The sequence below is a fragment of the Streptomyces sp. NPDC006798 genome (genome assembly GCF_040635975.1).
Classification (GTDB): domain Bacteria; phylum Actinomycetota; class Actinomycetes; order Streptomycetales; family Streptomycetaceae; genus Streptomyces.
The window spans coordinates 1-115,343 of the sequence record NZ_JBEYIS010000018.1 but is presented as its reverse complement, the minus strand read 5'-3'; the positions used below and the strand labels follow the sequence as shown (position 1 = coordinate 115,343).

Below are 115,343 nucleotides of genomic sequence, written 5' to 3'. Positions count from 1 at the left end.
CCCGTACTTGTGTCCGCGCTCGCGGCGACGACGATCGGTACCACCGTCGACAGTAAGCCCGCCGTATCCATCCGGCCCCCTTTGACGAAGGCCAAGTATGGGGAGCGACCGGCGCGAACTGAAGGCTCCGGACTCCGGCGGTATCACGGTGCCGTACAGACAACCGCCGCCCGCAGGTTCTGCGGCTGGCTGGTGGTGTTGATCGCGTGCACCTCCCAGCCGTTCGGGGTCAGGCCGCCGGTCGAGACGTAGAGGAAGACCCCGCGGAGGACCGCGTCGGCGGTGCCGCCGCCGCTGGGGACCCGCCCGGCGGGGCAGATCGCGATGGCCGAGCCGCTCTGCCCCGGGGGCAGGACGGTGAACGAACTGTCGATCGAGATGGAGTGCGGCTTGGGCGAGCAGATCGCGACGGCCCGGATCCGCGAGCCGACGGTGTCGCGGTTGAGCGCGCCGGTCTGCCAGCCGTCGGCCTTCGGGGTGGAGAACTGGATGTACGCGGCCGGGCCGGACGACCCCGGCAGGACACCCAGGCTCATACCGCCGCCGGTGACGGCCTCGTCGGGCAGACAGGACGCCGCGACGACCCCGGCCACCCCGGGGGAGACGACGAGACCGGGGCTGAACCGCTGGACCACCGGATCGGCCGAGCAGACGGCGTAGGCGGTGACGGAGTGGGCGTTGACCGGATCGGTGTTGACGGCCTCGATCTCCCAGCCCTGGTGGGGGGTGGGACTGCCGCCGCTCGCCGCCGGATGCGTCATGGTCAGCCGCAGGGCGCTCGCGCTCTCGGCGCTCCGGTTGCCACCGCCCACGACGTGGGGTGCCGAGGCGGGACACTCGGCGAAGGAGTTGGCGAAGCTGCCGGGCGGGATCGACACGGTCGGCCCCAGTACGTCGACGTGTACGGCCCGCGTCCTCGGCGGCCCGGTCTCGGGCGGGGCGGGTGCGGTGGGGGTGGCGGGTGCGGCGGCCGTGCCCAGGGTCAGGCTCAGCAGGGTCGCGGCGGCGATCAGCAGGGGAACACGGGGGCTTCGCATGGGGGCTCCTGGGCGGGGCGCTGTGCGGGGCCGGACGGCCGAGACGGCGGTCCGGCCCCGGGTCGGCGTATGCCCGGCCGGCCGGCCGGGATCCGGTGGCCCGGGGCCGATGGCGGCCGGGGGGTCCGGCGATCCGGGGGCGTACGGGGTGAGGATGACCGGTGCCGGGGGTGCCGTACCGCCGTCTCACCCGAACGCCCCGGCGGCCCGCCCGGCGCGACCCGAACGGACCGCGCGGCACTCAGCTCCGCGCCTCCGCCTCCGCCTCCGCCGCTTCCGCCGACTCCTCTGTTGTCAGGGATTCGACCGCGCGGGCCAGACTGTGGCGGCCGTGGCCCCGGGCCACCTGGTCCTCGAAGAGCCGCTGGAGCGGGGCGATCAGCTCCGTGCCGAGCCCCTGGGACTCGGTCGCCGTGAGGATGTTCCGCAGGCCGGACGCGTTCATCTCCAGGCTCGACGTCTCCGTGTCGTACCTCCCGGCGTCGATCTCCGCCGCGAACTCCGGCAGCGCGGCCTGGACACCCGTCAGCCAGCGGTTGAGATGACCGGTCATGTCGACCGCCTTGATTCCCTCCGTCCGGGCCAGGGCCATGGCCTGGAAGAAGCCGGCGAAGAGCCCGTACATCCTACTGAGGATCGCCACGTCGTGGACGGAGGCCAGTCCGGGATCGGAGCCCACGAAGGTCCCCGCGCCCAGCGGGTCGAGCACCGCGCGGAACTTCTCGTACGCCGCCTCGGTACCGCTGTAGAGGATGAACGCGTCGTCGGTGCCGATGGTCTGCGGTACGGCGTACACCGCGCCCACCAGATAGCCGGCGCCGTACTCCTCGACGAGGGAGGCGAGTTCACGGGCCGGGCCCGGGGTCGCGGTCGTCAGATTGGCCACCGTCCGGCCCGGGAGCGCCGGGGCGACCGAGACCAGGAGGTCCCGCGCGGAGTCCTGGTCGAGGACCGCCACGACGACCAGTTCGGCCGCGGCGACGGCCGCCGCCGGGGAGTCGGCCCGTACGGCGCCCCGGGCGACGAGCGCGTCCGCCTTCGCGGCGGTCCGGTTCCATACGGTCGTCGGATGCCCGGCGGCCAGGAACGCCCCGGCCAGCGCCTGGCCGAGGTTGCCGAGCCCGATGACGGAGACGGACACGGGGGCGGAGCCGGAGACGGAGGGGAGCTGCTGAGCGTTCATGGTTCGGATCCCTTCGAGGGGGGCGGTGTGTCGGTGTCGACGCCGTCATCGTGTCGGGGCGCGCTGTCGGTTCACTGCCGGTCCGCTGCCGGTCCTGCGCCGGTCCGCTGCCGGTATTACCGGGCCCGGTGTGGCGCGGGTCATGGCACGGGACACCGAGGTGCTGATGGGGTGTCCCGATGCGCGCCACCACCACCACGCCACCGGCCGTCGCCGCCGTACTCGTGGCCACCCTGGCCCTGACCGGCTGCGGCGACGACGGCACCGCGGTGTCGCGCGGCGACGAATGCCGGATCGCCGTCTCCCCGCGGCCGGGGGCGCCCGTCGGGGACGGCGCGAAGGACGCCGTACGGATCATCGAGACGACCGGCTTCGCCCCGGCGCCCGAGCGGTGCGCCGACCGGGAGCTGACGGCGGAGTTCGAGGTCACCAACGGGAAGCGGGAGCCGTATACGTACACCGTCACGTTCTCCGTCACCGACGCCTCTTCCGGGCGGGCCCACAGCACCGGCCCGGTGACGGTCGCGGCCGTCCAGGCGGGCGGGACCGTACGGCGCACCTTCACCGCGCCCCACGTTCCGTCCGAGGTCCGCGCCTCGGCCCGGGTGAGCGTCACCGAGGTCCGCTCGGTCCCGACGGACGAGGTCGGCTCCCCCTCGGGCGGATGTCCTCCGTCGGGGGTCCGGGTGACCGCCGGCCAGGGGAACGCGGCGATGGGCCTGCGGGTCGTCGGCGTCACGCTCACCAACTGCGGCACCCGCCCGTACACCCTCGACGGCCACCCCGGCCTCACCCCGCTGGACGAGGACCACCGGCCGCTCGACGGCGTCCGGATCCTGCCAGGAGGCGGGGACATCGCCCAGGTCACCGGCTTCGACGCGGCACCGCGCCCGGTGACCCTGGCGCCGGGGGAGACCGCGACGACCGATCTGATGTGGCGCAACACCCATACCGGCTACGGCGAGGCGGCGTCCGCGCCGTACGTCCGGCTGGTCCCGAAGCCGGGCGCGCCGCCGGTGACGCTGATCCCGGAGCTGGACCTGGGGACGACGGGGAAGCTGGGAGTCAGCGCGTGGCAGAAGCCGGCGAAGGGGAGCCGGTGAAGGGGAGCCGATGAACGAGACGAACCCGACTCATTCGATCAAGGGGAGCCGATGACGACCGAGGGAGCCGGGCCCGCCGGACCGCCGTTGTTCGATATCGCCCGGGTCTTACCCGAGTTGGTGCCGCTGACCCGCCGGACCACGGCCCTCCGCCCGAAGCGGGGCGCGCCGACACCCTACGAAAGCTCCCTCGGCGGCCCGCTGCTGTGGCCCGGGGACACCCCGTGGCCCGTCTGCGACCGGCCGGACCACCACGACTGGGTCGAGTCCCCGTCCCCGGGAGCGGTCCCCATGGTCCCGGTACTCCAGCTCTTCGCCCGGGACGTGCCCCAACTGCCCTTCCCCGAGGGGACGGACGTCCTCCAACTGCTGTGGTGCGCCCTGCTCCACCCCGACGAGCCGTCCGGGGCGGTGCGCCCCGTACTCCACTGGCGTACGGAGTCGGCGCTCGTGCCGCTCGTGCCGTCCGGGATCCCGGGGGACGTGCCGCGCCCGGCCGAGGGGGAGTACGAGCCGGACTTCCTGCCCGTCGCGTGCACCCTGGCGCCGGTGGAATGCGTCGACTATCCGAACCGGGATCTGCCGGAGGAGTTCGTTCCGCGCGTACTGCGGGCCGAGGAGGAGTTCGGCTTCTTCCTGACGGAGTTCGGCGTACTGGAGTCCAAGGCCGGTGGCTACCCCGCGTGGACCCAGCCCCCGGACTGGCCGTACTGCGCCGCCGGACACCGGATGGAGCATCTGCTGAGCGTCACGGGCGACGAGGAGTCGCGGATGGACATGGGGGACGCCGGGGGTGTCTATCTCTTCGTCTGTACCGAGTGTCCGGGGTTGCCGTACGCGTCGCGGTACGACTGCCACTGAGCGCGCCGCACCCATAAATCGCATAAACAGTCCGGGAGTTGGCGTACGAGAGCCCTGTCGCCGGGAACTACAGTGAGGAGGGTGACCTCACCCCCGGAAGACCTTCAGCGCCGGATCCGCGAAGCCGACCGTGAGGCCGCCGTCCAGCGCCTCCAGGAGGCGTATGCCGAAGGGCAGCTCACCCACGAGGAGATGGACCAGCGACTGGACGGGGTGCTGACGGCCTCGACCCGGGGCGACCTCGAAGCGGTCCTCGCGGTCCTGCCGCCGGAGGAGCCCGGCACGGTCGCCGAGATCGGCGCGGCGGGCGGCCGGATCCGCCGAACCGGCGCCTGGAAGGTGCCGAGGACGCTGAAGGTGGCATCGGCGTTCGGCCGGGTGCGGCTCGACCTCTCCCGGGCGGTCATCGATCACCCGGTGATCGATATCGAGCTTCAGATCGGTACCGGGAGCGCCCGGATCACGGTCCCGCGCGACGCGGTCGTGGACCTCGGCGGACTGACCACGGGCTGGAAGGACGTCCGCTACAAGCCGCGCGCGGCCAAGGGCAAGGGCCCCACGATCCGGATCACGGGCGCGATGGGCATGGGCAGGCTGAAGATCCGCCACGCGTTCCGCTGAGGGGCCGGGGGCGTCGACGGGGGCCGGGCCGTTCGGATCTCAGTCGCCGCAGCCGCCCCCGCAGGAGTCCGCGCCGTAGGCGTCGGCCCAGTCGCCCCCGCCGTCGTCCGGGCGGCCGTTCGCCGAGCCAGGCTCGCGCCGGGGCGGGCGCGGCGGACCGGGACGTACGGCCCCCTTGAGCAGGGCGCTGCGGATCCGGGGCGGCACGTCCGCCACAGCAGTCCCGGCCCGGGCCCGGCAGAAGCGGTTGAAGCGGCGCCAGCGCCGGGAGTACTCACCGGGCCAGGCCAGGGCCGTGGCCCAGAGGAGCCACCAGATCGGCAGGATCGCCACCATCCAGAACCCGGGTTCCCAGCCCAGCAGGGGAAGCGGCACCTCGTTCGCCATGCCCTGGACGGTCACCCCGATGGTGACGACGAAGGAGACGACGCCGATCACGGTCTGGCAGGGCTCGGCGAACCAGCGCACCTGAGGCTTCCGTTCGGCGAGCAGGTCCCGGTACGCCGTGAACTCCGCCGCGTCGCGGACGTCGTGGAACCGGGTCTCCGCCGACCCCCGCCGCCGGAGGCCGTCGAGGAGCGCGGCCAGTACCGGATCGGACGGTTCGGGCACCCCTGGTACGGCGGTTATGGCGCCGTCGTCGGCGACCGTGACCGCGCCCTGGTGCGCCAGGAGCAGCAGGGCCGTCAGGGTGGCGGTGAAATCGCCGTCCGACTGCTGCGCCGCCTCGACCGGCCCGATGCCCTCCCGCTCGATCCGCCGGATGACGGCGCGGTCGGGCAGCCCGCCCAGCAGCCGCCACAGCCCCAGGGCGGCATGGACCGCCGCGAAGCCCAGCAGCCACCAGAGCACGAACAGTCCGTCGTCGTATCCCCACCCCATGGCCGCCCCCGGCAGTCGACTGGCGGCTACGTGCCCCGTACGGGCCCCGGCCATGCCCGCGGAGCCCGGTGTCTCGGCCACCGGTTCTCCGGCGGGCGAGGCTCAGGACCGGGTGGCGGTCGCGCAGTCCTCGTCCGCCGTCGTACCGTCGCCGCTCTCGACCGGCCGGCTGCGGTCGTACGGATCTATTCGCGGCCCCCCGTCGGCGGGCCGGGCGTCACCCGTGCCGAAGGGCGGCACGAAGTAGCCCGTGGGCTCCCCGCAGCCGCCGTTGGTCATGTCCAGCGCGTACGAGACGAGCGACATCGTGCCCGGCTCGGTGGTGACCCGGGACGGATCGTCCCAGCTCATCACCAGCACGCGCCGGACGATGGTGCGGATGACCTCGGCGTCGGGGTCGCCCTCGACCGCCGCCGGGGTGACCGGATAGACGAAGGTGACATCGGCCGTCACCTCGACCGCGCCCCGCTTGCCCTCCCGGAAGGAGAGCCGGCCACGGGTCTTCACGGTATCGCCGACCAACTGGGCCTGCCCCGGCCGGAACCGGCTGAAGAGGAGCAGCGGATCGGTGTCGGCGGTGGGCGGCGCGGCCGGTGACAGGGCCGTACGGAGGTACTCCTGGATGTCCTTCTGGTGCGGGTTCAGCAACGCGATCGCCTCGGCGGGCCGTTCGCCCCGGAGCACCCGGGGGTCGAGCCCGGCGCCGACCAGGAAGTCCCGGCTCTGCCGCAGGGCCCGGTCCACCTGCGCGGCGTCCATCCAGCCGGTGGCCCGGCCCGCCGGGACGGTGATCCCGGCCGCGCCGTCGGCCCAGCGGGCGGCGGGCGACCCCCGGAACGGGTCGTCGAGGGTGCCCCGGAGCCCGGACGAGGAGCCGGGCGCGCCCGTCGGAGCGCCCGTCTCGGCGGCCAGGGGCGTCTTGTTCTCCTGCCCGCCGCCGCCGAACAGGTCGGTGACCTGCTGCGGGAAGATCGCCACGGCCAGCAGGGCGAGGGTGACCACGATCCCGATCACGTACCAGGCCGTCCGTCTCCTGGCCCGCGGACCCGTCCGGGGCCCGGCGCCGAGCCGGGACTCACCCGGGGAGTACGTACGCCAGCCCGGCGGCGGCTCCGGGTTCTCCCGCAGCCGCCGGGTGACCTCACGGGCCCGGGCCGACGGCTCGACGGGGGCGTCGGCCGCCGTACCCTCCACGGACTCGCGGAGGAACCGGTCCCAGTCGTCGTCGGAGACGGACGAACCGTCGTGCCCTTCCTGTCCCCCCGCGCCGCTCACGCCGTACTCCCCGTTGTCGTCGTCCGAACGCTCAAGATTCGTACGGATGATCCCATGGAGGTCCGACAGCCGCCGTATCGGCGGACGGCAATAGGACGCCCCGATGGCCGGATCGAAAGACCTCCGAACACTCGGTACGGCTCTGCGCCACCTGCCCTCGGGGCCTGATCCTCAGCCCCCGGGCGGTACCCTCCACGGCCTCGACACAGGCGCGGGCGACGTCGTGCCCGGCGGTATTCAGGGCGGCGGCCACGGCGGCACCTGTCGTTCCTGACGCTCCGATCACCAGTACCTTCGTACGGCGGATGATGTCAGCGCCGCCCCGGTACGTCGTGGAAGTCCCCGATATCCCCGACTTCCCCCAGAAAATCGGACCAGGCCGAAGGAGCCCCGCTGTGCCGACGAACGTCGTAGTCGCCCAGACCACCGTGGACGACGAGCCGAAGGCGACGGCCCTGGCCCGGGGCGCGGTCGAATCCCGCCTCGCGGCCTGCGCCCATGTCGACCCCCCGCTCCGCGCGGTCTACCGATGGCAGGGCGAGATCCAGGACGACCGCGAGTGGCGCGTCTCGTACAAGACGACCCGCGACCGCCTCCCGGCCCTGGCGGCCTGGGTCGCCGCCGAGCACCCGTACGACGTCCCGGAATGGATCGTCCTGCCGGTGGAGTCCGGCTCGGACGCCTACCTGGCCTGGGTCGCGGAGGAGACCACGCCGGAGGGGGAGTGACTTTCGGGGCGCGTCCGTAGGACCGGTGGCGGTCGTCGGCGCCTCAGCGGGCCGGAGTCGGCGCGGCCGAAGGCTGCCAATCCCGCCTGAGCAGCCCGTAGATCCAGGAGTCGGACACCACGCCGTTCACGACGCAGTCCTCCCGGAGCGTCCCTTCCCGGACGAATCCGAGCTTCTCCAGCACCCGGCCGGACGCGGCGTTGCGCGTATCGGCCTCGGCCTGCACCCGGTTCAGGTCGAGTGTGTCGAACGCCCAGGTCAGCACGGCGTGCGCGGCTTCCGTCGCATACCCGTGGCCCCACGCCGACTTGTCGAGGACGTATCCCAGCGACGCGCTCCGGAAGTCCGGGTTCCACGAGGTCAGCCCGCACCAGCCGACGAAGGCCCCGTCAGAGGCCCGGTCGATGGCCACCCGTGCCCCGGACCCTTCGTCCTGGATCCTCGCGCACGTCGCGATGAAGCGGTCGGCGCGAGCCGGATCGGTCCACGTCGGAGAGTCCCAGTAACGCATCACTTCGGTGTCGCTGTGCAGTGCGTACAGGTGGTCCGCGTCGGCGTCGGTGAAGGGGCGCAGCCGCAGGCGCGCGGTGTCGAGTGAGGGCGTGGCCGGAGTCATGCGGACCATCTTGCGTCGGGGTGGGGCTGGCGGGACACCGGTTATCCGACCCCGACCCCGACCCCGACCCCGGCCCCGGCCCGCCGCCCCCGCGCCCCCGTTGCACGGGCGGAGCACGGCCTTCCCGCGCGAGCGGTGCGTACCGCCAGCTCCATCAGCCCGAAGGTGCGGTGCCCGTCCTCGCGGCGCGTCGCGGCGTCTACGGGTTCGGTGAGCCGGTCCCACCAGTCGGTATCCGGCGGTACGTGATGCCCGTACGCCATGCCCACGGGCTCCCCGTCCCCCGTCCGCGCCAGGACGGCCCGGAAGCCCGGCCGCCGCGTCTGGCCGCCGAACCGCTGGAACGCGGCGGCGACATCGCTCTCGGTCTCGCGGTACGGCGGTTCCGCGAACACCTCGGCGTAGATCATTCGGAACGCGTCCTCGGCCCCGACTGCGGCCGGGCCGTCGAGCCGTACGACGGTGGTGGTGTGCTCGGTCATCTCGTCCCCTCCCCGATCCCTCCCCTGTGCCGACATGATCGCCCGCCGGGGCCGGGCGCTCCACCACAACACCGATCTAGGGTGGGGCATATGCGTTACGGGGTGCTGGGGCCGCTCGTCGTCCGGGGTGGGGACGGGGAGGCCGTCGGTGTGGCCGGGGCGCGGGTGCGGATGTTGCTGGCGCGGCTGCTGGTGGAGCCGGGGCGGGCTGTGGGCGAGGACCGGCTCGTGGCCGATCTGTGGGGCGGCGATGAGCCGCCCGAGCATCCCCGCAACGCCCTTCAGGGGCAGGTGTCCCGGCTCCGGGCCGCCCTGGAGCGGGCCGTGGGGCCCGGCGGGCGGGGGCTCGTCGAACGGGACGCGGCAGGGTACCGGCTGCGGGTCGCGGCGGGTGAGGTCGATTCGGACTGGCCCTCGGGGCCCGCAGGACCGGGGAGTACGACGTGGCCGAGACCCATCTGCGGGCGCTGCTCACCTGGTTCGAGGACGCCGCCTACGGGCCCGGCCGCGCCCTGGTCCTGGCCGAGCTGGGGTTCGTCGCCGAGGAACGCGGCGAAGCGGATTCGGCGTACCTCCGCCATCACGACGGTCTGACGGCCGCCCGCGAACTGGGCGACCCCCGGGCCGTGGCGCTGGCCCTCGAAGGGCTCGCCGGGGCGCACGCCCTGGGCGGTGATCCGGAGCGGGCCGCCGTACTGCTGGGCGCCGCCGCCGCCGCGCGGGAGTCGGCCGGCGCCCCGCTGCCCGCCGCCGAACGCCGCGACGTGGACCGGGTGTCCGCCGCCGCCCGGACGGCCCTCGGGGAGTCCGCGTACACGGCCGCCTACGGGCGGGGTACGGCCCTGGAGGGGGCGGCGGAGGCGGCGGAGTACGCGGTCGGCCGTACCGGCTGACCAGGCGGGACGCCTTTCACAACTTCAGCTGGAACTCCAGCGACCGATGGGTGGAGCGGTAGCCCAGCCGCTCGTTGACCCGGCGCATGGCGTGGTTCGTCTCGGCCGTGTCGGTGACCAGGCCCGGCGCGCGGGGGGTCAGGGACCGGGCGTGGCGGATCGACGCCGCCTTCATCCACAGGGCCAGACCGCGTCCCCGGTGCTCGGGCAGAACGCCCGTACCGTAGTTGACGCCGTCCCCGTCGCCGTCGCCGTCCTTGTTGCCCGGCAGGACGAGTTCGGTGAATCCGGCGATCGAACCGTCGGCGACGTCCACGGCGGCGACCGTGTGCAGCAGGTCGCCGCGCTCCTCGACCCGCCGGGCCACCGCGCGGACCCGCTCCTCGTCCCAGACGGGGGTCCCGAGGTCGGCGTCCTCCGCCGGCATGTCGTCCATGGCGCGCCGGGCGGCCGTGAACGTGGCCGCCAGGGCGTCCGGTACGGTCCCGGACCACGACGTCAGCCGGTAGCCGGGGGGTGCCTCGGCGACGAGCCGGGCGAGCGTCGCCGGGTCCGCCTCGGCGAGCGGCAGCCGGGAGTGGAGCAGGGTGAGGGCGGCCCGGAAGCCCCGGGCGGCCAGGAACGCGGCGCCCGGCGAGCCCGCGTCCGCCCCGGCGAGTACGGAGCGGCGGCCGTCCGCGCGGGCGGTCGCCAGGGCGTGGTCCAGAAGGCGCGTACCGATACGGCGGCGGCGGCCGGCCGGGTCGACCTCGATCCGGAGTGCGGCGATCCGGCGCCGGCCGGGGTCGGTGAAGAGCCGTAGGGACGCCGTACCGCGAGGTGTTCCGTCGGCGCCGGTGGCCACGAGGGTCAGCCGGTCGTCATCGGGGGTATCGCTATCCGTCCGGGTGATGCGGAGGAACGGTTCAGCGGTGTCGTACGGGGTGGATGGGAACGACAAGGGGGCTCCGTCGGGTGGTGGTGGAGACGGGGGATTCGGGCCGGCCGGGGATCGTGCTGCCCCACTGAGCGCTCGTACGCATCTGCCGTACACCTCCTCGTCGACGGAACCGGACCGGTGGAACGACGACGACCGGGCGGCGTGGGGACGGTACCGCCCGGGCGACGGGCGCGCCATCGGATATCCGGCGGGCGGCCTCCCCGGGGCAGGACAGGCCGGGGCTGGGCGTGGCGTGGCGGGGCGGGGGCAAAATCGCTGGTGGAGGGGGAGGCCGGATCGGCACGGTGGAGTCCATGTCATCATCCGAACCCGCCGCCCCCGGCGACATATCCCGGATATCCCGTACGTCCCGACCGGCCGCCCCGCCCCGGACCGCCGGGCCGTCCCCGGGGAGCGCCGCGCCGCCGTCCGGGACCGGCCGCCGGCCCCCCGGGCTCTGGCGGGACCGCGACTTCCGGGCGTTCTTCACATCCGTGACCCTCAGTCTGCTCTCCACCAGTGTCAGCTATATCGCGCTGCCGCTGATCGCGGTGCTCGCCCTCGGTGCCGGGCCGGGCGAGGTCGGGCTGCTGGCGACCCTCGGCACGGTCGCGTTTCTGCTGATCGGACTGCCCGCGGGCGCCTGGCTCGACCGGCTCGACCATCGCCGGGTGATGGTCTGCGCCGAGGTGACCAGGGCCGTGGTCTTCCTCTCCGTACCGCTGGCCTGGGCGCTGGACGCGCTCACCCTCTGGCAGTTGTACGCGGTGGCGCTGATCGGCGGCTGTGCGATGGTCTTCTTCGACGTGGGGACGCAGAGCGTTCTGCCGGGTCTGGTGGGGCCCGAGCGGCTGATCCGGGCCAATACGGCGGTGGTCACCCTCCACGCGGCCGGACAGGTCACGGGCCGGGGCGCGGGCGGTCTGGTGATCTCGGCCATTTCGGCTCCGCTCGCGGCCCTGGCCACGGGTTTGCTCCATCTCGCGTCGGCGCTGCGGCTCGCCACCCTCAAGAACTTGTCCGGTGGGAAGAGGTCCGGGACGCGTTCCGGCGGCGGGCCGTCCGGCGCCGTCCCGGCCGGTACGGCGCCGGGCGCGGCCCGCGATACGGCGCCGGGCGCACGGGCACCGAGGCGCCCGGGGCTCGCGGCCGAGATCGGGGAGGGGCTGCGGCACGTCCTGGGCCGCCCCGAACTGCGGGCGCTGGTCGTCATCGGGATGCTGACCAATCTCGGCGCGCAGTTGGTGATGGCCCTGATGCCGGTGCTGTTCACCCAGGAGCTGGGGATGTCGGCCGGGGTGCTGGGGCTGTTCTGGTCGGTGGCCGGGATCGGGGTCTTCCTCGGCGCCCGGCTGGCCCGGCCGCTGGGGGAGCGGTTCGGCTACGGGCGGACGATCGCCTGGTCCGGCCTGGTGTGCTCCCCGATGGCGCTGCTGATTCCGCTGATCGACCGGGGCTGGTGGCTGGGTCTCGCGGCCTTCGGCCTGATGACGGACTGCGTCCGGGCCGGAGTCTTCAACGTCCTCGGGGTCACCCTGCGGCAGAGCATGACCCCCGATGAGCTGCTCGGCCGGATGAACGCCACGTTCCGGTTCCTCTTCTTCGGGGCGCTGGCGGTGGGCGCGGGCCTGGCGGGGCTGATCGGACAGTTCGTGGACATCCGCGCGGCGCTGTGGGCGGGTTCCGTGAGTGTGACGCTGGTCGCCCTGCCCGCGTTCATCGGGCTGCGGCGCGGCTCGTGGTGGCGGGGCGGCCCGCCGGCGATCCGTACGGAACCGGCCGGGCAGGCCGACCGCGCCACGGCCCCCGCCGACCCGACGGACCGCGCGGAGACGGGGGACCGCGCCGAATCGGCCGAACCGTCCGGCCCGGCGGTATCACGGGATTAAACCCCGGTCGCACATGTTGTCGACTACATGCCCACTTCACAGCCACCCATCGGAGAGCCCGCCCCGCGCTCGTATCCTCGAACCATGACAGAAGACCAGGTCGGGCGGCCCACCGCCAACGCCATGCGCCGCGCGCTCAAGCGCGCCCGGGACGGAGTCGCGCTCGATGCCACCGAGGCGGCGGTGCTGCTCCAGGCGCGCGGCGACGACCTGGCCGACCTGTGCGCGTCGGCGGGCCGGGTCCGGGACGCGGGCCTCGCGGCGGCGGGCCGCCCCGGGGTCATCACGTACTCCAAGAGCGTCTTCATCCCCCTGACCCGCCTCTGCCGGGACAAGTGCCACTACTGCACGTTCGTGACCGTCCCCGGCAAGCTCCGCCGGGACGGCCACGGGATGTTCATGTCGCCGGACGAGGTGCTCGCCGTCGCCCGGCGCGGCGCCGAACTGGGGGTCAAGGAAGCCCTCATCACCCTCGGCGACAAGCCGGAGGACCGCTGGCCGGAGGCCCGGCAGTGGCTGGAGGCCGAGGGATACGACTCCACGATCGACTACGTCCGGGCGATGTCGATCCGGATCCTGGAGGAGACGGGACTGCTGCCCCATCTCAATCCGGGCGTCATGAGCTGGACCGACTTCCAGAAGCTGAAGCCCGTCGCCCCCTCCATGGGCATGATGCTGGAGACGACGGCGACCCGGCTGTGGAGCGAGCCCGGCGGCCCGCATCACGGCTCGCCCGACAAGGAGCCCGCCGTCCGGCTGCGGGTGCTGGAGGACGCGGGCCGCAGCTCCGTGCCGTTCACCAGCGGGCTGCTGATCGGGATCGGCGAGACCTATGAGGAGCGGGCCGAGTCCCTGTTCGCCCTGCGCCGGATCTCCCGCGCCTACCACGGCATCCAGGAGCTGATCCTGCAGAACTTCCGCGCCAAGCCGGACACCGCGATGCGCGGAATGCCGGACGCGGAGCTGGACGAGCTGGTCGCCACCGTCGCCGTCGCCCGGCACATCATGGGCCCGGACGCCTGCCTCCAGGCCCCGCCCAACCTGGTGGACGGGGAGTTCGCCCGGCTGATCGCGGCCGGGATCGACGACTGGGGCGGGGTCTCCCCGCTCACCATCGACCATGTGAACCCGGAGCGGCCCTGGCCGAGGATCGACGCCCTCGCCGAGCAGTCCGCCGCCGCGGGCTTCCGGCTGGCGGAACGCCTCTGCGTCTATCCCGAGTTCGTCCGGCGCGGCGAGCCCTGGCTCGACCCCCGGCTGATGCCCCATGTCGACGCCCTGGCCGACCCGGCGACCGGGCTGGCCAAGCCGGACGCCCGCCCGGCCGGACTGCCCTGGCAGGAGCCCGACGAGAACTTCACGGCGACCGCCGGCGGCCGGACCGACCTGCACCGCACCATCGACACCGAGGGCCGCACCGGCGACCGCCGCGACGACTTCGACGAGGTCTACGGGGACTGGGAGGCGCTGCGCGAGGCGGCGGCCCCCGGCATGGTCCCCGAGCGGATCGACACCGACGTCCGGGACGCCCTGCGGACCGCCGCCGACGACCCGACCCGGCTCACCGACGCCGAGGCGCTCGCCCTGCTGCACGCGGACGGCCCGGCGCTGGACGCGCTGACCCGGATCGCCGACGAACTGCGCCGCTCCGTCGTCGGCGACGACGTCACCTATGTCGTCACCCGGAACATCAACTTCACCAATGTCTGCTACACCGGCTGCCGTTTCTGCGCCTTCGCCCAGCGCCGTACGGACGCCGACGCCTACACCCTCTCCCTCGACCAGGTCGCCGACCGGGCCGCCCAGGCGTGGGACGTGGGCGCCGTCGAGGTCTGTATGCAGGGCGGCATCCATCCCGACCTCCCGGGCACGGCCTATTTCGACATCGCCCGCGCCGTGAAGGAACGCGTCCCCGGGATGCATGTCCACGCCTTCTCGCCGATGGAGGTCGTCAACGGCGCCTCCCGGACCGGGATGTCGATCGAGGACTGGCTGACGGCGGCCAAGGAGGCGGGCCTCGACTCCGTACCGGGGACGGCCGCGGAGATCCTCGACGACGAGGTCCGGTGGATCCTCACCAAGGGCAAGCTGCCCGCCGCGACCTGGATCGAGGTGATCTCCACCGCGCACCGGCTGGGCATCCGCTCCTCGTCCACGATGATGTACGGCCATGTCGACCAGCCCCGGCACTGGCTGGGCCATCTGCGGACCCTGGCCCGGATCCAGCAGGAGACCGGCGGCTTCACCGAGTTCGTGACCCTGCCGTTCATCCACACCAACGCGCCGGTCTATCTGGCCGGGATCGCCCGCCCCGGCCCCACGGTCCGGGACAACCGCGCGGTGACCGCGATGGCCCGGCTGCTGCTCCACCCGCATATCACCAACATCCAGACGAGCTGGGTCAAGCTGGGGGCGGAGGGCGCGGCGGAGATGCTCCGCTCCGGCGCCAACGACCTGGGCGGGACTCTGATGGAGGAGACCATTTCCCGCATGGCGGGCTCGCGTTACGGCTCGTACCGCTCGATCAAGGACCTGGTCGCCATCGCGGAGCTGGCGGGCCGCCCGGCGAAGCCGAGGACGACGCTCTACGGCGAGGTGCCGGAGGAGCGGATCCGTACGGCGGAGGGTTCGGACGGGCATCTGCCGAAGCTGCTGCCGCTGGCGGCGGAGTAGCCGCCATCGGCTGAGGGCTGAGGGCTGAGGACTGAGGGCTGAGCGGCGCGATCGGCTGAGGGGGCGGGGCGCGCCGGGACCGGGAGACCGGGACCCGGGGCGCCCCGGCCCCGGCTCAGCGGACCTGGGCGAAGAACGCGCCCAGATCGGCCGCCAGGGCGTCCGGGGCCTGCATGGCGATGAAGTGATGCGTGACGGGGTTGCCGGTCGGCCAGTGGACGATCCGGCTCTCCCGCTCCGCGAACCGGCGCGTCCACGGCAGCCCGCTGTAGACCCCGGTCGGGACCGCCTTCTGCCCCTTCGGCCAGCCGAAGCCCTCGCTGTCGTACATCGGCCAGGACGAGGAGCCGAAGGTCCCCGTGAACCAGTACAGGCTGACGTTGTCCAGGAACAGGTCCCGGTCGATCGCTTCCTCCAGCGGCTTCCCCGACGAGTTGAACTCCCGGAACTTCTGCGTCATCCAGGCCAGCGCCGCGACCGGCGAGTCCTGCCAGCCGTAGGCGAAGGTCTGCGGCGCGGCCCGCAGCAGCGCGTGGTGGTCCACCCCCGACATCCACTCCGCCGAGGTCAGTTCGGCATAGGCCGCCCGCTCCTGGTCGGTCATGCCCGGCACGTCCTCGTCCGAGGGGAAGCCGAGCCCGCCGAGTACGTAGACGCCGGCGACGCGCTCCGGATCCGCCTCGGCGACCCGGGGGGCGATATACGCGCCGAGGTCGCCGCCCTCGACTCCGTACCGCTCGTATCCGAGCCGCCGCATCAGCCCGGCCCACATCCCGGCGACGCGCTCCACGGTCCATCCGGTGCCGGCCGGGGGCGCGGAGTAGCCGAAGCCCGGGGCGGACGGCACCACGACATGGAAGGCCCGGTCCGGATCGCCGCCGTGGGCCCGGGGATCGGTCAGCGGGCCGATCAACTCGGCGAACTCCACGAACGAGTTCGGCCAGCCGTGGGTCAGCAGCAGCGGCAGGGCGTCCGGCTCGGGCGACCGGATATGCAGAAAGTGCACGTCCTGGCCGTCGATCTCGGTCATGAACTGCGGGAAGGCGTTCAGCCGGGCCTCCCGCCGACGCCAGTCGTAGCCGTCCCGCCAGTACCCGGCCAGCTCCTGGAGCAGATCGACCGGTACGCCCCGGGCGCCGTCCGCCTCGCCGGGCAGCCGGGCGGCCCAGCGGGTCCGGGCCAGCCGGCCGCGCAGATCGTCGAGATCGGCCTGCGGGACGTCGATCCGGAACGGCCGGACCGCCTCGTCCCCGGCCGCCGCCACGACTGCCTCCGCCGCCGTGCCGCTGTCCTTGCTCATGGGCTTCTCCTCCTGTGCCGTCCTGCGCCGTCCGGTCCACCGGGCCGCCGCCGGGCTCTCCCGGCGGCAGGTACGACCGTAGGAGCCATATAGGTCTGACCAAGTCCTAGATGCCGTCCTGGACGAGGTCCTGGGCGAGGTCCTGGACGAGGGTCCGGACGCGATGTGCCGGGGGTGCCGGGGCGTTGTCCACAGCCCCTGCCGCCCCTCGGGCCCGGCTGGAACACTGAGGCGCATGAGCGGCGGATCGCGACGGCGGAGTACGGGAACCGGGCGAGTGCGGGGACAGGAGGCGGGAGGGACGGAATCGGCGGAACTGGTGGGCCGGGAGCGGGAGCTGCGGCTCTTCGACGAGCGGTGGCACGGCGATCCCGAATCCGGCGCCCGCCGCACGATGTTCCATCTGCACGGCGTCGCGGGGGTCGGAAAGTCGTCCCTGCTGCGCCGGTTCGCCGCAGCCGCGCGCGAACGGGACGCGCTCACCGCCGTCCTGGACGAATCGGCGACCGGGGTGCCCGAGGCCCTGGCCGGGATCTGCGCTCAGTTCGCCGCCCGGGGCGCCCCGCTGAAGGCCCTGGAGCGGCTGCTGGAGACCTACCGCCAACGGCGGTACGAGGCCGAGGCCGCCGTCCTCCAGCCCGACCCCGGCACCGCCGCCCCGCCCGAGGCTCCCGGCGGCCCGCAGCCGTCCCCGGGGCTGGTCACCGCCGCGCAGATCGGTGTCGTCGGCCTCGGGACCGTACTGCCGGTCGCCGGAATCCTCGACCCCGTACGCCTCGCGTCGAACGCGGGGGAGCTGCGGTCCGTTCTCAGCCGCCGGTTCGGCAGGCCGGAGGACGTCCAACTGCTGCTCGACCCGCCCGGTGCCCTCAGCCCCGTCCTCGTCGCCGAACTGACCCGGGTCGCCGCCCGGGGCCGCCGGATCGCCCTCTTCTTCGACACCTACGAGCGCACCGGCCCCTTCCTCGACCCGTGGCTGCGCGGGCTCGTCGCCGAGGAGCGGTACGGACCGCTGCCCGACGGGACCGTCATCACCACCTCCGGCCAGCGCGCCCCCGACCCCGCCGTCTGGGCCGACCACGCGGGGCTCGTCACCGGCGTCCCCCTCAGCCCCTTCACCGAGGCCGAGTCGAGGCTGCTGCTCACGGCGAAGCGGGTGGTCGACGAGGACGTCGTACGGGACGTGCTGCGGCTCTCCGGCGGACTGCCCGTCCTGGTCTCGATGCTCGCGGAGAACGCGGGCCGCCCCGACGGGCTGCCCGACCCCAGCGCCACCGCCGTCGAACGGTTCCTCCGCGGGGAGACCGACCCGGACCGGCGCGGCGCCGCCCTCCGGGGCGCGCTGCCCCGCCGCCTCAACGAGGACATACTGCTCGTCGCCACGGGCCGGGACCCCGACGGCCCGGACGCCGACCCCACCGATGCCGCCGGGGCCTTCCCCGGTGGCGGACCGGGCGGGCCCGAGCCCGCCGGGGATCCCTCGGCCGCCGGGCTCTTCGACTGGCTCGGCCGGCAGCCCTTCGTCAGCCACCGCGACGGCCACGCCCGCTATCACGACGTCGTCCGCGACCCCATGCTCCGGCTCCAGCGCACCCGTTCCCCCCGGCGCTGGCGGGCCGCCCACACCCGGCTCGCCGACGCCTTCGCGGCCTGGGCGGCGGAGGAGACGGACGGCGAAGCGCCCGGCGGCCCCCGCGAGGGCCTCCGCGACATCCACGACAGCGGCCCCGAAGAAGGACTGTGGGCCGTCGACGCCTGGCGGACCGCCCGGATCGAGGAGACGTACCACCGGCTCTGCGCCCGGCCGCGTACGGCACTCCCCGCCGCCCTCCGTGACGGCGTCCTCGCCGCCGGGGAGTCCGTCACCTCCGCCCGCCGCTGGGCCGGGGCCGTCGCCGACGCGGGCGCCGACACCGACGACGCGGCCCTGCGCGAACTCGGCGCGCACTGCCTGGCCGCCGTCGAGGACGAGTCCCGGCTGGCCGTCCCCCTGATCGGGGTGATACTCGGCCGGGCCGAGACCGACGACACCACCCGCCGCCGTGCCCTCCTGGTCCGCGCCGACGACCACCGGGGACTCGGCCACCACGACGAAGCCCTGGCCGACTACCGGCTGGCCATCGCCCTCGGCGACGACTCGCCCCGCACCCGGCACGAACTGGGCGAGACCTACCGGGTCGGCGGACGCTACGAGGAAGCCCTCACCGAATACGCCCTCGTCCTGGCGCGCTGCCCCGACACGATTCCCACCATCGCCAGCGCCGCCTACGCCCACTACAAACTGGGCCGCCACGACGAGGCGCTGACCGGCTTCGACCGGGCCGTCGCAGCCCGCCCCCGCTATACCTGGGCGCTGCGAATGCGCGCCGAGGTACGCAACGCCCTCGGCGACGGCGAAGGCGCCCTCGCCGATGTCACCGCCGCCCACGACATCGCCCCCCGGGTCCCGTGGGTCGTCGGCGCCCGGGCCGAACAACTCCGCAGACTCGGCCGCCACGACGAGGCCCTGACCCACTTCGACCGGGCGATCGAACTCGACCCCGACTACGCCTGGGCTCACGGCAGCCGGGCCATGTCCCACCACGCCCTCGGCGGCGCCGCGCGGGCCCTCGCCGACCTCGACCGGGCCCTCACCCTCGACCCCGGCTACGCCTGGGCGCTGCTGCGCCGGGCCGAGCTCCACCACGAACAGGGCGACGCCGGAGCGGCGCTGGCCGATCTCGACCGAACCCTCGACATCAGCCCCCGGTACGTCGGAGCCCTCCTCCTCCGCGCCGAAATCCACCGCGAACGGGGCGATACGGATACGGCGCTGGCCGATCTCGACCGGGCCGTCGCGACCGGGCACGCCGAAGCCGCGAGCCTCGTGCGCCGGGCCCGCCTCCATCTGGACCGGGACGATCCGGCCGGGGCCCTCGGCGACGTACGACGGCTCGTCGCCCTCGGGGACACCGCCGGGGCCCGGGCCGTACTGGCCGATCCGGCGCTCGACGCAATACCGGAAGCACGCGCACTCGTCCATGGGCTCACGGGAGCGGACGGGGGCTCAGGGGCGTAAAGGCGGACGCCCCGGCGGCTCCCGGCCCGCTCGTTCGATTACAGTGCTTCGCCGGGCGGCCCGTCACGGATCCCGCCCCATCCGGACAGGTCGAGGGCGACGTCGAAGGGGACGCGAGGTGAGTGCGGTGGCCACAGGCGTCTGGGGGCGTGCTGAGCAGCAGGATTTCCGGTCCCGGGTACGCGGCGCCCTGCTCGGCGCCGCCATCGGGGACGCCCTCGGGGCGGGGGTCGCCGGGCTCGGCACCGACGAGATCCGGGCCGCGTACGGCCCCGAGGGGGTCACCGACCTGGTCCCCGCGCACGGCCGCCGGGGCGCCGTCACCGCGGTGACCCAACTGACCCTCTTCACCGTCGACGGACTGATCCGGGCCCAGGTCCGCCGGGACACCGGCGCGTGGCATCCACCCACCGACGTCCACCGCGCCTACCTCCGCTGGGCCGCCACCCAGCGGGACTGGGGCCCGGACGAACGCCGCAAGGACAACGGCTGGCTGGCGTGCGAGGAATGGCTCTACGTCCGCCGCGAACCGCCCAAGGCCAGCCTCCTCGGCCTCGGCGACCAGCTCATGGGCACACTGGACGCCCCCAAGAACCCCACGGCCGACGACGCCGGGGCACTCAGCCGCTCGGCGCCGTTCGGGCTGCTCGTGGGGTGGGAACCGCAACTGGTCTGCCAACTCGCCGTGGAGTGCGCGGCCCAGACCCACGGCCACCCCGTCGGCTATCTCGCGGCCGGCGCGTACGCCGTGATCGTGCACGGCCTGGCGCGCGGCGAGACCCTGGACACGGCGGTGGAACGAGCGGCGGCCCTGATCGCGCCCCGCCCCGGACACGAGCCCGTCACGGAAGCGCTGACGGCCGCGCTGGGTGCCGTACGCCAGGGCGTCCCCGGTCCCGAACGGGTCGCGGCGCTCGGCGACGGCCACCGGGCGGACGGCGCGCTGGCGATCGCGCTCTACTGCGCGCTGGTCGCCGAGGACATCCGGCACGGACTGCGCCTCGCGGCGGACCACGACGGCCCGTCCCCGACGACGGCGGCCCTCACCGGCGCGCTCCTGGGCGCCCTGCACGGCGAGACGGCCCTCCCCCCGGCGTGGCTCGCCGAACTGGAGGGCCGCCCGACGGTGCTCGAACTGGCCGACGACTTCGCGATGGAGATGACGCAGGGCCCCGCACTCCACGGCCCCACGTCCTCCTCCCCGGCCTGGCTCACCCGCTACCCCCGCGCGTGACCCCTCCGAGGCGGCCAGGGGGGCGGTCGGCGGTGCCGCCGGGGCCGGACGCGGCGTACGGGAGCCGTATGCTCTCGGCGCGTGCGCGGCGGTCGGTGGTGCCGTCCGGCGTTGCTTCCGGACTGCGGCCGGGTGGAGGCTGGGCGCGCGGTTCCGCTCCCTGTGCCTTCGGCAATGGGGGGACCCCCAGCGCCCCCAGCCACCTCCGCCTGACCGCCCCCGCAGGGGCGTCGTGGCCCCGACCACGTCAGGCCGAACCGGCCCGCAGGGGCGTCGCGGCCCCGGTCGTATCAACCCGACCGCCCCGCAGGGTGTCCCGTCAGGACGTCGGCCACCAGGCCGCGGACGAGTCGCGGAAGGTGTTCGTACCGCAGTGGACCTCACCGCTGCCCAGGTGGTACGGGTAGTAGTCGTCGATGTACGAGACCTTCATGCCCGCCTTCTCGTACGCCGCCGTCACCGCCTCCGTGAAGATGTCCTTACCGTCGACGACCGGACCCCACTGCTTGGGCGCCAGGTAGCGGTCGTTGCCCAGCAGCAGTCCGTTGATCGCGCCGGGTATCCACGCGCTCGTCGGCTCGGGAGCCGCCGCCGCGCTGCGGCCGGACGCGGTGCCGGACTTCTTCGGCGCCTTGCCGAGGATGTCCATGAACGCGTCGGGCGCGCCCGTGCGGGCCAGCCGCGGGCTGTCCGCCGCGGAGACCCCGGGCCACTTGCTCGCCCGGCTGTACAGCGCCGGGACCTTGACGATCTCGGCGTCCGTGATGCCCGTCTCCCGCTTCAGGATCGCCACGTTCTCCGCGATCTTCCGCGCCGCCAGGGCGTTGTCCTCGCGGTGCTGGGCCGAGGCCAGCGTCTGGTCGATGGTGTCCTTGGGGACCGGGAATTCGCCCGCCGGACGGGAGAACAGCCGCTTGGCGCCGTGACCGGCCGCCTTCGCGTCCTTCAGCAGCTTCAGACCGCCCTCGGGGTCGGCCACCGCCATCCGCCAGCCGCGAGGCGTGTCGGCGGGCAGGAACTGGACGAACTCGTCGACATGTCCGACGTGCAGCCAGCCGGTGTCCAGCAGCAGCGGGTCCTGCATACCCTGCGAGGCCAGCATGTTCCGCAGCGACTTGGCGGGCTTCTCACCGGTCGCCGGGAACTGGCCCTGGATGATCCGCCCGGCCGGGTACGACTTCCCGTTGTGGGCGTGCGGCGGGATGGTCTCCAGGTTGCCCATGGAGTCCAGGGTGCCGCCGGAGTCGGTCCCGTAGGCGAGCTGGACGCCGCCGATCCCGGGGCCGCGCAGCTTGGTGAAGACCTCCCGGCCCGCGTCACGCCACTCCTGGACGGACCGGATCATGATCCGGATCGTCTGGCGCTTCCCGTCGGGGCCGGTCATGCCGACATAGCCGGGCTCGAAGAAGTCCTGGGCCCAGACGTCGCCGAACTCGCCGCCCGAGAAGGTGCGGGGAGCGGGCAGGTTGGCCGCCTTGGCGTGCTCGGTCAGGTCGGCGACGAACTTCTGCTGCGCCCTGGCGCCGGGGTCGGTGCCCTTGGACTTGGTGACGAGGACTTCCTGGGCGCGCTGCGCGTGGTGGTGCGTCAGCAGCGGCGCGACCCGGAGGGTGACGTCGTCGCTGCTGGTACGGCCGTCGGCGGTGACGGTGAGCCGGACCACGGCCCGGCCGTCCCAGACCGCCCGGTCGCGGATGATGTCGCGGCCCTCGATGCCCAGTTCCACACCGGCCCGCAGTTCGGCGGCGGTGAGCTTCTGTCCGGGCAGGACGAGGCTCCACTTGCCGTTCCGCTTGATGTGCAGCCGGGTCTTGGAGGTCCCGGAGACCACCTCGACCCGGCCGGTCGCGTTCGAGGCCGGCTCGGGCAGCGGCACCGTACGCAGGCGGGCCAGGTCCGCCTCGTCCGCGGCCCCGTTGACGACGGCGTCCTGAGCGTCGTTGCAGCTCGCGAGCCGGGAGTCGGAGAGGGGCTGGCCGAGCGGGCTGGTGGCCCGGCAGCGCTTGGTGTCGTCGTCGAGGTTCGGCAGGAAGACCGCGCCGCGCGCGGTGGTCCAGCTGTCCTCGCCCGCCGTGTCGGTGGTTCCGGTCAGGTCCACGGTGCCGTCGCGGTCGACGTCGGCACGGAGATCGGCGGTCGGCGGACCCGCCGCGTGCACGGGCGCCGACACGGTGCCCGTGGTCAGCAGAACAGTGGCCGCGGACACGACGAGCGCGGTGCGTCTGCGGTGGATGATGCGCACGGGGATTCCCTTCGTGGTCAATCGTCGGTCGCCACGGAAGATGCCCGAAAGCGCGTTTGAGTTGCCGGTTGTCTGATTTCACGCCGAAACGGGGCGGGTTCCGTCCGGTTCGTGAGGTTGGTTGCGGCCGGAACCCGGCACCGCGCAAGGCCCCGGAACCGCCCCCGCGGTCCCGGCGCGTTCCGGAGCCGTACCGTACGTATCGGACACCTGCGGCGGTGGCCCGGCCGCCGCGGCGGACTCGGTCGAACCGGCGAGCCCCAGCCCGGCGGTGGCGACGACCGCCGCGACGACGGCAAGCAGACGCTTCACGGACAATTCCCCCTTGTCGAGCCCCGTCGAGCCCCGTTGGACCCCGGTGTACGGCCGCGCGGCGGCGAGAACCCGCCGCCGTCCGGTTCCCCCCGGACCACCGGACCCCCGGCGCCGTCGGCGCCACCGGCAGTCTGGTCGGCGCCCGGGCCTCCCCTCAACGGTCCCCGGCCGTCCCGGACATGTCCCGGACGGCGCGCCCCCTCGCGCGAGGGCCTGTGGACAACCCGGCCCGCCCCGCAGCCAGTTGGCTAGCATCGCGTCATGGATGCCTCAGCCGTCACCGTCCGGATCGCCTCAGGTGTCCTCGCGCCCCTCGTCAGAATGCTGTTCGTGCCGGGTGTCGCGGGGGCCGGGCTCGTCGACGAGCCGGTGCGGCTGGCGCGGCTGGTCTCCTTCACCGGCGAGCAGTCGGGGCTCGGCGAGCGGAATCTGCGCGCCCTGGCGACCGTCCTGGTCGACCGGGCCGTCGAGGAGCGCGGCCCGCACGAGGCGATGCCGCGTTTCGTCCGGGTCCAGCTCGTGGAGGCGCTGGCCGTCGCCCTCCACAGCCTCGGCGATCTCGACATGGACGACGTCCAGGCCGTCCGGCTCGGCCCGGAGGGGCTGGCCGCCCGGCTGACCCGGCCCGCGGCGATGGCGGAGGAGACCGAGGCGTACTTCGACCCCCTCCTCGAAACCGCCTGCCTCCATATCGTCAACTTCTTCACCACCCGCTCCGGTTTCGTCGCCCGCACCCTGGTCGAGCAGACGCGGGCCGTGGAGCGGCTGATCGCCACCATCGACCTGCTGGTCGAGCGGATCCCGTCCCGGCTCGCCGAGGACACCCGCTTCGAGGAGCGGTACGCCCGCCACATCCAGCGGAAGTACGGCGAGCTGACGATCTACGGCCTCGATCTCAACCACGCCCGCGAGTGGCCGCTGGACGCCGCCTACGTCTCCCTCGAAGCGACCGTCCCCGGTCTGGACGCCCTGCCCGTGCCGCTGCCCGCCGAGCGCGCCCTCTCCGGCCGGGACCGGGTCCTGCTGCGCGGACCGGCCGGGTCCGGGAAGACGACCCTGGTGCAGTGGCTGGCCGTCGCCGCCGCCCGGCAGGACTTCGGCGAACTGGGCGGACAACTGAGCCAGCTCGTCGGCCGGGTGCCGTTCGTGCTGCCGCTGCGCCGGGTGATGCGCGACGGCGAGCCCCCGACCCCGGACGCCTTTCTGCACTCCGTCCGCAGTACGGTCGCCGGCGCCCAGCCGCCCGGCTGGGCGGACCGGGTGCTGCGGGCCGGCCGGGCGCTCCTCCTGGTCGACGGGATCGACGAGATCCCCCGGCGGGAGCGGGAGACCACCCGCCGCTGGCTGCGCGAGCTGATGGCCGAGTTCCCGGCGAACCTCTGGCTGGTCACCACCCGCCCGTCGTCCGTCGGCGACGGCTGGCTCACCGGCGAAGAGTTCGCCGAGCTGACGCTCTCCGCGATGCGGCGGACCGAGGTGGAGCGCTTCGTCCGCCGCTGGCACACCGCCGCCGGTGCCGGAGGCGATCAGGCCGACGCCCTGATCGACGCCATTCACACCAATGACGACCTGGGCAGGCTCGCGGTCAATCCGCTGATGTGCGGACTGCTCTGCGCCCTCTACCGGGAGCGCCGCGGCTTCCTGCCCCAGGGCCGCAAGGAGCTGTACGAGGCGGCGCTGCGGATGCTGCTGGAGCGGCGCGACGTGGAGCGCGGCGTACTCACCGAGAACGAGCTGCGGTTCTCCACCGACACCAGCATCACCCTGCTCCAGAAGCTGGCCCACTGGATGATCCGCAACAACCGCTCGGAGATGTCCCAGGAGGACGCCCTGGGCCGGCTGGAGCGGACCCTGAGCCATATGAGCCATGTCCGGGAGACCCCGGAGCGGGTGCTGCGGCATCTGATCGAGCGCTCCGGGCTGCTGCGGGAACCGGCCGTCGGGCGGCTCGACTTCGTCCACCGCACCTTCCAGGACTATCTCGCCGCCAAGGCCCTGGTCGACGAGGGCGACTTCCCGCTGCTGCTGGACAACGCCCTCAACGACCAGTGGGAGGACGTGGTCCGGATGGCGGTGGCGCTGGCCAGGCCCGCCGAGCGCCGCCGGATCGTCCAGGGCCTGCTGGGCTATGTCGGCGCCGAACGGGGCGTCGGCTCCCGTACGGTACGGGCGCTGCTGCTCGCCGCCTCCTGTCTCGACCAGGCCGTGGAGATATCCCCGGACGTCGACCAGCGGGTGCGGAGCCTGGTGTCGGAGCTGCTGCCGCCGTCCAGTACGGCCTTCGCCCGGATGCTCGCCGGGGCCGGGGGACCGCTGGTGCCCCGGATGCTGCCCGGCCCCGAAGGGCTCACCGACGACCAGGCCCTCCATGTGGTGACGACGGCGACCCTGATCGGTACGGATCCGGCGCTCTCGGTCCTGATCCGCTACCGGGGCCATCCGTCCTGGCGGGTCCGGCGGCAGCTGGCCTGGTCCTGGGACCGGTTCGACACCGAGCGGTACGCCCGGGAGATCATCGCCCATCTCGACCCGCACGAGCTGTACTACACGGCTCGCGGTGTGGACCATCTGAAGGCGCTGAGGAAGCTGGGGGGCCGGCCCCGGATCCAGATCGCCGGGCCCTATCACCCGGACGACTTGGTGGAGCATCTCGACCCCGGGCAGCTGACCCATCTCTGGCTGCGGGAGGGCTATCTCCATCTGGACCGGCGCTGGCTCGACGCCTTCCCCCGGCTGCGGATACTGGTCCTGCCCGAGGGGGACGATCTGCTGCCGACGGCCCTGCCGTCGGACATCACGGTGATCCACGGCCCGGACACCGACTTCACCCACCCGGCCGTCACCGCTCAGCCCGTACCGCGGGCGGAAAGGGCCGAGCCCCCTCGGCCGGGACGGCGGACCAGTCGAGAGGGCTCTTGAGCACGGCGGCACACAGGCCGCCGGGGACGCGGCGGGGGTCAGCCCGCCGTCAGCGCACCCCGGCCGACCTCGGTGACGAACACATTCCACGCGTCGGGGACGAACGAGATCCGGGGACCCGCCGGGACCTTGGAGTCCCGGACGGCGATCTCCGCCACGACGGGGGACTTCACCTCGACGCAAGCGCCGTTGCCCCCGGAGTACGACGACTTGGTCCAGGTGTCGGTGGCGCCCTGAATGATGGCCATGTTGGCTCCCGCTTCAACAGTTCCGGCAAGTAAGGGACCGAGCACCTCACGCGTCCGGGAAGCGGTGCCTCCCGGCCCTCCGTTGACGTTTGTTGGTGCTTTATTGGTGAATCGTTGACGTCTTCGACGCTACTCGCCGGAACAGGATCACGGGGCACGCATTCACCCGGTCGGATGGCATGTTCCATCCGACCCTTCCGCGATGCGGTGAGGGGAGGTATCTTTCCGCCCCCTCGATGCGGGTGCCGCAATTCATACCCGATCGGGTATGGACTCGCCGTCATTCAGCCATACAGCCATGCGGCCATGCGGCCATGCGGCCGTGCGGCCGTACGGCCATTGAACGGGGTGCCGTCACAGCTGACGGGCGTACTGCTTGGCCATGTCCTCGATGAACGTACGGGACTGCTCGGCGCCCAGCGCCTGGGCCCGCAGATGCTCGTACATCACGATGTACTTCTGGACGTCCGGCCCCTTCTCCAGATACAGATCGCTGGTGACGCCCTCGATGTAGACGACGCTGGAGTCCGCCGCGTCGGGGAACTCCAGAATCGCGTACTGGCCGTTGATCCCCGGATGCGCGCCCATGTCGAACGGCAGTACCTGCACCGTCACATGCGGCAGCTGACCCATCTCGATCAGATACTCCAACTGCTCCCGCATCACCAGCGGACTGCCGATCACCCGGCGCAGCACCGCCTCGTCGATCACCGCCCAGAGCCGCAGCGGCTGATCGGTATCGCGGACCCTTTCCTTGCGGCGCATCCGGACGTTGACCCGTTTGTCGACCTCCACCTGACTGTTCTCCGGGGCGGCGCCCGCGACCACCGCCTCCGCGTACGGCCTGGTCTGGAGCAGACCCGGCACGATCTGCGGCTCGTACACCCGCAGATTGGCGGCATCGGTCTCCAGACCGATGTAGACGCTGTACGGGATGTCGCCGAACGCGTGCCACCAGCCCTGCTGGCGGGAGTCCTTCGCCATCTGCATCAGCGATTCGACGACCCGGTGGTCCTCGACCTCGTATACCCCGCAGAGATCCCGGACGTCGCGCTGACTGATCGAGCGGCGGCCGTTCTCCAGACGGCTGATCTTCGACTGCGAGACGAGGAGACGGTCGGCCACCTCCTCCGCCGTCATACCTCTGTGTTCCCGGAGCCGGCGCAACTCCTGGCCCAAACGGCGGCGCCTGACGGTGGGATTGACGTTGGATGCCATGGAACAGCACCTCCGACTGAATGTAGCCGAGCGTATCTACTGCTCAGCAGATTGCCACCTGTGACGGGTTGTGCGGGGGGAATTGGCCACACGCATACCCGGTGCGATAAAAGAGCGCCCGGCCCCGGAGCGGCGTAAGGGGTCCGTATCCGGGCAGCGGAAAGCACGGGACGGCCGTCGGCGCGTCCCGCGCTTCCCCGCGCGGCTCCCGTACCGGTCGTCCGGGATCCGGCGGAGCCCGTCACGGCGGCGCGTACGCGTACGCGGTACCGCCGCGCGGTGTCCTGATCCACCGCGCGGACGGCGAAGAGCGATCTCCGGGCACCCGCCCTGAACGCGGGCACCACTGGTGGTGCTTCACGGCTGCCCCGCGGCGCCGTTCGGTCGCGTGCGACAGGTCGTCACACGCGGACCCGGACCGCCCCGAGGCGATCCGAACCGGGCGGGTCAGTGCGCGACGGCCCGGGCCATTCCGGAGCGGCGCTGCGGCATCGCGACGCTCGCGTTCTGCCGGCCACCGCCGCCCGCCGCGCCCGGCGCGCGCCGCGGTTGTGCCGCCGCGCCGTTCTGGACGTCCATCACGGCATGCGCCACGAGACCGCCCATCGGGTCGTGCCGGATCAGATCCCGCAACCGGGACCGCGACGAACGACCCTCGTTACCGGGGTAGAGATGCTTGCCCAGACCCACCGCGTGGGCCAGCGCGGCCAGGGCCGCGGTCCGCGGATCCGGCGGTACGCCGGTCCGGATCGCGCTGTCCAGCCGGGCTCTGATGTCGCGGCTGATCGCCGTGTCCGTCGCCTGGTAGCGAGTTGTCGGCAGTACGCCGCACATCTGACCGGCGACGGCGTGAACCATGCCGCACCGCTCCAGATGCGCGAGATAGATCTGACGCAGACCCAGCCGGGGTCCGCCGATCCAGTGGACCGCCCGGACCGGGCTGCCGCGGCGTCGCAGCAACTCCAGTGCGGAGTCCAATGTCGGATCTCCTGTCGGCCGTGGCATCACCACGGCGATACGATCCCCGTCTGGGGCTATCCGTCCCGCCAGAGCCAGCTCCACTAGCTGCGCTCCGGCAAGGCCGAGGTCGAGTGACTGCGGCTGCGCTGTGGTACCCGTGGTCGGGTCCAGAGCGAGCAGCAGCAACTCCTCCGGAAGTGTTCTGCGGCTCCTGCCCATCCATGCCTCCCCGCGTGGATGAATGACAGGGTGACCCCTCTCACATTGGTCTGTCGAGAGCGCCTGAGTGCTTTGTACGGGAACCGATAGGTATGTCGTTCTCGTCTAGGGGCGGGGGACGTGTTCTCACACTGGACACTGAGAGATGGTTCGGACAACACGGGCCCCGGCTGGGCGGAGCGTACCGGCCGCCTGTATTTCTGAAGTTCTTCCGCCGGATCACCGGATCACCCGCAGGACCGTCCCCGGACGTCCGGGGCGGACCGGGTTGTCTCCGGCGGCGGCACGATCGACGTTCATGGTTCATCGAGGAGGCACGGTGGCGGGCGAGTCCCCCGACAAGTCGGAGCAGCGGAAGTCGTCGGGGGCGACGACCCCGGGTGAGCGTGACCCTCGGCTCGCCATGTCGGCCGCCCGTGTGGACCAGCCGACGGCGGTCTTCACCCTGCCGCCCGAGCCCGTCTCCGGCGAGGCGGCCGACGAGGCCGACGCGACCGAGGACGCGGCGGGCGCCGAGGGCGCCGGGCGGGGCGCGGACGGCAACGGCCGCGCGGGCGACGGCGACCGCGAGACCCGCGCGGGCAATGCCGACGACACCGACAAGGCCGGCAAGGCCGCCGACACCGACGACGCGGGCGACAGCGACGACACGGGCGACAGCGACGCGAACGACGCGGATGGCGCGGATGACGCGGGCCGGGTGGACGACGGGGAGGCGGAGGCCGTGGAGGCCGGGCGCCGCGCTCTCGCCGCCGCGTCGGACCATCCGACGTCGGAGGTGACCGCGGTCGTCCCGGAACCGCGCCTGAGCGCCCCTGAGGCGCCCCCGCGCGCTCCGGATGCGCCCCCGGCCCCCGAGGGTGCCTCCGAGGCCCCTGAGGCCGCTGAGAGCGCCCGGAGCGCGGCTCCTGCGGCCGTCGGGGGCCGTGGCGACGCCGATTCCGCCGATTCGGCCGAGATCGACGCGGAGGACGCCGCCGACAACGACAGCGAGAAGGGTGCCGAGGGCGGGAAGTCCGGCCCTGAGTCGGGTGCGATAGCGGGCGGCGACACGAACGACGCCGACGCCGAGGACGACACCGACACCGACGCCGAGGGCGACGAGCCCGAGGCCGCCGCCGAGAACGATCACGACAGCAAGTCCGGCAAAGACGCCGACGACGGCGGTGACGGCGGCAACACAGACAATAAGGACGCCGACGCCGACGCCGACGCCGACGCCGAAGCGGAAGAGGGCAACGGCAAGGACGACGACTCCGGTGCCGGTGCGAAGGGCGGGGCCGCCCCCCGTACCGCCGACAAGCTGGACACCCCGACCGGCGTCTTCACCCCGCAGGCCAAGCGGACCGGGGCCGTCCCCGCGCCCGCGGTGGACAGCCCGACGACGGCCCTGAAGCTGCCGCCCGCGCCGCGCCGCGAGCCCGAGCGGTCCCCGTCGGAGAAGAAGGGGGACGACGGAGGCGCGGGCGGCAAGAGCGCCGACGGCGGGAAGAAGGCCAGCACCTTCGTACCGCTGCGGAGCGCCGACCCGGAGCCCGAGGCCCCCGCCGCGTCCGCGGCCACCGCGCCGAAGGCCCCGGCGGCGGCCCCCGCGAAGGCCCCGGCGGAGCCGCCCGCGGCCGTGCCTGCCGCGCCCGCCGCGCTCGTGGACGCCGAGCGGACCCGGCAGCAGCCCGTACCGCCGCTGCCGCCGATGGATCTGCTCGCCGAGCTGACGAACACCCCGCCCACCCCCATGCGGACGGTGGCCCGCCGGTTCAAGATCTGGACCCCGGTGGTGGTACTGCTCGCCCTGATCGGAGCGGTGGCCCAGATACTCCGCCCGCTCCCGGCCCCGGCGCTCGAACTCTCGGCCAAGCCCACCTTCACCTTCAAGGGCGCCAAGCTCGCCCTGCCCTTCCCGACCGACGGCCAGGGCGCCGTCGCCGTCGAGGGCGTCGGCACGATCGGGACGTACGGCCCGCAGGGCGTCGCCCCGACCGCGAGCGTCGCCAAGGCCATGACGGCGTACGTCGTCCTCCGCGACCGCCCGCTCAAGGAGGGCGAGGACGGTCCGAAGATCACGATCGACGCCCAGGCGGCCAGGGAGTCGGGCAACTGGGAGAACGAGTCCGTCGCGAAGGTCTCCGAGGGCCAGCAGTACACCCTGAAGCAGCTGCTCCAGATGACGATGATCAAGTCGGGCAACAACACCGCCCGGTTGCTGGCCCGCTGGAACGCCGGTTCCGAGGCCGCGTTCGTCAAGAAGATGAACGACGCCGCCAAGCAGCTCGGGATGCGCGACACCGTCTACACCGACCCCAGCGGCTTCAAGAAGACCACCGTCTCCACCCCCGCCGACCAGCTCAAGCTGGCCGAGGCCGTGATGAACAACAAGGTGCTGCGGGAGATCACCAACACCACGAACGTGGACATCCCCGGCAGTGAGTCCATTCGCAACGGCAACGACCGGGCCCTGCTGCTCGAAGGTGTCGACGGCATCAAGACCGGCTCCTCCACCCCGGCGGGCGGCAATCTGCTCTGGTCGTTCGTGAAGGAGATCGACGGTACGTACTACCGGATCAACGGTGTCGCGATGAACGCCCGCGACGGTGACTCGCCGTACCAGAAGACCCAGAAGGCGATCGACTACAGCGTCAAGATGATCGAGTCGACCCGGGACGGGATGGTCGGGGCCACGGTCGTCAAGAAGGGGCAGGCCGTCGGCTATCTCGACAACGGCCTCGGCGGCCGGGTGCCGGTGGTCGCGACCCGCGATCTGAAGGCGATCGGCTGGGGCGGTCTGGAGATCGAGCTGGAGCTTTCGATGCGCAAGGGCGACCTGCCGCGCTCCGGCAACGCGGGCGATGTGATCGGCGAGCTGTCGGTCCTCTCCGGCCCGGCGAAGGAGACCGTCCCGGTCGCGCTCCGGGAGAACCTGGCCGAGCCCGGGTTCGGCGACAAGCTGACCCGGCTGGGCTGACCGGCCGCCCGGGTCGCAGGCCCGGGCCGCCGGCCCGACCCGGGTCGGCAGGGGTCCGCGACGGCGCGAGCGGCGGAACGGGGGCGTCCCGGTTTCGGGGCGCCCCCGTGTCGGCTTCCCCGGGCCCCGGGTTGGTACGTACCATCTGACGTCGCCCGGGACCCGGGGCCGGGACACCCCGGGGGCAACCCCGGTCACCCCGTCCGGCGTCCTTGATGGGAGCCGACCCGTCTCGGGTAACGTCGGTACACCGATCTCAGCGGCATCTGCCGTACCGCCGTCACCGGCGCCGTCGGGGCGCGGCGACACCGCACCACCGAGATCCGCCCGGATCCATCCGAAGCACTGAAGCACTGAAGCAGTACCGAAGTACCGACACCGACAGCACCGACACCGCCGACCAGCGACAGACGGGGAGAGCCGCAGTGACCACCGCAGAGCCGGTCAGGACGGACGGCGTCGGCCCCGGTGCGAAACCCCGAATACGGTCGTCGGCGACGGACGGCACCGGCTCCCCGGACCCCGACGGCTTCCCCGGCTCCCCGGAACCCCGCCCCGGCCGGTTCCGCGGCGTAGCCGCCGACGTCTGGGACCGGCTCACCCGCCGTCCGGTGATCGTCACCACCGTGGTCGCCGCCATAGGGCATCTGATCTGGTTCTTCTTCTTCGCCAACACGGGCGGTGACCTGGCCGCGCAGGACGCCTGGGCCGAGTTCGTCGGCCGGCACCCCGAGTCCGCGTACAACCTGGCCTGGTACGGCGGGATGCATCCGGTCTCGTACAGCGTCGTCTCGCCCTATCTGATGTCCCTGATCGGCGTCCGGTCCACGATGATCGTCGCCGGTACGGTCTCCGCCGCGCTCACGGCGCTGGTCCTGGTCCGGGTCCGGGCCGTCCGCAATCCGCTGCCGTGCGCGCTCGCCGCCGTCTTCGCCTTCCTCTGCAACGCGCTCTCCGGCCGGGTCACCTTCGGCCTCGGCATGATGTTCGCGATCGGCGCCGTGGCCGCCGTCTTCTGCTGGCCGTACCGCTGGCGCACCAAGCGCTGGGCGAAGGCCGCCGTCGCCGCGCCGCTGGCCGGACTGGCCACCGCGTCCAGCCCGGTCGCCGGACTCTTCCTCGGGGTCGTCGCCGCCGCCCTCTTCCTCAACAAGCGGCGGCCGGGCGCCTTCGCCATCGGGCTGCCGCCGGTCGCCGTGGTCGGCCTCTCGTCCTGGCTCTTCCCGTTCTCCGGCACCCAGCCGATGTCGCTGGGCACGGTCTCCTTGCCGTTCATCTTCTCGGTCCTGGTCTTCGTCCTGGTCCCGAAGGAGTGGCGTACGGTCCGGACCGCGTCCGTGGTCTACGGCCTGGGGACGATACTGACCTGGATCGTCGACTCGCAGATCGGCTCGAACGTCACCCGGCTCGCGATGCTCTTCGCGGGTGTGACCCTGCTGGCGGCCCTGCCGTACGCGGTCCCCCGCTCGCGCCGCTGGTACGCGCTGGTGGTCGCCTTCGCCGGACTGAACTTCTGGATTGGCTTCAAGGGGGTGGACGACGTCGTCAGGACCGCGCCCACCGCCTCCTGGAACTTCGAGCTGGCGCCCCTCGTGGACAAGCTGGACGATCTCGACGCCGAACGGGGCCGGGTGGAGGTCGTCCCCGCCCGCAGCCACCGGGAGGCGTCGGCGCTCGCGCCGTACGTCAATCTGGCCCGCGGCTGGAACCGCCAGGCCGACATGGAGCGCAACCCCCTCTTCTACGACGAGGAGAAGACCCTCACCGCCGCCGACTACCGGGCCTGGCTCGACCGGATGGCCGTGCACTACGTGGTACTGCCCGAGGGCAGGCCCGATGTCGGCGCCGAGCAGGAGAAGGAGCTGGTCGAGGGCGGACTGCCCTATCTGAAGCGGGTCTGGGGCGACTCCAACTGGCAGATCTTCGCCGTGGACGACCCCGTACCGCTGGCCGCCGCCCCGGCGAAGGTGGAGCACGCGGGCGCCAACCAGCTCCGGATCACCGTCGAGCAGCCCGGCCGGGTACTGATCCGGGTCCCCTACTCGCCCTGGCTCAGCCTCGTCGACGAGAAGGGCAAGCGGGTCAAGGGCCCGCAGGAGACCCAGGAGTCCAAGGACCGCGAGGACGGCGAACCCAAGACGTTCGACAACCCCAACGGCTGTCTGATCAAGATCGAGGAGAACCTCGACGGCGACGAGTGGACCGAGCTGGTCGCCCCCGAGGCGGGCACCTACCGGCTGGCGGGCCGCTACTCGCTGCCGCGCGGTACGCCCTGCCCGGACGAACTGCGGTAGCGGGGCGGCGGGGGCACAAGGCGGCGGGGCGCCGGAGGCCGTGGCGGTGGCCGGACCGATGAGTTCCGGCGCCGTACGCGGTCAGGACCCGTAGGGCGCGGACGCCGCGCCCGCGGGAACACCAGGAGGCCCACCCATGACAGCCACCAACGGCAACATCACCGGACTCGGTGTCGTCCTCGGCGGTACGGACCCCGAGCGGCTCATCGCGTGGTACCGCGCCGCGCTGGAGCCGCTGGGTGCCCGCTGGGAGGAGCATCTGCTCGTCGTCGGGCCGGGGGCGATCATCGGATTCGACCGCCGTGACGATGTCGCGGACCGGTCCGCGGAACCCGGCAGGCAGCTGATCAACATCACGGTCCGCGACATCCGGGCCGCCGAGAAGCACCTCGACACCCTGGGAGTGACCTGGGTGCGGCCGGTCGAGGAGGTCGGCGGCGGCTGGCTGTTCTCCACCCTCGTGGACCCGGACGGCAACTACCTCCAGATCCTCCAGGGCCCCGGCACGCCCTGAGACGACCCGAGGCGCCCCGAGCCGGGGGCGCGCGCGGGGGCGTGTGCCCGGAGTGGCCCTGATGGGTGTATGAGGAATCCGATGCGTTCTGCGAAGACCCTCACGCGGGAGTGCGCCCGTACTGCATAGTGTCCGCCATGCAGCTCAGGGCGAAGGGCCGTCACCGTGCGGGGGACGGCATATGGCTGGACGACGACACCCCGCTCTCCCCACTCTCCCGGGTCGGCCGGGGACTGCTCGGAACGGGAGTGGCGCTCGCCCTCACCGCGGGCGTCACGAGCACGGTACTGCTCGCCGTCGACGACGGTGAGGGCAGCCGGGAAACCGACCGGATCGCGGGCTCGACCGACCTCGATCTGAGCGACCCGGCCGGGCCGGGCGGGGCCGTGGAGGCACCGCCCGCCACCAGCCCCTCACCCACCCCGGAGGCATCGCGATCCGGCGCCCCCGATCCGGCGCGTACGACCCCGGGCGCGCGCCGGGTGGCGGTCCCGGCGGCGGTCCCCGCGGGGCGTACGGACACCACCCGCACGCCCCGCCCGGCGGCCGAGGCCCCGCGGACCCAGCCGCCGCCGCGCACCGACCGCCCCGCACAGCCCGGCCCGTCCGCCGAACGCCCCTGGGAGCGGATCCCCGGCAAGGGCAAGCACGCCAAGCCCGGCTGGGGCGACGGCCGCTGGCAGTGGGACGGCGACCGGGACCACGACGGCGGCGAAGACGACGAAGGCGACGAAGACGGCGGGGACGACTGACCCCACGCGGTCGCGCGACGGTTCGGCAACGTGGTGCGAATGTCTCACCCGGCCGGGCGAAACAGCAGGTCATCCGGGACCGGGCCGGGTATCCGCAGTCAACAATCCCTGCCATGACCGAACCCATGAGCCGACGCCGCGCGCTCGGCCTCACCGCCGCGGCCGGAGCCGCCGCCCTTCTCGCCGCCGGGACCGCGGCGGCGGCCCCGACCGCCGCCGCCCGCCCCACGAGGCCCGCCGCCCGCCGGGCCCCGGTCCTCGACGGCGTCTACGGCATCAGCAGGCCGGAGGAAGAACTCCTCACCCTGCTGGAGCCCCGGGACAGCGTCGTCGTACTGCAACCCGGCGGGCAGCCCGGCGACCAGGAATGGCAGGCCCGGACGCTCCCCAACGGCAATGTCACCCTCCGGAACCTCCGGTGGAACACCTATGCCGGATACGAGGGAGACCCCCGGCGCGGCCGGTTCGTCGTCGGTACGGACCGGCCCGTCGAATGGTCCCTGCGGCAGAGCGCCGAGCGGTACACCTTCCATGTGGTGGTGCCGGGCGGACCCGTCGACGGCGCGGAGCTGGCGATCGACCTGAGCCCGCTGCTGATCTTCCCGCCGCGTACGGCGCTGGAGACGCTGAGGCCGCACGACGTACGCCAGGCGTGGCGCTTCCACTTCCACGAGTAGGCCGCCCGGGAGCGGCGCGGAACGGGGCGGGGCCCGGCATCGGCTGCCGGGCCCCGCCCCCTTCTCCGCTCTCTTCCCGCCCCGGGCCGGGGCTCACCGCCACCCCCTGAGGGTGATGCCGGGGCCCTGGTTGAGATGCCGGTGCAGGGCGCTGGCCGTGGTCGGCACGAAATCGTCCGGCAGCGCGTCCGTCTCCGCCCACCGCACCTCCGCGTGCTTGTGGGGTTCCCGGTTGCGGAGTTCGCCGGACCACTCGGTGGTGGTGAAGACGACGGTCAGATAGCCGTTGGGGGCCGCGACGCCCCAGGCGCCGTGGACGATGTGCGCCACGGCCAGCGACTCGGGCCGTACGGTCAGCCCCGCCTCCTCGTGCAGCTCGCGTACGGCGGTCTCCGTGATCGGCTCCCCGGGCTCGCTCTTGCCACCCGGCAGATCCCACTTCCCGGGGGCGAACTTGGCGTCCCGGCCGCGTTGGAGCAGGACGATCCGATCGGTGGCCTGGTCGTGGACGATGACGGCGGCGACCAGCACGGTCATGGACGCGAGGGCGGGTGCGAGCGTTTCGGGCTGGTCGGCGGTCTTCGGCTGAGCCACGGTGCCTCTTCCCTTCGTCGGCGATACGGCCCGGACGGCTCTCTGCGCCCCGCCCGGACCGTTCTGTGCTCCCTCTGCCCCAGAGTTTGCTCCCCGGGCGGTGGCATATGCGTGGAGCGAGGGTTACGTCCGGGGTGCCCGGGTGCGCAGCGCGCCGGCGGTGCGCCGGGGACGGGCGGTTGACCTGAAGCCGGGTTGAGGTTCTACCGTCGCCGGTGACCACGCACGGCAAACGGGAGGGTGGGGCGATGACGGACTCACGGGACGACGCCGAACTGCTGCGACAGCCGATCGGCTACTGGACCTGGGCCGCGGGCAAGACCGTACTGGCGTACGCGCGGGCCCGGCTGGCGGCGATCGGGGTCACCCAGCCCCAGTGGTGGGTGCTCAACCATGTGGTGGGGTCCGGCGACGGCGCCACCCGGGACGAACTGCTGGCCGCCAACCAGGACAATCTCGATGTCGGTGCCGGGCTCGCCCCGGAGATCGATGTCCTGCTGGAGCGGAAGCTCCTCGTCCGGGGCGACGACGACCGGCTCCGGATCACCGAAGAGGGCCGCGAACTGCGCGACCGGGCGGCCGGGATCCAGCGGGCCAACCGCGAGAAGGTCTGTGAAGGGATCACCGAGGAGGAGTATCTGACCACGGTGCGGGTCCTCCGGCGGATGACCCGCAACGTGGGCGCGGACGTTTCGGACGTCTGACGGGGACCGGCGTGCGCGAGCCGGGCTCGTCGGAGCCCGGCTCGGGTGCGGAAACGACGTCTCGTCCGGTCAGTTGAAGGGCAGGGCGTCCTTCTCGGAGGTCTGCCAGTTGGTGACGGCCGGCTTGTCGACCAGGATCTTGCCGACGTTCAGTTCGGCCGGGTCCGGGTCCTCGTTGCCGATGGCGACGATGATGCTGGTCAGTTCCTTGCCGGTGTTGTCGGGGGTGGTCTTGGGGCTCACCCCGGCATAGGCCCTGGCGTTCCCGCTGAGGGTGATCGGCTTGCCGGGGGAGTGCTGGACGGGGCCCGCCTCGGTGCCGTCGGAGCCGAAGGCAACGGTCGGCAGCCCGCCCGGCAGGGTGCAGGTGATACCCGGCTTCGCCTTGGCGACGATCAGGATGTAGCCGCCGCCCTGGGACTGGTTCTTGGTGGACCAGGAGAGGTCGTTCGCGCCGCAGACCTGGCCGACCGGTACCCGTGAGCCGTCGCCCGCGTCGGCGCCGGAGCCCATGCCGTCCTTGCCGGTGCCGGTGCCGGTGCCCGTACCGGCGCCGTCCTTGCCCGTGCCGCCCTTCGCGCCCGGCTCCTTGCCCGTGCCCGCCTCCTGGGCGCCGCCCGCGGCGGCCGAGTCGGCGGTCTTCCCGCCCGCCGGAGCGGTGGCCGCGGCGTTCCGCGCGGCGCCTTCGTCCTTGCTCGACTCCGAGCCCTGACAGGCCGTCAGCAGCAGAGCGCCGCTCATCAGGACGGCGGAGGCGAAGATGGTCTTACGACGGTGGCCGGACATGAAATCCCCCTGGTGAGACGGTGATCGGGGCCGGGGCGGCTGGGGCGCCCCGGTGCTTGTTCGATCACTATGAGGGGGTCCTGAGCGGCGGGGATACGGGCGTCCTCGTTCCCGGACGACGCTGTCACAGCCCGGTGACATGATCACGAGGCGGAAACCGGGGCGTTCCCCCGGCCGTGGCGGCCGGGGGAAAACCCCTGCTCGAAGCGGTGCCGAGATGCTGACCGGGGGGTGGGTCAGCGCCGCGGGTCGAGCAGATAACGGTCGATCAGGCCCTTCGGGTCGCCCTCGACACCCGTGGTGTAGAGCCAGTGCCCCACCACGTCGAAGGTCTTCAGGGCGGCCCGGGGGAAGGAGGCCGCCATCCGCCGGGCGCCCGGCAGGGGCGTGGCCAGGTCGTGGGTGGCGTTGACCACCAGGACCGGGGGCGGGGTGCCGGTGGCGCGCGCGGGTACGGGCTTCGGCGGCAGCGGGGACCCCTGGCAGGCCAGGACGAAGCTCATCGACTGGGTTTCGTAACGGACGTACGGCGCCGCCTTCGCGACCCTGTCCCGGATCGCCCGGTACTCCGCGAAGTCCCTGATCCGGTAGTCCAGGTCCCGGCAGAGCACCAGCCGGAGGGCCGTCTCGTGGGCGCCGCCGCCCATCCAGTCGACCTCGCCCTTACCGGAGTGCAGCGCGGCCAGTTGCCCGGTGGCGTACTGCGGGGAGGCACCGATGACATCGCCGAGGAGGTCGGAGAGCCGGTCGGGGGAGACCTTCTTCGCCGTGGGGCCGTTCGGGCCGGGTTCGCGGAGGGTGCCCGCGTCGGCGCGGGCGAACAGCTCCTCCGCGACCGTGGTGACCTTCTTGTTCTTGACCGCACAGGTCGCCGCGTTCGTGGCGCACCAGGACGAGACCCGCTTCAGGGTGTTGTTCAGCGTCACGGCGGCTTCCGTGAGATACCGCTCCGGGCCCGACTCCCCGGGGCCCACGGCGCTGTCGAGGGCCAGGGCCCGCAGCCGGTCGGGGAAGAGCCGGGCGTAGCGCTCACCGATGAGGGTGCCGTAGGAGTGCCCCAGGAAGCTGATCCTCCGTTCGCCCAGGGCGGCCCGGACGGCGTCCATGTCGCGGGCCGTCGCCTCGGCGTCCATGTTCTTCGCCAGTGGTCCCGTACGCCGGACGCAGTCGGCGACGAACCGGGCGTTGGCGGTACGTACCCGCTCGAACTCGGTCGCGGTGGCCGGCCGGGCGGGGGCCCCGGCGAGCGGTGTCTCGTCGCACTCCACGCCCCGGCTGCGGCCGATCCCGCGCGGGTCGAAGGCCACGATGTCGAACCGGGCCCGCATCTCGGGGGTGTAACCCTGGTACGGATCGGTGGGGTTGAGCGCGTCGTCGGCGCCGGGTGCCCCGGGGCCGCCGGGGTTGGACATCAGGACGCCGATCCGCCGCTTCGGGTCGGTGGCCTTGTGGCGGGCGACGAAGAGACCGGTCTTCGGGCCCTCCGGGTTCGCCCAGTCGGCCGGGACCTCGATCGTCGCGCACTCGGACGCCGGGTCGGGGTAGGGCGGATCGACATGGGGGCACGGTCCCCACTGGACGCGCTGGGCCGCGGCCGTGCCGCGCGGTTCGGGTGCGGCGGACGCGGCGGACGCGGCGCCCGGCGCGGCGAGGGTCGCGGAGGCGGAGAGGGCCAGCAGGGCGGCGATTCCCCGTCGTCTCCGCGCGGAGTCGGTGTTCATGCGCATCACTGTCTCCCGCCCGCGTAGTGGCGCCACTACCGGCGGATGGCGGGAACGTAACGGGCGGCCCGCCGGGCTTCGGTGCGCCGCCGGGAACGTCGGGGTGGTCCGCCGGGCGGCAGAGGTGCCACCGGAAACGTCACGGGATATCCACCGGGCCCAGGGGTGCCGCCGGGTATCTTCTGATGATCACGACGCTACGGGGAGGACGGGACGCCATGGGCCCGGCTGGCGGGGTACGCGCCATACGCAGAGTGTTCGGAGCCGTGGCCCTCGCGCTGGTGCTCGCCGCCGTGCTGGTGGTCTCGGCGAAGGACCGGATCCTCCAGGCCGTCGACGGCCCGTTCCTGAACGTCGTGGACGACTGCGAGGGGACCGAGGCGCTGGTACGGGAGATCGACGCCCTGCCCGTCCTCGCCGGCCCGCCGCCGGGGACCCGGCCGGAGCGGGGGTACGAGTCGCCCGGCGGTGGCGCGGGCTGTCTGGACGACAGCGGCGACGAATTCGTCAGCGGCGGCAATGTCCTGGTGCTGGTGGGGGACAAGCGGGCCGTGGCGGACCATCTGCGGGCCGCCGCCGAGGCGGACGGCTGGACCCCGGGCCCGGTGACCGGCGGCGACGACGAGGAGCGCGACCCCTCGGACCTCTGCTTCGAGAAGCGGCTCACCGGGGGCCGCGCGGTGTTCCAGGTGTGGTTCGGGCCCCGGGACAAGTCCCTGACGCTGGAGGTCTTCTCCCTGCTGGACGGTACGCCGAACAAGTGCTGACCGGGCGCCCGCCGTACGGCGGAGCGTGAGGTCAGGCTCCCGCCGGCGTCCGGGCTCCCGGCGGCGCGGGCGATCCGCGGGCGCCGCCGGGTGGACTCCGTGCCGGGACCGGCCGGATCCCCCTGCTCGGGTAAAGGGTCCTGGTGGACGGTTCCGGGCTCCGACCCCGTCGTCGGATCCGCCGTCCGCGCCCGGTCCGCCGACGTCTTCGCCGGTACGGCCGCCGTGGTCGCCCGGTCATCGGCCGACGTCGTCGTCGGCCGGGCCGGGGCCGCCGGGGCCGCCGGGGCCTTCGGGCCGGTGGGAGTGGCCTGGGTGGTTCCCGCGGTATCTGCGGTCTGCGGTCTGCGGTCCGGGTCGTGGGGGATATGAGGGATGGGAGGGTTGTTCGGGATCGTGGGGGTGGTCGGGGCCGGAGGGTTCACCGGAGCGGTCCCCGGGAGGTCCGCCCGGACTCCGCCCGGACGCGGCGATCACCGCGCGGCGCCGCACGGGCGCGCGGATCGGCGCGAACGGTTCACCCGGCTCAGGCCAGGGCCGCCGCCCCCGAGCGCAGCGCCTTCTCCGTCGCGTCGTCGAGCGGGTAGAACAACTCGACCCCCAGCTCGGAGAGGGTCACATCGGCGGGCGCCCCGAAGGTGGTCATCGTGCTGAAGAGCGCCAGCTCCCCCCGGGGCGTCCGGAGCCGCAGCGGTACCTCCACCGGGCTCGGGGTCCAGGGCCGCGGCGGCACGGCCGCCCAGTCCTCGTCGCCCGTGCCCTCGGGCCGCGGATAGCCCGAGATCTCGGCGTAGAGGGTCTCCAGCCGGGGGTCGCCGGTGGACGCGACCTGTCTGCGCAGCGCCGCGAGGGTCAGTTCGCGTACCTCCTCCAGATTGACCAGCCTCGGCGCGAGCCCGTTGGGATGCAGGATCAGCCGGAACACGTTCGGCCGGGGATGCATCAGCGTCGGTGAGACGACGTCGGTGAGCATCGACAGCGACCGGTTGCCCGCGAGCACGTTCCACACCCGGTCAACGACGACCGCCGGATACGGCTCATGCGCCGTCAGCAGCCGGTTGAGAGCGGCCCGTACGGATGTCATGTCGGCGTCCTGGAGACTGCTCTCGCGGTAGGCGGGCGCGTAGTCGGCGGAGAGCAGCAGCGCGTTCCGCTCCCGCAGGGGTATGTCCATCGCCTCGCAGAGCCGCAGCAGCAGGCCGCGACTGGGCATGGCGCGGCCCGTCTCCACACATGAGAGATGGCGCGCCGACGAGTCGGCGCGCAGGGCCAGATCGAGCTGGCTGAGCCGGCGGCGGCGCCGCCAGTCCCGTAGTAGGGGTCCTATCCTTACTTGTGGCGTGGCCTCCATATCCGCAGGTTAATCGGGTCACGGTCACACAGGCCATGACCCACGGGTCATTGAGTCCTTACCCACGTGATGGAACGGTGTGGCACCCCGGAACGAGCCGTCAGGAGGCCACCATGACCGCTGTGAGCACCGTGTCAGGCACCACCCGTCCGACCGGATTCCCGGGCTTCTCCCTCTTCCGGATCGTCGTCCTCAGCGATGCGTGCAGTACCGCCGTCTTCGGTCTGTCGCTGCTCGGCGGGGCCCTGTGGGCGGACGAGCCGCTGGGCCTGCCGACCGCCTGGGCGGTCTCCTTCGGCGCGCTGATGCTGGTGGGCGCCCCGGTTCTCGCGGTGATAGGTACCCGGCCCCGGATCGTCCCGGCCCTCTCGGCCACCACCTGGCTCCTCAACGGCCTCTGCGCACTGGGACTGCTGGTGCTGGTGGTGACGGGCACGATGCCGCTGACGACGGTCGGGAAGGTGGTCATGCTGGCGGGGGTCGCCGTCGTGGCGTCGTTCGCGTCGATGCAGTACGTGGGCCATCGCCTGGAGCACCGTACCGCCCGCGACGCCTGAGCCGTACGAGCCGTACGACTCGTACGAGACGGGTAAGACGGCTGAGGCGCCCGGCCCCGGAACTCCGGGACCGGGCGCCTCACTTCACGCGGGCAGCCGTAACGCCGTCTACAGCACCCCGTGCCGGATCAGGACCGCCACCGTGCCCGCCGCTCCCGCCACCGCCCACAGCAGCAGCAGGATCGGGATCCGCGCCCGGACGAAGGCCGCGTCCCATACGGAGGCGTCGCCCGAGCGGACCGAGGAGCGCACCATCAGCGCGCGTCCCAGGGCGAAGGCGAGACCGCCCAGCGGAGTGGCCCACCACGGTCCCGCGAAGAGCAGGACCGCGATCGCCGCGTACGGCAGATGCGAGGGTACGAAGGTCCGCAGACCCGTACCCATCTCGAAGCCGAACTGGAGGGCCCCGCTGCCGTCCGTGCGGACGACGATGTCACTGGGGACCAGCCGGGCGTTCTGCGGCATCCGGAACGGCAGCAGCCCCACCTCGATACCGAGGAGGACGACGACCGCGACCAGCAGCGCGCCGGTCCGGACCGCGTCGGGCGCGAACGTCTGCACCAGCGCCGCCGGGAGCAGCAGAAGCAGCCCGGTGGCGAAGCCGCCGAAGAACAGGCCCCGCGTGAAGTACTGCACGTTCTTTGTTCCCCGCCAGACCGGCGAGGTCAGCAGACCCGCTGAGTTGTGGCTTCAAACGGAGCCGGAGAGGGAGTAGCCCGCCAGTACGGCCACCGCGCAGGCGGCGATCGCGGTGAGCACTCCGTGCGAGGCGGCGGGGGTCCAGACGGCCCCGGCCGCGGCGACGGCCGTGAACAGCAGGCCGATCGCCCCGGCGACGAGCGCGGAGGCTCCGGGGGTACTGGGGCGCCGTGAGACGGAGCTGAGGTCGAGCGCCATTCATGTCCTTCGGGGGTCCTGGGACGAGGGCCGTCCGGCCGCCGCGCGCCGGTGCGGGCGCGCGGCGGCCGGTGACCGCTGACCGGTGGCCTTCGGCCGGTGACCGTTGCCCTTCGGCCGGTTGCCGTCGAGCCGCGGGCCGTCCGGCCGTGCGTCAGCCGCTCTTGCAGCTCGTGGTGAAGCGGGTCCGCGAGCCCTCCAGCTTGATGTCCTCGAAGTAGCCGTCCCAGCAGTGCACGGTCCGGCCGTTCGCCATCCGCCAGTACCAGCCCGCGTAGCCGCCGCAGGCCGCCTCCCAGCCGTACTTGCGGGTCCAGTACTGGTGGGTCTCGGTGTCGGTGCGGTGGTAGCCGTCGGAGGCGCAGTACACCGAGCTGATGTACTGGCGGCCCCAACACGGGGTGTCGCCGGGCACGTCGACGCTCATGCAGTGCGCGGGGTGGCGCGAGGTGCGGCTGAAGGCGTAGGCGGAGCCGCCGCCGACCCAGCCGAGCCCGGTGACGGCCAGCGTCGCGGCGCCCGCCATCGTCGTCCGCAGGAACGTACGGCGCTGGAAGCCGCCGGTCTTCGCGGGGCGCGGCGCCTCCGGCGTGGCGGAGGTGGAGCGGATGTCGCCCGAGGTGGGGGTGACGGTCACCTCGGGAATGGACTGGAGGAAGGCATTGCTCATCACGCGACTCCCGTCGTGAGGGTGGAGGTGGTGGACGGCCGGGTGGTGCCGCCGGTGTACTCCTCGGTGAGGGCGGCCAGGGATTCCGCCGAACCCACGGGCTCCGCCGACAGCATCGCGCCGTCCGCGTCGAGGACCAGCAGGGCCGGCTGGTACGCCAGCAGCAGCGGCGAGGAGAGCCCCGGGCCCGGCAGGATCTCGCCGGCTCCGGAGCCGCTCCAGCGGCCCGAGTTGTCGATGTCGATCAGGACCGTACGGTGCCCCGCGCCGCCGAGTTCGCGCCGCAGCCCCGACCAGGCGGGGGCGACCTCCTCACAGGTGGGGCAGGTGGAGGAGAGGACCAGGGCGAAGGTGCGGTGTGCCGCGTCCGGGGCCGCCAGGTCCGGCCACCGGCTGCCGCGTTCGTCGGGCGCGGCCGAACCGCCGCCCGCCTCCAGCGCGCGGATCTTGGTGACGAGCCCGGCATAGCCGAAGACCAGGAACGCGATCGCGGTCCAGGCGAGGACGAGAAGGGCCCACAACAGGCTCTGCACCCGTCACGCTCCCCAGCGGACGTCGAGCGACTTGAGCAGCTCCTCCTGGTCGGCGCCCGAGACGCCGATGCCTGCGGAGGCGTCGTCGTCCACCAGGCAGACGGCCTTGGGTCCGGCGTGCAGGTACTTGCGGCCCCGGGTGACGCCCGCGATGCCCATGGTCTTCACCCAGACCTGGCCCTTCTCCACGGTCTTGCCGGTGCTCTCCGGGACGAGGGCGGTGGCGTCCTCGGCGGGGTAGATGGTGACCGAGCCGCCCGAGGTGAATTTGACCCCGTACATGCTCCAGGTCTTCAGGTCCCGGCTGCGCGGCGTGACGACGAGCCCGGCCCTGGTGTCGGAGAGGGTGAGCCGGTCCAGGACCTGCGTCACCGCGCCCGCGTCGACCTTGCTGCCGGAGAACTCCATGATCAGACAGTGGTGGGGGCCGGTCCAGATGCCCTGCCAGCCGCTGCCGTCGGCGTTGGTGAGGAGCTGGAGCGGACGGCCGTCGTAGGTGACCTGCTGGACGACCCGGGACTTGTGGACCTCGATCAGCCCGGCCGGGTAGCCGCGGTCGGTGATACTGACGCCGACGCCCAGGGACGGGCCGGTGAGGCGGAAGTGCCAGAACCAGTCCGCCTGCACGGAGCGGGCGCGGCAGGCGAAGGACACCCAGCGCCCGTTGGGCGCCAGTGCCTTCGCGGTCTGCGTCGTGGCCTGCATGAGACCTCCAGGACTCGGTGGTGGATGTACGGCCTGTGCCGGGCGTACGGGACCCCGGGCCGCCGACGGACACGACAGGGCCGCCGACGGCCGGGGAGGCTCGCCCGGAAGACACCGTAGAAACCCCTTCTGTCCGGCTTCTGGCTGATACCTGGCCGCACACTGCGGAGGAGTTGCGATGTGCGTCGCGTGGCGCTGGCGTGCGGCTCCTGCGGAACTTCCGTGACGCCGAGCCGGATCTGGCCGCCGGATGGGCTGCCGCTGGCCATCTGCCGACGGGTGCCTGACCCTCGGCTTACACCCCGCTCACACCCCTCTGACGTGCGCGTTTTCCATGTTTGCGTTCGTTGACAGACCAGAGCCCGGCTTGGAAGATCTTGTCCGGAGGTGTCCGCCGGCCGGTGCCGGTCCCGGTCTTCAAAACCGGTGGACGTTGTCCCTTACGCGTCAGCGGGTTCGACTCCCGTCCACCTCCGTCCCAGCCGTTCGTCCGCATACCGCCGCCTGCGGCCCGGGTCCGCGTCAGGAGTGACATGAGGAAGTCCGGCGCCCCCGGGCGCATACCGTCGGTGCGGGAGATCATGGAGGATCCGCGGCTGCGGTCCGCGGTCGCCGCCCTCGGTACGGCGGAGGTCCGCGAGGCCGCCCGCGAGATCCAGCGGACATTACGGGACGCGAACGTTCCGGGTAGCGGTCCGGAGCCGGATCCGGGTTCCGGGGCGCGTACGGATTCCCCGGCCGCCGGGTCCGCGCACCGTACCGCCGCCGGCACGGTCGGTGACGCGATCGCCGAGGCCGTCGCCCGGCTGCCGCCCGCGCCCACCCGCCACCGCCGGGTGGTCAACGCCACCGGGGTCCTGGTCCATACGAATCTCGGCCGGGCCCCGCTCTCCCGGGCCGCCGTCGACGCGGTCGCCCATCTCGCGGGCACCTCCGACCTGGAACTCGACCTCGGCGCCAACCGGCGCGGAGCGCGCGGCCGGGGCGCGCTCGACGCGCTGCGGGCCGCTGTCCCGGCCGCCGGTGACGTCCATGTCGTCAACAACAACGCCGCCGCGCTCGTCCTCGCCGCCACCGCCCTCGCGGGCCCGGGCCGGGAGATCGTGGTCAGCCGGGGCGAACTCGTCGAGATCGGCGACGGGTTCCGGCTGCCGGAGCTGCTGGAGAGCACCGGGGCGCGGCTGAGGGAAGTTGGTACGACCAATCGAACCACCGTCGACGACTACGCCCGCGCCATCACCGACGACACCGCCTTCCTGCTCCAGGTCCACCCCTCCAACTTCCTGATGACCGGCTACGTCAGTACGCCGCCGGTCGACGCGCTCGCCGGACTCGGCCGCCCCCTCGTGGTCGACATCGGCTCCGGACTCCTCGCCCCGCATCCGCTGCTCCCCGACGAACCCGACGCCACCACGGTCATCGCCCGGGGCGCCGCCCTGGTCACCGCGAGCGGCGACAAGCTCCTCGGCGGACCCCAGGCGGGGCTGCTGCTCGGCGACGCCGAACTCGTCGCCCGGCTGCGCCGCCACCCCCTCGCCCGCGCCCTGCGGACCGGGAAGCTGACCCTGGCCGCCCTGGAGGCCACCCTGCGCGGCCCCGCGACCCCGCTGGCGACCGCCCTGACCCGGCCGCTGCCCGAACTCGCCGCCCGAGCCGACGCGCTGGCCCGGCGGCTGCGAGCGGCCGGGGTCGACGCCGGGACCGAGGCGTCGGAGTCGGTCGTCGGCGGCGGCGGCGCGCCCGGGGTCACCCTGCCGTCCGCCGCCCTCACCGTCCCGGCCGGCCTCGCGCCCCTGCTCAGGACCGGAACGACCCCCGTCCTGGCCCGGGTCCACCAGGACCGGGCCCTGCTCGATCTGCGCTCGGTCCCGGACGAGGACGACGAGACGGTGGCGGAGGCGGTGCTGTCGGCCCGGGGGCGGTACGCGGGCGGCCCGGCCGAGGCGGCCCGGGTGGCCCCCGTCGGCGCGGCCGAGGCGGTACGGGTCCAGGCGGTACGGGTCCGGGCCGCTCCGCCCGTCCCCGAGGCGTCCGCCGCCCGTTCTGGGCCCGACGCGTCCGCCGCCGTACGGCATTCGCGGGACACGCCCCCGCCGGAGCCGGGCGGGGTCGCGTCCGGTGCCGTACGCGACGCCGCTGACGCCCTCGCCCTCGCCCCCGCGTCCCACCCGGACCCGGACCCGGACGACCCCCCGGCCCCGGTGCCCGCCCGGCGCGCCGCCGGAGCCGCCCGATGATGGTCGTGGTCACCGCGGGCCATGTCGACCACGGCAAGTCGACGCTGCTGCGCGCCCTGACCGGGATGGAGCCGGACCGTACCGAGGAGGAGCGGCGGCGTGGTCTCTCCATCGACCTCGGTTTCGTCTGGACGGACATCCCCGCCGGTCCCGGCGCGCCGCCTGCCGCCGACGAGCGGGTCGCGTTCGTCGACGTACCCGGGCACGAACGTTTCCTCGGGACCATGCTCGCGGGCGCCGGGCCCGCGCCCGCCGTCCTGTTCGCCGTCGCCGCCGACGGCGGCTGGATGCCGCAGTCCCAGGAGCACGCCACCGCACTCGACGCGCTCGGCGTCCGCGACGGCGTCCTGGTCGTCACCCGGACCGATCTCGCCGACCCGGCACCCGCGTTGGCGCGGGCCAGGGCCGCGCTCGCCGGTACCGGCCTCGCCGGGCTGCCCGCCGTCGCGGTCAGCGCCCGTACCGGCGACGGTACGGACCGGCTCCGTACCGCCGTCGCCGGACTCCGCGACCGGCTGCCCGCACCCGACCCCGGGGCGCCGGTCCGGCTCTGGGCCGACCGCGCCTTCACCCTCCCCGGCCACGGCCTCGTCGTCACCGGCACCCTGCGGGACGGCACCATCGCCCGGGGCGACGTCCTCGAAACCGGCCCGGACCAGGCGCCTCTGACGGTCCGGGGCGTCGAGGAACTCGGCCGGACCGCCGACCGCTCCACCGGGACCGCCCGGGTCGCCGTCAAACTCCGGGGCGAGCCGCCGCGCGGCGGACTGCGCGGTACGGCGCTCTGCGCCCCGGGCACGTACGCGCTCACCGACACCGCCGACGTCCGGCTCGCCGGGGCCGTACTGCGCCGGATCCCCGCCCGGCTGACCGTGCACCTCGGCTCCGCCGCCGTACCGGCCGCCGTCCGCCGCTTCGGCCGGGGCATCGCCCGGCTCGTCCTCGAACGGCCGCTGCCGCTGCGGATCGGCGACCGGGCCGTCGTCACCGAACACCGCCGGGTCGTCGGCAGCGCGCTGGTCCTCGACCCCGTACCGCCGTACGTCGGGCCGCGCCGGGCCGGAGGGCGCCGGGCCGACGCGTTGACCGGTCACCCCGGCACCGCCGACCTCGGCCACGAGACCGCCGCCCGGGGCTTCGTCCGCACCGGGACCCTGCGCCGGGCGGGCGTGGACTGTACGGCCGCCGAACCCGTCGCGGGCGACTGGCTGGTCGCCCCCGCCGAACGGGCCCGGATCGCCGCCGCCGTCACCGCCGCCACCGCCGACGGCGAACCCGTCGACGCGGACGGCCTCGTCCGGCGGCTCGGACTGCCCGACCGGGCGCTCCTGGCACCCCTGTTGCCGAAGGAACGGGTGCTGCGGGCGGGCCGGGTCGTCCCCGCCGACCGCGCCGACCCCCTCCCGGCCGCCGCCCGCCGACTGGTCGAAGCCCTGGAAACCGGTCTGGAAGAAGGAGAGTTCAAGGCACCGACCCCGGCCGAACTGATCGCCCTCGGCGTCGGCCGCCGCGATCTGGCCCTGGCCGTCCAGTCGGGCCGCCTGGTCAGGCTCTCCGAGACCGTGTACGTCGCCGCCGGAACCCCCGAATCCGCCGCCCGCGCCCTCGCACCGCTGACCGGACGGCCGTTCACGGTATCCGAGGCCCGGATCAGGTGGAACGTACCCCGCCGTATTGCCCTCCCTCTTATCGAGCACCTCGACCGTGCCGGGATCACCCGGCGCGGCCCGGACGACCTGCGCACCTTGCGCCCCACAAGGGAGAAACGCGTGTGAACGGCTTGAGGATGACCCAGTACGGGCGGGGAGGCGGCTGTGCCTGCAAGATCCCGCCCGGGGAACTGGAGACCTTACTCAGCGGGCTGACCGACGCGGCGGCCGGTTCGCCGTCCGATTCCCCGTCCCCTCTCCCTGCCCCGTCCGCCCCGGGCGCACCGCTCGCCCCCCTCACCCCCCGGCTCCTCGTCGGCCCCGAGCACGGCGACGACGCGGCCGTCGTCCGGGTCGGCCCGTCGCTCGCCGTGATCTCCACCGCCGACTTCTTCACCCCCGTCGTCGACGACCCCTGCACCTGGGGCCGGATCGCCGCCACCAACGCGCTCTCCGACGTATACGCGATGGGCGGGACGCCGGTGATGGCGATCAACCTCCTGGCCTGGCCGCGCGAGACGCTGCCACTGGAGATCGCCCGCGAGGTGCTCCGCGGCGGACTCGACGCCGCCCGGGCCGCGGGCTGCCCCGTCGCGGGCGGCCACAGCGTCGAGGCGGCCGAACCGCTGTACGGCATGGCCGTCACCGGGACCGCCGACCCGGAGCGGCTGATCACCGTCGACCGGGCCGAACCCGGCACCCCCCTCACCCTCACCAAACCGCTGGGCGTCGGAGTCCTCAACACCCTCCACAAGAAGACCGGTGAGGTCTTCCCCGAGGCGATCGAGGTGATGACCACCCTCAACCGGGACGCGTCCGCCGCCGCGCTCGCCGCCGGGATCCGGGCCGGAACCGACGTCACCGGCTTCGGACTCCTCGGCCACGCCCACCGGATGGCCCGCGCCTCCGGCGTCACCGTCGCCATCGACACCGCGCGGGTCCCGGTCATCGAAGCCGCCCGCCGGGCCGCCGCCGCGGGCCACATCAGCGGCGGCAGCCGCCGCAACCTCGCCTGGGTGGCGCCCCACGCCGACGTGGGCGCGGCGGACGAGGAGACGACGCTGCTGCTGGCGGACGCACAGACCTCGGGCGGCCTTCTTTTGGCCGGAGAGCTGTCAGGTCATCCCGTCATCGGAGAGGTCCTCCCCTACGAGGGCAGCACCGTGCTGCTCCGCTAGGGACTCTCGCACCGTCCTCGGCGGATCCGTCCGTCCCCCCGCCGGACGGACGGACTCCGCCGGAGACGGCCCGGGACACGACCCAGCCGCCGGACCCACGTGTCATCCGACCAACGACGAATCGGGGTTCCACCATGCAGAGAGCCGGTGCCATCGACCCGGGGCTCCTCGACCAGAGCCACGGTTGGCCGGCCGTCACCGACGAACCGGCGACCGGCCCGCGTCCCGGCCTCAGGTCACCACGCGACCCGGGGACCCGTGATCCGGGGACCCGCGACCCGGGGCGGCCCGACAGCCGTCCGGGCGCACGGGGCGCCTCGGCCGCGCCGTACGACGCGGGCGCCCTCCACCGGTCACCCGTACCACCCGGGCCGGCCGCCGCCGAACGCCACACCGCCGTCACCCCGCCGCCCGCCCCGCTCCCGGACCCCGCCATCACCGACCCGGCCGGTGTCCCCGACTGCGGTGGCGGCGGCTCGGTCCACAGCGTCGGCATCCTCGGGCCCGTGGTGCTGATCGGCCCCGGCGGCTCGACCGCGCCGTCGGGTTCCGTGGTCCGCGCCCTGCTCGGCAGCCTGGCGCTGGCCCACCCCCATCCGGTCAACGCCGACACCTTCGCCACCCGGCTCTGGCCCGACCGGACGCCCGCCCAGGCCCGGCAGTGCCTGCACACCGGCGCCCACCGGCTGCGGTCCTGGCTCCAGAACGCCACCGACGGCGGACTCGGAGTCGTCACCCAGCCCTCCGGATACGTACTGACCGGCGGGGAGATGCCCACCGACCTGGCCCGCTTCCGGCACGCCGCCGAACGGTCCCGGCGGATCGCCGACCCGCTGCGGCGGCTGCGCCACCTCCAGCAGGCCCATGTCCTGTGGCGCGGCAGGCTGCTGGAGGGCGTGGCGCCGGAGTGCGTCGACCACCAGGCCCAGCAGTCCCTGATGCTGGAGCACACCGGCCATCTCCAGGACCTGGCCAGGGCGGCGCTGGAGGCCCGGCTGCCGAGGGAGGCCATCGTCGCGGCCCGCCGCGCCTGCGAGGAGGACCACTTCAACGAGTCGTCGCACGCCCTGCTGATGGACGCCCTGACGGCGGCCGGGATGCGGGTCGCGGCACTCGACGTCTACGAGCACATGCGCAACCGGCTCAACCGGTCCCTGGGCATCGCGCCGGGGGAGATCCTCAAGCAGGCCAGGGGACGGGTGATCGGCCGGTGACGACCGTCACGTCATCGGCCGGGGGCCCGTACGCCCCCGGAACCCGGCTCCTCCCCCCGGCGGCGGCACCCCTGCCCGCCGCCGGGACGGGCGGGGCCGCCCGGGGCTGAACGGGGCGCGGAGTTCCCGGAGCGGTACGGCCGGACCACGGGGGACCGGCCACCGGGAACACCCGCGCGAACCAGCCACACCCTTGACAGATATTCCAGATCTGGAAATTCTGTCCACCATGTCCACCACGACGACTCCGGCCTACCGCGACGAACGCTCCGGCCGCAGCTACCCGTTGACCGGCCCGGACCGCTGGCGCGGCGACGACGGCGCACCGCTCACCATCGGCCCCGGGCCCGGACTCGCCCCCGTCGACGTGGACACCGCCCGCCGGTCCCTGTGGCGCTACCGGGCCGCGTTCCCCGTACCGCTGGCCCCCGTCACCCTCGGCGAGGGCGCCACCCCGCTGCTCGACGGCGAATGGGACGGCGTACCGGTCGCCTTCAAACCCGAGTGGTTCAACCCCACGGGCAGCTTCAAGGACCGCGGCACCAGCCTGATGATCTCCTTCCTCGCCCACCACGGCGTCACCGAGGTGATCGAGGACAGCTCCGGCAACGGCGGCGCGTCCGTCGCCGCGTACTGCGCCGCCGCCGGGATCCGGGCCCGGATCCTCGTCCCCGCCCACACCTCACCCGCCAAAATCCTCCAGGCCAGGGCATACGGCGCCGAAGTCGAGGAGATCCCCGGCGACCGCGAAGCCACCGCCGCCGAAGCCCTGCGCCGGGCCGGGACGGGCACGGTCTACGCCAGCCACAACTGGCACCCGTTCTTCCTCCAGGGCACCAAGACCCTCGCCTACGAGATCTGGGAGGACCTCGGCTTCCGCGCACCCGACAACGTGGTCACCGTCGCGGGCGCGGGCAGTACCGTACTCGGCTGCGCCCTCGGCTTCGGCGAACTCCACGCCGCCGGACGCATCGCCCGCCCGCCCCGGCTGCTGGTCGCCCAGCCCGCCAACTGCGCCCCGCTCCACGCGGCGTTCCGCGCCGGAGCGGAGACCGAGGTCCCCGTCGACACCGCCCCGACGATCGCCGAGGGCACCGCCATCCGGCACCCGGTCCGCCTGCCGGAGGTCCTGCGCGCGGTCCGCGCCTCCGGCGGCGACTTCGCCGCGATCCCCGAGCCCGCGATCGAGGAAGCCGTACGGGGACTCGCCCGCAAGGGGCTCTACGCGGAACCCACCAGCGCCGGAGCGGCGGCCGCGGTCACCGCCTTCGCCCGCCGGGGGCTGATCGCCCCGGGGCAGACGACGGTCGTCCTGCTCACCGGCTCGGGCCTCAAGACGGACGCGGCGATGGCGAGTATCACCGGATGACCCGTACCCCCGAACCCTCGACGGCCACCGCGGACGAGCATCTGCTCCGCGAGGCCGAGAAGATCGCCACCGCGGTCGGCCGGATGTTCCCCGGCCTGTGCGAAGTGGTCCTGCACGATCTGCGCGACCCGGAGCACGCGATCCGTACCGTCGAGAACCCCCTCTCCGGCCGCGCCCCCGGCGACCCGGCCACCGAACTCGGCCTGGCCCGGGCGGCGGACCCCGGATTCCCCGACGTCGTCCAGAACTACGCCAACCACCTCCCCGACGGCCGCCCGCTGAAAAGCACCTCCATCGGAATCCGCAACGCGCACGGCGACTACATCGGCGCGCTCTGCCTCAACCTCGACGTCTCCGTACTCGACCGGGTCACCACGGCCCTCACCCGCCTCACCGCCACCACCGCCGACGCGCCGGTACCCGAGACACTCGCGCCCCGGACCCTCGACACCCTGCGCTCCGCCGCCGCCCAGCTCGCCGCCGAACACGGCCTCACGCCCCGCGAACTCCCCCCGGCGGCCCGCCGCGAACTGGTCCGCACCCTGCGGGCCGAGGGCTATCTCGACCTCAAACACGCCACATCGACGCTGGCGACACTGCTCGGCGTCTCCCGCTCCACGATCTACAACGCCCTCGACGCGGCTTCGCCCTGATTTCCGCCTCGCGCCCGGCGGCTGAATCTCGTTTGCGGCCTGCGGGCCGTGGGTGGCTTGTCGCGCGGTTCCGCCCCCTGGTTGCTCCTGCTCTCGGCCTTTGAAAGGGCCGGCACTTCTCACAGGGCGGCGCCCCGGAGGGACAAGGCCCTCCGGGGCCTCCTACACGCCCACCCCCCGCGCCCGCAGCAGGCGTTCCGTACGGGCGTCCAGCTCCTCCCGTTCTTCCGCCGCGCGTTCCGAACGGGCCCGCTGGTACTCGCGCTCGGTGCGGTCCTTGCGGTCGGCCGCGTCCTGCTCCGAGCGGTGGCGGCGCACCTCGTGTTCGAGCCGGGCGCAGTCGAGCTGGACCTGAAGCTCCTCGGTGTGCCTGCGGCGGCTCGCCGCGTACCGGGCGCCGAGCAGGGTGTCGTACGTGGTGGAGCCGCCGAGCACCTTCGCCAGGACCGGCATCGCGTCCAGCGCCAGCAGCAGCAGATGCAGCACCACGGTGAGGAAGAGGGCGAAGCCGTCGGAGGCCGCCACCTCCTTGAGGCCGTGGGCCCGGGTGAGGATGCCGTCCGTGTCGAGGTCCGCCGCCCGCCGCTCGGTCTTGGCGTCGACGGCCCGCTGGAGCGCGGGCCGGTAGCCGTCGGCGGCCCGGTCCTTGCGGGCGCCCAGCTCCCGGGCTTCGGCGACGAGTCCGGCCAGTTCCCTCTCGTACGTCCCGATCCGGCTGGTCTCCCGGAACGCCGAGGTGGCGGCCCTGGCCCGTTCGCAGGTGACGGAGACGTCCCGGCCGCCGCCGCGCCGCACCCAGTACTTGGGGCCGCACAGCCGCTGCTCGGCCGCCAGTTTGCCGTCGAGGGTCCGGTTCAGGCCGTCGACCTGGGTCCGCAGGGTTCCGGCCCGTTTGGTGGTCTGCTCGATCTGCCGGCCCAGTTCGGCCGGTGAGCCCGGCACCTTCAGCTGGTACGCGCCGCACTCGGCGCGCCCGGTGGTGTCGGCGCCGTCCGTCGGATTGCAGGAGACCAGCATGCCCCGGTAGCCGGCGACCTTCCGCTCGTTGCCGACGGCGATCTCCTGCCGGATCTCCTTGTCGAAGATCTGGAAGAGGACGGGTTCGGCGATGAAGAGTCCGAGCAGCACCGAGAGAAAGAACCGGACTGCCAGGGTCCACTTCTTGACGCCGGTGCCATGGGTGCTCGACACCAGCCAGGCGTCCAGCGCCAGGATCGCCCAGAACCAGATGACGGCCACCAGCGCGACGGCCGCCCAGGGCAGATCCGACCGGAAGCTGCCCAGGGCCAGGGCCATCGAGACCGCCCCGAACAGGGCCGTATTGACCACCAGCGCGCCGTACCAGGTGTAGCGGGTGCGCTCCTCCGGCACCCAGTCCAGCAGGGGCTCGTCCACGCCGATCAGCCGGCGCAGCCGGGCCCCGTGGCCGGGATCGGGCGGCGCGGGCAGCTCGGGGCCCCGGCCGTCGTCGAAGTCCCCGTCGGCCACGGGGCGCAGCGGGGTGTCAGTCGCCAAGGTGTGCCTCCTGGTTGGCCAGGTCCCAGCCGTCGTCGTCCGGTTCGTCCACGGAGCCGGGGCCGGGGCCGGAGCCGGGGCCCTTCGGGCCGGGGGCCGCCGGCTCCGGCTCGGCGGGCCGTCGGGCGGCCCCCTGGTCCAGCTCGCCCTTCGGTTCGGCGGCGGTCGTCTCCCGGCCGTCCACCGACCGCCCTTCGACCGACCGCCCTTCCACGGTCCTGCCGTCGACGGTCCGCCCGTTCACCGGCCGCCCGTCCGTGGACCGCTCCCCGGCGGGCCAGTCGCCGCCCGACGCCGGGGACTGGTCGTAGGGGACGTCACCGAGGCTGTTGATGAAGGCGTCCGCGTCGTGTACGGAGTCGAAGAGCCCCCGGTCGATGGCGCGCCGGAACACATCCGCCCGGGTCGCGAGCTGCTCCCTGGCCCAGGTGCTGCGGTCCTGCCGCAGCTCGGCCGCGTCCGCGCGGTCCTCCTGGCGGCGCAGCACCCGGTCCTCGCGGTCCAGATTCCACTGCCGCTGCTCCTCCTGCCGCAAAGCCGCGGCCTCCTCCTGCCGTTCGGCCCGGTCCAGCTCCTCGCGGCGGACGTCCCGCTCGACGCCGTACCGCCGTTCCTCGCGGTCCAGTTCGTCCCGGCGCCGCAGCTCCTCCCGGTCCAGCCGGACGACTTCCTCCCGCCGCTCGGCCCGCTCCTTCTCGGCCTGCCGCAGCCGCCCGGCCAGCTCGTCGGCGCTGATGTCGCCCTGCTGCCAGGCCAGGAAGTCCGCCGCCGCCGGATCGGAGTCGATCAGCCGGACGTCCTCGGCCAGTTCGGCCCTGGCGGCCCGGTTGCCGCGCGCCTTGAGGATCAGTTCGTGCTCCTGGGCGTCGGAGCCGACGATCCGCTCGTAGCGGGTACGCAGGGTGTCGAGGCCCTGCCGGTTGCGCTCCTTGTCCAGCTCCTCGTCCCGGCGGTTCTCCTCCTCCAGATCGGCCTGGAGCCGCCGCAGCTCCTCCCGCTTCAGCTGCAATTTGGCCTTGCGCTCCTCCCGTTTGAGGGCGGCTTCCTGGTCCAGCTCCTCCCGCTGGAGGTCGCGTTCCTGCTCCAGCCGGGCCCGTTCCATGTCGGCGGTGAGCGCCGTCATCTCCTCCGGCGAGAAGACCTGGACGAGGCTGCGCCGTACCCGCATCCCGGAGACCACGGCCGGGCGCATCTCGTGATACGCGGTCAGCCGGGCGTCGATCCTGGCCCGCAGCACGGCCGAGGCGTCGACCGGCAGGTCCCGGCCGTCCTCGGTGAGTCCGGGCACCTCCCGCAGATGGGCCGTGAGCAGCGCCTCGACATCGGTGACCCCGTCGCGTACGACGGCGCACGGGTCGGTCACCGTACAGCTGAACACGGTCCTGACCGTGAATTCGGCGGTCCCGGCCGACGGGACGCGGGTCTCCACCGTCACGGGCGTCTCGACCCGCAGATCGACGACGGTGACGGAGGCGGCGCCGAGCACCACCGGGTCGTCGGCGCGCAGCAGCCCGTGGTCGGTGACGTACTCCTCGCCGACCCGGAAGACCCGGACGTGGTGGGCGGCGATCAGAGGCAGTCCGTCTTCGTCCCGGGTCGCCCGGCGCCGCAGGAAGCCGCCCCGCTTCTCCGGTGTGCCGTACTCCCGCTGCGAGACGAGCGGGTAGTTCTTCGCCATGCCTGTCATTCCTCCGTGCTCAATACGGCGGTGAGAAAGGTGTCGATCACTTCGGCGGCCGGACCGTCCGTGCCGGTGCCGGTGCCGGTGCCGGTGCCGGTGCCGGAGGCGGGCCCCGTGCCGGTGCCGGTTCCGGAGCGGGTGCCGGTCCCCGTACCGGTCCCGGTGGCGGCCCGGGTCAGGGCCGTGACGAGCCGGGTCCGCTCACCCGGGCCGAGGGCCGTTCCGACGGCCCGGCCGAACCGGTCGGCCGCCTTGCCCGGCTCGGCCGCGACGGCGGGGAGATCCCGCAGGACGGCGGCGAGCGCCCGCAGCGCTTCGCCCCGGTGGGGCCGGTGCTGAAGCACCCGCGCCCACAGCTCCCCGAGGACTTCGGTGCGGCGGGGCTCCCGCTCCAGGACCCGGGCGCAGACCATCCGCCCGGTACGGGTGTCCCGGGCCCGCAGCACGGTCAGTACGGTCGTCAGCACGGCCGTCCGCTTCTCCCACGAGAGCTTCCGGCCCGGGTCGCGGAGCCGGAACGCCAGCGGCCGCAGGACGGCGCCGGTGTCCTCCCCGCACTCCGTCTGGATCGCGACGAGACCGGCCGTCGCGAGCATGGCGCTCGCGGCGAGCAACGGGGTCCGCTGCTGTGCCAGCCGCAGCAGGATCGTCACCGCGTCCGTGGGGAACCGGACCCCCAGCGCCCCGCTGAAGGCCGCGGCGGCCGTGGTACGCGTCGTGATGTCGCCCGAACCGGCCCAGTCCCGGGCGATCGCCAGCGCCGTCACCGCCAGACTCTCGTCCAGACACATGCACTGGAGCACCAGCGCGGCCGTCGTCCGCCCGCCCGCCCCCGCGGCCCCGGCCGCCCAGGGCCGCAGATAGCTCTCGGCGACCTCCTCGAAGGCGGGCCGGGTGAGCAGGGCGAGCCCCTGGGCGACCGAGAGCTGGAGCGCCGGACCCGGCCCGGCCGACACCAGGTCCGTCAGCCACCCCCGTACCCCGTCCCAGTACGGCGTCGCCCGCAGCGCCCACAACTCCTCCAGCACCCACGACCGGTAGGACGCCTGCGGGAAGACCAGGGCCGTACGCGTCAGCGCGCCCTGCTTCCGCCGCCGTACGTGCACCAGCGCGTTCCGGCCCAGCGACTGTCTGCGGTCCGCGGCCCGCCGGGCGGCCGCCGCCTGCTCCTCCTCCGTCACCGGCGCCGGGAAGACCGGCGCCAGCCGGGCCTCCAGCAGCACCTGACAGGTCTCGAAGTCGCGGTAACCGGCTCCGGTGACGAACGCCAGGGCCGTGATCTCCGCCCACTCCTGCGGGGTGCGGTCCGCGGTGAACCAGTCCCGTACGGGCTGCGCCGCGCCGCTGCCGTACTCCGGCCACACCTCGGCGGGCGGCGCGCCCCCGGCGATCCGCTCAGCCGCCTCGGCGACCTCGGCGACCCGGCAGCCCTCCGGCATCAGCTCGACGGCCGCCGCCACGGTCTCCCCGGCGCACCCGGCCCGTACCAGCCGGACCCGCAGTACCGCGGGCAGTTCGGGCTCCCGCCACTCCACATGCCGTACGGCTTCCACACCGACCGGGCTCCGGACGGTGGTCACCACCAGATGGGCGCCGTGCTCGCGGACCGCGTCCCGGACCCGCCGCCAGTCGAAATCGGCGTTGTCGCCATTGCCGCCGTTGCCGGTGTTCCGGGCGGGCGAGACGTCGGACCCGGCGGACTCGCCCGTCCAGTCCAGCAGGACGTAACCGACACCCGGATCGAAGGGGACCCGGCCGCTCGCCAGATCGTCCAGACTGCGGCTGGGGGAGAGGACCACCAGGTCGGCGCGTTCGGCGACCCCGGAGACGAGCTTCACGGCACCGGACCGCTTGCCCGAACCGGGCGGTCCGAAGACGACCACGACCCCGTCGCGTTCCAGGGCGCGCGCCGCCTCGTCGAAGCATTCGGAGGGTTCCACGTACGGGGCGATGATCGCGTCCGCCTCGCGGGCGCCCAGCCGGCCGACGGCCCGGCGGCGGGCGTTGTCGGGGTCGGCGCTGGAGATGCCGAAGAGGGCGCGGGAGGCGTTCAGCTCGCCGTAGAAGTACTGGTTGACGTTGTTGTGCCGGACCTGCTCGCGCTTCCCGGACTCACCGGGTGATTCGGCCGCGTCCGCCGTGGCGGTCTCAGCGGGCCGGTCGGTCTCGGCAGTCTTGTCAGTCTTGTCAGGCGGCTCGGACGGCTCGGACGGCTCGGACGGCTCGGGCGGCTCCGGGGGCTCGGAAGGCCCGGCCTCGTCGGGCGGTCCTGCCCCGTCGGGCGGTCCGGGCGGTTCCGGCGGCTCGGGCTCGGGCGGGGAGCCGGACCCCTCGTCGGCGGATATCACCGCCTCGGGGTTCTCGGGCGGGCGCTCCGGGCTGCCGGTGTCCGCAGTGTCCGACGCGTTCGCCGCCTTGCCCCGCTCGGGCTGTTCGTCCGGTTCTGCGCTCTGTGCTCGGTCTCTCACGTCGCTCGGTCTCTCAGGTGTCCCACGTACGTTCAAGGCAGTCGCTCACGATCGATTCGAGATCCCGAAGACGGCACCCTGGGCATGGACGGTTCCGTTGAATGCCTGAACCACCTGTTCCCTGGGAGCAGTCGGCGCACCAGGGGGGCGCGCACCGGGAGATTCACCACCGCTGTCACCACAGGGCGCCGAAGCGCCGCCGCCCCGGCCCCCTTCCCCCGCCCCCTCCCCGGCGGCGGAGCCGAGGTCGAGGGCCCGGGAGTCGTACCCCGGCACCCAGATCCAGATCCGGCCCGCGTACTCCTTCTCCACCACCGGGACCTCACGGAAGTCCCCGGCCCTGATGGTCGTATACGCCTCGCCGATCATGTCGTTGAAGACGGTCGAGGAGACCGCCAGCGCCAGACAGGCGTCCGGCGCCGAGGCCAGCGCGCTCCGCAGCGGCCCGCTGTCGAGCATCCGCCCGATCTCGACCGGCGCCCGCCCCTCGAAGCCGTTGGCGGCGGCCCGCGCCGTACCGAAATGCACCGCGGCCCGCAGCCGCAGCCACGCCTCGCGCACCCGGTTGCGGTTGAACTCCCGCAGCCCGGCGTCCAGACAGCGCATGAAGGTGTCCACGAGATCGGGCTCGGACGCCCCCTCGGGCAGTACGGCGAAGACGGAGTCCCCGCCGATCTGCGTCTCCCACCGCTCCCGCGCGAGACCCGCCGCCGCGGCGGCCTCGGCCAGCAGCCGCGAGATCGCCTCCTGGAACTGCCGCTGGGTCACCACGTCGACCCGGCCGTAACCCTTGGCGTCGACGGCCAGCAGCAGCCTGCGACCGAACGTTCCCATGCTCGAACTCCCCGTTGACTCAAGTGGAGCCGCACCCCGGGGACGGTGGTCCGGGGCACGGCTCCGGTACGGCCCGGCGCCCGCACCCCCGATGTCCCCCGACATACGGGCGCCGGTAAGAGCAGTCGTACACGCCCCTCGCCCCGTGAACCCCGTCGAAGTACGGGATGCGGAAAGATGCGCAAACTACCGGCCGTACGAAGGGTTACGGACCAGTACGCCGACGGCCCCGGCCCCGTCTCGCCGAATCCCGCAGAAATCCCAGGTCGGCCGCCCGGAGTTCGGGCCTACTAAACGGGTCCCCACCACCAGGAGGAGCCGGATGCCGCCCGTCACGCCCATAACCGCCCCCGCCACCATGGCCACGCGCCCCGAAAACCACCCCGACACCCGCCCCGCCCAGCTGATGTTCACCGCCCTCCACACCACGCACCAGCACGCCGACACCAAGGCGGGCATCCTCGCCGCGGCCCAGGCCGCCCTCGTCGGCACGGCGGGCGCCTGGAGCGCCCCCGCCCTGCGCACCGCGGCCGACGGCGGCGCCAAGGGACTGATCGCCGGGGCGCTGCTGATCGTCTTCCTCGGCGCGATGGCCGCCGGGGCGGGCTGCCTGGCGGCCGTCCTCCGCCCCCGGCTGCTGCGCCCCACGAACGCCAACCGCTACAGCTTCGTCCATCTCACCTCGGGCCCCGACATCCTGCCCGCCCGCGACGACGAGGAGTCCCCAGGCCGGGAACGGCTGGAACTCTCCCAGACGATCCGCTTCCTCTCCCAGGTCGCCGTCCGCAAATACCGCTGGGTCACGGCGACCGTGGTCTGCACCTCGGTGATGGGCGGCTGCGCGGGCACCCTGATGGTGCTCCGCCCGATCCTGACCTGACCTCCACTCACGGCACCTCAGCCGTCGGGCGCCAGATCCCCGATCTCCCGCAGCCGCCCCAGATCCCGGATCACCGTCGACCCGTACCCGGTCTCCAGCAACCCGTCCTCCCGCAACTCCCGCAACCCCTTGTGCACGGTGGTCTCGGCGGCCCCGGTGAGGGCCGCCAGCTCCGGCTGCGTCAGCCGGCACCCCAGCACCATCCCGCCGTCGTCCCCGCCGTCCCCGGGATGCCCGTACGACGTCGCCAGCTCCACCAGCAACCGCGCCAGCCGCACCTTCGCCGGATACCCCCGGAAGTCCAGCCGCCGCCGGTTCGCCCACCGCAGCCGCCCCGCGACGATCCCGGTCAGCGCCAGATGCACCTCGGGCCGCCGCACCAGCAGCGCGTGCAGCACCGCCGACGTCACCACCCGCGCCTCCACCACCCCGCAGGCGGTCACGGTCGCCGACCGGGGAGCCCCGTCCATGGCGGCCATCTCCCCGACGGTCTCCCCACCGACCCGCACCGCCAGCAGCGACTCCTCCCCGTTCTCCACCCGCGCGGTCACCTTCGCGAACCCGGACAGCAACAACACGACATGCCGGTCTAGATCCCCCTCCCGCAACACGACCTCCCCGGCCCGGAACCGCGCGGCGACCCCCAACCCCGTCAACTCCCGCCGCGCGTCCCCGGACACGACCCCGAGCAGACTCCGCCCGGGCCACTCCCCGGAGCCGTACACCATCCCGATCCCTCCGATCGACGACAGGGGCCGCCGGGCCGCTACTCGACCTCGATGCCGTAGTCCTGGATCAGCTCCTCCAGACCACCCCGGTAGCCCCTGCCGCCGGGGACGAACTCCCAGTCGCCATTGGCCCGGCGGCGGAAGGATCCCAGCACGAGGGCCGTCTCACCGGGACGGCCGTCGGAGACCTCCAGCTGGTCGAGCGGCGAGCCCCCGGAGTCCAGCAGCCGGATCCCGGCCCGGGTGAACCCGGACAGATCGGCGGCCGGATTGACCTCGGGATCGACGGCGGCGACGACCACGAGCCGGTTGGCCCGCGCGGGCAGGTCGTCGAAGGACACCTGGATCGCGGCCCGGTCCGGCGGGACGGCCGGAAGGGCGCGTACCGCACCGTCCGGCGTACGCGGATTGTTGAAGAAGACGAAGTGATCGTCATCCAGGACGCGATTGTCCCGGCAGACCAGCGCGCAGACGTCCAGGGCGACACCACCGGACCAGAACATGCCCAGCACGTTGTGCCCCTCCGGGCCCGGCCCGGGATCCGGCTCGGCGGCCCGCTGCGCGGGCACCCGGCGCCCGTCACCACCGCCGTCGCCCAGCCGCCCCCGGAGCCCGTGCCGGTGCAGCAGATCCACCAGCTCGGCACCCGACACCAGCTCCAGGGGCTTGCCGTCGGCGAAGGTGTGCGAACCCGGGCCGAACCCCGAAGTCGTCACCAGGACTCCCTTGTTGGCGCCCGCGTCCTGGACTGTGCCGTACAGATCACGGACGGCCGTCGGCGGCACGGTACCGCGATACCGCTTGACCTGCACGACGATCTTCCCGCCCCGGATCGGTGTCGGATCCAGCGCGTCGACGTCCACCCCGCCGTCATTCGACCGCTGAGTCGTCACAGCCTGCATCCCCATCGCCCGGAACAGCTCGGCGACCAGTTCCTCGAAGGCCACCGGGTCCATCGCGTACAGATCAGGATCGTCGTCCCCGCCATGGGTGACGACCCCGCCGCCGACGTCCTCCGGGACCCGGCCCGGCCGTACGGGCGCATACTGGTCCGGCCGCGTCGACAACTGCCCCCGCAGACCGTCCACCAGGCAGTTGACCGCGTTGACCTGCTCCAGATGCAGCCCGGCGAAGGCCGCACGGGTGGCCATGACGGTACCGAGGACGATGGACCCCCGCCGCCCGGTCGTCGGATCGTGATCGTCCACGAACCCGTTCAGCGCCACCGACTCCAGCGCCCCGAACTCGTCCGCCGCGAAGAGATCCCGCAGCACCAGCAGCAGACACTGCGCGAGAACGTCCCGATACAGGGCCCGGCGCTGCCCGACCGGCCGGGGCGCCTCCTTCTCCTGATCGGCATTGACCATGTACCGCACCGACTTGGCCTCCGGTACGACGTCGTACCGGGGCAGCTCCCAGTTCAGCACCAGCTGACGCGCACCGGAGTCGTACGCGGCGGACACCTGCCGGGGCAGCCCGTCCGGCCACCCCGTCGAGGCGTACAAAGCAGCCGAGAAATATTCCACCGCGGCCCCCGCGTCACCGTCCCGCAGCCCCACCGTCATCTCCGCGATCCCCGCGTTGTGCCGCCGTATCTCCCCCAACCGGGCGTCCGCCCAGCGCCGGTACTCCCGCTGATACGCGGCCAACTGCCGCTGCCGCTGCCCCTCCGCGGCCTGCGCCGCCGCCCAGTCCCGCTCGAACCGCGACCGGGCCTCCGCCTGCGCCTGAGCCCGCCGCGCAGCCGTCCACCCCCCACCCTGCGCCTGATACTGCTGCGGATCGGGCATCCGCAGCGGAACCGCCAACTGCCCCGGCGCGAACGGCTCCACCTCCTCCACCCGCCGCAACGACTGCACCCGGAACGCCGGCGCCCCGCACCCCGCCGCCAGCAGCCCCTGCAACACCTCGACCCGCGCCTCTATCTCCGCCGTCCGCCGCCGAGCCTCGGCCTCCCGCTGCTCCCGGTAGCTCCGCTCCGCCTGCCGCTGATAGGCACGCTGCTGCCTCTCCTGCTCCCGTACGAACCTGGCCTGCGCCTCCCGCTGCCGCTGCTGCTGACGCTGCGCCTCGGCCCAGATCCCGACCAACCCATCGGAGCGACGGCTCATGCTCTCCCGGCCTCCCCACCAGCGCCCCGGCACACCTGTTCCGGGACCCCGACCCCATTACCAGTAGTGATGACCCGACTCTAGTAGGCGACGACGAACCGGCCCATGCCCTTGCGCCAGATCACCCACGACTCGGCGCCCTCACCGAGCCCCCCACCGTCCGCAACCGCGCCACCCGCCCCCTTGGGAACGCCCGCCGCATGCCGGAGGCCCTGTCGTCCCGATGGGCGACAGGGCCTCTGACCTGCTGGTTTAGCGTGCCCCCGGCAGGATTCGAACCTGCGACACCCGCTTTAGGAGATTTCCCTGATCAAGGTCGTGACCTGCGGAAACGCCACCATAGCTGCGCTCTACCTGGCGAAACGCGCCTCGGCGGTCCTTACATCTACCCAGGGTTTCCCGGCCTCATGTGTGCTGAATCCGTTCTTGGCGGGCCCGCTTGAGTCGACGGACTTGGACGGGGGAGTACCTTGTCGTTCCCTGAGGCGCTGCTTCCCGAAGCCGAGGAGCGGGGCCTGGCAGTCCACACCTGTGAACTCCTCGACGCCGTCGCGGCCCGGCTCAACAGCCGTCCACGCAAAACGCTCGGCTTGGAAACCCCAGCCGAGTGCCCACACAAAATGCTCGTGGCTTGATCAACACGACCACATGTTGCAACGAACCCTAGAAACCACCCGGACGACGAGAGGCCATTCTCACCGCTTTCGCCGTGCCTCGCCTGTCATCGCCGCCACAGCACCTTCGCCCTGCGCTCACTGCCGTATCCCAGCCCGTGCCGGTAGATCTCAGCAACCCAGTAGCGACCGTCGTCGCCGCGGGAGAAAACCCCCGAGTCGACGAGCAGGTCCGCGTCCTCCACGGAGATCCCTACCTCCTCCAACTCGAAGGGAACTGTCACCGGCTGACGTACCTGCTGAAGCTGGCTCAACAGTTCGCCGACTTCCTGGTTCTCCTGGCGAATTGAGTCGATCTTGTTTGTGCTGCAGGCGAGCAGCGCTTTGCGCATGGCTCCAGGAACCAGAACACGGTCTTCCCAAGTCGTCTGGGGAATAGAGAACTGAGCTGCCTCCGACAGAAACACAACAACGTCCCTGGCCTGCACCTGATCCTTGAAGTCTCCGAGAGCGGCGGGAACCCAGAGATGTGAACGTGCTTCCCTGGACTTCTCGGTTCCCATCTTCCAGCCCCATACCGGGATGAGGGTCTCCACCAGTTCGTCGTACGACAACTCGGTGATCTGGGACTCGGCCGCAGGTTTAGGCAGCGCTCCGGCGTGAACGGTTACCCAGAGCGCTAGCCGCAGTGCCTCTTCCTTGTTCCAGCGCAGCGCATAGGGATTGTGCCGAGCCAGGAGCTGTCCGCTGTTCTGGCGTACCGCGCGTGTCACCAGATCTTGACGGACGAAGACCACCAGCCCAAGTGGGCGTCCCCGCAGTGACCGGAGCCATGCGAGGACATCGATCAGCAGTACACGCAATGCCGTGCGTTTGGACTCGTTGTCGAGTGATTGTAGAAGGTCCTCAAGTCCGTCGATGACGAATACTGCCCGCGCACGTCTGCCGAGTTCGGTGAGGGCTTCTTCCGCGCTACTGCTTTCCGGTGGCCGTACTCCTGCCGCGATGGCCAGGCATTCAAGCCACAAGTGCCGCCACTGAACCTCGTCTTGCGTGTCGAGCGTCGTGAGTGCTGTCTTGAGCCGGTCCTTGATTTCCTGAGTTGTGGCGACCTGATTCAGATCGCCACCGTGCCCTCTCGCGAATGCCTCCCGCAAATTCTGTGTTGTCAGGTCGTCATATTCAAGATTGTCCGACTCCAGTACCGGGACTACGGGAATATCCAGTTGAACGCCTTTGATGCCGGACTGTTCGGCAAACCTGTCCCACGACTGAGCGGCGCATGCTTTCGCATACAGGAAGGTCTTTCCCGCGCCCTTGGCACCCACGACGAGTGCCAGAGGCGGTTCCGTCCGGTGATCTCCTAGCAGTCTGCGCAGCGGATCAGTGACCAGGAAACCACTGGCCGACGACATGCCTTCCCGTTCGGCGTAGATGAATCGCTGAGCGGTATCCGCAAGCCGACGACGCAGCGTGGTGTGATCGACAGGAGCCGCCGACTCCTTGGCGACGGGCGCGACCGGAGCGACCGAAGTGGGCACGATCGGGTCCAGTACATCGGCCACCTTGCAGTTCTCCAGTACCCGCAGCACAGCGTCCCAGGGCGAGGGAAGCGCGAGCAACTCTTCCCGGAACGGGCTGAGTAGAGGTTGGGAAAGGAGGCCCGTGTCCACCACTTCGCCGGTGTCGCGGGCCTCGGTGTCCGGTCCAGTGTCCGGGCGTCGGAGCGACGCGAACAGGGCACTGCCGAGCTCATTGCGAGCGCGTTCCACCTGATCCTCGTGCACATCCTGCCGGTACTGCGTGATGATCGTGGAACTCGCCGGGTCGACGCCCTGAAGCGTTGGTGCTCGGTGTCCCAGCTGCCGCAGCAGTCTCTCGGTTCCGGCGAGCGACTGGTGGCTCAGAGTGGTGACGAAAACGCGCTGGACACGAGGGTCGAGCAAAATCGGGGCGGACAATTCGGTTGCTCCCGCGCGCAGGTCCACCACGACGGTGTCCGCGCCGACACGGGCGGCGAGTGCCGCGAGCGCCTCGGTCAGGAAGTAGGGCGAGCGTCCAGGCGTGAGTAGATCTGCCGGATCGATCCGGGGCGGGCCGAGAAGTGGCCTCCGACTGCTCGGGACCACGGTCACGCGTCCCCCGCTGTATCGGCCGACCTGCTGATTCGGCAGATACGCGGCGGCAATGTCCACGGCTGCCGACCAGCTGCCGTCCTCGGCCCCCTGTAGGAGGGCGAGCAGGTCCTCGTAACAGAAGTCGAGCTGACCTCCCTGGGCTCTGTGCATCCAGGTGATCCCGGGAGCCTCCAGGTCTGCGTCGACCAGCAGGACGCTGCCGCCGCGCTGGGCCACGGCGTTAGCCATGGCGACCGCGTGGAGCGTGCGGCCGACACCGCCTTTGAACGAGTGGAATGCCACCAGCTGCACGTCGTCAGCGAAGGATTCGTCCAGGGGTCTGTCCAGCGAGTGCGCCAGCTGAGGAGTGATGTGCTTTTCCCGGAGCAGTGGGATGCGCCGAGGCTGGCTCGCGTTCTCCGGTTCGGGGCTGAGCATGACTGGCAGGCCGACGAACTCGCTCACTCGTGGATCGTCGAGCCCCAGCACCAGAGTGCCGTTGTGGCGTTCAGTAGAACCCGCTCCGAAAGCTACGTCCAGCCATCGCTTCACTTCATCGGTACCGGTGCCAGGGGAGACAACCAGCTCCAGGCCGTCCCACCAGCCGTCCGCCGCCCGCAACCAGCGGGGCCACCGACCCGCTGCGGCTAGGAGAGCCAGGTGCTCTTCCACATCCACCCAGGTGAACAGGTGCTCGGGGGGTGCCAGCCCCTCCAGGTCAGACAGTTCGGCCACGACCCTCGTACTCCTACCCTTAGTCCTGCTCGCACCAGCTGATCAACGCACGGAGTGCTTCCTGGGCGTCCTTCTCGTCTGCCGGGTCGATCTTTGCACCATAGCGCCATGCCTGATGCAAGTCGCCCAGGGCGACGGTGCCACGGGTGGAAGGGTGCATTCTGCAACTCTGGAGGCGGTCCAGCCGGGCGGCCATGGCCCGGGGAAGGCGTAGTTCCTTGGCCAGCCGGCGAAGGTCGTGGGTGGGTTCCAAGGCCCCGGAGTCACGGTGCCCCTGCCGGACGATCAGTCGTTCCTTGAGTCCGCACTCGGCGGCGTAGAACAGGAGGAGACCGACGGTGCCTCCGTCTTCGAACGCGTCGTTCGCATCAACCGACTCCGCGGAGCCGCGTAGCTGATCTCGTCTCCTCTGGAGCGCTTTGGCCCCTACCTGAAGCACCATGGTGCCATCCTGTCACCAGAGAGCCCCAGCTCTCCCCCAGCGGAGAAAGGCGGCCTCCGCCGGACGGACCCGCTCTCACTGCCGTGCCGCGTGCCGTCTGCGCCATGGCTGTACCCGCCCCCAATGAGTTCCGGGGTCTCCGGGAAGTGCCGGTCCCACCAGAAGGGCGGATACAGCAGGGCAGGGGCCCCACCCGCACGGGTGGGGCCCCTGCCCTGCTGCTTTGCTGTGCCCCGGCAGGATTCGAACCTGCGACACCCGCTTTAGAGGTCGTTTTAATCTCTGATACCCCCATATCTGACGATTCTTGAAGTGAGGGGTCGTGGTGGTGGTGAGGCGGGTGGTGTGATCGGTGCTGGTCGGCCGGATGGGGTGACGGCTGGGGCGGAGTGTGGTCTGGGCCTGTTTCATCCCAGGAAGTCGTTTCCCAAGCGCTTCCGTCATCGCGGCTGTGCGCCTGGGCGCACTCGGTTCGGGGCGGTACGCCGGAAGCATGGCGAAGCGACGTCCCTATCCGAGTGATCTGTCCGATGCCCGCTGGGAGCTGATCGAGCCGGTGCTCTCAGCCTGGCGCTTCGAGCGGCGCGGCAGAGCCCTGGACTTCGGCCGGCCGCCCGAGCACGACCTGCGCGACATCATGGACGCGATCTTGTACGTGGATCGCACCGGAGTCCAGTGGCGCTACCTCCCGCACGACTTTCCGCACTGGAACACCGTCTACGGCTACTTCGCCAAATGGGCGGACGAGGGTGTGTTCGCCAAGCTCAACGGCCTGCTCAGCCAGCTGCTGCGAAAGATGGAGGGACGGGACGGCGAACCCTCGGCGTGTGTGATCGACGCGCAAAGCGTCAAGACCTCCACCAGTGTCCCGGCCGCCGGTCAGGGCGTCGACGCGGGCAAAAAGATCGTCGGCAGGAAGCGGAGCATCGTCACCGACACGCTCGGCCTCCTACTGGCCGTGCTGGTCACCGCGGCCAGCGTGCAGGACTCGGTCGCCGGCACCCGGCTCCTGGACCAGGTCGCCGCCGAGCACCCCACCGTTCGCAAGGTGTGGGTCGACGGCGGCTACCGCCAGCACCTCGTCGAGCACGCCGCGACCCTCGGCATCGACCTGGAGATCACCGCCCGCAAGCCCGGCACCAGGGGTTTCACCCCGATCCCGAAGCGTGGGCGGTGGAGCGGACCTACGGATGGCTCATGCTCCACCGCCGCTTGGCCCGCGACTACGAAGCCCTGCCCAACCGCTCGGAAGCCCTGGTCAACCTCGCCATGACTGATCTCATGGCCCGCCGACTCACCGGCGAGAACACCATCTCCTGGCGCGACCCGAAAAGCCCCACCAAACACCCGATCCCGGGATGAAACATCGGACGAAAACGACCTCTAAGTCTGCCCGAGCACTGGCCGACCGGAGACGCCTTCCCACGACGCCGCTCAAGTAACTGAACCTGATGAGACGGCCACAGCAGATGTGGGACCTTGTGATCAAGCGCTGTCGTATACCCAAGACCGTCCAGTTTGACGGTATTCCTCGACAGGGATTGGTCCGACTCCAGCCTTCATCTGGGCGGTGTACAGGAGGCCGTCGAGGTGGTCGATCTCGTGGTGGATGAGGCGGGCGAGGCCGTGTTCGTACACGGTGGCCACGGTCTCGCCGGCGAGGGTCGTGGTCTCCACCGTGATCTCCAAGGGGCGGGGGACGAGACCACGGACGTCGAAGAAGCTCAGGCAGCCCTCGTACTGCATGTCGCTCTCCTCCACACACGCTGTGATCCTTGGGTTGAGCAGGATGATCGCCGACGCGTCCCCCGGCGGCTGGACGACGGCGGCGGCGCGGCCGATGCCGATCTGTGGGGCCGCGATGCCCATGCCCTTGGCGAAGGGGTGGACCTGGCCGATGCGGTTCAGGGCGGCGAACAGTTCGTCCACGATGCGCTCGGCCTCGCCGCGCTCGGTGGGCAGATCGAACGGTCGGGCGGGTGTGGTGAGGATGGCGGCACCCTCTTGGACGACGCCGAGGTCGCGCATCTGCTGGCTGGGCCGAACGTTCGTCAACTGAACTCCCCTTGGTTCGTCTCGTGTTCGGGTACTGCCCGGAACCGCCACTCCAAACGGTACCGAGCGTGCAGTGCGGGTGTGGGCGTGATCCACGTGAAGGCGCGCTGTTCACCATCGTCACGGCGGACGGGTGGGGTGCGGAGCGGGGAGGCTTCGGCAGTCATTGACGTCTCGGTGCCCCAGACCACGGGGTCGAGGGCGGCGGGGAAGGAGAGCTGGACTTCGAGCTGTTCCGTGGGCAGGCGGACGGCGCGCTGGAACCAGTGGCCCCATTTTTCGTCGCCGACGGTGTAGGCGTACTCGATCCAGACGGATTCGCCGGGGTAGAGCGGGAAGCGGCCGTGTTCGTTGTCGAACAGCAGCCAGACTTCCTTGGAGGCGTCACGGTCGTGCTTGGCCTGCCAGCGCATCGCTTCGCCCCCGCCGGTGGCGGTGAGGCCGAGCTTGTCCCAGGTGAGCGGATGTGTCCGGTAGTAGGCGTTGGACTGTTCCGGGTCGCCGGGGTAACGGTCGACGGAGATTCGGATCAGGTAGCGGGTGATCGGTTCGGTGCCGGTGTTCCGAAGGCGTCGGCGCATGGTGAGCCGGTACGAGCGGCCGTCGTAGTGGAGGTGGGCGGCGTCGTGTTCGACGATGAGGGCGGAGCCAGCGCCGCCAGATGGCCTTCCCGGAGTTCATGACCTCGTCGGCGAGCCGGGCGAACTCCGCGCTGGGCTTGTGACGGCCGGACTCCACGTGGCTGACGTAGGACGGATCGAAGCCCATGGCCTGCGCTAACGCCCGCTTGGACAGGCCCCGTACCTCCCGCCAGCGGGCCACCTCGGCTGCGAAGTCCTCGGCTGCCTGCTCGGCGGCGATCTCCTCGCCCTGGGTGTCCATCGAACCCTCGCCCCGTGTCATCTTCAGTGAGCATGAATGAACCGTGAGTGATCCCAGTTCATCATCCCGTCACGGCCCCCGTCGACGCTTTCCTTCCCTCAGCGGCCCGGACCGATCCCCGGGCGGATGACGGAGGCGACGCATCATGCGCGTGCTGTACCTGCTGAACATCTCCAACCCGGACCGGCTGGCCTCGGACTCCGGCTGGATCTTCGCCGACCTCCTTGCCCCGGCGCTCGCGGACGCCGGGGCCGAGGTGACCGTCGCCGCGCCCGCCCCGGCCGGGGACGCCCGATGCGGCTTCCGCCGGACGAAGCTGCCCGGGACGAAGTACCGTGCCCGGTTCTCGGCGGACATCGACGAACTGGTAGCTCTCATCCTGTCCGAGAAGCCGGACGTCGTGGTTGCCAACCAGATCGAGGAGGCCCCCGCGATCCGAACGGCCCTGCTGGAAGCGGGTTCCGGCGCGCTACTGGCCGGGTACTGCCACTATCTGCCGTACTCCTTCGACGGCGGCGGCCGACTCCTGGTCGATCCGTCTATGGACGACGGCGGGCTCGGGCGGCCGGTGCTGCTGGCGTTCGCCGCCGGGCTGGCAATCTGCGACCGGGTGATGGTCCACTCGTCCACAGCCGCCTCCTGGGTGTCGGCCGCCGCCGAACGGATGACCGTGGACCTGGGCCACAGGCTGCGGGTGGTTCCGGCCCCACGTGACGAGCGCCTGGTTCGGGCACCCATCACCACCGGCGACGGCGAGTCAATCGGGATCTACAACCACAGGCTGTACGCGCACTACGGCACCGAGCAGTTCGTGGACCTGGCGCGCGACCTCGTGGCCTCCGGGACGGTGCGGCTCCGGGTGATGGACCTCTTCGGGCAGCGCAGCGCCGCCCGAACGGGGCTGAACGACAGCCCGGAGAGGATGCGGGAGAAGCTGGCCGCGCTGCCTCACGTCCAGATCGTCTCGGACCGGGGTGACCGGGTCCGCTACCGGGATCTGCTGGCCGGGGCGCGCTTCGGCATCGCCCCGTTCCGGCCGGGCTGCCCGTGGTCGATGAGCGTGATCGACTGCCAGGGCATGGGCCTGCCGGTGATCTCGCCTCGCCTGGGCTGGCTCGCCGAGCACATCGACCCCGAGCTGTGCTTCACCACCACCTCCGAGGCGGTCGACCTCGCCGAGCGGCTGGCCTCCGACGACGCGTTCCACGCCCTGCACGCCAAGCGCGCCCATGCCTCCACGGCCGACTTCACCCCCGAGCTGGTAGCCGCCCGCTATCTGGAGGCGATCTCGTGAACGGGTTCGACGCCGTCTTCCTCTCGTACGACGAACCGATGGCCGACGCCCTTCACTCGCGTCTCCAGCGGACTCTCGGGGGCTCCGTGAAGCGTCTGCACGGCGTGCACGGGATGCGCCGGGCCTACCGGCTGTGCGCCGAGGCCGTCGACCGCGAGCAGTTCTTCCTCGCCGACGGCGATTTCGCCGTCGACGCCGACTTCGACCCGACCGCCGTGGAACCACTCGACGAGGGTGTTTCCATGCGCGTGTGGCGCGCGGTCAACCCCGTCAACGGCCTGACCTACGGCTACGGCGGGCTCAAGCTGATCCGGCGCAGCGCTCTGCGGGAGATGGGCGAGGCGGTGGACGTGCTCGCCGCACTGCCCGGACGTGTCGAGTTCGCCGAGCGGTCCGCCGGGGTCACACGCTTCAACCAGAGCCCCTTCCACTCCTGGAAGGCGGGCTTCCGGGAGTGCGTGATGCTCACCCGCGGCAGCGAGTACGGCATGGCCGAAGGTGACGCGCGTCGGCGGGTGGACGCCTGGAGCCGCAGCAGTGACGGTGAGTTCGCCGACTACGCGGCGGCAGGGGCACGGGAGGGCGTCGCCTTCGCTCGCGAAGCCGCCCACTCGGACCGGTTCGAACGTCTCAACGATCCGTCGTGGCTGCGGGCCAGGTTCACCACAGTTCACGGGGACGAGGCGGTTTCGGGATGACCGGGCCCCTCGTTCTGATCGAGCCGTACGCCGATCGCCTGGGCGGGCACCATCAGCGCACCCTGGTGGCGCTCGCTCGGGCCCGGCCCGGCAGCCTGGTCATGACCCTGAACGGCGTTGCCCGAGATTCCGCGACACCACTGTGGGACACTCGGGCACGGGTGGTGGTCGAACCGGTCGGCCACACGGCCGCCGGGCTGCTGGCCGCGTCACGTCTGGTGGCCGGCGCCGCCGCGATCGGCCGACGCCTCGTGCGCTCGCGCCGCTGGCCCGACCGTCTTCGTCGACTACCGCACCAGATCACCCTCGTCGCCCGATGTCTGGCTGAAGCCTCGGCCCTGCGGACCGCCCGGAGCCTTCAGCCCGACGCCGACGCGGTCGTCATCCTCACCGCGAGCGAGGCCCTCCACGGCGCGGCGGCCCTCCTCGGCCGCCAATCGCACCTGCGGTTCGTCCACGAGGCCGTCACCGCAGAGGACACATTCGTACGGCTGCTCGGTCGGCTTGCCCATCGTCACGAGCAGCACGTGATCGCGCTCTACCCGACCCAGGACGTCGCCGACCAGCTCGCCCACGCCTTCCCCGACCTGCCTGCCGTGGTCCGAGCCTTCTCGGTGGACGACAGCCTCCGGCTGACCGACGCCGAACGCGAAGGAGGCCGGACGGCTTTCGGGATTCCGCCCACCGAAGCCGCGGTGTGTCTGGTCGGCGGCTGGTGGCCGTACAAGGACATCGGCGTCGTCGACGCCGCCATGAACCGGCTGAAGGAGCCCCTGCATCTCGTGGTCGCGGGCCATCCGCTGGACGAATCGGTACTCGCCCGCTGGCGGAATCTGCCGCTGCTCAGCCTGCACACCGTTCCGGGCCCCAGCGCGGAGTGCGTGCTGCGGCTGGTCTACGGAGCCGCCGATGCCGCTCTCGTCGCCCGACATCCCGGGGTCGGGAAGGAATCCGGCTTGATCATGGACGCCGCCCGCCTCGGAGTCCCCCTGATCGTCTCCGACCACGATCCAGTCCTCACCGCCCGGCTCCACGACCAGCGCTGGGCCTTGATCTTCCCCGCAGGCGATTCGGACGGTCTCGCGCAAGCCCTGCACGCAGTCATCCGCCAGCCGCCCGAACGGCCCGGGCCTGAAGCCCCCGGCCTGCTCGGCATGTGGCCGGCCGGGAAACAGGCCGACTTCCTGGTCCGGACATTCACCGCACTCACGGCGAAGGAGTCCCGATGCTGAACGCACCGCCTGCCCTGATCGCGGTCATCGGCCCGGTCGAGTCTCCGCTCCTCACCGCCTGGGTCCGCCACTATCGACGGCTGGGCGTCGAACGATTCCTGATCGCTTTCCACTTTCCCGAGTACGTTCCCGACGCCCAGCGGCACCACCTTCATGCGGCCTGCCGCGAGCTGGGCATCGTTCCCGCCGGAACCAGCACCGGCCCCTGGCACGAGCACACCAACACCCGGCTCCGTGACGCCCTGCGGCACCAAGCCGGACATGGCTGGCACCTGCTCGCCGACGCGGACGAGTTCCAGCAGTACCCCGTCCCCCTCTCCGAGGTGATCGCCCAGGCCGAGGGCTCGGGACACCGTGTCGTGGGCGGGCTCATGCTCGACCGCGTCGCTGCCAGCGGACGCCCGACCGGATGGCCGCCCGAAGCCGGACTGGACCACGCCTATCCCCTCGGCGGGCACCTCACCCATCGCCTTCTGCACGGCGACCCCCGCAAGACCGTCCTGGCCCACCATGACATCGCCGTCTCCTCCGGCAACCACCGAGCGCCCGGCCACCGACCGGACCCGGACCGCATCTGCGCCGTTCACCACTTCAAGTGGCGGTCGGGTGTCCTGGACGACCTCCGCCGCCGGGTCCAGCACTTCTCGACGGGCACCTGGCAGGAGCAGAGCCCCGCCGTACGCGACGAGGCCGGCCGTCTCCTCTCACACGTCGGCCGACACGGCGGCGCGATCAACACAAGCGATCCACGATTCGCCTTCCGGCGGGTGAGCCTGGACCGGATGCCGGACGACTGGGCCGCCGAGGCGCGCGGCATCGTCACCGGATGGCGGCCCTACGTGCCCACCGGCCAGGATCGGGGAGAATGACCGCGCTCGCGCACCCTCTTCGCGGAAGGGATGGCCAGATGCCCCTCGCCGTTCTCCTGGTCGGCCTCACCGGCTCCGGCAAGACCACCGTCGCCCGGTTCCTCGCCGGACACGGCTTCGTCCGGCTGTCCGTGGACGAGGAGGTGCACCGGCTTCATGGCCGATACGGCGTGGACTACCCGGAGCACACCTACTTCGAGCGCGAGCGGCCCGCTGTCGAGACCATCCGGGAACGGTTCATCAAGGAACTCCAGGCCGGGAACGACGTCATCCTCGACCACGGCCTATGGCGCCGCACCGACCGGGACGCCTGGCGGCTGGCCGCTCGGGAAGCAGGCGGTCACCCCCTGGTCCTCCACCTACCCGCCGACCGCGACGAGCTGCTACGACGTCTCGCGGAACGCAATCAGCGCGAGGACGCCAACGCGCTCACCGTGACCCCCGAAGCCCTCGATGACTTCTTCGCCCGCTTCGATCCACCAGCCGGTGACGAAGAAGTCATCGCCTACACCGGAGACCAGGGCCAACTCCTGGCAGCGCTGGCCGCCGCCCGACACCGTACGGGCTGACACTCGCCTTCAACGCCCATGGCGCGGTCCACCGTGGGTGCTGCCCGGAAGGCGCACACCGCTGTGCTCGGGTGCCGCCGTCGGCCCGAGTCCCACTCCGGGGACAACGGACTTGGACGTGATGGCGCTTCGCCTGCGCGCCCCGTCCGCCGGCTTGGACGCGATACGCCACACGAGCACATGCGCCGGTGCGTCCGCAGAGTCGAGCTCTCGATCGGAGGCGACCTCGCTCAGGAGGCTTCGGACATCGTGGCCTGCCGCCTTGGCGCGGGCGAGTGCCGTGGTGAGGGCGGCCCAGGCCGGGTCGGCGAGGACGCGGTCGGCGTGGTCGGGGAGGGCCACTCGGAGATCTTGTTCGAAGCGGCTGATGGCCGCGGCGCGAGGTGCGCGGCGAGCGAGGTCCGCCAGAGCCGGGCCTGCGGCCTGCCGATATCCCGCCCGCAAGTGGTGAAGGGCTTGCTCGGCTGCGGCGGCCTGCTGTTCGTGGCCGCGTTGCCGGTGCCACGCGGAAGCGGCGCGGGCCATGCGAACGGCGGCGAAAAGGAGGGCGATGGCGAGCCCTCCAGGGTCGCGAGAGGCGTAGGCGAGTTCTCTGGCGGCCTGACGTAGCGCGATGGCGGCTTGATGGTCGGCCCGGATGGCGGATCGTCGGGCGCGATTGAACGCCTTGGCCGCCTGGTGCAGATCGGCCTGGTGGGCGCCGTCCGTGGCGAGGACCAGGGTGTGCAGAGTGTCACCGAAAGCGTCAAGGTGTGCCTGGGCTACGGCGTCGTCGCCGGACTCGACGCTCGCACGGGCGTCGCGAAGAACGGCTTCGGCACGGCGCCACGGCCCGCGCCGATCTTCGATGTCCTGAGGGTTGTCGGTGATCTTCTGGCTGGGGAGCCGCTCGCGCAGACGGGTGAGGGACAGGTCCGGCGCCAACTTGGAGCCTCCGTACCAGACTGGCTCGCCCTGGCCGGTGGTGTCGCCAGGCGCGGCCAGGCTGTAGCCGGTCACCTCCCCGGTCTCCGGGCCGATGCGCGTTCTCACCTGAACCCCGAGGGACCGCAGGACGGTGAAGTACTCGTCGACGCTCCGCACGCCGGCGGCAACGGTGTATGCCCGTTCGCGGAGCCACTCCCGTGCGGCGACTGTCCGGCCCTGACGCTGTGCCTTGGCCCGCTCGGCACCGGTCGGTGTACGGGGCGCGGTGAGGTCACCGGACTTCAGACGGCGCAGTCCGAACTCCGCTTCGATCTTGCGGCACTCCCGTTGAGCCCGCTGGCCATCCCGGTGCGACCGGTGACGGCGGCCGTCGGCCCGTACGGTCGTGGCCAGGATGTGGATGTGGTCGTCCGCGTGCCGCACCGCGATCCACCGGCACGCCTTCTCGTCACCTTCTGGGGCGATACCGGCGGCGGCCACGACGCGGCGGGCGACTTCGGCCCACTCGGCGTCGGTGAGGTAGCGGCCGCCGGGAGCGGTACGGACCGGGCAGTGCCAGACGTGCTGCGCCGGCTTGGCCCCTCCCAGCTCGCGGGTCCGCAGGTCGACATGGTGGTCGAGGCGCTGGGCGAGCTTTGCGTAGGTCGCCTCGGGATCGCGGCCGGGGTCGGGAGCGCCGGCCATGTCCCAGGCAGCCACGATGTGCGGATCTGTGTGCTCGTCGCGCCGTCCCTCGCCGAAGAGGTAGTTGATCAGACCGAGGGTGCTGGAGCCGGTGGAGACGTCAGGCACCATGCCCGGCTCCGTCCGTCACGAGCTGGTCGATGAGTCGGTAACTGCTCTCCACGGCCTTCCCGACACCGATCAGGACGCCTTCGGCATGGTCGGGCACGGATCCCCGGTGGATGGCGCCGGTGATCTGGTTGAGGTTGTTGCCGATCCGGTTCAGTGCCCGGATGTGCCCTTCCACGGCCTCCACCAGCGGGCGTACGGGATCGTCCTCCGGGCTTCCGAGGACGGGCGTCTCCCCGAGCGCGGCGGCCAGTGCCGCGTCGCCGACGAAGCTGGCGAACCGCTGTCCACGCCGTTCGGCCTCGGCATGGATGATGCGTACCGCCGTGGGCGTGAAGCGGATGTTCCTGATCTGGTCGCGTTTCTCGGTCGTGCGCTTGCGATTCATCAACGCTGGCAGCACGGGATCGTCGGGTTCGCGCCACGACGGCTGTTCGGGGTGCGGCTGGGTCTCGGCGAGCGGTTGGACACATGGGGTGATCGGGTCCGTGATGGGTCTCGGCTCGGTAACCCCTTCCCTTGTTGGCTCGGGCGCCCGCTGGCGCACGGCCTCCTCCTCCGCCACCCCTGGGACGGGGGCAAGCGCGGACGAAGCCTCGTTAGAGGCTCGTTCGCTCCAGCTTGCTGCTGTTCGTCGTCCCAGCCCGAACAGCTTCTTGCGGTGCCGGAACGGGGTGTGGTTGGTAGGCCGATCGGCCATGGTGGTGCTCCAAGGTCTCGTGGCACAAAGGTCGCGCCACGTCCGTCGCATCCGTCCCATGGCTGTTCAGAGCAGGTACGGACACAAGCACAGGTACGGAGCGATCCGTATCGGCGCGGGCATCCGTCCCCGCGCTGACCTGCGCGGGGACGGATACGACGGACTGTGACGGTCTCAGGGGGCGGTCAGCGAGAGCGCTGGGGGCCGGTACTACCACCGGGCATCCCGACCGGCAGTGTTCCGGCCGGAGGAGCCGGTGGCCTGCCCCGGGCCGGGCGTGTGGGCGCGACCTCGTGCGAGGGCTCGGGAGGCGCCGGGGCCGGTTCTGGGCAGTAGCGGGCCCAGGCGTCGACGAACTGGTTGCGGGCGTACGCCTTGGCCTGCCTGCCCTGTTCGAAGCGATGGTTCGCTGGACTGATGGCGAAGTCTCGCAGCATGTTCGCCAAGTGGTACGCGTTCAGTCCCTTGGTCCCGTACTCGGCCCATGGTGCCTCGGCGTCCTGAAGGAGGGCGGCGAGCAGATCCTGCGTGCGCAGGGCCTCCGGATCGCCGGACTGCTCGAAGGCGCGTCGTATATCCCGCAGCAGCCGTGTCTTCAGGGTCGTCTGCTCGTCCTGGACCACCTCATTGCGCGTCATCGCCAAGCAGGCCGCACGGGCGCTCGCCGGCCAGTGGCCACCGGCCAGGTCGGCGACGATGGCCAGCGGCTCCCAGGTGTCCGCCGCCCGGTCCTCGACCGGCATCTTCGGCACCAGTGCTGCGGCGGCGCTCCGCAGCGGCGTCAGCCAGGCGGCCAGCCGGGTGCGAAGGGAGTTCAACTCGGGTACCGAGTACCGGGAGCGGAACGGGGTGATGCGTTCGCCCGACTTCTGCTTCTGCATACGGATCACGATCGCCCGATCCATGATCGTGTCCGGGAGGTCTCCGATCCCGGCCAGCGCGGCCATGGCGAAGGTGGGGAACGCCGTCGGCTTGTGCTCCGGTCCGGATATCCGCCAGGCAGGCCGGTTGCGCTGGTGGCCGGCGTTTAGCAGGCCGCGCAGGTCCTCTTTCTCGCCCGCCTTGGGGCCGAAGATGGTGTCGGCCTCGTCCACGAGCAGCGTCGGAGGGCTCTTGCCGATGACGCGGAAGACCACCGCCGGAGAGGTTCACGGTCATCATCGGCTGATGCACTGTCTCGTGGAGCACGTACGTCTTGGAGGTCGCCGATCTCTTCGAGATCACCGCTGCCCAGGGTCAGCTGACCGTGGTAGCCCTGCTAGCGGGGCTTCAGTGAGGCCACCATCAGGCTCTCCAAGCGATCGACCAGATTGTCGTGGCGGCGCTTGGCCAGTTCGTTTTTCGCGGGCATCGGGCACAGCCCCCCACACCAGGAGCACACGCGGATGTGTGCTAAATGTGTGCCGCACGCCGGAGGCCCTGTCGCCCTAGTGGACGACAGGGCCTCTGACCTGCTGCTTTAGCGTGCCCCCGGCAGGATTCGAACCTGCGACACCCGCTTTAGGAGAGCGGTGCTCTATCCCCTGAGCTACGAAGGCAGGAGCTCGACGGAAACCCGGTCGGTGGATTTTCGACAGGGAAGCCGAGCCCGCTGGCCGGACGAGGCGCTGGTCCCGCAGAATCCCTGTCCTGCGAGAGCCGCACGACGGCCGACCAGGGAACAGGGTAGCGGATGACGATCCGCCAAGGGGCCCGCGTCCCGGGGGCAGGCGCGCGGGATGGTCGCTGACCAGCAGGTTTGTGGCGATGCGGGGAGCGGAAGCCCGGCCCCGGCGGGAGCGAAGGGCGGTTGCCTCCCCATGGTGATTCTTCGATCATGCGGGACGGACGGTGTGCCGTACGGCGACGTCTTCGACCGTTCGGCAGAGACGAGGGCGCTCGTCCCGATTGGATGGACGGCGGGGCCGCGGTAGGCGGCAGGGGCCGTATGAGGGAGGGTGGAGGCCATGGTGACCTCGGCGAACTCAGTGATCGACGGGTCCGTTCAGGCGGCTACGGCCCCCTTGCTGAAGCCGGACGGTCTCACGAGGGTCATGCCTGCTCTGGGCACGGAAGCGCTGTTCTTCTACCGCATGGACAACGCAGAGCACGAGCGGCGAACAACTGTCGGCGCGGCGAGACTCGATCGCATGCACGCGCTGGAGACTCTGATGGGTCTCCCCGTAGATATCCCCGTGCTGCTGTCGGAGCTGGAGCCGGGGGAGAGGCGCGCCGTACGTGGCCTGCCCACCGGCGCCGCCGACCGGGAGCGGGGGGCGGTTACCCGGCGGGCGGTACGCCCGCTTCGGGTCGATCTGGCGATCGTACGGTCCACCGGCTGGAAGCGCGGCCTCGAGGAAGCGGGCCGCTTCGCCCCGTACTGCCGACGGGCCGTGTTGTTGACCCGGCGCCCCGCCAGGGTGAGTGAGGCGCTGATGGAGGCGGACTTCTACGGCATCGGGGTCTTCCTCGCCGCGGACGGCGAGGTCGAGATGGTGCTGGAGCCACGCGCCTACAGGCCGCTGCGGCACACCGCCGCAGCCTGGTCGTTCGTCGAGGAGTTGTATCAGCGGGTCCGCTGAGCGGCTGTCGCCGTCGTGGTGCCTGCCGCCGGCGCGGGGACGGCCAGTGCCCACCGCTTCAGCTGTCCAGGGACCTTGAAGGCGTTCGGCTGGGCGATGGCCGCGTTCACCAGGGGATACCGGTCGACAGCGGCCTTGCAGCGCTCGTGCCACCAGTGCTCACGGGCTGAACCCCCGGGAAGGGCGTCGAGGGCACGCAGCCAGCCCATGAGTACCGAGACGTTGTGTGCGGCGGCCGCGGCGGGCAGGGGATTGCGGCGGCTTGTGAAGCTGTCCAGCGCGCGAGTTCCGAGGCAGGCCGCACAGGAGCAGACAGGGGCGGGCGACGCGGCGAAGCGCTTGGCCAAGGTCGTGCCGAGGAAGAAGCTCATCAGCTCCGGGTACAGGACGTGCGGTGAGGTGGGGAAGCCGCCGCCCGTCCTCGCCTTCTCCCCGGGCGGCACGACGTGCCTGAGGCCGCCGCTCATTCCGAACCCGGTGAACGCCGCCCCGGCGGCCAGCGCGCCGAACGCCGCCAGGTCGGTACGGAGCAGGGCGGCACCCGGCGTCTGCCGGATCACCGATCGGAGGTGACCGACTGCCTCGGCGTAGCGGGCGAGCGGGTCCATCTGACCGCCCAGCATGATCGCCTTCGGTCCCTCGACCAGCCGCAGAACGGCGATCAGCCGCTGAGCCGACTCCTCGTCCCGGAGCCATGCGACATCGATCGGAACGGCGAAGACCACGGACGGGTCCCCGAGGTCGGCGACGCGGCCGACCGCGGCCCTCAGCGCGTCGGAGTCCTCCGCGCGGATGTAACCCGTAGGCGTCACGGGTGCGGTGACACCGGCGGCACGCTGCTCCGCCAGGGAGACCTCCAGGGGGTCGTCGAAGGGCAGGGCGTCCGAGGCGACCTGGGGGAAGGGGGCTTCCGCGGTCGCGGCGCCCACTTCGTAGGCGGCGGGGTCGATCAGCAGCACACCGCCGTATGCCTCCTCCCGGCGCAGTCGGGCGGCCTTCCGCAGCGCGTCCTTGCCGCAGAGGACCAAACCGCTTCGGACCGGGTCCAGGTGCCCTCGCGCCTGTCCGACCCGGGCAGGGGATATGTGCAGCAGTACGCGGTCGCGCAGGGGGTCGCCTGGTACCCCCGTCGTGTGTGATGCCTTGGCGGAGTCCTGGTGCGGCAGCGGGACGGAGGAGTCGGACATGGCCTCGCCTTCACAACGGCTAAAGGGACGATGTGCGATCGCTTTCGACGTACAGGCGCTGGAAATCCTCGGGTAGCAGATAGGCGCGCGACGCGGCTTCCGCGAGTGGAAGCCCGTGCTCGTCGAGCAGTGCGCGAACGAGTTCGGAAACGAGCCCGGGACGCTCTCGGGCGATCTCGGCGGGCTCGGCCGTGCGATAGCCGAGCGCCGACATCTCGGCGGTGACGGTGCGGTGTCGCCACTCGGTGACGGCGCCCAGATCCAGTGCCCGCCGGAGCAGGGCGGTCATGGAAACCCGCCAGGTCCGCTGGAGTTCCATCAGTTTCGGCAGATCGACGCGGTCCGTGAAGTCCTTCCGGATGTCGGAGGCCGGCATCAGGAACTCGGCCGCGAAGGCGTCGGCCTGTTTCTCCTGCTCGGGACCGGAGCCGGGGTCCGTGTGCATGACCAGGTGGCCCAGTTCGTGTGCCAGGCCGAATCTGCGTCGAAGGCCGGGGGCACGGTTGCTGACCAGGAGCAAGGGTGCTCCGTGCGGACCCCACTGGCCGGCCGCGTCCAGGAGTCCCCCGCCGAGATCGCGGACGACGACGAGTCCGCCGGCCTCCTCGATCGCGCCGATCATGTCGGGTACCGGCCCCGGGGGGATGCCCCAGGAGCGACGTACCCTTCCGGCCGCGTCCTCGGCCGTGACGAGGTCGTCGAGTGCCACTCTGGTGAACCTGTGTCCGGAGGCCGGATTCCCGGCCGCGGAGGTCAGGCCGCGCAGCTGAATGTGAGTGAGGGCGAGCTGGGCGCGCACGTGACGCAGGGTCGCAACGGAGAGCGACGCGCGCTTTCTGTGGTGGATCAGACCGACTCCCGCCCCGTCGGCCTCGGGGGCGAGGCAGAGTAGTCCCCTCGGATAGCCGAGGGCCGTCGCATACATGGCCAACCGGTCGTCCGTCACGGTCAGACGACCAGCCTCGGCGCGGCTCACATATCCCTGCGACACCACCGTCGCCCCCGACGCGGAAGCCTTGGCCATGGCATCGGCGACGTCGGCCTGGGTCATCCCGCGGGACTCGCGCGCGAGTACGAGCATCCCCGGATGCGCCTGCCGTTCCGCCACTGTCACACAACCCAGCTCCTCGAATCCGACCTCGAAATGCTAACACCGAATATTCCGCGATTGATGCCTCGTCACATGACGACGTAAGGTGCGCATCGCCACTACGACCATGACGAACCGGGGCCCGCGAAGGAGCGGCTCCGGGTCGGATGATCGAAGCCACGCACCAGTCCGGGAGTTGATCGACCGCATGAGGTGATCACCCTTCGTCGTCGGCCGGATTCTGATAGTTGTTTCAGCGGGGCGCGGACGGAGGTCCGCGGCGGTGCTCATCGGCACCGCGGGGAGGAACGGATGGGCATCACCACTCGGGACGGAATCATCGCCGGTGAGCAGAAGGCGGTGGATCACGCGTACGACTGCTACGCCGCGAAACTCGCCGAGCTGAGCGGCGACTCGACAGCCGCCGCCTCGGCCAGCGGCAAGGACGGGATCACCAACCGGGCCCAGGCGGAGGCCCGGGCCGAGGCCTACGGCGGGCTCGGTGACGAGGCCCTGGTCTTCGCCCGGGTCGACGCGCCGGAGGACCCGGGCGGGCAGCCCCGGCCCTGGTACATCGGGCGCCGGGGGGTGCGGGACAGCGCCAACGATCCGGTGGTCGTGCTGTGGACCAGCCCGTTGGCCAAGAAGTGGACCGAGGCCAGGCCCGAGGAGCCGGGCGAGGTGGTGCTGCGCCGGCGACTGCGCTGTGTGCGGCAGATCGTCAAGAGCTACTTCGACGAGATCGCCCCGGTGGCACCCGTCCCCGTGCCCGGGGTCGTCTCCGAGCCCGATCCCGTACTCGTACCAGAGCCCCGGCAGGCCGCCGACGACGAAGCGGCGGAGGAAGCGGACGCGTCCCCGGACCGTCCGGTGCCTCCCACGCCCGGTGATGTCGTACGGCAGCAGCGGCGCAAGCGGCTCCAGCCGGACGACTTCCTGCTGCTGGAGCTCCAGCGGTCGCGGGGCGGCCGGATGCGGGACATCGTCGAGACGATTCGCCGCGACCAGATGGAGCTGGTCACCGGCTCCCCCTCGGACATCCTCGTCGTGCAGGGCGGTCCCGGTACCGGCAAGTCGGCCATCGGTCTCCACCGCGTGACCTGGCTCGTCGACAACGAGCACTTCAAGGCCCAGGACATCCTCGTCATCGGACCGCACCAGCGCTTCCTCGACTACGTCGGCCGCGTGCTGCCCACCCTCGGCACCCGGGACGTCAACACGGTCCAGATGGACCGGCTGTGGGAGGGCGAGATCCTCGGCACCGACTCCACGGCGGCGCGTCGGGTGAAGTCGGACGAACGCATGGCGGCCGTGCTGCGGCGCCGGGTCGAGAGCGACTTCCGCCCCGAGGCCCTCGACGGCCTCACCACCGAACCCGCCTTCGAAGGCGACGAGCCCGCGGTCGTCGTCACTCTCGGCAGTACGACCCTTCGCCTGCCGAAGTCCGAGGTCCTCGGCCTCCTCGAACAGGCCCACGGTGGCGACGGCCCCTTCCGGGAACGGCGCGACCGATTCCGGGGTGTCTTCGTCGACCGGCTCCTCCGGGAGCTGGCCGATATCGCCCCGCGCCGCGGACAGACCGGCACGATCCGCCGCGATCTGGAACGCAACCGCAGGGTCGAGCGCCTGGTCGAACGCGTCTGGCCGTCCCCCGGGCCCCGGGAGGCGCTGCGCACGCTCTACGACTCGGCCGACCTGCTGCGGCAGTGCGCCGACGGCATCCTCGACGAGGACGAGCAGCTGGCGCTGGCCCGCGCCCGCGCCGCCAGCGCCGACGCCGATCCGTGGACCCTGGACGACCGGGTCTGCCTCGAAGAGCTCCGCGTGCTGATCAGCGGCGACACACCGAGGCGGTACGGACACATCGTCGTCGACGAGGCCCAGGACCTCACCCCCATGCAGGCCCGCGCACTGCGCAGGCGCTCCGCCGCGGGCGGATCCATGACCGTCCTGGGCGACCTGGCGCAGGCCACCGGTGCCCACACCCCGGCCGGCTGGGACCTGCTCGGCGCGCTCCTCTCCGACCACGGCGACTGGAGCGTCGCCCAGCTCACCACCAGCTACCGCGTGCCCGCCGAGATCATGGAGTTCGTCGCCCCGCTCGCCCGCTCCGTCGCGCCGTCCCTGCCGTACCCCCGGGCCGTCCGTGAAGCGGGGGCGGACGCCGTACGGACCCTGGCGACGGAGCCGTGGAAGCTGCTGGACGACACCGTCGCCCAGGTGGCCCGGCTCGTCCGTACCAGCGACGGCAGTACCCCCCGCTCCGTCGCCGTCGTCGTACCCGACGACTCCGACTGGCTGGACGCCATCAGCCGCAGGATCGCCGAGGGCGAGGACATCGGCGAAGGGGACCGTGAGGCGGTGTCCGTGATGGCCGCCGCCCAGACCAAGGGCATGGAGTACGACCACGTCCTGGTCGTCGAACCCGCCACGATCGCCGACCGGGGCCCCGCGGGGCTGCGGCAGCTGTACATCGCCCTGACCCGCAGCACCCAGAGCCTGACCGTCCTGCATACGGCCCCGCTGCCCGAGGCGCTCACCGACGCCGGGGACACCGGCGAGCCGGAGGTACCCGATACCCGGCCGGAGAGCGTCCCGGCGGGAGATCTGCCGCGGATCGGCACCGATATCCGGGTCGAGGTCGTGGACCGGGCCCCGGGCGGCCGTTACAAGGTCAAGCCGCTGTCCCCGGTGATCGACCGGCCTCTCGTCCTCACCGTCCGCCACGGGTCCGTCCCGCCGAGGCGGGGCGAGCGGCTGGACTGCTGGGTGTTCGCCAACGAGACGAGCCAGTCGGTCCTCACCGCCGATCAGCGCGGCAGGTCACCCGTCTCGGAACGGATGGCGGGCCGGTATCTCGCGGCACTGGATGTGTTCGAAGGCCTGGCCGGGAGCGACGGAGCCGTCCCCGACGCCCGGGGCCGTCTCTCCGAACTCCAGGGCATGGCCAATCGCGTTCTCCGCCGGGACCAGGCCGACTGGGTCGATGTGCTCCATCTGTTCGGCGATCCGGACCGGGAACGGCTCGGAGTGCTCCGGGACCTCGCGGCCACGACCAACCGCTCCCTCAAGGAAGGCACCTTCGACGGGCCGAGCCTCACGGCCCGGCTGGCGGCCTCCGGCTGGACGGCGCCCCTCGCCGAAGCACGGCGGCGGCTCGCGGCACGGTTCACCGCCGAGCCGGACCGGAGCACGAACCGGGGCGCCGCCACCACTCCCGCACCCGCCCCGCAGGAACCCGAACCGAAGGAAGAGGCACAGATGACCATCGCGGAGACCGCGTCGTCCCCGACCACGCGGGAGGGCTTTCTGCGTGCCCTCGTGGACGCCGCCGGGGCCGACCGGACCTGTAAGAAGCACGAGGCGGTCCGGCACGCGCTGAAGTCGTCGCTCCTCTGGGCGGACCTCCAGCCCACCGACTCGGCGATCGTCGACGTCAGCTGTGTCACCGAGCACGGTCTCTTCCTCTACGAGGCCCTGGGCGCAGGCCGCTCCACCTATGCTGACCTGCGCTCGGGCGCGACCCGTCTGCTCGAGATCAATCACACCCTGCCCGCACCGGCCGACAGTCTCTGTCTCGTCCTCTGCGAACCGCCCGCCGAGGACTGGTCCGCGGCCACGATTCGCGACGTCTTCCGCGTCGATGTGATCTGGCGCGGACCGGAAGGCTGGGGCGGCGAGAACACGGACGCCGTCTTCGGCTCGGCGAAATGAGAAACTGGTCGTGAACAGACGTGAGTGCTCTTCGGAAGGCTCCGAAGAGCCCGGCTGTCACGCTCGTGCGGTGGCGAATCCCTCATACTATGAACTCATGGCATGGCGTGACCTTCAACGGTCCAAGGGCCGCCCGCTGTCACGAGTGATGAGAAGCGCCGGCGAGCATGTGGCCACCGGCGCGGCTGAGTTCGGAAAACGCGCCACGAAGTACCTGGAGAACCACCCGCGAGCCCAATCAGCGGTTTCGCGTGGACAGCGGATCGTCGCCAAGGGTGCCGACAAGGCCAGTGCCGGGACATCAGGAGCCGCCCAAGCCCTCCCCGACTGGAGCGGTGCCGCTTTCCATTCCCTACGGCAGACCGTGGGCCGGGTTTCCCGGGCGGGGCTCTCCTCGAAGCGGGTGGTGTCGCTGCACAGGAAACACGGGCACGACGTCACATCGCTCCCCGACCTGCGCCGACTCGACCTCGAACAGATCGACGCGGTCCGCGGCCGGGCGGCGAGCTGGTAGTACCCCGCAAGTGCGGCGCTCTCGGGAGCGGGCGCGGGGCTGGTGATTTCCGGCGGACAGCTCGCCACCGCTGTCTCCGCCGGGGCCGCGGCGGCGCCCTCGGGAGGTGCGATCGTCGGCGCCTGCGCCGCCGACACCGCCGTTGTCCTCGGACTTGCCTCTCGGTGCGTCGGCCATGTCTCATTGTTCTACGGCTACGACCCCGAAGAGCCCGCCGAGAAACTTTTCGTGATGTCCGTCGTAAATGCGGGGACGGCGACGTCGGCCACCGCGAAAACTGCCGGATGGCTGATATATCCCGGCTTGCCCAGGCGCTCGTCCGGGGTAAGCCATGGAACACCCTTAACGAAGCGGTCATCACCAAGCTCTCCGTACGGTTCGCGAATGTGTTCGGCTTCCGCCTGACCAAGAAGGGACTCGGCAAGGCCGTACCGGGAATCGGGATCCTCGTCGGAGGCACCCTCAACTGGACCACTGTGGAGGCGATTGTCGACGCCGCCGATGTGGCGTACCGACGGCGATTCCTTCTGGAGGAGTATCCGCAGCTCGCTGACGAAGAAGCGCCCGAACCGATTCTCGACGAGAGCCCGGACGCTCTGGACAGTACCGGCTACCGGCGAGGACGAGGAGGTCAGCCTGCTCGGCGACCTGGCCGAGACGGGCGGCCCCGACCTCCGCTGAGGCCGTCGCCCACCGGGGACTTCGGGCGGCCGTCGCGAACCGGTCCGCGGAGAAGTAGCCGAGGCCGGGGGGCCTGCCCCGCCGATCGGTGGGGGGCGCTTGACGGGGGTCCGGGGGCGACCTAGCGTCCCCGTGCGTGGGGTCCGGAGGTGTCCCGGTCTGGTGGAGGAGGCGGCCGTGAGGCGGGAGCAGTTGGTGGCGCCGGGTGGGCCGTTCGAGGTGGGGCGGGGGGACGACGGGGTGCTGCGGTATGTGAACGCGCCGCGCACCCTCGTCGAGTTCGTGGAGGCCACCTGGGCGTACCGGGACCGGGTGTTTCTGGTCGGGGACGATGCGTCCTATACGTACGGGGAGTTCTTCGCGGCGGCGACGGCGCTCGCGCGGCGGCTGGTGGACGAGTACGGGATGCGGCCGGGGGAGCGGGCCGCCGTGGTGATGCGGAACCATCCGGAGTGGCAGATCGCCTTCTGGGCCGCCCAGTTCGCGGGTCTGGTGACCGTGCCCCTCAACACCTGGTGGACGGCGGACGAGCTGGGCGCCGCCCTCGACGACTGCACTCCGAGGGTGCTGCTGGTGGACGGGGAGCGGCTGCCCCGGGTGGCCGGGTGGGCCCGGCGGGTCGGGGCGCGGGGCGTCGTCTTCCGGGGCGAGGCCGGAGCGGGGGCGGGCGCGGAGGGGTTCGAGCGGTATGAAGATCTGCCCGCGGCCGATCCGTACGGTGCCCCGCCCGTCGTGGAGATCCGGCCCGAGGACGATGCGACGATCCTCTACACCTCGGGCACCACGGGCCGTCCCCGGGGTGCCGTCGCCACCCAGCTCGCGCAGGCCGGGGCCGCCGTGCATCCCCGGTTCCACGCCGCCGTCGCCGTGCTCGCGCGCGGGGGCGTACCGGGGGCCGGGCCGGCGCCCGTCGCCCTGATGACGTACCCCTTCTTCCATGCCGCCGCCTTCACGCACGTCTACTCCGTCATGGCCGTCGGCGGCACGATCGTCCTGATGCGGGAGTGGGACGCCGAGGCCGCGCTGGAGCTGATCGACCGGTATCGCGTCACCCATTTCTCCGGGGTGCCCACGACGGCCCTGCGGCTGCTGGACGCCGCCGAGCGCGCCGGGCACGAGCTGGCGTCGCTGACCCATCTCTCGACCGGCGGCGCCGCCCCGCCGCCCGCGCTCGCGGCCCGGGTCGCCGAGCGGTACGGGGGGCGGATCGAGCCGCGTACGGGGTACGGGCTCACCGAGACCTGCGGCGGCGTACTCGCGCACTTCGGTGACGCCTATCGCGCCGATCCCGCCGCCGCGGGGATTCCCGCGCCCGCCGTCGAGGTCCGGACCGACGAGCACGGCGAGTTGTGGCTGCGCGGGCAGTCGCTGGTCCGCGGCTACTGGCGGGACCCGCAGGCCACGGCCGCCGCCTTCACCGCCGACGGCTGGTTCCGGACCGGGGACCTCGCCGTTCTCGGCGTACGCGGCGACGAGGAGGGGGGTGGGGAGAGCCGTATCGCGGTCGTCGACCGGATCAAGGACATCGTGATCCGCGGCGGCGAGAACGTGTACTGCGCGGAGGTCGAGGGCGTCCTCCTCGGGCATCCCGCGGTCGAGGACGCCGCCGTCGTCGGCGTACCCCATCCCGAGCTGGGCGAGGAGGTCGCCGCCGTCGTCCGGCTGCGGGCGGGTGCCGAGGCCGGCCCGGACGAGTTGCGGCGGTACGCGGGGGAACGGCTCGCGGCCTTCAAAGTGCCCGCGTACGTCGTCCCGGGCGACGTACCCCGGAACGCGGCCGGGAAGGTGCTGAAGCGGGAGCTGCGGGAATCGGCGGCCCTGGCCGTGGTGGGGGCGTAGGGCCGGACAGAACACCGGACAACAGAGGTGCGGCGCCGCAGGCCGGGAGCGTAGGGCCGGACAAAAGATGTGCCGGGGGCCGGGCCGGGGTCGGGGGCGTAACGCGGGACAAAAGAGGTGCCGGGCCGGGTTCGGGTCAGCCGCGGGTGACGCGGACCTTGTACGTCCCGTCCTCGTCCTCCGCGACCACCGCGATCTCCACCCCGTGCTCCTTGTCCCGGAACTTCTCACCCGGGCGGTACGGCGCGTCCGACAGTTCCGCGTGCACATTGGGGCGCTTGGTGCAGCCCCCGCTGTCCGCGCGGCTGTCGGAGACCGTGACCGGGCCCTGGCCGGTGTCCACCCCGGCCTGCACGCGGTAGACGAGGACGCCCGGGCGGCAGACCGCCTCGTCGTTGCCCTCGCGGGTACGGACCTCGACGGCGTAGCCGGTGTCGGCGGAGACCGGCACGATCGTCAGTTTGGCGCCCCCGGTGGTGGCGAGCGGCGTGAGCCGGTACTCGGCCGTGCCGGGCGCGGACGCGCAGTGGATCTGGTCCGCGTCCAGCCAGCCCAGCTTCCACTTGTGCCAGCCCAGGAGGTCGTTGTTGGCCCCCCAGTCCTCGGACATGATGTCCCAGTGGCCGACCGTGCCGCCGCCGTCGGCGGTATAGAGGTCGGGCAGGCCGAAGACATGGCCGTTCTCGTGCGGCAGGACCCGGAAGCCGGTCTCGGCGTACGAACCCGAGCCGTCGTCCTGGCGGCTGTAGACGAAGGACGTGTTCGCCAGCGGTACGCCGTCGGCGACGGGCGCCTCGGGGTTGCCGGAGAACGTCACCGACAGCACGGTGTCCAGCGCCGACGGGCCCGCGTTGGGCGTGACCAGTATGTTGACCAGGTCGTAGGAGCTGAAGTCGACCTGCGGGTCGGCCGCCTCCACGATGTCGTCGACCAGCCCGCGGTAGGCGGGCTCGTACGGTGAGCCGCGCTCTATCCCGTACTCCGTGAACGGCTTCGGCATCCGCAGCCAGCCGGTCAGCGGGGCCTGCGGGAGATAGCTGAGGCGGCCGTACGAACTGGTCCGGAACCACTCCGCGGTCTGCGGGAAGAACTCGCCGAGGCGTTCGGCCGCCGTGCCCTCGCCCACCGCGTCCGGGAAGTCGATCATCAGATTGAGGGCGCGGATCTCACCGGTCGACGGGGAGAAGCCGGGCGGGGTCGGCAGGCCCTCGGACATCTGGACGCCAAGGGTCGCCGGGAGGCGGCAGGGCCCGAGGCCCGTCGCGTCGGGGGCGGCGGCGGGTCCGGCGGAAGAGGTCCGGCCCGGCCCGGACAGCGGATCGCTGGCGGTGGTCAGGGCGGCGATCGCGAGGGCGAGGAACGCCGCGATGCCGCCGATCCGCCGGGTCCGGCCGGAGGTACGCGCTCCGCTACGGCCCGTTCCCCTGCGGCCCGCTCCGCCCCGGCGGCCACCGGGGCCGCTGCCACCGCCGCGAAGGGCCGGGAGGCCGTTGGGCGGGGTGGGGGCCAAGGGGGATTCGGGGACGGGGACGTGCTTCGGCGCCCGGGACGCCCAGCCGGTCTTCCGGCTGGATATCCGGCTTTTCTGGCCTATCCGGCGGCGCGCGGGGTGCATGCGATCAGCCTCCGGGCGGTGGGGGAGAGGCGCGCGCGGAGCAGGGCCGATCGGGTGGGGTTCCGAACGGGTTCGGAAAGGTGATGCAGATCACATTAGGTTTGGGAAACAAACGGGGAACGGCTCCCCGTTTGCATCAGTGCCGCGCGAAACGGGGACACGATCCCCGCTTCGGACGGCCGGCCCGGGAGACCGGGATCCGAACAGACATGACGGGCGGGACCCGGTGTCGAGGCGACCGGACGTCACGACAGCCGTGGGACGACGGGGGCGAAGGGAGTGGACACTGTGAGCGCAGCCGCCGAGGCCGTGGACGAGGGCACGGGCTCAGGTACGGGCACGGGCGCCGGTACGGCGCTACGGGCCGACGCCGTCTCCGGGCGGGGCCCCGGTGCCGCCGTGCGGGCCGACGGCGGCAGCGGTAGTGGTGATGCCGCTGATGCCGCCGATATCAACGCCGCGACGCGGATCTCCGGCCTCGCCGACCGCGCCCCTGGGTCGGCCGGTGCCCCTGCCGCCGTGACCGGCGGCTGCCCGGACCTTTCCGGTGCGCGCGCCCCGCGCGGCCGGACCCGGGCCGACGCCCTGCGCAACCGCGAGCGGATCGTCCGTACCGCCCGCGACATGTTCACGGCCCACGGGGCCGAGGTGTCGTTCGACGAGATCGCCCGCGGCGCCGGCGTCGGCAACGCGACGCTCTACCGGCACTTCCCCGACCGCGCGTCCCTGGTGCACGCGGTCGTCCTCTCCGTCCTCGACCGCGCCTGCGCACAGGCGGAACGGGCCTCCGCCGAGGAGGCCGACCCCTTCGACGCCGTACGCCGGTTCGTCCACAAGGCGGCCGACGAACGGACCGGGGCCCTGTGCCCCATGATCAAAGAAACCTTCGACGGCGAGCATCCGGATCTGGTGATCCGGCGCACTCGCCTGGAAGCGACCGTGGCCGCCATGGTCGAACGGGCCCAGACGGCGGGCCGGATGCGCCACGACGTCGGCGCCGGCGATCTGATGATGGCCGTCGGCCTGCTGACCCGGCCCCTGCCGGGGACGCGCTGCGACAGCAACGAGTCGTATGTGCACCGCTATCTCCAGCTCTTTCTCGACGGAGTCGAGGCGCCCGCGCGTTCCGAACTGACCGGCACATCCATCACCTTGGAGGACCTGCGCAACCACCACTGACCCCGACCGCCGCACCGGACCTCCGTACGGGACCGGCCCCAGAGCCGTACCGGCGACGCCCGAACGACCTCGGCAGGCCGACTCTCTGACCTCGTCGCGCCGACCGCCCCATCGCGCCCCATTCCGGGCGCCATGACCTCTTCGCACTCCAAGGTGGCTCCACGCATGTCGAAAACCGACCGCACCCTTCCCGATACCGCCCTGCCGGATAGCGGCGGCCCGGGCGGAATCCCCGGCGCCGACCCCGCGCGCTGGAAGGCCCTCGTCTTCATCGCCCTCGCCCAGCTGATGGTCGTCCTCGACGCCACCATCGTGAACATCGCTCTGCCCACCGCCCAGGAGGACCTGGGCATCTCCGACGGCAACCGCCAGTGGGTCATCACGGCCTACGCCCTCGCCTTCGGCGGTCTGCTCCTCTTCGGCGGCCGGATAGCCGACCTGTGGGGCCGTCAGCGGACCTTCATCGTCGGCCTCATCGGCTTCGCCGCGGCCTCCGCGCTCGGCGGCGCCGCGACGGGCGAGGCCATGATGCTCGGCGCCCGCGCCCTCCAGGGCGTCTTCGGCGCGCTGCTCGCGCCCGCCGCGCTGTCGCTGCTCGCCGTGATGTTCACCGACGCCAAGGAGCGCGCCAAGGCGTTCGGTATCTACGGTGCGATCGCCGGTGGCGGTGGCGCCGTCGGTCTGATCCTCGGCGGCTTCCTCACCGAATACCTGAACTGGCGCTGGACGTTCTACGTCAACATCCCGTTCGCGATCGTCGCCGCGGTCGGCGCCTACCTGGTGATCAAGGAGCCCGCGGGTGCCCGCAACCGCTCCTCGCTCGACATCCCGGGTGTCGTGCTCTCCACCCTCGGACTCGTCGCCCTGGTCTACGGCTTCGCCCGCGCCGAGCACTCCGGCTGGACCGACGGCCTGACCATCGGCATGTTCGTCGCGTCGGTCGTCCTGCTGGGCGCCTTCGTGGCCGTCGAGTCCAAGGTGAAGGCGCCGCTGCTGCCGCTGCGGGTGCTCACCGAGCGCAACCGGGCCGGGATCTACCTCTCCCTCGGTCTCGCCATCATCGGCATGTTCGGCCTCTTCCTCTTCCTGACCATCTACCTCCAGGTCGTGGAGGGGTACTCCCCGGTCAAGACCGGGTTCGCCTTCCTGCCGATGGTCGTCGGCATGATCGTCGGCTCGACGCAGATCGGCACCCGGCTGATGACCCGGGTCCCGGCGCGGCTGCTGATGGGCCCCGGCTTCCTGGTCGCCGCGATCGGCATGCTGATGCTGACCCAGCTGGAGATAGGCAGCTCGTACCCCGCCCTGATCCTGCCCGCGCAGCTGCTGCTCGGTCTCGGTATGGGTACGGCGTTCATGCCCGCGATGGCGCTCGCCACGCACGGGGTCGAGCCGCAGGACGCCGGTGTGGCCTCCGCGATGGTCAACACCTCCCAGCAGGTCGGCGGCGCCATCGGAACCGCCCTGCTGAACACGATCGCGGCCTCCGCCACGTCGTCGTTCATCGCCGACCGGGCGGCCGGTGCCACCAGCCGGGAGCTGCTCCAGTTCCAGGGCATGGTGCACGGCTTCACCTCGGCGATCTGGTGGGCCGTGGTCATCCTGGTCGTCGCCGCCGTGATCGCCCTGACCATGATCAACGCGGGCCGTCCGGGCGTCGGTGGCGCCGGTACGGTGGCGGGCGGCGACGGTGCCGAGGCCGAGGTCAAGGTGCCGGTGATCGCACACTGAGGCCGGTCGGCGCGCGATCGGGTCCGGGCCGGTCGGTGCCGGTGGTCCGGGCGCGGGCGTCGCCGATTCGCCCGGGCACGGAAACGCGGTGGGCCCCGCCGGAGGTGAATCCTCCGGCGGGGCCCACCGCTGTCTGCGGCCGGTCGTCGTGGCGTGGGCCGGTCCGTCGGCGAATCCGTCGGGCGACCTGTGGGGCGGGCCCGGTGGCCTGGCCGGGGCGGTGGCTGGAACCGGAGGTCGGAACCGGGGCCAGGGGCCGGGGGCCGGGGTGGTGTGACGGCCGGGGTCAGCGGAGCCAGGGGAGGTCGGCGCCCGAGTCCGCGGGCTGGAGACCGTCCGCGATGATCATCATGATCTCGCCCAGCCGCTCCACCTGCTCCGGGGTCAGCCGGTCGAACATGGCCTGGCGGACCGCCTCCACATGCCCGGGAGCGGCGCCCTCCAGGACCGCGAACCCCTCGTCCGTCAGGACCGCGTTCTGGCCGCGCTTGTCGGAGGGGCAGTCCTCGCGCCGGACCCAGCCCTTCTTCTCCAGCCGGGAGATCGCGTGCGACAGCCGGGAACGGGTGATCTTGGCGTCGATGGCCAGTCGGGTCATCCGCCTGCGGCGGTGCGGTGCCTGAGAGAGCTGGACCAGCAACCCGTAGTAGATGTGCGGCATCCCCGCGTCACGCTGCAACTGGCGGTCGAGATGGTCGTCGAAAAGCATGGTGGCATGGAGATACGCGCGCCAGACGCGCTGTTCGTCATCGGTGAGCCAGCGCGGCGCCGGGCCGCCCTCGCAGCTGCCCTCGCCGCGGGCGGGGGACGCCGTGGATGCCGTATTCATGCCTCTACTGTACGACCTGTTCTTGAAAGTTGAACTAAATGGTCTTACGGTAGTCGGGAACGTCAACTTGAACTTTCAAGTTTCCCGGATCGGAGCACGCCATGACCACCGCGACCGAGACGTCCTCGACGGGGCGTATGCCCGCGATCTACCTCTCGCACGGCGCGCCCCCGCTGGCCGACGACCCGCTGTGGCCCGGCCAGCTCGCCGCCTGGTCGGCGGGACTGCCCCGGCCCACCGCGATCCTGATCGTCTCCGCCCACTGGGAAGAGGCCCCGCTGGCGCTCGGCGCCACCACGACCCTGCCGCTGGTGTACGACTTCTGGGGCTTCCCCGAGCGCTACTACGCCGTCCGCTACGCGGCCCCGGGCGCCCCCGCCCTCGCCGACTCCGTACGGAAACTGCTCCGCCGGGCCGGAACGCCCGTACAGGACGTGCCCGACCGGGGGCTCGACCACGGCGCGTACGTACCGCTGGTGGAGATGTACCCCGAAGCGGACGTCCCGGTGCTTCAGCTCTCCCTCCCCACCCTCGACCCCACCCGGCTGATGGAGATCGGCCGCAGGCTCGCCCCGCTCCGCGACGAGGGCGTACTGATCCTCGGCAGCGGCTTCTTCACCCACAATCTGGCGGCCCTGCGGAGCGACGGCATCCCCGGCTGGTCCACCGAGTTCGACGAGTGGGGGCGGGAGGCGCTGGAATCGGCCGATGTCGACGCCCTGCTCGACTTCGAGCACGCGGCGCCCGCCGGACGCCTGGCCCATCCCCGTACCGAACACTTCGCGCCCCTCTTCGTCACCCTGGGCGCCGCTGCGGACGAACTGGACGGCGGGCGCAGTGTCATCGACGGCTTCTGGTGGGGGCTGGCCAAGCGGTCCCTCCAGTTCGGCTGAGGCAGGGGGGGGCAGGGGGCAAGGGGGGCAGCGGGCAGGGAGCGGAAGGGGGCCGGGCGCCCGGTGCCGTTACGCCGCCGTACGGTCGCCCGCCCGTCAGAGGAGCGGTTCGTTGAGGTCGATCGAGCGCCCCGCGGCGATCAGCGCCAGGGGGTCGCCGACGTCCAGCGCCGTATCCGTGAACTTGATGGTGTGGTCGTCGCCGTGCGCGGCGGCCGCCGCGAAGATCTCCTCGGGCGTCCGGGTCCCGGACCGCGTGGAGCCCGGCGCCGACCCGTGTCCCGCGCCCGGCCAGGGCTCCAGACCGGCCGGGGCGTACGCGGCCGTGACGGCGGCGGACGCCGCCCACGCGGCGTCCAGACTGGGCGCCCACAGCTCCCGGGGGAGCGCGGGCAGCGTCCTCAGGACGGCGTTCGGCGCGGTCGCCGCATGGACCAGCATCACCGGCTCGGCATGGCCGTGGGTCGCGTACCGGTGCGTCGCCGCGGCCACCAGACCGCGCAGCCGCGTCTCGGCCTCCTCCGGCGACCCGGGCGCGGCAGGGGTGTTCGGCCAGTCCGGGAGCGCCGTGAGCTGCGCCAGCCGCCGCCGGATCCCCGCCGACTGGTCCGGCACCGGCGTCACCGCGCCCAGCGCCGCCGTGGCGTCCGCCGGGGACCCGGTGAAACGCACCCCGGCGGGCAGCGGATCGTGGCGGGCCGCCCAGTAGCCCAGTCCGTGGGCCAGCTCGGCGACCCGGGGCGCGGTCTCCTCGGTGGTCAGCAGGGTCCGTACGGCATGACCCACCCGGATCGCCGGATGCGTGGCGCCGCCCGCGATCCCGGGCAGCAACAGGGGCCACCACTCGGCCAGCACCTCGCGCCACGGGCGGTCGGCCGTCTCCCGCTCGAAGTAGAGCGCCCAGTCGGTGATCCGGCGCGGATCGCCGAGCGCCTCGCGCCAGTTCCCCGCCGTGATCGGGGTCGCGGGGGCGGGCATGTCCTCCAGCCGCTCGCGGTAGCGGTCCAGCCAGCGGTGGACCGTGTCGGAGCGGCCGTGGCGCACCAGCGCCTCGACGGCCATCGGGGCGTGATTGCTCAGCCAGCCGTCGAACTCGGGGCCCAGGGTGTGGATGCGTTCCAGGGCCTCGTCGAGCCGGCCCGAGGAGTCGGGACCGGGCGGGGCGGACGCGGGCCCGGAGCCGGCCGGGGCGGGACCGGGGCCTGTGTCGGCCGGGGCTGACGCGGTACCGGCCGGGACGGGGACGGGGGCTTCGCCGTGGGATGAGGTGCTCATACCCGGACCCTAGGCGGGGTCCGTCGCGGTGCGTAACGGACCGTGGGCCCAGAGTCGTACCGCCTTCGGTCCTAGGCCTCAGCCCCCGGGTCTCGTCGCGTCCTCGTGTCCCCGCGTTCCGGGAGCGCCGGCCGCCGGGCCGGATTCGCCGAGGTGCTTCTCGTACCAGGTGATGTCCCAGTAGCGGCCGAACTTGCGTCCCACCTCGTGATACGTCCCCAGGGGGCGGAAGCCGAAGCGCGTGTGGAGCCGTACCGACGCGTCATTGGGCTGGGTGATCCCCGCGTAGGCCCGGTGGACGTCCTCGCCCTCCAGCGCTTTGAACAGGGCCTCGTACAGGGCCGTGCCGACGCCCTTGCCGCCCGCGTCGGGCGCGCAGTAGACGCTGACCTCCACCGAGGTCGAGTACGCGGCCTTGGGCCGGAGCGGGCCGCTGGTGACATAGCCGAGCAGGCCCTGATCGGGGCCCCGGGCAACCAGAAGACGGTGGGGGCCGTCTTCAGGGTGGGAACGCAACCACGTCAGACGTTCCCCGGGGGTGAAGGGCCGGGTGTCGAAAGTGATGGGCGTCTCCACGATGTAGTGGTTGTACAGCGCCGTCAGCTCTTCGAGATCGGCCTCCACACCCGGTTTGACCTGCACCTCTGTCGGTTCGCGACTCGACCGGACCATGCGACCTCCTCATGTGGCGGGACAGGGTACTGCAAGATCATAAAAAATGTCGCGCGGCACGGGAATTCTGTCCGGATTGCAATCGTTGATTCCATCGGATGCAGGGCACCCGGAAGGGTGTCGCGACCTACTCAGCAAGGGAGCTCGCATGGCCACCCGTGCCGTCGCCCGTCGCCAGTCCGAGACCAAGGGGACCACCGGCCGGGCAAGCAGCGCTCGCGCCACCGGCGGGGAAATCGCCGACCGCGACCTGGTCGGCATGTACCTCGACGAGATCGCGCGTACACCGCTGCTGGACGCCGCCCGTGAGGTGGAGCTGTCCCAGACGATCGAGGCGGGTGTCTACGCCCGGCAGATCCTCGAAAAAGAGGTCGAGAGCGACGCCGGGGGAGCGACACGCGAGGAGCTGGAGGCCCTGGCCGCCGACGGCGAGCAGGCGAAGGACGTCTTCATCCGCTCCAACCTGCGGCTCGTCGTGGCCGTCGCCCGGCGCTACCCGCGCAGCGGGCTGCCCCTGCTCGACCTGGTCCAGGAGGGGAACGCGGGCCTGGTGCGCGCGGTCGAGAAGTTCGACTACGCCAAGGGCTTCAAGTTCTCCACCTACGCCACCTGGTGGATCCGCCAGGCCATCACCCGCTCCATCGCCGACCAGTCGCGGACCATCCGCCTCCCCGTCCATCTGGTCGAGGAGCTGGGCCGCATCCGCCGGGTGCAGCGGGAGTTCAACCGGGAGAAGGGCCGCGAGCCGGAGGCCGCCGAGATCGCGGAGGAGCTGGGCTCCACCCCCGAGCGGGTCACCGACGTCCTCGACTGGGCCCGTGACCCCGTCAGTCTGAATATGTCCGTCGACGACTCCGGGGAGACCCAGTTCGGCGATCTGCTGGAGGACACCTCCGCGATATCGCCCGAGCAGTCGGTGCTGACGCTGCTGCGCAGTGAGGGTCTCGACGATCTGATCGGCCAGCTCGACCAGCGGACCGCCTCCATCATCCGGATGCGGTACGGGATCGTGGACGGCCGTGAGCGGACCCTGACCGAGGTCGGCAAGGAGCACGGACTGACCCGTGAGCGCATCCGCCAGATCGAGAAGCACGCACTGCTGGAGCTGAAGCGTATGGCGCGGGACACCGGATTCGACGCGGCGGCCTGAGCCGGGCGACGGTTGCCGGCCCGATCCGGTCGCCGGGCGACGGCTCGGCCGCCCGGCGCCCGGCCGGTGGTGGCATGCCGCCACCGGGGCAGGCGCCGGAGCGCCGTGCCGATATCGGGGCCGTAGCGGCTCCCAAAAGCGGACCCCGAGGCCTTCCCCCCGGTCTCGGGGTCCTTCCCCGTCAGGGGGTATCCGTCTCCCTCAGCCGTCGCCGGGGGCGGCCCGGGCCAGCCGGGCGCCCAGATCGCGGACGTACCCCACCAGCTCGGGCGGTCCGTGCACGGTGAACTCGCAGTCGACCAGCGCCAGCCGCAGGGCCAGCCACTCCACGGAGTCCGACGCGCGGTTCCGCAGCCGGCAGCTCTCCTCGCCGGTGGCCACCGGAGCCCCCAGATGCCCCGGCAGCCGGGCCGCCACGAACGCCGCGGGCGCCGCGAAGGACACATCGAACGCGTAGTCCCCCTGCGGCGGACCCGACATCGTCGCCCGCAGCAGCTCCGCCCCGTCACCCGTCGGCAGCTCCCGGGGCGTGAACCTGGCGCCCGTCGCGAACGCCTCCGACACCCGGTCCACCCGGAAGGTGCGCCAGTCCTCCCGGTCGAGGTCGTACGCCACGAGGTACCAGCGCCACCCCGTGGAGACCAGCCGGTACGGCTCCACCAGCCGCCGCGACTCCGTACCGTCCCCGGCGCGATAGCCGAACCGCAGCCGCTCCCGCCCGCTCGCCGCACTCGCTATCGTCGTCAGCGTCCCCGGTGCGACCGTCGCGCCGTCCCCCTTGACCAGCGGGATCGTGGCGTCCTGAAGAGTCGCGACCCGATAGCGCAGCCGCCCGGGCAGCACCTGCTCCAACTTGGCCAGAGCCCGTACGGACGCCTCCTCGACGCCCTCGATGGCATGCCCCGCCCCGGCCCGCAGGCCGACCGCGATCGCCACCGCCTCCTCGTCGTCGAGCATCAGCGGAGGCATCGCGGCCCCGGCCACCAGCCGGTAGCCGCCCACCGCGCCCCGGGTCGCCTCTACGGGATAGCCCAGATCCCGCAGGCGGTCGATATCCCGGCGGATCGTCCGGGTGCTCACGGCGAGCCGGTCGGCCAGTTCGCTGCCCGGCCACTCGCGCGGAGTCTGGAGCAGGGAGAGCAGATTCAACAGGCGTACAGGAGTGTCCGTCATGCCTCCCAGGATGAGGCCGCACTAGGACTTCTTTTGTCCTAATGGACTTCTACTGTCCTGCCCATGACCTCACAGCAAGACCGGATGAGTGGTCCGGAAGCCCCTGACAGCACTTCGGCGAAGGCGACGACGGTGACGGCGGAGGCCGAGGCCGAGGTGATAGTCGACGGGGCCGAGGCCGGTACCGGGGCCGGGGCCGGGGCCGTGGAGGACGACCGGCGCCGCTGGATCGCCCTCGCCGTGATCATGACCGCCGCCTTCATGGACCTGGTCGACGTCACCATCGTCAATATCGCCATCCCCAGCATCGAACGGACCATCGGCGCCTCCTTCGGCGCCGTCCAGTGGATCACCGCCGGATACGCCCTGGCCTTCGCGGCCGGTCTGATCACGGGCGGCAGGCTCGGCGACATCTACGGCCGCAAACGCGTCTTCCTCATCGGTATCGGCGGCTTCACCGTCGCCTCCGCCCTCTGCGGATTCGCCGCCGATCCGGAGATGCTGATCGCGGCCCGGCTGGCCCAGGGCGCCACCGCGGCCCTGATGGTTCCCCAGGTCCTGTCGATCGTCCACACCACCTTCCCGGCCCATGAACGCGGCAAGGTCTTCGGGCTCTTCGGCGCCGTCATCGGACTCGGCGCGGTCTCCGGGCCCCTGATCGGCGCCCTGCTGACCCAGTGGAACCTCTTCGGCCTCGAATGGCGGCCGATCTTCCTGATCAATCTGCCCGTCGGGATCGCCGGTCTGATCCTGGGCCGGATCTATCTCACCGAGTCCCGCGCCCCCAAGGCGCTCCGGCTCGACTCCGTCGGCGTCGTCCTCGTCACCGCCGCCATGCTGATGCTGGTCTATCCGCTGACCCGGGGTCATGAACTCGACTGGCCCGCCTGGGGCTTCGTCGTCATGGCGGGCAGTGTTCCGATGTTCGGCGCCCTGGTGGCGTACGAGCGGTACAAGGCCCGCAAGGACGGCTCCCCGCTGATCGAACTCTCCCTCTTCCGGATCAAGTCCTTCGCCGCCGGGATCTCCGTCCAGCTCGTCTTCGGCCTCGCCCTCGGGGTCTTCTTCCTGGTCTGGACGATCTATATGCAGAACGGGCTGGGCTGGAGCCCGCTGCGGGCCGGACTGACCGGCGTACCGTTCTCGATCGCGGTCTCCGTCGCCGCCGGGCTCTCGGTCCAGAAGCTCGTCCCGAGGTTCGGCCGCAAGGTCCTCCAGACCGGAGCCCTGCTGATGATCGCCGGAATCCTGATCTACATCTGGGAGGCCGACCGCTACGGCACCGCGATCACCGCCTGGCAGATGACGGCGCCGCTGGCCGTGATGGGGCTGGGTATGGGGCTGATCGTCGCCCCGCTGACGGACGCCATCCTCTCCGACGTACCGCGTGAGCACGCCGGCTCCGCGTCCGGGCTGATCAGCACCGTGCAGCAGATGGGTACGGCGCTCGGCCTCGGACTGGTCGCCGTCGTCTTCTTCGGCTCCGTCGACGAACGGCGGATCACCCCGGCGACCGCCGGAACAGCCTTCTCCGACGCCTTCCAGGGTTCCCTGTGGTGGATCGTCGCCGTACTCGCCGTGATCTTCCTGCTGATGTTCGCCCTGCCCGCCCGCCCCGCCCAGCACCTCGAAGGCGGTACGCCCGAGCCGGGTGATCCGGCCGGAGGAACGACCCCGGAGGACGGGACCCGGGCGGGGGAGGCGGCGGCCGGCAATCAGGCGGAGGAAGCGGCGGACGGCAGCGTCAAGGAAGCGGCCCTGGCGCGCTGACCTCCCCTCAACTGCGGTCCGTCCCGCCGGTACCCCTGATCCCGCCGGTACCGCTGAATGCGGCCCGCCCCGGCGCCCCGGTCCGAAGGCTCAGAGCCCGGCCCGGGGCGCCGAACGTCCTCTGCCCCGCGACTCCATCGCCTCCCGCGCGCCGCTCTCCGTCGCGTACACCTCACACATATGTCGTCCGTCGGGAGTCGCGGTGTGCTCCACTTCCCACAGGGACACCTCGGCACCGTCGAGCAGCAGAAACGCGTGCTCGTAGAGGGTGAACCCGGCGTCCCGGGCACCGACTCGGCACTGGCGGCCGAAGACCTGGGTGATGTGGTGCGCGAAGGCGCCGCGCAGCAACTCGGCCGTCTTCGGGCCGGGCCGGTCGGTGTTCTCCGCCCGGCGCAGCACCCGGCGGGCATGGTCGGCGGAGTTGTCCGGGACGTACATCCGGGGGAGCGGGGCGGGCGGCGCGGACAGCAGCCCGGCGAGGAGGTCGATGTCCGAGCCGAAATCGGTGGCCGATCCGGCGCCGAACCCCTGAAACCCCTCGTACCCGTCGAAGCCCTCGGACCTCCGGCCCCCGTCGAGTCCACCGAAGCCACCGGAGCCGCCGAAGCCCTCGGGTCCTCCGAATCCCGCAGACCCCTGCGGGCCGTGGGAGCCGCCGAGACCCGCCGGGCCGAGCGCGCCCCGATCCGCGGGGTCGGAGCCCTCGGAAACCCCGGAATCCTCGTACGTGTCCTCGGCGTCTCGTCCCGTACCGCCGGTACGGCCACCTTCGGTACGGGCACCGCGGGTACGGGCACCGCCGTCACCGGGTTCGTCGTCCCAGGACGGGTCCGGGAGCAGGCCGTCCGGTCCGCCGCCGGAGCGCCGGGAGCCTTCGATGCCCGGGGCATCGTCGGCCGAACGCCCGCCGCGACGGTCGTCGGAACCCGGACCGGACCCCGCGCCCGGCCCGGTGTCGGCGAAGCCGGGGAACCCCGCGGGCAGCCGGGACGCCGCCAGCCTGACCTCGGACTCGTCCGCGTACACCTCGTGCTGCTCGGCACCGCCGGGACCCGAGTTGTGCACCAGCTCCCAGAGCACCACGGACGAGCCGTCAGCCAGCAGATACGCATGGCGGTACGTGGCGCGGTCGAGCCGCGCGCTGTGGTGCGAGGAGTGGAGCGAACTCGCGTGAGCCAGCGCCGAGCCCAATCTGTCGACCGTGGTGTCGGGCAGATCGAAGGAGTTGAGCGCCCGACCCAGGAGTCGCTCCAGATGCGTCTCGGTTGTCTCGTACGGATCGTTCAAAGTGGGTCTCCTGGCCGTCGCCACAAGTAACACGTTGATTGCTAAAAGTAGCCCCTGGTTCCGACGTCGGGTCCGGCGTTACCGAAAACGTAGGAACTCTTTGTAGAGTTCCCGCCGTCTGTCAACAGGGCATATCTGTCATGTCAGTTGATGTCCCCCCGGTCGGGGGGCGGTGGACGCCGGCGGTGTCCCCGGCGGACACCGGGAACACCCTTCCAGCTCAGTGATACAGCTCCCGGTACGACGGGAAAACCCCGCCCGCGCCCGCGACCGGCTCCGCAGCCAGCACGGCGTTCACAATGGCCCGCGACACCACATCCGCCCCGGCCGCCAGGACGGCGTTGAGCGCCAGCGGATCCGACGGGGGCAGCGGTACCGTCCCCGTGGCGAGCGCGAAGACCGTATCGCCGTCATGGAGCAGATGCACCGGCCGTACGGCGCGCGCGATCCCGTCATGCGCCGTACCCGCCAGCTTCTGCGCCTGGGCCCGGACCAGATCCGCGTCCGTCGCCACCACCGCGAGCGTCGTGTTCAACGGCGGCGGACCGCTCGCGGCCCGTGCCTCCGCGAGTCTGCGCAGCGCCGCCGCATGTACCGCGGGATCGGGAAACCGGATCCAGTCCGAGCCCGAGCCGGTATCGGTGCCGGTGCCGTGCACGTACTGCCCGTACAACACGCCCGTCCGTGGATCGACCACCTCACCCGCCGCGTTCGCGACCACCAGCGCCGCCACCGTCACATCAGCACCATCCGCCCCGGCACCCGGCAGAACCGTACTCGCCGTCCCCACACCCCCCTTGAGCGCACCCGTCACCGCCCCCACACCCGCCCCCACATTCCCCACCGCCACCGGCCCGCCGGCAACCGAAGCCGCCGCGTCCTCCACCGCCGCCCGGCCCGTCGCCGCGTCCGGCCGCGCCCCCCACTCCCCACCACGCCCCAGATCGAACACACACGCCGCCGGAACCACCGGCACCACCCGCCCCGGCAGCACCGGAACTCCCCGCCCCTGCTCCTCCAGCCACGCCATCACCCCACCCGCGGCGTCGAGCCCGAACGCGCTCCCGCCCGTCAGCACCACCGCGTCCACCCGCTGCACCAGATTCCGCGGATCGAGCGCGTCCGTCTCCCGCGTACCCGGACCGCCCCCGCGCACATCCACTGCCGCCACCGCACCCCCCTCGGGCGCCAGCACCACCGTCGTCCCGCTCAACGCCCCCGCACCCGGCAGCCGCGCATGCCCCACCCGCAGCCCCGCCACATCCGTCAGCGCGTCGTTCCGGCCCGCCGTCACCACCCCGTCACCAGCCCGTACGCGCCCGGCGGGACCGCACCCGCCCCCCACTCCCCGTACCGGTCGCCCTCGCACCGTTCCATCGCGTCACTCATGCGTCCTGGGTACCACGGGTACCGCCGTGCACCGACTGCCACGCCCTGGCGGAACTCCCGCTCCGCCAAGACCACACCCCGAAGAAGACGAAGGCGCAACCGAGCCGATCGGACTCTGCTCCGGCTCGCCCTCGGCGAGGGTGTGGACCAACCGGGCCCCGGCCCGGGCGACAGCGAAGCAGAGGCCGAAGAAGAGCTCCAGGAGGGTCCCCGTACCGGCGCCACGGGCCGACTGGGCTAAGCCATCACCCCACCGCCTGACGAGCCCACCGCACAAAAGGCGCATTCCGCCCACCCTGCCTACGGTGGGCCGCGTGACCGCCCCGCCCCCACCGCCCGACGAACCCGACCTCCCGGGGGGCCCTCCCCCCTCCCCCTCCCCGCCCACCCCCGCCTCCCCGTCCCCTCCCGGGGACCGGCCACCGGGCGCGAGGCCACCGGCGGTCCCGTCTCCGCCGCCTGTGGAAGCACCGGCGGACGGCCCGCCATCGGCCCCCGGAGCCGGAGCCGCGGACGTCCCCGGTCAGAGGCCCGGCGGTACCGGGCATGTCGTCGGGCGGGCCGTGGCCGCCGGGGCCGTCGTCTCCGGGCTGCTCGTACTGGCGATCGTGCTGGGCAGCCGGATGCTGCGCGACTTCGACTCGGCCCTCCTGCCCTACGCCGTCGCCACCGTCTTCCTCGCCTTCGGCGTGGCCTACCGCTACACCGTCTGGATCTCCTCCCCGGGTGCCCGCCGACTCTTCCGCCAGGGTCGGCGGAGCTTCTTCTCGGCCGCCAACTTCCGCCGGGCGCCGACCGCCCTGCCCCGGATGATCGCCACCTATCTCGGTTTCCAGAAGTTCCTCGGCGCCCGTTCCCGGTCCCGCTGGATCGCCCACCAGCTGATCTTCTGGGGCTGCGTCCTGGCCGCTCTGATCACCTTCCCGCTCACCTGGGGCTGGTTCACCTTCACCTCCGCCACCGGTTCCGGACCCGGCTACGAGATGCGGATCTGGGGCTTCAAGGTCCTCGGCTTCGATGCCCTGAACGCCATCGGCTGGATCATGTTCCACGGCCTCGACCTGGCCGCGGTCCTGGTCATCGGGGGCGCCTCCTATTTCCTGTGGCGCAGATCCCGCGAGCGGGGCGCCGTCGCGGGCCAGCGGTTCGGCTACGACCTCGTACCGCTGATCGCCCTTCTGGTGATCGCCGTGACGGGTCTCCTCCTCACCTTCTCGTCGCTCTTCCTCGACGGCGGCGGATACGAGTTCCTGGCCGTGCTGCATATGGCCGTGGTGGTGCTGACGCTGGTGTACATCCCGTTCGGGAAGTTCTTCCATATCGTGCAGCGGCCCGCCGCCGTGGGAATGCAGCTGGTCAAGTACACGGCCCGGCAGGACGCCGATGTCCTGGCCTGCCGCCGCTGCGGGGAGCCCGTCGACACCGCGCCCACCCTGGAGACCGTCCGGGGCAGCCTGCGGGACCTGGAACTCGACTTCGGGGAGTGGCCCGAGTACTGCCCCCGCTGCAAACGGGTCCTGCGGGGCAGCGCGTATCTCACCGACGTCAAGAAGGGTTTCCAGTGACGGCCGCCCCGCATCCGCCCGCACCCGGCGGCATCCCGCTCGACCCGTCCGTCGCCCCGCCCGGCACCACCGCCTTCCGCAGCGCCGGAGGCGTATCCGCCGGGAACTGGCGGATCGGCCGGGCGGGCGAGACCCTCGTCCCCACCCACTGCTGCTTCTGCGGGGTGCAGTGCGGCATGTATCTGCGGGTCGACCGCACGGGCCGGGTCTTCGGCGTCGAACCCCGCAACCACGACATCAACCGGATGCGGCTCTGCCCCAAAGGCATCAACGCCTACCAGCAGGTCAACCACCCCGACCGGCTCACCGCCCCACTGGTCCGCGCCTCCCGCGACGAACCCTTCCGGGAAGTCTCCTGGGACGAGGCCCTGTCGGTCACCGCGGCCGGGATCCGCCGGGTCCAGAGCCGGTACGGCGCCGACGCCTTCGGCATGCTCGGCGGGGCGAGCCTCTTCACCGAGAAGACCTATCTGGTCGGCAAGTTCGCCCGCGTCGCGCTGAAGACCCGGCACGTCGACTACAACGGCAGACTGTGCATGGTGTCCGCCGCGGGCGCCAACAAGCTCGCCTTCGGCATCGACCGGGCGGGCAACCCGTTCTCCGACATCCTCCGGACCGACTGCCTGCTGATCGCCGGATCCAACGTCGGCGAGTGCTTCCCCGTGCTCACCCAGTACGTCTGGGGGGCCCGGGACCGGGGTGCCCGGCTGATCGTGGTGGACCCCCGGGAGACGCCGGTCGCCCGGACCGCCGATATCCATGTCGCCCTGCGGCCCGGCACCGACGCGGCCTTCTTCAACGCCGTCCTCCACGTCGTCGTCGCCGAGGGCCTGACCGACGAGGACTTCCTCGCCGCCCGCACCAGCGGCTGGGACGAGGTCCGGCAGACGGTGGCCGCCCATCCGCCCGAGCGCGCGGCGGAGATCTGCGGCGTACCGGCCGCCCAGATCGTCGAGGTGGCCCGGGCCTTCGGCACCGCGGACCGGGCCATGGCCTGGCACGCCCGGGGCATCGAACACCACACCCAGGGCGTCGACAACTGTCTCGCCGTCATCAACCTCTGCGCCGCCACCGGCAATATCGGCAGACCCGGCGCCGGATACGGCACCCTCACCGGCCAGGGCAACGGCCAGGGCGGCCGGGAACACGGCCAGAAGTCCGATCTGCTGCCCGGCGGCCGCTCCATCAACGACCCGGAACACCGGCGGCAGATCTGTGAGATCTGGGGCATCGACGAGGCCGAACTGCCGCCCGCGGGCACCTCCATGATGGAAATGGTCCACCAGATGCGGCGCGGGGAGATCCGCGGCCTGCTCGGCGTCTGCAACAACCCCTTCGTGTCCCTGCCGGACCTGCGGACCGTCACCGCCGGATACGACACCCTCGACTTCCACGTCCAGTGCGACTTCTTCCTCTCCGAGACCGCCGCCAACGCCCATGTCGTCCTCCCCGTCACCACCTGGGCCGAGGACGAGGGAGTGATGGCCAACGCGGAGGCCAGGGTCGTCAAGCACAACAAGGCGCAGGAACCCCCACCGGGCGTACGGACCGACACCTGGGTGCTCTGCCGGCTCGCGGAACTCCTCGGCGCGGGCGACAAGTTCTCCTACACCGGGTCCCGCGACGTCTTCGAGGAGCTCCGGATCGCCTCCGCCGGGACCGTCAACGACTACTACGGCATCACCTACGAACGCCTGGAGGAGACCGGCGGCATCGCCTGGCCCTGCCCGGCCACGGACCACCCCGGCACGCCCCGGCTCTTCGAGGACGGCCGGAGCTACCACCCCGACGGGCTGATCCACCTCCAGACCGTCGAATGGCGCCCGCCCGCCGACCCGTACAGCGACGACTACCCCCTCTCCCTCACCACCGGCCGGACCGTCGCGCACTTCCTCTCCGGCAACCAGACCCGCAGGCTCGGCGCCCTGGTCGAACAGACCCCCCGGCCCTGGGCCGAGATCCACCCCGCCCACGGCTTCCGCAACGGCGATCCGGTACGCGTCGTCACCCGCCGCGGCAGTACGGTCCTGCCCGCACTCGTCACCGAGGCCATCCGCCCCGACACCGTCTTCGTGCCCTACCACTGGCCGATCCCCACGGCCGCCAACACCCTCACCATCGACGCCCTCGACCCCCGCTCCAAAATCCCGGAGTACAAGGTCTGCGCCTGCCGGATCGAACGGGCCGAGCACGTCGAACCGGTACCCGCGCCGCCCACCGCACCCGGCCACGAGCCCTACCCCCGCGAGGCCGGGGCCGCCCGCACCGATCCCCTGCCGCCCACCGCCCCGCAGGGCCGGGGCACCGCGGAGAGGAACTGACCCGCCATGATGGGCAGAACGATCTTCATCGATCCCGGGCGCTGCATCGGCTGCCAGGCCTGTGTCTCCGCCTGCCGGGAATGCGACTCGCACCGCGGCCGGTCCATGATCCATCTCGACTACCCCGACGAGGGCCATTCCGTCGCCTCCCTTCCCACGGTCTGTATGCACTGCGAAGACCCCGTCGCGCCCTGCGCCGAGGTCTGCCCGGCCGACGCGATCCTCGTCACCGCCGACGGGGTGGTGCAGCAGGCCGACACCTCCCGCTGCATCGGCTGCGCCCACTGCGTCAACGCCTGCCCCTTCGGCGTACCGAAGATCGATCTGGCCGCCAAACTCCAGATGAAGTGCGACCTCTGCTACGACCGCACCTCGTCCGGTCTCGCCCCCATGTGCGCCACGGTCTGCCCCACCGGTGCCCTCTTCTACGGCACCCTCGACGAACTGCGGGCCGAACGCCCCGGGGTGCGGGTCGCCGACTCGTTCACCTTCGGCGCGACGACGGTACGGACCGGGGTCGCGATGGCCGTCCCCGCCGACCGGGCCCGGTGGCCCCTCCCCGGCGGGCTGCCGGTGGTGGAGGTCAACGGGGTCGACACCCGGAAGGCGGGGCCCCGATGAGCCTGACCGCGCCCCCGCCCTCCGGACCCGGCGCCGGGGGAGACCCGCCCGCCCGCGGCGGCCCGCCCGGCGACGGCGAGCGTCCCGGCCCCGGCTCCCGAGGCCCCGGCCCCGGCGATCCCGGGTCCCACGGCCCGGGCGGTGCCCGGGAGGCGCTGCGCGACCGGATCGCGGCCGACGCGCTCACCACCCGGCGCGACTATCTGCGGATCGTCACCACCGTCTCCGGCGGTCTCGCCCTCGGCGGGATCGGGGTCGCCGCGGGCATCCTGCACCGGCACAACGACGTCGAGGGAACTCCAGACCCCCGGAAGATCGCCGACAGCCTGGCCCCCGGCGAGGCCCTGGCCTTCACCTACCCCGGGAAGGGCGACCGGGCCGTCGCCGTCCGGCTCGCCGACGGCACCCTCGTGGGCTACTCCGCCGTCTGCACCCATCTCGCCTGCGCCGTGCTCTACCGGGCCGACCGGGGCCAGGAGGGCGAACTGCTCTGCCCCTGCCACGAGGGCGTCTTCGACGTCCGCACGGGCGAGGTCACCGCCGGTCCGCCGCCCCGGCCGCTGCCCCGGGTGATCGTCACCGAGGACCTCGACGGCAGTATCTGGGCCCTGGCGACCACCCGCTCCGGGGAGAGCGACAAGGACGCCTGGTGCCGCCAGTTCGCCGAGGTCTCCCCCGACCAGGCCGTGGAACTCGGCTGCCCCGGCGCCGAACTGCCGAAGGACGACGTATGACGCCCCCCGACCGGCCCCCCGACCAGCCGCCCGGACCGTCCCCCGAGCGGCCGTACGGCTCCGGGCCCGGCACCGGCCCCGGCGAATCGGGGTCCGGCCCGGGGGAGCCGGGCCGGACCGCCGGGGACGGGTCCGGCCCGGGATCCGGTGCCGCGGGACCGTCGGACGGCTATCACCCCGGGAGCGCCGAGCCCCGGCTCAACCGGGCCGTCCGCGAGCGGTATCCCCAGATCCGGCCCACCAGCGGCTGGACCGATCCCCGGATCCGGCACACCGGCCCCGGCCCCGGCGCCGGTGGGGAGCAGGATCCGGCCGGCTCGGCCGGGCTGACCGCCCGGCTCGTACTCGTCCTGGGCGCCGTCGCCGGTCAGCTGTGGGGCCTCACCGTGGTCGTCGACGCCTGGATGTCGGGCCGTACCGAGACCGCGTGGTGGGGTGCGGGATTCCTGTGTCTGTCGTTCGTCGTGGTCCTCGGACTGTGGGCCCTCGGCCCGAAGGACCGCTGAGCGTCCACGGCACGCGGCGCGTCCAAGGGGTCCGGGGTGTTCCGGCGACCGGGGGAGCGCCGGGACCGCCCGTCTCATCACGCCCTTCGGCGCGCCCGGCGCCCGGGTGCCGGGGCCGGGGAGAGCCGCCTCCATCAGCGGGGAAGCCGCCGGGGCGGCGGGCCGTGTCCGGGTAGTGGGGCCCGCCGGATCCGTACGGGCCGGGAATCCCGCCGGGGCGCCGCGCCGCGCGCCGTACCCTGGAGACATGAGCACCGCCCCCGCCCCCGGACCGCGCGACGCGAAGAACACCCGGCGGCAGAACCCGAAGCCGGTCCTGGACTTCGACGATCCGCTGGACCAGCAGTCCGCGGACGATACGGACCGAGGGTGGGGCGAGCGGCCCGCGGCCGCCGCCTCGGCCGACGATCTCGCCCGCTTCCTCGACGAGAAGCCGCCCCACCACCTGTGACCCGCGGCCCGGGCCGCCCGGGTCAGCCCAGCGGCCGTCCCGGCGAGGCGCCGGTGCCGGTGCCGTCGCCCCGCGACTGCGCCACCAGCGCGTCGCGGATCTCCTTGAGGACCTCCAGCTCCGTCAGCTCGACGACCTCCTTCGTGCCTTCCTTCGCCGCGTCCCTGGCCGCCTTGCGGGCCAGGTACTTGGCCATCGGCAGCACCAGCAGGAAGTAGACGACCGCCGCCGTGATCAGGAAGGTGAGGGTCGCGCCGAGCACCGAACCCCACATGATCTTGATGCCCTGCACCTCCCCGTTCACCACCTTGCAGGTGCCCTTGAGGCAGGAGCTGTAGGAGTCGAGGTCCTTGGTGCCGAAGGCGCCGACCAGGGGGTTGATGATGCCCTTGACGAAGGAGTTCACCACACTGGTGAACGCCGCGCCGATGACGACCGCTACCGCCAGGTCGATCACATTGCCGCGCATCAGGAAGGCCTTGAAGCCCTCCAGGACGCTGACTTTCTTCTCGGTCACCACTGAGCCTTTCGTTGCGGAGGAGGAATACGGAGCCAGTCGCTCCGCAACCTACGGCACGCAGTGGTCGGGCTGTCCAATTCCGGGTGGCCGGGAGGTGCAACGGCGGTACGCCTGTACGAGTGACGGAAACGCGCCGCCCGGTGGACGACCGCGCGGGCGCCCGGAGCGCGGACTCCCGGGCGCGCTTGCCGCCCCCGGCCCGTACCGCCCGGGTCAGCACACCGTCACCGCCAGCCGGGAGGTCGCCGCGGCACCGGCCAGGGCCGTGGCCGTCGACCGGGGCACCGAGAGCACCACCAGCGCCCCGCCCTCCGGCCCGTCTCCGAACGTCTCCTGAATCCGGGGAACCGCGGCCACCCGGACCCCCGACGCCACCACCCGCGCCTGCCCGGCCCCGCCGGAGGCCGCCGCGCCCTCCGGCCCGGGCCCGTCGCCGAAGCCGCCCGGCCCGCCCGGTACGGACGGTGTGGCGATCACATCGACCCGGTCCCCCGGGCGCAGCAGCCCGACGGTCGCCGCGTCCGCGATCCGTACCGGCGCGGTGACCAGCCGGGGAGGTGGAGCGGCCGCCGCCGGCGGACGGGGAGCGCCCCGGGCGCCGCTGTCCGGCGCGGAGGAGCCGCCCGTCCCCAGCGCGTCGCGTGCCCCGGTGGCGGCCATGGTCGCGGCCACCACCGCGAGCCCGGCCGCGACCGCTCCGCGCCGCCCGCGCAGCGCCCGCCGCAGCCGGTGAGTTCCGCCCCGGACCCGGACCGGCGGGAAGTCCGGCACGCTCCGCCGCCCGGGAACGGACGGCCCCGGCGGGCAGAAGGGCGATGAAGCGGAAGAAAGGGCAGAGGAAGCGGCGGAGGTGGACGCAGAGGCGGACGGAGAGGAGAGAAAGGAAGGGAATGGCGAAGGGAAAGGAGGAAGGTCGGACATGGTCGTACACCGCCTGTCGGTCGGGCTGATCCCGGCCGTGGTCGACCGGGTGCCCTCACCGTCCCCGCTCCCCGGCGATCCCGCCGACGGCTGTGGACGGAGCGACCGGCTGTGGAAAACGCTGTCACCCACAGGTGTCACTCCGCCCCCGGCAACCCCTCCCGCCCTGCCCCGGACCGGCCCCGGACCGAACTCAGACGCGGACCCGGAATTCTTCCGAGCCTCGGAACGCGCAGGAGAACAGCCGCGGTACCGGGGAGTCCGAAACCTCAGGGCAGGTCGATCCCCAGATCCCAGCCCTCGTGCGCGTCCACGCAGAGACAGTCCCGTTCCGCGAGCGCCGGAAGCCCGGCGACGGCGTCGAACAGCACCTCCCGCAGCCGCCCCACGTTCTCGCCGAAGACCCGCATCACCTCGGTGTGGGAGACGCCCTCACCGGTCTCGGCGCCCGCGTCCAGGTCGGTGACGAGCGCCAGCGCCGTGTAGCAGAGCGCCAGTTCACGGGCGAGTACCGCCTCCGGGTGCCCGGTCATCCCCACGACCGCCCACCCCTCGGCGGCGAACCACCGCGACTCCGCCCGGGTGGAGAACCTCGGCCCCTCCACGACCACCAGCGTGCCGCCGTCCACCGGCTCCCACTCGCGCCCGCGTGCCGCCTTGATCGCCACCGCGCGCCCGGCCGGGCAGTACGGGTCCGCGAAGGTGGTGTGGACGACGTTCGGAACCGCCCCGTCCGCCCGGGGCACGCCGTCGAAGTACGTCTCCGCGCGCGACTTCGTCCGGTCCACCAGCTGATCCGGGACGACCAGGGTCCCCGGGCCGTACTCCGTACGCAGCCCGCCCACCGCGCACGGCGACAGAACCTGCCGTACGCCGACGGAGCGCAGCGCCCACAGATTGGCGCGGTAGTTGATGCGGTTCGGCGGGACGCGGTGGTCCCGGCCGTGCCGGGGGAGGAAGGCGACTCTCCGGCCGCCGATCTCGCCGAGGAAGAGGGAGTCGCTGGGGCTGCCGTAGGGCGTGTCCACGGCGACCTCGGTGACGTCCTCCAGGAAGGAGTAGAGCCCCGAGCCGCCGATGACGCCGATCTCTGCGTTCACGTTCACCATACCGATCACACTATCGACGCGGCGTACGCCGGGAACCCCGCCCTCACCCCGTACTCCGGCCCCCGGGACCCCTCAACGGCCCCGGGCCGCAGGGGCCTTGGGGCGCGGGTACGGCGAAGACCCCGCCGTGTCCCACGGACGGGGTCTTCGGTTCGGCGCGAACTCAGGCGGCCGACGTGCTCGTCGAGGAAGCCGACGAGGACGACGACGCGGCCGAGGAGGCCGACGACGGGCTGGAAGAGGAGGAAGAGGCGGCCTTGTCCGAGCCGGAGCCGGAGCCGGAGCCGGAACCCGATCCGGAGCCCGCGCCCTTCGACGAGGCGGCGGGGGAGGAACTGGACGACGCGCCCCGGCTGTCGTTCCGGTAGAAACCGGAACCCTTGAAGACGATGCCGACCGCGGAGAACACCTTCTTCAGGCGTCCGTCGCACTGCGGGCACACGGTCAGGGCGTCGTCGGTGAACTTCTGCACCGCCTCGAGGCCCTCGCCGCATTCGGTGCACTGGTACTGGTAGGTCGGCACTTGTCTTCCTCCTGGCACTCTCACTCAATGAGTGCTAACGACGGTCTATAGTGACCTATTCCGTGGCGTCAGTCCACCGGCACCGGCGACCGGTGATCCTTCCCACTCGTCCCGCGGGCCGCGATCAGGCCCCCCGGATGCCCGCCGCCCGCCGGGGCCAGCCGACCGCGCAGGGTGAGCAAAGTGGCCAGGGCCAGCACCGTTCCGCCCAGCGGGACCAGGAATCCGGCGCTCGCCCCCTGGGTGTCGGCGAGCCGGCCCGCGACCGTCACCGCCGCGGCCTGGCCGAGCGCCACGGCCCCGGTGAGCCAGGTGAACGCCTCGGTCCTGGCCGAGGCCGGAACCAGACCGTCCACCAAGGTGTAGCCGCTGATCAGGGCCGGTGCGATAAACAGGCCGACCAGCAGTCCCAGGGCGCCGAGCAGAATCACCGAGTGAAGCGACCACAGCAGGGAGACGCTGAGCGCCAGACCCAGGTAGCCCAGAATCATCCGCCGCAGCGGGCCGTTCTTCGCGGCGACGACCCCGCAGGCGACGCCCGCGAGCATATTGCCCGCGGCGAAGATCCCGTACAGGACGCCGTTGACGCCGGGGTTGCCGATCTCCTCGGTGAAGGCGGTCAGGGAGACCTGCATCCCGCCGAAGACGGAGCCGATCCCGAGGAAGGCCACGATCAGTACGCGCACTCCGGGGACGGAGAGCGCGGAGGTACGGGCTCCGCCGGGCGTCCCGGCCGCGCCCCGGCCCGTGACCGGCGGCTGCGTACGGTGCTGGGCGGCGAAGAGCAGCCCGCCGACCAGGGTCAGCGCCGCCTCGGCGACCAGACCGGCGGCCGGATGGACCTGGGTACAGAGGGCCGTCGCCAGAACCGGGCCGACGACGAACGTGAACTCGTCCGTCACCGACTCGAACGCCGCGGCGGTCGGCATCAGCGGCGAACCGTCGAGCCGGGCCGCCCAGCGGGCCCGCACCATGGGCCCGATCTGCGGTACGGAGGCGCCCGTCGGGACGGCGGCCGCGAGCAGCGCCCACATCGGGGCGTCGGCCAGGGCCAGGGCGATCAGCGCCGAGACGGACGCGGTGTGGACGACCGCCCCGGGCAGCAGGACGGCCCGCTGCCCGAAGCGGTCGGCCAGCCGGCCGCTCTGCGGCGCGCACAGCGCCATGGAGACCCCGGCCGTGGCGGCGACCGCGCCGGCGCTGCCGTAGGAGCCGGTGGTGTCCTGGAGGAGCAGGATGATGCCGATGGTCAGCATCGCGAAGGGCTGCCGGGCGACGAACCCGGGGAGCAGAAACGTCCACGCACCGGGGGTGCGCAGCAACTGTCCGTAGCCCGGGCGTACAGCGGGAGCCGGGTCCGTACCTTCGGTACGTACGGTGCCGGGGCGGCCGTCGCCGGTGTCGGTGACCGCGGAGTCCACGGTCCGTGCCTTTCTGCCGCCTGGTAGCCGCCCCTGGCCAGGTGGGGCGACCGAGAGCTGTCCACGCGCGCGGGACTGCGGTAGATACCGGGGCCCGGTCCGCAGCGGGACGTTACGAGGCTCCTGGCCGCCATACGGTCGCGCCAGCTCTGCGTCAGGCAGAGGTGGTCGATCAGAGGGTCAAGACGTGTCCTCATGGTAGATGGCCCCCGGCGGCCGACAGATCGACCAGCAGCGGGTCGCGGCGCTGGTCGAAGGGCCGGTCCACGATGCCGACCGGGGCCGTGAGCCGTCCGC

General features: G+C 72.3%; 92 protein-coding genes, 2 tRNA genes and 8 pseudogenes. 52 read left to right on the top strand and 50 right to left on the bottom strand.

The genetic code is table 11. The annotated features are described in order from the left end of the window. Positions 1-143: 143 nt before the first annotated feature. Positions 144-1,037, bottom strand: coding sequence for a hypothetical protein (locus tag ABZ714_RS15120; RefSeq protein WP_358825650.1), 894 nt, complete (start codon positions 1,035-1,037; stop codon positions 144-146). Between the two features lie 241 nt (positions 1,038-1,278). Further along, a complete protein-coding gene (locus ABZ714_RS15115; RefSeq protein ID WP_358825649.1) occupies positions 1,279-2,220 on the bottom strand; it encodes an NAD(P)-binding domain-containing protein in 942 nt (313 codons plus the stop codon). A 179-nt stretch (positions 2,221-2,399) separates the two neighbouring features. Between ABZ714_RS15115 and ABZ714_RS15110 the strand changes: the two genes are divergently transcribed. From ABZ714_RS15110 to ABZ714_RS15100, 3 genes are all read left to right on the top strand, one after another. After that, positions 2,400-3,323 carry a DUF4232 domain-containing protein gene (locus ABZ714_RS15110; RefSeq protein WP_358825648.1) on the top strand — a complete coding sequence of 308 codons (924 nt, stop codon included), beginning with the start codon at positions 2,400-2,402 and terminating at the stop codon, positions 3,321-3,323. Positions 3,324-3,374: 51 nt separating this feature from the next. Further along, on the top strand, positions 3,375-4,184 hold the full coding sequence (locus ABZ714_RS15105) for a hypothetical protein (protein ID WP_358825647.1): 810 nt from the start codon (positions 3,375-3,377) through the stop codon (positions 4,182-4,184). An 81-nt stretch (positions 4,185-4,265) separates the two neighbouring features. Then, complete coding sequence (locus ABZ714_RS15100; RefSeq protein ID WP_358825646.1) at positions 4,266-4,805, top strand: DUF1707 domain-containing protein; 540 nt, start codon at positions 4,266-4,268, stop codon at positions 4,803-4,805. Positions 4,806-4,844: 39 nt separating this feature from the next. On the opposite strand, the gene ABZ714_RS15095 is transcribed toward ABZ714_RS15100, so the two are convergent. Both ABZ714_RS15095 and ABZ714_RS15090 read right to left on the bottom strand, forming a co-directional pair. Further along, the gene (locus ABZ714_RS15095) at positions 4,845-5,768 is read right to left on the bottom strand and encodes a hypothetical protein (RefSeq protein ID WP_358825645.1); all 924 of its coding nucleotides are present in this window, start codon (positions 5,766-5,768) and stop codon (positions 4,845-4,847) included. A gap of 21 nt (positions 5,769-5,789) precedes the next feature. After that, complete coding sequence (locus ABZ714_RS15090) at positions 5,790-6,962, bottom strand: hypothetical protein (RefSeq protein ID WP_358825644.1); 1,173 nt, start codon at positions 6,960-6,962, stop codon at positions 5,790-5,792. Between the two features lie 395 nt (positions 6,963-7,357). Between ABZ714_RS15090 and cutA the strand changes: the two genes are divergently transcribed. Continuing rightward, positions 7,358-7,690, top strand: a complete 333-nt coding sequence (gene cutA / locus ABZ714_RS15085) for a divalent-cation tolerance protein CutA (protein ID WP_358825643.1) — start codon at positions 7,358-7,360, stop codon at positions 7,688-7,690. Positions 7,691-7,733: 43 nt separating this feature from the next. Here cutA and ABZ714_RS15080 read toward each other — a convergent pair whose 3' ends face one another. Both ABZ714_RS15080 and ABZ714_RS15075 read right to left on the bottom strand, forming a co-directional pair. After that, positions 7,734-8,306, bottom strand: coding sequence for a GNAT family protein (locus ABZ714_RS15080; RefSeq protein ID WP_358825642.1), 573 nt, complete (start codon positions 8,304-8,306; stop codon positions 7,734-7,736). Between the two features lie 137 nt (positions 8,307-8,443). Then, a pseudogene (locus ABZ714_RS15075) lies at positions 8,444-8,788 on the bottom strand (GNAT family N-acetyltransferase); the annotation flags it as partial. Positions 8,789-8,878: 90 nt separating this feature from the next. Between ABZ714_RS15075 and ABZ714_RS15070 the strand changes: the two are divergent. Together ABZ714_RS15070 and ABZ714_RS15065 are read left to right on the top strand one after the other, a co-directional pair. After that, positions 8,879-9,154, top strand: a pseudogene (locus ABZ714_RS15070) (helix-turn-helix domain-containing protein); the annotation flags it as partial. A 77-nt stretch (positions 9,155-9,231) separates the two neighbouring features. Continuing rightward, entirely contained in the window at positions 9,232-9,681 is a 450-nt protein-coding gene (locus tag ABZ714_RS15065; protein WP_358825641.1) for a hypothetical protein, read from the top strand. A 16-nt stretch (positions 9,682-9,697) separates the two neighbouring features. Here the strand turns inward: ABZ714_RS15065 and ABZ714_RS15060 are convergent, their stop codons facing one another. Next, positions 9,698-10,621, bottom strand: coding sequence for a GNAT family N-acetyltransferase (locus tag ABZ714_RS15060; protein ID WP_358825640.1), 924 nt, complete (start codon positions 10,619-10,621; stop codon positions 9,698-9,700). A gap of 293 nt (positions 10,622-10,914) precedes the next feature. On the opposite strand from ABZ714_RS15060, the gene ABZ714_RS15055 reads away from it, so the two are divergent. Next, positions 10,915-12,489, top strand: coding sequence for an MFS transporter (locus ABZ714_RS15055; protein WP_358825639.1), 1,575 nt, complete (start codon positions 10,915-10,917; stop codon positions 12,487-12,489). A gap of 84 nt (positions 12,490-12,573) precedes the next feature. Then, positions 12,574-15,162: a bifunctional FO biosynthesis protein CofGH gene (locus ABZ714_RS15050; protein WP_358825638.1), complete on the top strand. Its 2,589-nt coding sequence runs from the start codon at positions 12,574-12,576 to the stop codon at positions 15,160-15,162. Between the two features lie 115 nt (positions 15,163-15,277). On the opposite strand, the gene ABZ714_RS15045 is transcribed toward ABZ714_RS15050, so the two are convergent. After that, a complete protein-coding gene (locus ABZ714_RS15045) occupies positions 15,278-16,462 on the bottom strand; it encodes an epoxide hydrolase (RefSeq protein WP_358825637.1) in 1,185 nt (394 codons plus the stop codon). A 277-nt stretch (positions 16,463-16,739) separates the two neighbouring features. Between ABZ714_RS15045 and ABZ714_RS15040 the strand changes: the two genes are divergently transcribed. Both ABZ714_RS15040 and ABZ714_RS15035 read left to right on the top strand, forming a co-directional pair. After that, positions 16,740-19,520, top strand: coding sequence for a tetratricopeptide repeat protein (locus ABZ714_RS15040; RefSeq protein ID WP_358825636.1), 2,781 nt, complete (start codon positions 16,740-16,742; stop codon positions 19,518-19,520). 118 nt (positions 19,521-19,638) lie between these two features. Continuing rightward, complete coding sequence (locus ABZ714_RS15035; RefSeq protein WP_358825635.1) at positions 19,639-20,754, top strand: ADP-ribosylglycohydrolase family protein; 1,116 nt, start codon at positions 19,639-19,641, stop codon at positions 20,752-20,754. 319 nt (positions 20,755-21,073) lie between these two features. On the opposite strand, the gene ABZ714_RS15030 is transcribed toward ABZ714_RS15035, so the two are convergent. Beyond that, positions 21,074-22,996: a protein-arginine deiminase domain-containing protein gene (locus ABZ714_RS15030; protein WP_358825634.1), complete on the bottom strand. Its 1,923-nt coding sequence runs from the start codon at positions 22,994-22,996 to the stop codon at positions 21,074-21,076. Between the two features lie 576 nt (positions 22,997-23,572). On the opposite strand from ABZ714_RS15030, the gene ABZ714_RS15025 reads away from it, so the two are divergent. Further along, the gene (locus ABZ714_RS15025) at positions 23,573-26,230 is read left to right on the top strand and encodes an NACHT domain-containing protein (RefSeq protein ID WP_358825633.1); all 2,658 of its coding nucleotides are present in this window, start codon (positions 23,573-23,575) and stop codon (positions 26,228-26,230) included. A gap of 38 nt (positions 26,231-26,268) precedes the next feature. On the opposite strand, the gene ABZ714_RS15020 is transcribed toward ABZ714_RS15025, so the two are convergent. From ABZ714_RS15020 to ABZ714_RS15010, 3 genes are all read right to left on the bottom strand, one after another. Continuing rightward, positions 26,269-26,478 (bottom strand): DUF397 domain-containing protein, encoded by a 210-nt coding sequence (locus ABZ714_RS15020; protein WP_358825632.1) that lies wholly within the window; start codon positions 26,476-26,478, stop codon positions 26,269-26,271. A 354-nt stretch (positions 26,479-26,832) separates the two neighbouring features. Further along, positions 26,833-27,696 (bottom strand): helix-turn-helix transcriptional regulator, encoded by an 864-nt coding sequence (locus ABZ714_RS15015; protein ID WP_358825631.1) that lies wholly within the window; start codon positions 27,694-27,696, stop codon positions 26,833-26,835. Positions 27,697-28,143: 447 nt separating this feature from the next. Further along, entirely contained in the window at positions 28,144-28,875 is a 732-nt protein-coding gene (locus tag ABZ714_RS15010; protein ID WP_358825630.1) for a GPP34 family phosphoprotein, read from the bottom strand. A gap of 298 nt (positions 28,876-29,173) precedes the next feature. On the opposite strand from ABZ714_RS15010, the gene ABZ714_RS15005 reads away from it, so the two are divergent. From ABZ714_RS15005 to ABZ714_RS14985, 5 genes are all read left to right on the top strand, one after another. Beyond that, positions 29,174-31,837 carry a serine hydrolase gene (locus ABZ714_RS15005; protein ID WP_358825629.1) on the top strand — a complete coding sequence of 888 codons (2,664 nt, stop codon included), beginning with the start codon at positions 29,174-29,176 and terminating at the stop codon, positions 31,835-31,837. Positions 31,838-32,448: 611 nt separating this feature from the next. Beyond that, positions 32,449-34,131, top strand: coding sequence for an MFS transporter (locus ABZ714_RS15000; RefSeq protein WP_358825671.1), 1,683 nt, complete (start codon positions 32,449-32,451; stop codon positions 34,129-34,131). A 136-nt stretch (positions 34,132-34,267) separates the two neighbouring features. After that, on the top strand, positions 34,268-34,645 hold the full coding sequence (locus ABZ714_RS14995) for a VOC family protein (protein ID WP_358825628.1): 378 nt from the start codon (positions 34,268-34,270) through the stop codon (positions 34,643-34,645). A 137-nt stretch (positions 34,646-34,782) separates the two neighbouring features. Continuing rightward, entirely contained in the window at positions 34,783-35,397 is a 615-nt protein-coding gene (locus ABZ714_RS14990; protein ID WP_358825627.1) for a hypothetical protein, read from the top strand. Between the two features lie 113 nt (positions 35,398-35,510). Continuing rightward, on the top strand, positions 35,511-36,074 hold the full coding sequence (locus ABZ714_RS14985) for a hypothetical protein (protein WP_358825626.1): 564 nt from the start codon (positions 35,511-35,513) through the stop codon (positions 36,072-36,074). Between the two features lie 93 nt (positions 36,075-36,167). Here the strand turns inward: ABZ714_RS14985 and ABZ714_RS14980 are convergent, their stop codons facing one another. Continuing rightward, on the bottom strand, positions 36,168-36,668 hold the full coding sequence (locus tag ABZ714_RS14980) for an NUDIX domain-containing protein (RefSeq protein WP_358825625.1): 501 nt from the start codon (positions 36,666-36,668) through the stop codon (positions 36,168-36,170). 248 nt (positions 36,669-36,916) lie between these two features. Here ABZ714_RS14980 and ABZ714_RS14975 point away from each other — a divergent pair, with 248 nt between their 5' ends. Beyond that, positions 36,917-37,372 (top strand): MarR family winged helix-turn-helix transcriptional regulator, encoded by a 456-nt coding sequence (locus ABZ714_RS14975; RefSeq protein ID WP_358825624.1) that lies wholly within the window; start codon positions 36,917-36,919, stop codon positions 37,370-37,372. A gap of 69 nt (positions 37,373-37,441) precedes the next feature. On the opposite strand, the gene ABZ714_RS14970 is transcribed toward ABZ714_RS14975, so the two are convergent. Together ABZ714_RS14970 and ABZ714_RS14965 are read right to left on the bottom strand one after the other, a co-directional pair. Further along, positions 37,442-38,158, bottom strand: coding sequence for a DUF4232 domain-containing protein (locus ABZ714_RS14970; RefSeq protein ID WP_358825623.1), 717 nt, complete (start codon positions 38,156-38,158; stop codon positions 37,442-37,444). Positions 38,159-38,394: 236 nt separating this feature from the next. Further along, entirely contained in the window at positions 38,395-39,879 is a 1,485-nt protein-coding gene (locus tag ABZ714_RS14965; protein ID WP_358825622.1) for an alpha/beta fold hydrolase, read from the bottom strand. 254 nt (positions 39,880-40,133) lie between these two features. Between ABZ714_RS14965 and ABZ714_RS14960 the strand changes: the two genes are divergently transcribed. Beyond that, complete coding sequence (locus ABZ714_RS14960) at positions 40,134-40,646, top strand: hypothetical protein (protein ID WP_358825621.1); 513 nt, start codon at positions 40,134-40,136, stop codon at positions 40,644-40,646. Between the two features lie 526 nt (positions 40,647-41,172). On the opposite strand, the gene ABZ714_RS14955 is transcribed toward ABZ714_RS14960, so the two are convergent. Continuing rightward, positions 41,173-41,997: a helix-turn-helix transcriptional regulator gene (locus ABZ714_RS14955; RefSeq protein WP_358825620.1), complete on the bottom strand. Its 825-nt coding sequence runs from the start codon at positions 41,995-41,997 to the stop codon at positions 41,173-41,175. A gap of 122 nt (positions 41,998-42,119) precedes the next feature. Here ABZ714_RS14955 and ABZ714_RS14950 point away from each other — a divergent pair, with 122 nt between their 5' ends. Beyond that, positions 42,120-42,554 carry a hypothetical protein gene (locus ABZ714_RS14950; protein WP_358825619.1) on the top strand — a complete coding sequence of 145 codons (435 nt, stop codon included), beginning with the start codon at positions 42,120-42,122 and terminating at the stop codon, positions 42,552-42,554. A 108-nt stretch (positions 42,555-42,662) separates the two neighbouring features. Here the strand turns inward: ABZ714_RS14950 and ABZ714_RS14945 are convergent, their stop codons facing one another. The 5 genes from ABZ714_RS14945 to ABZ714_RS14925 all read right to left on the bottom strand — a co-directional run bounded on the left by ABZ714_RS14945 (position 42,663) and on the right by ABZ714_RS14925 (position 45,359). Next, a complete protein-coding gene (locus tag ABZ714_RS14945) occupies positions 42,663-43,190 on the bottom strand; it encodes a hypothetical protein (RefSeq protein ID WP_358825618.1) in 528 nt (175 codons plus the stop codon). Between the two features lie 54 nt (positions 43,191-43,244). Continuing rightward, positions 43,245-43,451, bottom strand: coding sequence for a hypothetical protein (locus ABZ714_RS14940; RefSeq protein WP_358825617.1), 207 nt, complete (start codon positions 43,449-43,451; stop codon positions 43,245-43,247). Positions 43,452-43,605: 154 nt separating this feature from the next. Next, on the bottom strand, positions 43,606-44,121 hold the full coding sequence (locus tag ABZ714_RS14935; protein ID WP_358825616.1) for a hypothetical protein: 516 nt from the start codon (positions 44,119-44,121) through the stop codon (positions 43,606-43,608). Then, the gene (locus ABZ714_RS14930) at positions 44,121-44,654 is read right to left on the bottom strand and encodes a hypothetical protein (protein WP_358825615.1); all 534 of its coding nucleotides are present in this window, start codon (positions 44,652-44,654) and stop codon (positions 44,121-44,123) included. Before ABZ714_RS14930 ends, ABZ714_RS14935 begins: the two co-directional genes overlap by 1 nt. Positions 44,655-44,657: 3 nt before the next feature. Continuing rightward, positions 44,658-45,359 (bottom strand): hypothetical protein, encoded by a 702-nt coding sequence (locus ABZ714_RS14925; RefSeq protein ID WP_358825614.1) that lies wholly within the window; start codon positions 45,357-45,359, stop codon positions 44,658-44,660. Positions 45,360-45,742: 383 nt separating this feature from the next. On the opposite strand from ABZ714_RS14925, the gene ABZ714_RS14920 reads away from it, so the two are divergent. The 7 genes and pseudogenes from ABZ714_RS14920 (at position 45,743) to ABZ714_RS14890 (ending at position 53,659) form a co-directional block, all read left to right on the top strand. After that, a tRNA-Sec gene (locus ABZ714_RS14920) sits at positions 45,743-45,835 on the top strand. 57 nt (positions 45,836-45,892) lie between these two features. Beyond that, positions 45,893-47,275, top strand: a pseudogene (selA, locus tag ABZ714_RS14915) (L-seryl-tRNA(Sec) selenium transferase); the annotation flags it as partial. A gap of 317 nt (positions 47,276-47,592) precedes the next feature. After that, positions 47,593-49,371 carry a SelB C-terminal domain-containing protein gene (locus ABZ714_RS14910; protein WP_358825613.1) on the top strand — a complete coding sequence of 593 codons (1,779 nt, stop codon included), beginning with the start codon at positions 47,593-47,595 and terminating at the stop codon, positions 49,369-49,371. Beyond that, a complete protein-coding gene (gene selD, locus ABZ714_RS14905; protein ID WP_358825612.1) occupies positions 49,368-50,423 on the top strand; it encodes a selenide, water dikinase SelD in 1,056 nt (351 codons plus the stop codon). The genes ABZ714_RS14910 and selD overlap by 4 nt, the downstream gene beginning before the upstream one ends. Before the next feature lie 134 nt (positions 50,424-50,557). Next, a complete protein-coding gene (locus ABZ714_RS14900; RefSeq protein ID WP_358825611.1) occupies positions 50,558-51,637 on the top strand; it encodes a BTAD domain-containing putative transcriptional regulator in 1,080 nt (359 codons plus the stop codon). Between the two features lie 229 nt (positions 51,638-51,866). Next, positions 51,867-53,006 carry a pyridoxal-phosphate dependent enzyme gene (locus ABZ714_RS14895; protein WP_358825610.1) on the top strand — a complete coding sequence of 380 codons (1,140 nt, stop codon included), beginning with the start codon at positions 51,867-51,869 and terminating at the stop codon, positions 53,004-53,006. Further along, a complete protein-coding gene (locus ABZ714_RS14890) occupies positions 53,003-53,659 on the top strand; it encodes a PAS domain-containing protein (RefSeq protein ID WP_358825609.1) in 657 nt (218 codons plus the stop codon). Before ABZ714_RS14895 ends, ABZ714_RS14890 begins: the two co-directional genes overlap by 4 nt. Positions 53,660-53,821: 162 nt before the next feature. On the opposite strand, the gene ABZ714_RS14885 is transcribed toward ABZ714_RS14890, so the two are convergent. Genes ABZ714_RS14885 through ABZ714_RS14870 form a run of 4 tightly spaced genes read right to left on the bottom strand, consistent with a single transcriptional unit; the run spans position 53,822 to position 60,157 of the window. Continuing rightward, positions 53,822-55,174, bottom strand: coding sequence for a DUF4407 domain-containing protein (locus ABZ714_RS14885; RefSeq protein ID WP_358825608.1), 1,353 nt, complete (start codon positions 55,172-55,174; stop codon positions 53,822-53,824). Further along, entirely contained in the window at positions 55,164-56,852 is a 1,689-nt protein-coding gene (locus tag ABZ714_RS14880) for a hypothetical protein (protein WP_358825607.1), read from the bottom strand. Before ABZ714_RS14880 ends, ABZ714_RS14885 begins: the two co-directional genes overlap by 11 nt. A 5-nt stretch (positions 56,853-56,857) precedes the next feature. After that, positions 56,858-59,323 (bottom strand): hypothetical protein, encoded by a 2,466-nt coding sequence (locus ABZ714_RS14875; RefSeq protein WP_358825606.1) that lies wholly within the window; start codon positions 59,321-59,323, stop codon positions 56,858-56,860. A 45-nt stretch (positions 59,324-59,368) separates the two neighbouring features. Next, on the bottom strand, positions 59,369-60,157 hold the full coding sequence (locus tag ABZ714_RS14870) for a hypothetical protein (protein WP_358825605.1): 789 nt from the start codon (positions 60,155-60,157) through the stop codon (positions 59,369-59,371). A gap of 322 nt (positions 60,158-60,479) precedes the next feature. Here ABZ714_RS14870 and ABZ714_RS14865 point away from each other — a divergent pair, with 322 nt between their 5' ends. Next, positions 60,480-61,037 carry a Pycsar system effector family protein gene (locus ABZ714_RS14865; RefSeq protein ID WP_358825604.1) on the top strand — a complete coding sequence of 186 codons (558 nt, stop codon included), beginning with the start codon at positions 60,480-60,482 and terminating at the stop codon, positions 61,035-61,037. A gap of 17 nt (positions 61,038-61,054) precedes the next feature. Here the strand turns inward: ABZ714_RS14865 and ABZ714_RS14860 are convergent, their stop codons facing one another. Together ABZ714_RS14860 and ABZ714_RS14855 are read right to left on the bottom strand one after the other, a co-directional pair. Next, positions 61,055-61,765 carry a Crp/Fnr family transcriptional regulator gene (locus ABZ714_RS14860; RefSeq protein ID WP_358825603.1) on the bottom strand — a complete coding sequence of 237 codons (711 nt, stop codon included), beginning with the start codon at positions 61,763-61,765 and terminating at the stop codon, positions 61,055-61,057. A gap of 38 nt (positions 61,766-61,803) precedes the next feature. After that, positions 61,804-63,876, bottom strand: a complete 2,073-nt coding sequence (locus ABZ714_RS14855; protein WP_358825602.1) for a restriction endonuclease — start codon at positions 63,874-63,876, stop codon at positions 61,804-61,806. 480 nt (positions 63,877-64,356) lie between these two features. On the opposite strand from ABZ714_RS14855, the pseudogene ABZ714_RS14850 reads away from it, so the two are divergent. Then, positions 64,357-64,511: pseudogene (locus ABZ714_RS14850) on the top strand (IS30 family transposase); the annotation flags it as partial. Positions 64,512-64,597: 86 nt separating this feature from the next. Here the strand turns inward: ABZ714_RS14850 and ABZ714_RS14845 are convergent. After that, positions 64,598-67,342 carry an AAA family ATPase gene (locus tag ABZ714_RS14845; protein WP_358825601.1) on the bottom strand — a complete coding sequence of 915 codons (2,745 nt, stop codon included), beginning with the start codon at positions 67,340-67,342 and terminating at the stop codon, positions 64,598-64,600. 19 nt (positions 67,343-67,361) lie between these two features. Then, a complete protein-coding gene (locus ABZ714_RS14840) occupies positions 67,362-67,784 on the bottom strand; it encodes a hypothetical protein (RefSeq protein ID WP_358825600.1) in 423 nt (140 codons plus the stop codon). 493 nt (positions 67,785-68,277) lie between these two features. Between ABZ714_RS14840 and ABZ714_RS14835 the strand changes: the two are divergent. Together ABZ714_RS14835 and ABZ714_RS14830 are read left to right on the top strand one after the other, a co-directional pair. After that, positions 68,278-68,865: pseudogene (locus ABZ714_RS14835) on the top strand (IS5 family transposase); the annotation flags it as partial. Beyond that, positions 68,835-69,005, top strand: a pseudogene (locus ABZ714_RS14830) (hypothetical protein); the annotation flags it as partial. The pseudogenes ABZ714_RS14835 and ABZ714_RS14830, both read left to right, overlap by 31 nt. A 264-nt stretch (positions 69,006-69,269) precedes the next feature. On the opposite strand, the gene ABZ714_RS14825 reads toward ABZ714_RS14830, so the two are convergent. From ABZ714_RS14825 to ABZ714_RS14815, 3 genes and pseudogenes are all read right to left on the bottom strand, one after another. Further along, entirely contained in the window at positions 69,270-69,839 is a 570-nt protein-coding gene (locus ABZ714_RS14825) for a peptide deformylase (RefSeq protein WP_358825599.1), read from the bottom strand. Continuing rightward, a complete protein-coding gene (locus ABZ714_RS14820; protein ID WP_358825675.1) occupies positions 69,836-70,420 on the bottom strand; it encodes a hypothetical protein in 585 nt (194 codons plus the stop codon). The genes ABZ714_RS14825 and ABZ714_RS14820 overlap by 4 nt, the downstream gene beginning before the upstream one ends. Before the next feature lie 157 nt (positions 70,421-70,577). Continuing rightward, positions 70,578-70,721 (bottom strand): annotated as a pseudogene (locus ABZ714_RS14815) (helix-turn-helix transcriptional regulator); the annotation flags it as partial. Between the two features lie 145 nt (positions 70,722-70,866). On the opposite strand from ABZ714_RS14815, the gene ABZ714_RS14810 reads away from it, so the two are divergent. Genes ABZ714_RS14810 through ABZ714_RS14790 form a run of 5 tightly spaced genes read left to right on the top strand, consistent with a single transcriptional unit; the run spans position 70,867 to position 75,383 of the window. Then, on the top strand, positions 70,867-72,015 hold the full coding sequence (locus ABZ714_RS14810) for a glycosyltransferase family 1 protein (protein WP_358825598.1): 1,149 nt from the start codon (positions 70,867-70,869) through the stop codon (positions 72,013-72,015). After that, entirely contained in the window at positions 72,012-72,713 is a 702-nt protein-coding gene (locus ABZ714_RS14805; protein WP_358825597.1) for a hypothetical protein, read from the top strand. Before ABZ714_RS14810 ends, ABZ714_RS14805 begins: the two co-directional genes overlap by 4 nt. Then, positions 72,710-73,945, top strand: a complete 1,236-nt coding sequence (locus tag ABZ714_RS14800; RefSeq protein WP_358825596.1) for a hypothetical protein — start codon at positions 72,710-72,712, stop codon at positions 73,943-73,945. Before ABZ714_RS14805 ends, ABZ714_RS14800 begins: the two co-directional genes overlap by 4 nt. Continuing rightward, a complete protein-coding gene (locus ABZ714_RS14795) occupies positions 73,939-74,814 on the top strand; it encodes a glycosyltransferase family 2 protein (RefSeq protein WP_358825595.1) in 876 nt (291 codons plus the stop codon). Before ABZ714_RS14800 ends, ABZ714_RS14795 begins: the two co-directional genes overlap by 7 nt. A 38-nt stretch (positions 74,815-74,852) precedes the next feature. Next, entirely contained in the window at positions 74,853-75,383 is a 531-nt protein-coding gene (locus ABZ714_RS14790; protein WP_358825594.1) for an ATP-binding protein, read from the top strand. 9 nt (positions 75,384-75,392) lie between these two features. On the opposite strand, the gene ABZ714_RS14785 is transcribed toward ABZ714_RS14790, so the two are convergent. From ABZ714_RS14785 to ABZ714_RS14770, 4 genes and pseudogenes are all read right to left on the bottom strand, one after another. Then, positions 75,393-77,105, bottom strand: coding sequence for a mobilization protein (locus ABZ714_RS14785; RefSeq protein ID WP_358825593.1), 1,713 nt, complete (start codon positions 77,103-77,105; stop codon positions 75,393-75,395). After that, a complete protein-coding gene (gene mobC / locus ABZ714_RS14780) occupies positions 77,095-77,667 on the bottom strand; it encodes a plasmid mobilization relaxosome protein MobC (RefSeq protein WP_358825670.1) in 573 nt (190 codons plus the stop codon). Before mobC ends, ABZ714_RS14785 begins: the two co-directional genes overlap by 11 nt. Before the next feature lie 320 nt (positions 77,668-77,987). Then, positions 77,988-78,990, bottom strand: a pseudogene (locus ABZ714_RS14775) (DUF3631 domain-containing protein); the annotation flags it as partial. 277 nt (positions 78,991-79,267) lie between these two features. After that, positions 79,268-79,340 (bottom strand) — tRNA-Arg (locus ABZ714_RS14770). 495 nt (positions 79,341-79,835) lie between these two features. On the opposite strand from ABZ714_RS14770, the gene ABZ714_RS14765 reads away from it, so the two are divergent. Further along, positions 79,836-80,363: a hypothetical protein gene (locus tag ABZ714_RS14765; protein ID WP_358825592.1), complete on the top strand. Its 528-nt coding sequence runs from the start codon at positions 79,836-79,838 to the stop codon at positions 80,361-80,363. On the opposite strand, the gene ABZ714_RS14760 is transcribed toward ABZ714_RS14765, so the two are convergent. Together ABZ714_RS14760 and ABZ714_RS14755 are read right to left on the bottom strand one after the other, a co-directional pair. Continuing rightward, the gene (locus ABZ714_RS14760; protein ID WP_358825591.1) at positions 80,348-81,550 is read right to left on the bottom strand and encodes a hypothetical protein; all 1,203 of its coding nucleotides are present in this window, start codon (positions 81,548-81,550) and stop codon (positions 80,348-80,350) included. The two genes, ABZ714_RS14765 and ABZ714_RS14760, sit on opposite strands and share 16 nt — an antisense overlap. A 19-nt stretch (positions 81,551-81,569) precedes the next feature. Next, positions 81,570-82,601: an ImmA/IrrE family metallo-endopeptidase gene (locus tag ABZ714_RS14755; RefSeq protein WP_358825590.1), complete on the bottom strand. Its 1,032-nt coding sequence runs from the start codon at positions 82,599-82,601 to the stop codon at positions 81,570-81,572. A 351-nt stretch (positions 82,602-82,952) separates the two neighbouring features. Between ABZ714_RS14755 and ABZ714_RS14750 the strand changes: the two genes are divergently transcribed. The 5 genes from ABZ714_RS14750 to ABZ714_RS14730 all read left to right on the top strand — a co-directional run bounded on the left by ABZ714_RS14750 (position 82,953) and on the right by ABZ714_RS14730 (position 89,388). After that, complete coding sequence (locus tag ABZ714_RS14750) at positions 82,953-86,354, top strand: ATP-dependent DNA helicase (protein WP_358825589.1); 3,402 nt, start codon at positions 82,953-82,955, stop codon at positions 86,352-86,354. 97 nt (positions 86,355-86,451) lie between these two features. Then, complete coding sequence (locus ABZ714_RS14745; protein ID WP_358825588.1) at positions 86,452-86,868, top strand: hypothetical protein; 417 nt, start codon at positions 86,452-86,454, stop codon at positions 86,866-86,868. A gap of 42 nt (positions 86,869-86,910) precedes the next feature. Continuing rightward, on the top strand, positions 86,911-87,273 hold the full coding sequence (locus tag ABZ714_RS14740; RefSeq protein ID WP_358825587.1) for an EcsC family protein: 363 nt from the start codon (positions 86,911-86,913) through the stop codon (positions 87,271-87,273). An 81-nt stretch (positions 87,274-87,354) separates the two neighbouring features. Beyond that, positions 87,355-87,549 carry a hypothetical protein gene (locus tag ABZ714_RS14735; RefSeq protein WP_358825586.1) on the top strand — a complete coding sequence of 65 codons (195 nt, stop codon included), beginning with the start codon at positions 87,355-87,357 and terminating at the stop codon, positions 87,547-87,549. 177 nt (positions 87,550-87,726) lie between these two features. Next, positions 87,727-89,388 carry a class I adenylate-forming enzyme family protein gene (locus ABZ714_RS14730; protein WP_358825585.1) on the top strand — a complete coding sequence of 554 codons (1,662 nt, stop codon included), beginning with the start codon at positions 87,727-87,729 and terminating at the stop codon, positions 89,386-89,388. A 136-nt stretch (positions 89,389-89,524) separates the two neighbouring features. Here the strand turns inward: ABZ714_RS14730 and ABZ714_RS14725 are convergent, their stop codons facing one another. Further along, a complete protein-coding gene (locus ABZ714_RS14725) occupies positions 89,525-91,003 on the bottom strand; it encodes a M6 family metalloprotease domain-containing protein (RefSeq protein WP_358825584.1) in 1,479 nt (492 codons plus the stop codon). A 519-nt stretch (positions 91,004-91,522) separates the two neighbouring features. On the opposite strand from ABZ714_RS14725, the gene ABZ714_RS14720 reads away from it, so the two are divergent. Together ABZ714_RS14720 and ABZ714_RS14715 are read left to right on the top strand one after the other, a co-directional pair. Continuing rightward, positions 91,523-92,182: a TetR/AcrR family transcriptional regulator gene (locus tag ABZ714_RS14720; protein WP_358825669.1), complete on the top strand. Its 660-nt coding sequence runs from the start codon at positions 91,523-91,525 to the stop codon at positions 92,180-92,182. A gap of 165 nt (positions 92,183-92,347) precedes the next feature. After that, complete coding sequence (locus tag ABZ714_RS14715) at positions 92,348-93,913, top strand: MFS transporter (RefSeq protein ID WP_358825583.1); 1,566 nt, start codon at positions 92,348-92,350, stop codon at positions 93,911-93,913. 286 nt (positions 93,914-94,199) lie between these two features. On the opposite strand, the gene ABZ714_RS14710 is transcribed toward ABZ714_RS14715, so the two are convergent. Next, positions 94,200-94,742: a MarR family transcriptional regulator gene (locus ABZ714_RS14710; protein WP_358825582.1), complete on the bottom strand. Its 543-nt coding sequence runs from the start codon at positions 94,740-94,742 to the stop codon at positions 94,200-94,202. A gap of 101 nt (positions 94,743-94,843) precedes the next feature. Here ABZ714_RS14710 and ABZ714_RS14705 point away from each other — a divergent pair, with 101 nt between their 5' ends. Continuing rightward, a complete protein-coding gene (locus ABZ714_RS14705; protein WP_358825581.1) occupies positions 94,844-95,635 on the top strand; it encodes a class III extradiol ring-cleavage dioxygenase in 792 nt (263 codons plus the stop codon). A gap of 96 nt (positions 95,636-95,731) precedes the next feature. On the opposite strand, the gene ABZ714_RS14700 is transcribed toward ABZ714_RS14705, so the two are convergent. Both ABZ714_RS14700 and ABZ714_RS14695 read right to left on the bottom strand, forming a co-directional pair. Beyond that, entirely contained in the window at positions 95,732-96,910 is a 1,179-nt protein-coding gene (locus ABZ714_RS14700) for a questin oxidase family protein (protein WP_358825580.1), read from the bottom strand. Between the two features lie 78 nt (positions 96,911-96,988). Then, positions 96,989-97,582, bottom strand: a complete 594-nt coding sequence (locus tag ABZ714_RS14695; RefSeq protein WP_358825579.1) for an N-acetyltransferase family protein — start codon at positions 97,580-97,582, stop codon at positions 96,989-96,991. Between the two features lie 148 nt (positions 97,583-97,730). Here ABZ714_RS14695 and ABZ714_RS14690 point away from each other — a divergent pair, with 148 nt between their 5' ends. Further along, complete coding sequence (locus ABZ714_RS14690; protein ID WP_358825578.1) at positions 97,731-98,732, top strand: sigma-70 family RNA polymerase sigma factor; 1,002 nt, start codon at positions 97,731-97,733, stop codon at positions 98,730-98,732. A gap of 201 nt (positions 98,733-98,933) precedes the next feature. On the opposite strand, the gene ABZ714_RS14685 is transcribed toward ABZ714_RS14690, so the two are convergent. Further along, positions 98,934-99,905 (bottom strand): YafY family protein, encoded by a 972-nt coding sequence (locus ABZ714_RS14685; RefSeq protein WP_358825577.1) that lies wholly within the window; start codon positions 99,903-99,905, stop codon positions 98,934-98,936. A gap of 63 nt (positions 99,906-99,968) precedes the next feature. Between ABZ714_RS14685 and ABZ714_RS14680 the strand changes: the two genes are divergently transcribed. Next, positions 99,969-101,675: an MFS transporter gene (locus ABZ714_RS14680; RefSeq protein ID WP_358825576.1), complete on the top strand. Its 1,707-nt coding sequence runs from the start codon at positions 99,969-99,971 to the stop codon at positions 101,673-101,675. Positions 101,676-101,765: 90 nt separating this feature from the next. Here the strand turns inward: ABZ714_RS14680 and ABZ714_RS14675 are convergent, their stop codons facing one another. Both ABZ714_RS14675 and ABZ714_RS14670 read right to left on the bottom strand, forming a co-directional pair. Beyond that, a complete protein-coding gene (locus ABZ714_RS14675; RefSeq protein ID WP_358825575.1) occupies positions 101,766-102,989 on the bottom strand; it encodes a DUF6227 family protein in 1,224 nt (407 codons plus the stop codon). A gap of 196 nt (positions 102,990-103,185) precedes the next feature. Then, positions 103,186-104,259, bottom strand: coding sequence for a P1 family peptidase (locus tag ABZ714_RS14670; RefSeq protein ID WP_358825574.1), 1,074 nt, complete (start codon positions 104,257-104,259; stop codon positions 103,186-103,188). A 658-nt stretch (positions 104,260-104,917) separates the two neighbouring features. On the opposite strand from ABZ714_RS14670, the gene ABZ714_RS14665 reads away from it, so the two are divergent. The 6 genes from ABZ714_RS14665 to ABZ714_RS14640 all read left to right on the top strand — a co-directional run bounded on the left by ABZ714_RS14665 (position 104,918) and on the right by ABZ714_RS14640 (position 110,552). Continuing rightward, complete coding sequence (locus tag ABZ714_RS14665; protein ID WP_358825668.1) at positions 104,918-105,919, top strand: MFS transporter; 1,002 nt, start codon at positions 104,918-104,920, stop codon at positions 105,917-105,919. After that, a complete protein-coding gene (locus ABZ714_RS14660; protein WP_358825573.1) occupies positions 105,916-108,240 on the top strand; it encodes a molybdopterin oxidoreductase family protein in 2,325 nt (774 codons plus the stop codon). The genes ABZ714_RS14665 and ABZ714_RS14660 overlap by 4 nt, the downstream gene beginning before the upstream one ends. A gap of 6 nt (positions 108,241-108,246) precedes the next feature. After that, entirely contained in the window at positions 108,247-108,861 is a 615-nt protein-coding gene (locus ABZ714_RS14655) for a 4Fe-4S dicluster domain-containing protein (RefSeq protein ID WP_358825572.1), read from the top strand. Continuing rightward, entirely contained in the window at positions 108,858-109,595 is a 738-nt protein-coding gene (locus ABZ714_RS14650; protein ID WP_358825571.1) for a Rieske (2Fe-2S) protein, read from the top strand. Before ABZ714_RS14655 ends, ABZ714_RS14650 begins: the two co-directional genes overlap by 4 nt. Then, complete coding sequence (locus ABZ714_RS14645; protein ID WP_358825570.1) at positions 109,592-110,101, top strand: hypothetical protein; 510 nt, start codon at positions 109,592-109,594, stop codon at positions 110,099-110,101. Before ABZ714_RS14650 ends, ABZ714_RS14645 begins: the two co-directional genes overlap by 4 nt. A gap of 247 nt (positions 110,102-110,348) precedes the next feature. Next, entirely contained in the window at positions 110,349-110,552 is a 204-nt protein-coding gene (locus tag ABZ714_RS14640; protein WP_358825569.1) for a hypothetical protein, read from the top strand. 22 nt (positions 110,553-110,574) lie between these two features. Here the strand turns inward: ABZ714_RS14640 and mscL are convergent, their stop codons facing one another. The 5 genes from mscL to ABZ714_RS14615 form a co-directional block, all read right to left on the bottom strand. Further along, positions 110,575-111,069 carry a large conductance mechanosensitive channel protein MscL gene (mscL, locus tag ABZ714_RS14635; protein WP_358825568.1) on the bottom strand — a complete coding sequence of 165 codons (495 nt, stop codon included), beginning with the start codon at positions 111,067-111,069 and terminating at the stop codon, positions 110,575-110,577. 216 nt (positions 111,070-111,285) lie between these two features. Continuing rightward, a complete protein-coding gene (locus ABZ714_RS14630) occupies positions 111,286-111,843 on the bottom strand; it encodes an RcpC/CpaB family pilus assembly protein (protein WP_358825567.1) in 558 nt (185 codons plus the stop codon). A 419-nt stretch (positions 111,844-112,262) separates the two neighbouring features. Next, positions 112,263-113,102: an S-methyl-5'-thioadenosine phosphorylase gene (locus ABZ714_RS14625; protein ID WP_358825566.1), complete on the bottom strand. Its 840-nt coding sequence runs from the start codon at positions 113,100-113,102 to the stop codon at positions 112,263-112,265. 163 nt (positions 113,103-113,265) lie between these two features. Beyond that, entirely contained in the window at positions 113,266-113,625 is a 360-nt protein-coding gene (locus ABZ714_RS14620) for an FmdB family zinc ribbon protein (protein ID WP_358825565.1), read from the bottom strand. Between the two features lie 68 nt (positions 113,626-113,693). Further along, positions 113,694-114,947, bottom strand: a complete 1,254-nt coding sequence (locus ABZ714_RS14615) for an MFS transporter (protein ID WP_358825667.1) — start codon at positions 114,945-114,947, stop codon at positions 113,694-113,696. Positions 114,948-115,343: the final 396 nt, after the last annotated feature.

Excerpts from the sequence above, each read along its gene's own strand:
- ABZ714_RS15120 (WP_358825650.1), bottom strand. The coding sequence starts at position 1,037 with ATGCGAAGCCCCCGTGTTCCCCTGCTGATCGCCGCCGCGACCCTGCTG.
- ABZ714_RS15115 (WP_358825649.1), bottom strand. The coding sequence starts at position 2,220 with ATGAACGCTCAGCAGCTCCCCTCCGTCTCCGGCTCCGCCCCCGTGTCC.
- ABZ714_RS15110 (WP_358825648.1), top strand. The coding sequence starts at position 2,400 with ATGCGCGCCACCACCACCACGCCACCGGCCGTCGCCGCCGTACTCGTG.
- ABZ714_RS15105 (WP_358825647.1), top strand. The coding sequence starts at position 3,375 with ATGACGACCGAGGGAGCCGGGCCCGCCGGACCGCCGTTGTTCGATATC.
- ABZ714_RS15080 (WP_358825642.1), bottom strand. The coding sequence starts at position 8,306 with ATGACTCCGGCCACGCCCTCACTCGACACCGCGCGCCTGCGGCTGCGC.
- ABZ714_RS15055 (WP_358825639.1), top strand. The coding sequence starts at position 10,915 with ATGTCATCATCCGAACCCGCCGCCCCCGGCGACATATCCCGGATATCC.
- ABZ714_RS15050 (WP_358825638.1), top strand. The coding sequence starts at position 12,574 with ATGACAGAAGACCAGGTCGGGCGGCCCACCGCCAACGCCATGCGCCGC.
- ABZ714_RS15045 (WP_358825637.1), bottom strand. The coding sequence starts at position 16,462 with ATGAGCAAGGACAGCGGCACGGCGGCGGAGGCAGTCGTGGCGGCGGCC.
- ABZ714_RS15025 (WP_358825633.1), top strand. The coding sequence starts at position 23,573 with ATGGATGCCTCAGCCGTCACCGTCCGGATCGCCTCAGGTGTCCTCGCG.
- ABZ714_RS15020 (WP_358825632.1), bottom strand. The coding sequence starts at position 26,478 with ATGGCCATCATTCAGGGCGCCACCGACACCTGGACCAAGTCGTCGTAC.
- ABZ714_RS15015 (WP_358825631.1), bottom strand. The coding sequence starts at position 27,696 with ATGGCATCCAACGTCAATCCCACCGTCAGGCGCCGCCGTTTGGGCCAG.
- ABZ714_RS15010 (WP_358825630.1), bottom strand. The coding sequence starts at position 28,875 with ATGGGCAGGAGCCGCAGAACACTTCCGGAGGAGTTGCTGCTGCTCGCT.
- ABZ714_RS15005 (WP_358825629.1), top strand. The coding sequence starts at position 29,174 with ATGGTTCATCGAGGAGGCACGGTGGCGGGCGAGTCCCCCGACAAGTCG.
- ABZ714_RS14995 (WP_358825628.1), top strand. The coding sequence starts at position 34,268 with ATGACAGCCACCAACGGCAACATCACCGGACTCGGTGTCGTCCTCGGC.
- ABZ714_RS14990 (WP_358825627.1), top strand. The coding sequence starts at position 34,783 with ATGCAGCTCAGGGCGAAGGGCCGTCACCGTGCGGGGGACGGCATATGG.
- ABZ714_RS14985 (WP_358825626.1), top strand. The coding sequence starts at position 35,511 with ATGACCGAACCCATGAGCCGACGCCGCGCGCTCGGCCTCACCGCCGCG.
- ABZ714_RS14975 (WP_358825624.1), top strand. The coding sequence starts at position 36,917 with ATGACGGACTCACGGGACGACGCCGAACTGCTGCGACAGCCGATCGGC.
- ABZ714_RS14970 (WP_358825623.1), bottom strand. The coding sequence starts at position 38,158 with ATGTCCGGCCACCGTCGTAAGACCATCTTCGCCTCCGCCGTCCTGATG.
- ABZ714_RS14965 (WP_358825622.1), bottom strand. The coding sequence starts at position 39,879 with ATGAACACCGACTCCGCGCGGAGACGACGGGGAATCGCCGCCCTGCTG.
- ABZ714_RS14955 (WP_358825620.1), bottom strand. The coding sequence starts at position 41,997 with ATGGAGGCCACGCCACAAGTAAGGATAGGACCCCTACTACGGGACTGG.
- ABZ714_RS14940 (WP_358825617.1), bottom strand. The coding sequence starts at position 43,451 with ATGGCGCTCGACCTCAGCTCCGTCTCACGGCGCCCCAGTACCCCCGGA.
- ABZ714_RS14935 (WP_358825616.1), bottom strand. The coding sequence starts at position 44,121 with ATGAGCAATGCCTTCCTCCAGTCCATTCCCGAGGTGACCGTCACCCCC.
- ABZ714_RS14925 (WP_358825614.1), bottom strand. The coding sequence starts at position 45,359 with ATGCAGGCCACGACGCAGACCGCGAAGGCACTGGCGCCCAACGGGCGC.
- ABZ714_RS14910 (WP_358825613.1), top strand. The coding sequence starts at position 47,593 with ATGATGGTCGTGGTCACCGCGGGCCATGTCGACCACGGCAAGTCGACG.
- ABZ714_RS14900 (WP_358825611.1), top strand. The coding sequence starts at position 50,558 with ATGCAGAGAGCCGGTGCCATCGACCCGGGGCTCCTCGACCAGAGCCAC.
- ABZ714_RS14895 (WP_358825610.1), top strand. The coding sequence starts at position 51,867 with ATGTCCACCACGACGACTCCGGCCTACCGCGACGAACGCTCCGGCCGC.
- ABZ714_RS14890 (WP_358825609.1), top strand. The coding sequence starts at position 53,003 with ATGACCCGTACCCCCGAACCCTCGACGGCCACCGCGGACGAGCATCTG.
- ABZ714_RS14880 (WP_358825607.1), bottom strand. The coding sequence starts at position 56,852 with ATGGCGAAGAACTACCCGCTCGTCTCGCAGCGGGAGTACGGCACACCG.
- ABZ714_RS14870 (WP_358825605.1), bottom strand. The coding sequence starts at position 60,157 with ATGGGAACGTTCGGTCGCAGGCTGCTGCTGGCCGTCGACGCCAAGGGT.
- ABZ714_RS14865 (WP_358825604.1), top strand. The coding sequence starts at position 60,480 with ATGCCGCCCGTCACGCCCATAACCGCCCCCGCCACCATGGCCACGCGC.
- ABZ714_RS14860 (WP_358825603.1), bottom strand. The coding sequence starts at position 61,765 with ATGGTGTACGGCTCCGGGGAGTGGCCCGGGCGGAGTCTGCTCGGGGTC.
- ABZ714_RS14855 (WP_358825602.1), bottom strand. The coding sequence starts at position 63,876 with ATGAGCCGTCGCTCCGATGGGTTGGTCGGGATCTGGGCCGAGGCGCAG.
- ABZ714_RS14840 (WP_358825600.1), bottom strand. The coding sequence starts at position 67,784 with ATGGTGCTTCAGGTAGGGGCCAAAGCGCTCCAGAGGAGACGAGATCAG.
- ABZ714_RS14820 (WP_358825675.1), bottom strand. The coding sequence starts at position 70,420 with ATGCGCCGACGCCTTCGGAACACCGGCACCGAACCGATCACCCGCTAC.
- ABZ714_RS14810 (WP_358825598.1), top strand. The coding sequence starts at position 70,867 with ATGCGCGTGCTGTACCTGCTGAACATCTCCAACCCGGACCGGCTGGCC.
- ABZ714_RS14800 (WP_358825596.1), top strand. The coding sequence starts at position 72,710 with ATGACCGGGCCCCTCGTTCTGATCGAGCCGTACGCCGATCGCCTGGGC.
- ABZ714_RS14795 (WP_358825595.1), top strand. The coding sequence starts at position 73,939 with ATGCTGAACGCACCGCCTGCCCTGATCGCGGTCATCGGCCCGGTCGAG.
- ABZ714_RS14790 (WP_358825594.1), top strand. The coding sequence starts at position 74,853 with ATGCCCCTCGCCGTTCTCCTGGTCGGCCTCACCGGCTCCGGCAAGACC.
- ABZ714_RS14785 (WP_358825593.1), bottom strand. The coding sequence starts at position 77,105 with ATGGTGCCTGACGTCTCCACCGGCTCCAGCACCCTCGGTCTGATCAAC.
- ABZ714_RS14765 (WP_358825592.1), top strand. The coding sequence starts at position 79,836 with ATGCCTGCTCTGGGCACGGAAGCGCTGTTCTTCTACCGCATGGACAAC.
- ABZ714_RS14760 (WP_358825591.1), bottom strand. The coding sequence starts at position 81,550 with ATGTCCGACTCCTCCGTCCCGCTGCCGCACCAGGACTCCGCCAAGGCA.
- ABZ714_RS14755 (WP_358825590.1), bottom strand. The coding sequence starts at position 82,601 with ATGACCCAGGCCGACGTCGCCGATGCCATGGCCAAGGCTTCCGCGTCG.
- ABZ714_RS14750 (WP_358825589.1), top strand. The coding sequence starts at position 82,953 with ATGGGCATCACCACTCGGGACGGAATCATCGCCGGTGAGCAGAAGGCG.
- ABZ714_RS14745 (WP_358825588.1), top strand. The coding sequence starts at position 86,452 with ATGGCATGGCGTGACCTTCAACGGTCCAAGGGCCGCCCGCTGTCACGA.
- ABZ714_RS14725 (WP_358825584.1), bottom strand. The coding sequence starts at position 91,003 with ATGCACCCCGCGCGCCGCCGGATAGGCCAGAAAAGCCGGATATCCAGC.
- ABZ714_RS14715 (WP_358825583.1), top strand. The coding sequence starts at position 92,348 with ATGTCGAAAACCGACCGCACCCTTCCCGATACCGCCCTGCCGGATAGC.
- ABZ714_RS14710 (WP_358825582.1), bottom strand. The coding sequence starts at position 94,742 with ATGAATACGGCATCCACGGCGTCCCCCGCCCGCGGCGAGGGCAGCTGC.
- ABZ714_RS14705 (WP_358825581.1), top strand. The coding sequence starts at position 94,844 with ATGACCACCGCGACCGAGACGTCCTCGACGGGGCGTATGCCCGCGATC.
- ABZ714_RS14700 (WP_358825580.1), bottom strand. The coding sequence starts at position 96,910 with ATGAGCACCTCATCCCACGGCGAAGCCCCCGTCCCCGTCCCGGCCGGT.
- ABZ714_RS14695 (WP_358825579.1), bottom strand. The coding sequence starts at position 97,582 with ATGGTCCGGTCGAGTCGCGAACCGACAGAGGTGCAGGTCAAACCGGGT.
- ABZ714_RS14690 (WP_358825578.1), top strand. The coding sequence starts at position 97,731 with ATGGCCACCCGTGCCGTCGCCCGTCGCCAGTCCGAGACCAAGGGGACC.
- ABZ714_RS14685 (WP_358825577.1), bottom strand. The coding sequence starts at position 99,905 with ATGACGGACACTCCTGTACGCCTGTTGAATCTGCTCTCCCTGCTCCAG.
- ABZ714_RS14680 (WP_358825576.1), top strand. The coding sequence starts at position 99,969 with ATGACCTCACAGCAAGACCGGATGAGTGGTCCGGAAGCCCCTGACAGC.
- ABZ714_RS14655 (WP_358825572.1), top strand. The coding sequence starts at position 108,247 with ATGATGGGCAGAACGATCTTCATCGATCCCGGGCGCTGCATCGGCTGC.
- ABZ714_RS14650 (WP_358825571.1), top strand. The coding sequence starts at position 108,858 with ATGAGCCTGACCGCGCCCCCGCCCTCCGGACCCGGCGCCGGGGGAGAC.
- ABZ714_RS14645 (WP_358825570.1), top strand. The coding sequence starts at position 109,592 with ATGACGCCCCCCGACCGGCCCCCCGACCAGCCGCCCGGACCGTCCCCC.
- ABZ714_RS14640 (WP_358825569.1), top strand. The coding sequence starts at position 110,349 with ATGAGCACCGCCCCCGCCCCCGGACCGCGCGACGCGAAGAACACCCGG.
- ABZ714_RS14625 (WP_358825566.1), bottom strand. The coding sequence starts at position 113,102 with ATGGTGAACGTGAACGCAGAGATCGGCGTCATCGGCGGCTCGGGGCTC.